This is a genomic window from Nitrospira sp. (genome assembly GCA_030653545.1).
Classification (GTDB): Bacteria; Nitrospirota; Nitrospiria; order Nitrospirales; family Nitrospiraceae; genus Nitrospira_D.
On record JAURZE010000024.1, the window covers coordinates 169,864 to 285,206 of the forward strand.

General features: G+C 58.2%; 110 protein-coding genes, 4 tRNA genes and 1 riboswitch (2 of these 115 only partly in view). Of the genes, 28 read left to right on the forward strand and 86 right to left on the reverse strand.

Going from position 1 to position 115,343, the window contains the following annotated elements; translation table 11 throughout:
- The 17 genes from Q7U39_10990 to rho form a co-directional block, all read right to left on the reverse strand.
- Positions 1–49, reverse strand: a tRNA-Ile gene (locus Q7U39_10990) (it extends 28 nt beyond the left edge of the window).
- Positions 50–155: 106 nt separating this feature from the next.
- Complete coding sequence (gene rpoD / locus Q7U39_10995; GenBank protein ID MDO9118477.1) at positions 156–1,985, reverse strand: RNA polymerase sigma factor RpoD; 1,830 nt, start codon at positions 1,983–1,985, stop codon at positions 156–158.
- 2 nt (positions 1,986–1,987) lie between these two features.
- Complete coding sequence (gene dnaG, locus Q7U39_11000) at positions 1,988–3,811, reverse strand: DNA primase (GenBank protein ID MDO9118478.1); 1,824 nt, start codon at positions 3,809–3,811, stop codon at positions 1,988–1,990.
- A 123-nt stretch (positions 3,812–3,934) separates the two neighbouring features.
- Entirely contained in the window at positions 3,935–4,279 is a 345-nt protein-coding gene (locus Q7U39_11005) for a histidine triad nucleotide-binding protein (GenBank protein ID MDO9118479.1), read from the reverse strand.
- Positions 4,280–4,293: 14 nt separating this feature from the next.
- A complete protein-coding gene (gene hisIE / locus Q7U39_11010; GenBank protein MDO9118480.1) occupies positions 4,294–4,995 on the reverse strand; it encodes a bifunctional phosphoribosyl-AMP cyclohydrolase/phosphoribosyl-ATP diphosphatase HisIE in 702 nt (233 codons plus the stop codon).
- Entirely contained in the window at positions 4,970–5,752 is a 783-nt protein-coding gene (hisF, locus tag Q7U39_11015) for an imidazole glycerol phosphate synthase subunit HisF (protein ID MDO9118481.1), read from the reverse strand. Before hisF ends, hisIE begins: the two co-directional genes overlap by 26 nt.
- The gene (gene hisA, locus Q7U39_11020) at positions 5,746–6,474 is read right to left on the reverse strand and encodes a 1-(5-phosphoribosyl)-5-[(5-phosphoribosylamino)methylideneamino]imidazole-4-carboxamide isomerase (GenBank protein ID MDO9118482.1); all 729 of its coding nucleotides are present in this window, start codon (positions 6,472–6,474) and stop codon (positions 5,746–5,748) included. Before hisA ends, hisF begins: the two co-directional genes overlap by 7 nt.
- 1 nt (position 6,475) lies before the next feature.
- Positions 6,476–7,186, reverse strand: coding sequence for a hypothetical protein (locus tag Q7U39_11025; GenBank protein MDO9118483.1), 711 nt, complete (start codon positions 7,184–7,186; stop codon positions 6,476–6,478).
- Between the two features lie 32 nt (positions 7,187–7,218).
- The gene (gene hisH / locus Q7U39_11030) at positions 7,219–7,827 is read right to left on the reverse strand and encodes an imidazole glycerol phosphate synthase subunit HisH (protein ID MDO9118484.1); all 609 of its coding nucleotides are present in this window, start codon (positions 7,825–7,827) and stop codon (positions 7,219–7,221) included.
- Between the two features lie 139 nt (positions 7,828–7,966).
- Positions 7,967–8,575 carry an imidazoleglycerol-phosphate dehydratase HisB gene (gene hisB / locus Q7U39_11035; protein MDO9118485.1) on the reverse strand — a complete coding sequence of 203 codons (609 nt, stop codon included), beginning with the start codon at positions 8,573–8,575 and terminating at the stop codon, positions 7,967–7,969.
- Positions 8,572–9,855: a histidinol dehydrogenase gene (hisD, locus tag Q7U39_11040; GenBank protein MDO9118486.1), complete on the reverse strand. Its 1,284-nt coding sequence runs from the start codon at positions 9,853–9,855 to the stop codon at positions 8,572–8,574. The genes hisB and hisD overlap by 4 nt, the downstream gene beginning before the upstream one ends.
- The gene (gene hisG, locus Q7U39_11045; protein ID MDO9118487.1) at positions 9,852–10,556 is read right to left on the reverse strand and encodes an ATP phosphoribosyltransferase; all 705 of its coding nucleotides are present in this window, start codon (positions 10,554–10,556) and stop codon (positions 9,852–9,854) included. The genes hisD and hisG overlap by 4 nt, the downstream gene beginning before the upstream one ends.
- A gap of 8 nt (positions 10,557–10,564) precedes the next feature.
- Positions 10,565–11,839 (reverse strand): UDP-N-acetylglucosamine 1-carboxyvinyltransferase, encoded by a 1,275-nt coding sequence (gene murA / locus Q7U39_11050; GenBank protein MDO9118488.1) that lies wholly within the window; start codon positions 11,837–11,839, stop codon positions 10,565–10,567.
- Between the two features lie 14 nt (positions 11,840–11,853).
- Positions 11,854–12,729, reverse strand: a complete 876-nt coding sequence (gene prmC, locus Q7U39_11055) for a peptide chain release factor N(5)-glutamine methyltransferase (protein MDO9118489.1) — start codon at positions 12,727–12,729, stop codon at positions 11,854–11,856.
- Between the two features lie 21 nt (positions 12,730–12,750).
- Positions 12,751–13,830, reverse strand: a complete 1,080-nt coding sequence (prfA, locus tag Q7U39_11060; protein MDO9118490.1) for a peptide chain release factor 1 — start codon at positions 13,828–13,830, stop codon at positions 12,751–12,753.
- 215 nt (positions 13,831–14,045) lie between these two features.
- Complete coding sequence (gene rpmE, locus Q7U39_11065) at positions 14,046–14,252, reverse strand: 50S ribosomal protein L31 (protein ID MDO9118491.1); 207 nt, start codon at positions 14,250–14,252, stop codon at positions 14,046–14,048.
- A 97-nt stretch (positions 14,253–14,349) separates the two neighbouring features.
- The gene (rho, locus tag Q7U39_11070) at positions 14,350–15,597 is read right to left on the reverse strand and encodes a transcription termination factor Rho (protein MDO9118492.1); all 1,248 of its coding nucleotides are present in this window, start codon (positions 15,595–15,597) and stop codon (positions 14,350–14,352) included.
- 502 nt (positions 15,598–16,099) lie between these two features.
- On the opposite strand from rho, the gene Q7U39_11075 reads away from it, so the two are divergent.
- The 10 genes from Q7U39_11075 to Q7U39_11120 all read left to right on the forward strand — a co-directional run bounded on the left by Q7U39_11075 (position 16,100) and on the right by Q7U39_11120 (position 22,911).
- Positions 16,100–16,513 carry a DUF2203 domain-containing protein gene (locus Q7U39_11075; GenBank protein ID MDO9118493.1) on the forward strand — a complete coding sequence of 138 codons (414 nt, stop codon included), beginning with the start codon at positions 16,100–16,102 and terminating at the stop codon, positions 16,511–16,513.
- Between the two features lie 55 nt (positions 16,514–16,568).
- A complete protein-coding gene (locus Q7U39_11080; protein ID MDO9118494.1) occupies positions 16,569–16,841 on the forward strand; it encodes a YciI family protein in 273 nt (90 codons plus the stop codon).
- Positions 16,842–16,962: 121 nt separating this feature from the next.
- The gene (locus tag Q7U39_11085; GenBank protein ID MDO9118495.1) at positions 16,963–18,237 is read left to right on the forward strand and encodes a hypothetical protein; all 1,275 of its coding nucleotides are present in this window, start codon (positions 16,963–16,965) and stop codon (positions 18,235–18,237) included.
- A gap of 312 nt (positions 18,238–18,549) precedes the next feature.
- On the forward strand, positions 18,550–19,185 hold the full coding sequence (locus Q7U39_11090) for a carbon monoxide dehydrogenase beta subunit family protein (GenBank protein MDO9118496.1): 636 nt from the start codon (positions 18,550–18,552) through the stop codon (positions 19,183–19,185).
- Positions 19,186–19,227: 42 nt separating this feature from the next.
- Positions 19,228–20,439, forward strand: coding sequence for a transketolase C-terminal domain-containing protein (locus Q7U39_11095; GenBank protein ID MDO9118497.1), 1,212 nt, complete (start codon positions 19,228–19,230; stop codon positions 20,437–20,439).
- 60 nt (positions 20,440–20,499) lie between these two features.
- Positions 20,500–21,402: a thiamine pyrophosphate-dependent enzyme gene (locus Q7U39_11100; protein MDO9118498.1), complete on the forward strand. Its 903-nt coding sequence runs from the start codon at positions 20,500–20,502 to the stop codon at positions 21,400–21,402.
- A gap of 18 nt (positions 21,403–21,420) precedes the next feature.
- Positions 21,421–22,128 (forward strand): 2-oxoacid:acceptor oxidoreductase family protein, encoded by a 708-nt coding sequence (locus Q7U39_11105; protein ID MDO9118499.1) that lies wholly within the window; start codon positions 21,421–21,423, stop codon positions 22,126–22,128.
- An 18-nt stretch (positions 22,129–22,146) separates the two neighbouring features.
- Complete coding sequence (locus tag Q7U39_11110) at positions 22,147–22,425, forward strand: pyruvate ferredoxin oxidoreductase (GenBank protein MDO9118500.1); 279 nt, start codon at positions 22,147–22,149, stop codon at positions 22,423–22,425.
- Between the two features lie 76 nt (positions 22,426–22,501).
- On the forward strand, positions 22,502–22,771 hold the full coding sequence (locus tag Q7U39_11115) for a hypothetical protein (protein ID MDO9118501.1): 270 nt from the start codon (positions 22,502–22,504) through the stop codon (positions 22,769–22,771).
- Positions 22,772–22,835: 64 nt separating this feature from the next.
- Positions 22,836–22,911, forward strand: a tRNA-Asn gene (locus Q7U39_11120).
- Positions 22,912–22,974: 63 nt separating this feature from the next.
- On the opposite strand, the gene Q7U39_11125 is transcribed toward Q7U39_11120, so the two are convergent.
- A complete protein-coding gene (locus Q7U39_11125) occupies positions 22,975–23,622 on the reverse strand; it encodes a class II aldolase/adducin family protein (protein MDO9118502.1) in 648 nt (215 codons plus the stop codon).
- 188 nt (positions 23,623–23,810) lie between these two features.
- Between Q7U39_11125 and Q7U39_11130 the strand changes: the two genes are divergently transcribed.
- Entirely contained in the window at positions 23,811–24,740 is a 930-nt protein-coding gene (locus Q7U39_11130; GenBank protein ID MDO9118503.1) for an alpha/beta fold hydrolase, read from the forward strand.
- Positions 24,741–24,786: 46 nt separating this feature from the next.
- Here Q7U39_11130 and Q7U39_11135 read toward each other — a convergent pair whose 3' ends face one another.
- From Q7U39_11135 to Q7U39_11180, 10 genes are all read right to left on the reverse strand, one after another.
- Positions 24,787–25,245: a hypothetical protein gene (locus tag Q7U39_11135; GenBank protein ID MDO9118504.1), complete on the reverse strand. Its 459-nt coding sequence runs from the start codon at positions 25,243–25,245 to the stop codon at positions 24,787–24,789.
- Positions 25,246–25,367: 122 nt separating this feature from the next.
- Positions 25,368–26,852: a proteasome accessory factor PafA2 family protein gene (locus Q7U39_11140; protein MDO9118505.1), complete on the reverse strand. Its 1,485-nt coding sequence runs from the start codon at positions 26,850–26,852 to the stop codon at positions 25,368–25,370.
- A gap of 138 nt (positions 26,853–26,990) precedes the next feature.
- Entirely contained in the window at positions 26,991–27,815 is an 825-nt protein-coding gene (locus Q7U39_11145; protein MDO9118506.1) for a hypothetical protein, read from the reverse strand.
- A gap of 89 nt (positions 27,816–27,904) precedes the next feature.
- Positions 27,905–28,678 (reverse strand): proteasome subunit alpha, encoded by a 774-nt coding sequence (locus Q7U39_11150; GenBank protein ID MDO9118507.1) that lies wholly within the window; start codon positions 28,676–28,678, stop codon positions 27,905–27,907.
- Between the two features lie 188 nt (positions 28,679–28,866).
- On the reverse strand, positions 28,867–29,061 hold the full coding sequence (locus Q7U39_11155; protein ID MDO9118508.1) for a ubiquitin-like protein UBact: 195 nt from the start codon (positions 29,059–29,061) through the stop codon (positions 28,867–28,869).
- Positions 29,058–30,587, reverse strand: coding sequence for a proteasome accessory factor PafA2 family protein (locus Q7U39_11160; GenBank protein MDO9118509.1), 1,530 nt, complete (start codon positions 30,585–30,587; stop codon positions 29,058–29,060). The genes Q7U39_11155 and Q7U39_11160 overlap by 4 nt, the downstream gene beginning before the upstream one ends.
- Entirely contained in the window at positions 30,587–32,329 is a 1,743-nt protein-coding gene (locus Q7U39_11165) for an AAA family ATPase (protein MDO9118510.1), read from the reverse strand. The genes Q7U39_11160 and Q7U39_11165 overlap by 1 nt, the downstream gene beginning before the upstream one ends.
- Positions 32,330–32,391: 62 nt before the next feature.
- Complete coding sequence (locus Q7U39_11170) at positions 32,392–33,471, reverse strand: trypsin-like peptidase domain-containing protein (protein MDO9118511.1); 1,080 nt, start codon at positions 33,469–33,471, stop codon at positions 32,392–32,394.
- 56 nt (positions 33,472–33,527) lie between these two features.
- The gene (locus Q7U39_11175; GenBank protein ID MDO9118512.1) at positions 33,528–33,950 is read right to left on the reverse strand and encodes a secondary thiamine-phosphate synthase enzyme YjbQ; all 423 of its coding nucleotides are present in this window, start codon (positions 33,948–33,950) and stop codon (positions 33,528–33,530) included.
- Position 33,951: 1 nt separating this feature from the next.
- Entirely contained in the window at positions 33,952–34,818 is an 867-nt protein-coding gene (locus tag Q7U39_11180; protein ID MDO9118513.1) for a hypothetical protein, read from the reverse strand.
- A gap of 177 nt (positions 34,819–34,995) precedes the next feature.
- Between Q7U39_11180 and Q7U39_11185 the strand changes: the two genes are divergently transcribed.
- From Q7U39_11185 to Q7U39_11210, 6 genes are all read left to right on the forward strand, one after another.
- Positions 34,996–35,640 (forward strand): hypothetical protein, encoded by a 645-nt coding sequence (locus tag Q7U39_11185; GenBank protein MDO9118514.1) that lies wholly within the window; start codon positions 34,996–34,998, stop codon positions 35,638–35,640.
- Complete coding sequence (locus Q7U39_11190) at positions 35,637–36,065, forward strand: HIT family protein (protein ID MDO9118515.1); 429 nt, start codon at positions 35,637–35,639, stop codon at positions 36,063–36,065. Before Q7U39_11185 ends, Q7U39_11190 begins: the two co-directional genes overlap by 4 nt.
- Positions 36,066–36,170: 105 nt before the next feature.
- Positions 36,171–37,421, forward strand: a complete 1,251-nt coding sequence (locus Q7U39_11195) for a tetratricopeptide repeat protein (GenBank protein ID MDO9118516.1) — start codon at positions 36,171–36,173, stop codon at positions 37,419–37,421.
- A 5-nt stretch (positions 37,422–37,426) separates the two neighbouring features.
- On the forward strand, positions 37,427–40,045 hold the full coding sequence (locus Q7U39_11200) for a sigma 54-interacting transcriptional regulator (GenBank protein ID MDO9118517.1): 2,619 nt from the start codon (positions 37,427–37,429) through the stop codon (positions 40,043–40,045).
- A 294-nt stretch (positions 40,046–40,339) separates the two neighbouring features.
- Complete coding sequence (locus Q7U39_11205; GenBank protein ID MDO9118518.1) at positions 40,340–44,047, forward strand: glycosyltransferase family 2 protein; 3,708 nt, start codon at positions 40,340–40,342, stop codon at positions 44,045–44,047.
- 61 nt (positions 44,048–44,108) lie between these two features.
- On the forward strand, positions 44,109–45,182 hold the full coding sequence (locus tag Q7U39_11210) for an acyltransferase family protein (protein MDO9118519.1): 1,074 nt from the start codon (positions 44,109–44,111) through the stop codon (positions 45,180–45,182).
- Between the two features lie 55 nt (positions 45,183–45,237).
- Here the strand turns inward: Q7U39_11210 and Q7U39_11215 are convergent, their stop codons facing one another.
- The 16 genes from Q7U39_11215 to Q7U39_11290 all read right to left on the reverse strand — a co-directional run bounded on the left by Q7U39_11215 (position 45,238) and on the right by Q7U39_11290 (position 55,756).
- Positions 45,238–45,744, reverse strand: a complete 507-nt coding sequence (locus Q7U39_11215; GenBank protein ID MDO9118520.1) for an NUDIX domain-containing protein — start codon at positions 45,742–45,744, stop codon at positions 45,238–45,240.
- A 113-nt stretch (positions 45,745–45,857) separates the two neighbouring features.
- The gene (locus tag Q7U39_11220; protein MDO9118521.1) at positions 45,858–46,340 is read right to left on the reverse strand and encodes a hypothetical protein; all 483 of its coding nucleotides are present in this window, start codon (positions 46,338–46,340) and stop codon (positions 45,858–45,860) included.
- Complete coding sequence (locus tag Q7U39_11225; GenBank protein ID MDO9118522.1) at positions 46,337–46,531, reverse strand: hypothetical protein; 195 nt, start codon at positions 46,529–46,531, stop codon at positions 46,337–46,339. The genes Q7U39_11220 and Q7U39_11225 overlap by 4 nt, the downstream gene beginning before the upstream one ends.
- Before the next feature lie 59 nt (positions 46,532–46,590).
- Positions 46,591–47,097: an NUDIX domain-containing protein gene (locus Q7U39_11230; GenBank protein ID MDO9118523.1), complete on the reverse strand. Its 507-nt coding sequence runs from the start codon at positions 47,095–47,097 to the stop codon at positions 46,591–46,593.
- Between the two features lie 8 nt (positions 47,098–47,105).
- A complete protein-coding gene (locus Q7U39_11235) occupies positions 47,106–47,786 on the reverse strand; it encodes a DUF2306 domain-containing protein (protein MDO9118524.1) in 681 nt (226 codons plus the stop codon).
- 155 nt (positions 47,787–47,941) lie between these two features.
- The gene (locus Q7U39_11240; GenBank protein ID MDO9118525.1) at positions 47,942–49,147 is read right to left on the reverse strand and encodes a cation:proton antiporter; all 1,206 of its coding nucleotides are present in this window, start codon (positions 49,145–49,147) and stop codon (positions 47,942–47,944) included.
- 77 nt (positions 49,148–49,224) lie between these two features.
- A riboswitch (Fluoride riboswitch) is annotated at positions 49,225–49,289 on the reverse strand.
- 44 nt (positions 49,290–49,333) lie between these two features.
- The gene (locus Q7U39_11245; GenBank protein ID MDO9118526.1) at positions 49,334–49,708 is read right to left on the reverse strand and encodes a DUF2784 domain-containing protein; all 375 of its coding nucleotides are present in this window, start codon (positions 49,706–49,708) and stop codon (positions 49,334–49,336) included.
- A gap of 89 nt (positions 49,709–49,797) precedes the next feature.
- Positions 49,798–50,142 (reverse strand): DUF5615 family PIN-like protein, encoded by a 345-nt coding sequence (locus Q7U39_11250; protein MDO9118527.1) that lies wholly within the window; start codon positions 50,140–50,142, stop codon positions 49,798–49,800.
- Positions 50,139–50,363, reverse strand: a complete 225-nt coding sequence (locus Q7U39_11255; GenBank protein ID MDO9118528.1) for a DUF433 domain-containing protein — start codon at positions 50,361–50,363, stop codon at positions 50,139–50,141. Before Q7U39_11255 ends, Q7U39_11250 begins: the two co-directional genes overlap by 4 nt.
- A 249-nt stretch (positions 50,364–50,612) precedes the next feature.
- On the reverse strand, positions 50,613–51,020 hold the full coding sequence (locus Q7U39_11260; GenBank protein ID MDO9118529.1) for a DUF1398 family protein: 408 nt from the start codon (positions 51,018–51,020) through the stop codon (positions 50,613–50,615).
- A gap of 126 nt (positions 51,021–51,146) precedes the next feature.
- Positions 51,147–51,710, reverse strand: a complete 564-nt coding sequence (locus tag Q7U39_11265) for a dihydrofolate reductase family protein (GenBank protein ID MDO9118530.1) — start codon at positions 51,708–51,710, stop codon at positions 51,147–51,149.
- Between the two features lie 257 nt (positions 51,711–51,967).
- A complete protein-coding gene (locus Q7U39_11270; GenBank protein MDO9118531.1) occupies positions 51,968–52,444 on the reverse strand; it encodes a hypothetical protein in 477 nt (158 codons plus the stop codon).
- A 118-nt stretch (positions 52,445–52,562) separates the two neighbouring features.
- On the reverse strand, positions 52,563–53,090 hold the full coding sequence (locus tag Q7U39_11275; protein ID MDO9118532.1) for a hypothetical protein: 528 nt from the start codon (positions 53,088–53,090) through the stop codon (positions 52,563–52,565).
- 132 nt (positions 53,091–53,222) lie between these two features.
- Entirely contained in the window at positions 53,223–54,398 is a 1,176-nt protein-coding gene (locus Q7U39_11280) for an AAA family ATPase (GenBank protein MDO9118533.1), read from the reverse strand.
- A gap of 5 nt (positions 54,399–54,403) precedes the next feature.
- Complete coding sequence (locus tag Q7U39_11285) at positions 54,404–54,835, reverse strand: ATP-binding cassette domain-containing protein (protein ID MDO9118534.1); 432 nt, start codon at positions 54,833–54,835, stop codon at positions 54,404–54,406.
- Positions 54,836–55,534: 699 nt separating this feature from the next.
- Complete coding sequence (locus Q7U39_11290) at positions 55,535–55,756, reverse strand: hypothetical protein (protein ID MDO9118535.1); 222 nt, start codon at positions 55,754–55,756, stop codon at positions 55,535–55,537.
- A gap of 595 nt (positions 55,757–56,351) precedes the next feature.
- On the opposite strand from Q7U39_11290, the gene Q7U39_11295 reads away from it, so the two are divergent.
- The 3 genes from Q7U39_11295 (at position 56,352) to Q7U39_11305 (ending at position 59,953) form a co-directional block, all read left to right on the forward strand.
- Positions 56,352–57,149: an OmpA family protein gene (locus tag Q7U39_11295; protein MDO9118536.1), complete on the forward strand. Its 798-nt coding sequence runs from the start codon at positions 56,352–56,354 to the stop codon at positions 57,147–57,149.
- Between the two features lie 90 nt (positions 57,150–57,239).
- Positions 57,240–59,351, forward strand: coding sequence for a marine proteobacterial sortase target protein (locus Q7U39_11300; GenBank protein MDO9118537.1), 2,112 nt, complete (start codon positions 57,240–57,242; stop codon positions 59,349–59,351).
- Positions 59,348–59,953, forward strand: a complete 606-nt coding sequence (locus Q7U39_11305) for a class GN sortase (GenBank protein MDO9118538.1) — start codon at positions 59,348–59,350, stop codon at positions 59,951–59,953. The genes Q7U39_11300 and Q7U39_11305 overlap by 4 nt, the downstream gene beginning before the upstream one ends.
- 222 nt (positions 59,954–60,175) lie before the next feature.
- Here the strand turns inward: Q7U39_11305 and Q7U39_11310 are convergent.
- Both Q7U39_11310 and Q7U39_11315 read right to left on the reverse strand, forming a co-directional pair.
- Positions 60,176–60,251, reverse strand: a tRNA-Thr gene (locus tag Q7U39_11310).
- A 114-nt stretch (positions 60,252–60,365) separates the two neighbouring features.
- Positions 60,366–62,417: a hypothetical protein gene (locus Q7U39_11315; protein MDO9118539.1), complete on the reverse strand. Its 2,052-nt coding sequence runs from the start codon at positions 62,415–62,417 to the stop codon at positions 60,366–60,368.
- Between the two features lie 97 nt (positions 62,418–62,514).
- On the opposite strand from Q7U39_11315, the gene ubiA reads away from it, so the two are divergent.
- Positions 62,515–63,408 carry a 4-hydroxybenzoate octaprenyltransferase gene (gene ubiA, locus Q7U39_11320; protein ID MDO9118540.1) on the forward strand — a complete coding sequence of 298 codons (894 nt, stop codon included), beginning with the start codon at positions 62,515–62,517 and terminating at the stop codon, positions 63,406–63,408.
- Between the two features lie 7 nt (positions 63,409–63,415).
- On the opposite strand, the gene Q7U39_11325 is transcribed toward ubiA, so the two are convergent.
- The 27 genes from Q7U39_11325 to ispH form a co-directional block, all read right to left on the reverse strand.
- Complete coding sequence (locus Q7U39_11325; protein ID MDO9118541.1) at positions 63,416–64,435, reverse strand: c-type cytochrome; 1,020 nt, start codon at positions 64,433–64,435, stop codon at positions 63,416–63,418.
- Positions 64,432–65,271, reverse strand: a complete 840-nt coding sequence (locus Q7U39_11330) for an ethylbenzene dehydrogenase-related protein (GenBank protein ID MDO9118542.1) — start codon at positions 65,269–65,271, stop codon at positions 64,432–64,434. Before Q7U39_11330 ends, Q7U39_11325 begins: the two co-directional genes overlap by 4 nt.
- Before the next feature lie 52 nt (positions 65,272–65,323).
- Positions 65,324–66,043 carry a cytochrome c gene (locus tag Q7U39_11335; protein MDO9118543.1) on the reverse strand — a complete coding sequence of 240 codons (720 nt, stop codon included), beginning with the start codon at positions 66,041–66,043 and terminating at the stop codon, positions 65,324–65,326.
- Positions 66,044–66,052: 9 nt separating this feature from the next.
- On the reverse strand, positions 66,053–66,676 hold the full coding sequence (locus Q7U39_11340; protein MDO9118544.1) for a cytochrome c: 624 nt from the start codon (positions 66,674–66,676) through the stop codon (positions 66,053–66,055).
- Positions 66,677–66,703: 27 nt separating this feature from the next.
- On the reverse strand, positions 66,704–68,560 hold the full coding sequence (locus Q7U39_11345; GenBank protein MDO9118545.1) for a cytochrome ubiquinol oxidase subunit I: 1,857 nt from the start codon (positions 68,558–68,560) through the stop codon (positions 66,704–66,706).
- A 26-nt stretch (positions 68,561–68,586) separates the two neighbouring features.
- A complete protein-coding gene (locus tag Q7U39_11350; GenBank protein ID MDO9118546.1) occupies positions 68,587–69,582 on the reverse strand; it encodes a hypothetical protein in 996 nt (331 codons plus the stop codon).
- A gap of 38 nt (positions 69,583–69,620) precedes the next feature.
- Positions 69,621–70,733: a cytochrome bc complex cytochrome b subunit gene (locus tag Q7U39_11355; protein MDO9118547.1), complete on the reverse strand. Its 1,113-nt coding sequence runs from the start codon at positions 70,731–70,733 to the stop codon at positions 69,621–69,623.
- A gap of 5 nt (positions 70,734–70,738) precedes the next feature.
- Positions 70,739–71,674, reverse strand: a complete 936-nt coding sequence (locus tag Q7U39_11360) for a ubiquinol-cytochrome c reductase iron-sulfur subunit (protein MDO9118548.1) — start codon at positions 71,672–71,674, stop codon at positions 70,739–70,741.
- Positions 71,674–72,480: a cytochrome c gene (locus Q7U39_11365; GenBank protein ID MDO9118549.1), complete on the reverse strand. Its 807-nt coding sequence runs from the start codon at positions 72,478–72,480 to the stop codon at positions 71,674–71,676. Before Q7U39_11365 ends, Q7U39_11360 begins: the two co-directional genes overlap by 1 nt.
- A 50-nt stretch (positions 72,481–72,530) precedes the next feature.
- Positions 72,531–74,234, reverse strand: coding sequence for a cytochrome ubiquinol oxidase subunit I (locus Q7U39_11370; protein MDO9118550.1), 1,704 nt, complete (start codon positions 74,232–74,234; stop codon positions 72,531–72,533).
- Between the two features lie 35 nt (positions 74,235–74,269).
- Positions 74,270–74,830 carry a c-type cytochrome gene (locus Q7U39_11375; protein MDO9118551.1) on the reverse strand — a complete coding sequence of 187 codons (561 nt, stop codon included), beginning with the start codon at positions 74,828–74,830 and terminating at the stop codon, positions 74,270–74,272.
- Positions 74,831–75,037: 207 nt separating this feature from the next.
- Positions 75,038–75,583: a hypothetical protein gene (locus Q7U39_11380; protein MDO9118552.1), complete on the reverse strand. Its 546-nt coding sequence runs from the start codon at positions 75,581–75,583 to the stop codon at positions 75,038–75,040.
- 259 nt (positions 75,584–75,842) lie between these two features.
- Positions 75,843–76,238, reverse strand: a complete 396-nt coding sequence (locus Q7U39_11385) for a hypothetical protein (GenBank protein ID MDO9118553.1) — start codon at positions 76,236–76,238, stop codon at positions 75,843–75,845.
- Positions 76,239–76,257: 19 nt separating this feature from the next.
- Positions 76,258–77,274: an adenosyl-hopene transferase HpnH gene (gene hpnH, locus Q7U39_11390; protein ID MDO9118554.1), complete on the reverse strand. Its 1,017-nt coding sequence runs from the start codon at positions 77,272–77,274 to the stop codon at positions 76,258–76,260.
- Between the two features lie 211 nt (positions 77,275–77,485).
- Positions 77,486–77,560: transfer RNA gene (locus tag Q7U39_11395), tRNA-Cys, on the reverse strand.
- A gap of 89 nt (positions 77,561–77,649) precedes the next feature.
- Positions 77,650–78,834: a flavodoxin-dependent (E)-4-hydroxy-3-methylbut-2-enyl-diphosphate synthase gene (ispG, locus tag Q7U39_11400; protein ID MDO9118555.1), complete on the reverse strand. Its 1,185-nt coding sequence runs from the start codon at positions 78,832–78,834 to the stop codon at positions 77,650–77,652.
- A 13-nt stretch (positions 78,835–78,847) separates the two neighbouring features.
- A complete protein-coding gene (gene dxs / locus Q7U39_11405) occupies positions 78,848–80,797 on the reverse strand; it encodes a 1-deoxy-D-xylulose-5-phosphate synthase (protein MDO9118556.1) in 1,950 nt (649 codons plus the stop codon).
- Between the two features lie 176 nt (positions 80,798–80,973).
- A complete protein-coding gene (locus Q7U39_11410; protein ID MDO9118557.1) occupies positions 80,974–81,987 on the reverse strand; it encodes a DUF3187 family protein in 1,014 nt (337 codons plus the stop codon).
- Positions 81,988–82,002: 15 nt separating this feature from the next.
- On the reverse strand, positions 82,003–83,205 hold the full coding sequence (locus tag Q7U39_11415) for a BamA/TamA family outer membrane protein (protein MDO9118558.1): 1,203 nt from the start codon (positions 83,203–83,205) through the stop codon (positions 82,003–82,005).
- Positions 83,206–83,226: 21 nt separating this feature from the next.
- Positions 83,227–83,883 carry an ABC transporter substrate-binding protein gene (locus Q7U39_11420; GenBank protein MDO9118559.1) on the reverse strand — a complete coding sequence of 219 codons (657 nt, stop codon included), beginning with the start codon at positions 83,881–83,883 and terminating at the stop codon, positions 83,227–83,229.
- Positions 83,884–83,939: 56 nt separating this feature from the next.
- Positions 83,940–84,383, reverse strand: a complete 444-nt coding sequence (gene mlaD, locus Q7U39_11425) for an outer membrane lipid asymmetry maintenance protein MlaD (protein ID MDO9118560.1) — start codon at positions 84,381–84,383, stop codon at positions 83,940–83,942.
- 13 nt (positions 84,384–84,396) lie between these two features.
- Entirely contained in the window at positions 84,397–85,191 is a 795-nt protein-coding gene (locus Q7U39_11430; GenBank protein MDO9118561.1) for an ATP-binding cassette domain-containing protein, read from the reverse strand.
- Positions 85,158–85,925, reverse strand: coding sequence for an MlaE family lipid ABC transporter permease subunit (locus tag Q7U39_11435; GenBank protein ID MDO9118562.1), 768 nt, complete (start codon positions 85,923–85,925; stop codon positions 85,158–85,160). The genes Q7U39_11430 and Q7U39_11435 overlap by 34 nt, the downstream gene beginning before the upstream one ends.
- Positions 85,922–86,767: a hypothetical protein gene (locus tag Q7U39_11440; GenBank protein MDO9118563.1), complete on the reverse strand. Its 846-nt coding sequence runs from the start codon at positions 86,765–86,767 to the stop codon at positions 85,922–85,924. The genes Q7U39_11435 and Q7U39_11440 overlap by 4 nt, the downstream gene beginning before the upstream one ends.
- Positions 86,764–88,938, reverse strand: a complete 2,175-nt coding sequence (shc, locus tag Q7U39_11445; protein MDO9118564.1) for a squalene--hopene cyclase — start codon at positions 88,936–88,938, stop codon at positions 86,764–86,766. Before shc ends, Q7U39_11440 begins: the two co-directional genes overlap by 4 nt.
- 183 nt (positions 88,939–89,121) lie before the next feature.
- Positions 89,122–92,826: a chromosome segregation protein SMC gene (gene smc / locus Q7U39_11450; protein MDO9118565.1), complete on the reverse strand. Its 3,705-nt coding sequence runs from the start codon at positions 92,824–92,826 to the stop codon at positions 89,122–89,124.
- A 154-nt stretch (positions 92,827–92,980) separates the two neighbouring features.
- A complete protein-coding gene (gene ispH, locus Q7U39_11455; GenBank protein ID MDO9118566.1) occupies positions 92,981–93,943 on the reverse strand; it encodes a 4-hydroxy-3-methylbut-2-enyl diphosphate reductase in 963 nt (320 codons plus the stop codon).
- A 182-nt stretch (positions 93,944–94,125) separates the two neighbouring features.
- Here ispH and Q7U39_11460 point away from each other — a divergent pair, with 182 nt between their 5' ends.
- Positions 94,126–94,836, forward strand: coding sequence for a response regulator transcription factor (locus Q7U39_11460; GenBank protein MDO9118567.1), 711 nt, complete (start codon positions 94,126–94,128; stop codon positions 94,834–94,836).
- Positions 94,833–96,668: an ATP-binding protein gene (locus Q7U39_11465; GenBank protein MDO9118568.1), complete on the forward strand. Its 1,836-nt coding sequence runs from the start codon at positions 94,833–94,835 to the stop codon at positions 96,666–96,668. Before Q7U39_11460 ends, Q7U39_11465 begins: the two co-directional genes overlap by 4 nt.
- Here Q7U39_11465 and Q7U39_11470 read toward each other — a convergent pair.
- From Q7U39_11470 to Q7U39_11480, 3 genes are all read right to left on the reverse strand, one after another.
- Complete coding sequence (locus tag Q7U39_11470) at positions 96,641–97,633, reverse strand: inorganic phosphate transporter (GenBank protein ID MDO9118569.1); 993 nt, start codon at positions 97,631–97,633, stop codon at positions 96,641–96,643. The two genes, Q7U39_11465 and Q7U39_11470, sit on opposite strands and share 28 nt — an antisense overlap.
- Positions 97,634–97,736: 103 nt before the next feature.
- Positions 97,737–98,354, reverse strand: coding sequence for a DUF47 family protein (locus tag Q7U39_11475; protein ID MDO9118570.1), 618 nt, complete (start codon positions 98,352–98,354; stop codon positions 97,737–97,739).
- 93 nt (positions 98,355–98,447) lie between these two features.
- Positions 98,448–99,440, reverse strand: coding sequence for a beta-ketoacyl-ACP synthase III (locus Q7U39_11480; protein MDO9118571.1), 993 nt, complete (start codon positions 99,438–99,440; stop codon positions 98,448–98,450).
- Between the two features lie 166 nt (positions 99,441–99,606).
- Between Q7U39_11480 and bamD the strand changes: the two genes are divergently transcribed.
- Positions 99,607–100,539, forward strand: a complete 933-nt coding sequence (gene bamD, locus Q7U39_11485) for an outer membrane protein assembly factor BamD (protein MDO9118572.1) — start codon at positions 99,607–99,609, stop codon at positions 100,537–100,539.
- A gap of 100 nt (positions 100,540–100,639) precedes the next feature.
- Here the strand turns inward: bamD and Q7U39_11490 are convergent, their stop codons facing one another.
- The 5 genes from Q7U39_11490 to Q7U39_11510 form a co-directional block, all read right to left on the reverse strand.
- On the reverse strand, positions 100,640–101,374 hold the full coding sequence (locus Q7U39_11490; protein MDO9118573.1) for a cytochrome c biogenesis protein CcdA: 735 nt from the start codon (positions 101,372–101,374) through the stop codon (positions 100,640–100,642).
- A 14-nt stretch (positions 101,375–101,388) separates the two neighbouring features.
- Complete coding sequence (locus Q7U39_11495) at positions 101,389–101,946, reverse strand: TlpA disulfide reductase family protein (GenBank protein MDO9118574.1); 558 nt, start codon at positions 101,944–101,946, stop codon at positions 101,389–101,391.
- Positions 101,943–102,587: a TlpA disulfide reductase family protein gene (locus tag Q7U39_11500; GenBank protein MDO9118575.1), complete on the reverse strand. Its 645-nt coding sequence runs from the start codon at positions 102,585–102,587 to the stop codon at positions 101,943–101,945. Before Q7U39_11500 ends, Q7U39_11495 begins: the two co-directional genes overlap by 4 nt.
- A 148-nt stretch (positions 102,588–102,735) precedes the next feature.
- Entirely contained in the window at positions 102,736–103,650 is a 915-nt protein-coding gene (gene ccsB, locus Q7U39_11505) for a c-type cytochrome biogenesis protein CcsB (protein MDO9118576.1), read from the reverse strand.
- 79 nt (positions 103,651–103,729) lie between these two features.
- Complete coding sequence (locus Q7U39_11510) at positions 103,730–105,163, reverse strand: cytochrome c biogenesis protein ResB (protein MDO9118577.1); 1,434 nt, start codon at positions 105,161–105,163, stop codon at positions 103,730–103,732.
- 371 nt (positions 105,164–105,534) lie between these two features.
- Between Q7U39_11510 and metK the strand changes: the two genes are divergently transcribed.
- The 4 genes from metK (at position 105,535) to Q7U39_11530 (ending at position 110,518) form a co-directional block, all read left to right on the forward strand.
- Positions 105,535–106,683 carry a methionine adenosyltransferase gene (metK, locus tag Q7U39_11515; protein ID MDO9118578.1) on the forward strand — a complete coding sequence of 383 codons (1,149 nt, stop codon included), beginning with the start codon at positions 105,535–105,537 and terminating at the stop codon, positions 106,681–106,683.
- 115 nt (positions 106,684–106,798) lie between these two features.
- Positions 106,799–108,055, forward strand: coding sequence for an adenosylhomocysteinase (gene ahcY, locus Q7U39_11520; protein MDO9118579.1), 1,257 nt, complete (start codon positions 106,799–106,801; stop codon positions 108,053–108,055).
- 243 nt (positions 108,056–108,298) lie between these two features.
- Entirely contained in the window at positions 108,299–109,501 is a 1,203-nt protein-coding gene (locus Q7U39_11525; protein MDO9118580.1) for a hypothetical protein, read from the forward strand.
- 54 nt (positions 109,502–109,555) lie between these two features.
- Positions 109,556–110,518 carry a VIT1/CCC1 transporter family protein gene (locus tag Q7U39_11530; GenBank protein ID MDO9118581.1) on the forward strand — a complete coding sequence of 321 codons (963 nt, stop codon included), beginning with the start codon at positions 109,556–109,558 and terminating at the stop codon, positions 110,516–110,518.
- Between the two features lie 3 nt (positions 110,519–110,521).
- On the opposite strand, the gene Q7U39_11535 is transcribed toward Q7U39_11530, so the two are convergent.
- From Q7U39_11535 to Q7U39_11555, 5 genes are all read right to left on the reverse strand, one after another.
- Positions 110,522–112,180, reverse strand: coding sequence for a radical SAM protein (locus Q7U39_11535; GenBank protein MDO9118582.1), 1,659 nt, complete (start codon positions 112,178–112,180; stop codon positions 110,522–110,524).
- A gap of 235 nt (positions 112,181–112,415) precedes the next feature.
- Entirely contained in the window at positions 112,416–113,288 is an 873-nt protein-coding gene (gene sucD, locus Q7U39_11540) for a succinate--CoA ligase subunit alpha (GenBank protein MDO9118583.1), read from the reverse strand.
- A 28-nt stretch (positions 113,289–113,316) separates the two neighbouring features.
- Positions 113,317–113,889 carry a hypothetical protein gene (locus Q7U39_11545; GenBank protein MDO9118584.1) on the reverse strand — a complete coding sequence of 191 codons (573 nt, stop codon included), beginning with the start codon at positions 113,887–113,889 and terminating at the stop codon, positions 113,317–113,319.
- Between the two features lie 76 nt (positions 113,890–113,965).
- The gene (gene sucC, locus Q7U39_11550) at positions 113,966–115,144 is read right to left on the reverse strand and encodes an ADP-forming succinate--CoA ligase subunit beta (protein ID MDO9118585.1); all 1,179 of its coding nucleotides are present in this window, start codon (positions 115,142–115,144) and stop codon (positions 113,966–113,968) included.
- 12 nt (positions 115,145–115,156) lie between these two features.
- Positions 115,157–115,343 carry the 3' portion of an FAD-binding protein gene (locus Q7U39_11555; GenBank protein ID MDO9118586.1) on the reverse strand. The gene runs 1,397 nt beyond the window's last position, so only the last 187 of its 1,584 coding nucleotides appear in the window; its start codon lies off the right edge, out of view; it ends in the stop codon at positions 115,157–115,159.

The following is a 115,343-nucleotide window of genomic DNA, read 5'->3' on the forward strand; positions in this document are numbered from 1 at the left end:
GACCAGCTGATTATGAGTCAGCCGCTCTAACCACCTGAGCTATGGGCCCGATCGGGTGAACCGGTGATTCACGCTCTCTCTGCTCACCCGACACAGGTCGGATGATTCTAGGCCGCGTCTCCCATGGAGTCAAATGGCCCACGGACGGCCTGGTGTTACACGCTTTCGACAAAGCTTCGCAGCTTTTTGCTCCGGCTTGGATGCCGCAACTTGCGCAGTGCCTTGGCCTCGATTTGCCGGATACGCTCACGAGTCACTTCAAAATCCTGCCCGACTTCTTCCAGCGTGTGGTCGGTGGCTTCGCCGATCCCAAACCGCTTGCGCAAGACTTTTTCTTCGCGCGGGGTCAATGTTTCCAGCGCACTGTTGATCTGGCGCTGCAAATCGTACCGGATCGCGGCTTCCAGCGGGGAGACCGCCTTCTTGTCCTCGATAAAGTCCCCCAGATGGCTGTCTTCTTCTTCCCCGATCGGCGTCTCCAGAGAAATCGGCTCGCGCGCGATCTTGAGAATCTTCCGGACCTTGTCGAGGGGCAAGTCCATCCGCTCGGCGATTTCCTCCGGCAACGGCTCACGGCCCAGCTTCTGGACGAGATGCCGGGAAGTCCGGATCAATTTATTGATCGTTTCGATCATGTGCACGGGAATGCGGATCGTACGGGCCTGATCCGCAATCGCCCTGGTAATCGCCTGCCGGATCCACCAGGTCGCATAGGTACTGAACTTGTAGCCACGCTGATACTCAAACTTATCCACCGCCTTCATTAACCCGATATTGCCTTCCTGGATGAGATCCAGAAACTGCAATCCTCGGTTCGTATACTTCTTGGCAATGCTCACCACAAGGCGCAGATTGGCCTCAACCAGCTCCGCCTTCCCGCGTTTGACCTTGTCCTCGGCGACATCCAGATGCTTCACCGCATCTTTGATTTCTTCTGCCGGAACCAAGGCCTCTTCCGTTTCCAGCTGCCTGATCCGTGCCTTCGCCGCCTGATAGATTTTCTTGATGTCCGAGAGGGTCTCCTCGGACACTCCGGCCTTTCGCCTGACGGCCAGAAAATCCGGCCTCGTCCGGCACATTTTCCTCAGCTGCTCGGCACCGGCCTCGCCGCCGATTCCAATGCGCCGCTGACAGCTCGCCACTTCCCGCTCGGCCATCCGGAACTGCACGGCCAGATCGCGCACACGCTGGACCATGCGATCCTTCAGGACGCCGTGCAAATTCACCGACTCGATCTTGTCGACGACCTGCTGCCGGGCCAGATCGAACTGCTTCTTGTATTGCTTTTGCTTCGCCGGATCACTCCCGAGAGACTTTTCTTTCTCGACGAGGGCCTTCAGCGACAATGAGACTTTCCGGACCGTGTTCAACGCCTCCAGCGTCTTCACGCGCAGCTCTTCATAGTCCCGCTCGATCGGCTGCTGCTCCTCTTCGAGCTCCTCCTCGGTTTCTTTTACCGGGACGATCTCGCGCACATCGATCTTTCCATCCTTGAGCTGATCGCGCAGGGCCAGCACAAACTCGATCGTCATGGGCAATCCGTAGATCACCGACGCCACTTCCTTCTTTCCTTCTTCGATCCGCTTGGCGATCTCGATTTCCCCTTCGCGGCTCAGCAAGGCGACGCTGCCCATTTCCTTCAAATACAGACGAACGGGATCGTCGGTGCGGCTCAAGGCTCCGGGCGTGAGATCGATCGGTTTTTCGTTTTCTTCCTCGGCTTCCGCCTCGGTCTCGGTCTCCGCTTCCTCCGTATCGTCGGCGGCCTCGCCCCGCTCCGTCCGCTTCTGTGTCCGCTCGCCATCCGGCGCATCCACAATCTCAATGTCCAATTCGCCGAACATCGTCATGATGCTGCCGAACTGGTCGGAGGACACCACCTCCGCCGGCAGGGTGTTATTCAACTCATCGTAGGTCAGGAATCCTTTTTCCTTCCCGATCGTAATGAGTTTCTTCACCTCGCCGAGCAACTCTTGCTTCGCCATAACTACTCCTTCACCAATGAGACTGTGCCGGCGACTGGCGTGCCGGCTTTCCGCATTTGCAATTCATTCACTTGCAGATTGATCGACTGCACGTCTTCCCAACGTCCTTCACGTTCAGCCCCTTTGAGGCGTGAGATGAGCTCGCGCATGGCCGCCTCGGAACGTTTCCGGTCCAGCTGATCCAAGCAGCCCTTGATATGCTCCGAGAGATCGTCGAAATGATCGTCCCGCAGCGAGAATTCGGTGGCCAACGTCCCACAATCTGGATCGTCCATCGCCGCATCAAGGAACGCTCGCACTTCAACGCGTCCATCCGCTCCCAAATGCTCCAACGCACAGGCCACGAGCTTCTGGCAGGCCGGGATTGAAAAGAGCTCGGGCTTCAACCGGCGAATATCCGCCGGAGACAATTTCCCCTGCAACAGCAAAAAGGCGAGATCCCGCTCCTCGGGAACGCCCTTGAAAGCCGGGACGGGTTTCGGTGACGGGGCCGGCACCCCGGCGGTCTTCCGCTGCTCAGCTATTAATGCCGGATACCGTTCAATCAAGCGCTGCTGATTGATCCCCAGACGCTCCGCAACCACTCGCAGCCGTTCTTCCCGTTCGATCGGATGTTCGCTCTTCTGAAGGATGCGTAAGATTTCATCCACACTGCGGATCCGGCCTTCGAGCGATCCGGACTCGGCCTCTTTCACGCTATGCTCCAACGCATAGTCTAACAGGCTCGGAGCCGCCGCCTCGAGTTGCGCAAACGCCTCTGCTCCGGCTTTCCGAACGTACGTGTCAGGGTCGTCTCCGTCCGGCAATGTCACGACCTTGACCCCGAGACCGCTGTTCACAAACAAATCCAATCCTCGCAGCGCCGCTCGCACACCGGCGGCATCCGGATCGAACAGCAATACGACATTCGTCGCAAACCGCCGGAGGGCTTGAATGTGCTCCGCCGTCAGCGCCGTGCCGAGCGTGGCTACGGTATGGGTGATCCCGGCCTGATGCAACGCAATCGCATCGAAATAGCCTTCCACCACGATCACGGTCTTCGTTCGAGCGATCGACTCGCGCGCCTGGTCGAAGGCAAACAGCGTCTGGCCCTTCTTGAATAACGGTGTATCAGGAGAATTCAAATACTTGGGCGTGCCGTCTCCGAGCGTCCTTCCGCCGAATCCCACCACACGCTTGCGCAAATCGACGATCGGGAACATGACGCGAGCCCGAAATCGATCATAGAAACCCGTGGCCCCTTTCCCCGCCTGCTCCCGCGCAATGGTCAACCCGGCCGCCGCCAAATCGCCGGACGTAAACCCTTGATGCGTCAACGCCTTGATCAACCCTTCCCATTCCCCCAATGCCACACCGATGGCAAATCGCGTAATCGTGGCCGGTTCGATGCCCCGCTCGGCGAGATAGGCTCGTGCGGGCTCCCCGGCTTTTGCATCCTGTAGATTCTTGTGAAACCACGAAGACGCGGCCTGGTTCACTTGCTCGATACGCCCGAACTGAGCAGCCTGCGGATTGACCTCGGCCGACTCCTGAACCTCAATCCCGACCTTTCGACCGAGATCACGCACGACTTCAGGGAAACTGGCTCCCGTAATTCGCGTCAAAAACGAAAATACATTGCCGCCGGCCCCACAGCCGAAACAATGAAAAATCTGCCGTGAGGGACTCACCGTAAACGACGGACTTTTTTCCTGATGGAACGGGCACAACCCCTTGAGATTCTGTCCTGCTCTAGTGAGCGAGACATGATGGCCGACGATATCCGCGATATCGATCCGGTCACGAATCTGATTGATGATGTCGTCAGAAATCAGGCCTCGGCCCACGAGAGTCCTGGCTCCTTTGCACCCGTCATGGTCGACCGACGAGCTAGCCTGTAAATGATCGGAAAATTTGACTGGTCAGGGTATCAGACCGCTTGAAACCCTGTCAATTATGAGGGAGACCGCCTAGCCTGGAGGCCAGCCGAGGTGACGACCGCCAAGTACATGAAAATGCAGGTGCAAAACGGTTTGCCCTCCGTCCCGCCCTGTATTGGCCACAATTCGATAACCCGGTTCGGCAAGGCCCTTGTCTGTGGCAACCTGTCGACAAGTCAAGAGCAAGCGGCCAAGCAACGCTTGATCTTCCTCGCCGAAATCCTGAACGGCTGCGACATGCCGCTTTGGAATGACCAAGGTGTGAACGGGTGCCTGAGGGCTGACATCATCGAACGCCAATGTATGCTCGTCCTGATACACCACTTTTGCGGGAATGCTGCCATCGACGATACGGCAAAAAATACAGGTACTCACCGTGCCCTCCCTGGCTATTGTTCCGTCCTGAGGCCGGACTTCCCAAACCGCTTCGCTAACTCTTGATAGATCACGGACAGAGGAATGTCATGGTAGCCTAAGACCATGAGCGTATGAAAAAACAGATCGGCGATCTCGTACACGATTTCCTCTTTCTTTCCGCCCTTCGACGCCAGCAGCACTTCGCCGGCTTCTTCTGCCACTTTCTTGAGGATCTTGTCGTGCCCCCCCTCAAATAACTTTGTCGTATACGACCCCGGCTGGGGATTGGCCCGCCGCGTCTCGATCGTCCGCAGCACCGCCTCAAGAATGCCGCCTGCAGCCTCATCGGTTTTACCGGGGCCCACCCCACCCGACTCATCCAGCGGCGTGAAAAAACAGGCCCGTTCTCCGGTGTGACAAGTCGGTCCAACCGGTTGCGCCTTCACGAGAATGGTATCGCGATCACAATCCACATAGAGGGTTTTCACATGGAGTTTGTGCCCCGATGTTTCCCCCTTCTCCCAGAGCTTCTGGCGCGACCGGCTCCAGAAGTGAACCGTCTTGGTGGCGACGGTTTGATTCAACGCGTCCTGGTTCATATACCCGACCATCAGGACCGTTCCGTCCAGCCAGTCCTGCACAACGGCTGGAATCAGCCCCTGCGCATCAAACTTGAAAGCCTGTGCCCCGTCGCCTTGTCCCATGATGTCACGCAACCGGTACGGCGTGATCAAGCCGCACCGGCACGCCTTTCTCACGTAAATATTCTTTGGCCTGCGGAATCGTATACGTCCGGAAATGAAAAATCGAGGCCGCCAGCACCGCATCGGCCTTCCCCTTCGTAAATCCGTCATAGAGATGCTCGAGCGTGCCGACTCCGCCTGACGCGATCACCGGAATCGAGGCGGCTTCTGACACCGCCGCCGTCAGCCCTAAATCATAGCCGCTTTGCTGGCCGTCTTGATCCATGCTCGTCAGCAAGATCTCTCCCGCCCCGTAGGTTTCCATCCACTTCGCCCACTCCACCGCATCGAGCCCGGTGGCTTTTCGCCCGCCATGCGTAAAGACTTCCCATCGACCGGGCGTGATACCGCGCTTCGCATCGATCGCGACGACGATACACTGAGTCCCGAATTTCTGCGCCGCCTCCCGCACAAATTCCGGCCGTTGAACCGCCGCCGTATTGATACTCACCTTATCGGCACCGGCATTGAGCAAGGCGCGGATGTCATCGAGCGTCCGAACCCCGCCGCCGACAGTCACGGGCATGAACACGCGCGCGGCGGTTTGTTCGACCACGTCGATAATCGTCTTTCGATTTTCATGCGACGCGGTGATATCGAGAAAACACAGCTCGTCCGCCCCTTCGCGATCATAGACCGCCGCCACTTCTACCGGATCGCCCGCATCGCGAAGATTGACGAAGCTGACGCCCTTCACCACCCGGCCATCTTTGACATCAAGGCAAGGAATGATACGTTTCGTCAGCATCGTGCGCTCAAAGCCGCAACCGCTGCGGCATAATCCAACTTCCCGTCATACAGCGCCTTCCCCACGATCGCGCCCTCGATGCGAGGGCCGAGCGCATGAACGGTTTGCAGATCCTCTACACGCGTGATGCCACCCGAGGCAATGACGGGGAAGGCTGAATGTCCGACCACCTCTTGCAACGCCGGTATATTGGGCCCGCTCAGCATGCCATCGCGGGAAATGTCGGTATAGATCACCGCGCTGATCGCGAGCCCGGCCAGGTCTTTAAGCAAATCGATGGCCTTTGTTTCCGATACGGCCGTCCACCCCTTCACCGCCACCTTGCCGTCACGCGCGTCGAGCCCGAGCAAAATGCGCTGAGGAAACTCTTTGCAGGCCTGTTCAAGAAACTTGCGATCGGTGAGGGCCGCGGTCCCGAGCACCACGCGCGAGACCCCGGCATTGAGATAACGCCGCACGGTCTCGATCGTGCGAATGCCGCCGCCGACCTGCACCTTCACACTCACTGTCTTCATCACCGCTTCGATCTGCGGAAGATTCCTGGGCTCCCCGTCGACCGCGCCGTTCAGATCGACGACATGAATGAGGCCTGCCCCGACTTGCTGCCACTTTCGAGCCACCGCCGGGACATCCTCCGAATACACCGTCTCTGCGGCCATATCGCCCTGGCGCAACCGCACACAACGCCCGTCTTTTAAATCGATGGCTGGAATCACAAGCACGTTACTTCTCTCCCCCTGCTCCGAATGGAAATTCTTTCAACACTTCATCCACACCGTACTCCGCCAGTTCGTCCGCTGTGACGAAGGCCCAGCGATGAATGAACCCCATGAAGTCTTCGGTCATCGGGCGCTGGCGCTCATAGTAGTTGCCGACCCACAACACCTGCCCATCCGCTGCCACCACTTTGACCTCAAACCCGACAGATGCTGGAGGGTTTGCCCCGATCCGACTGCCCACTCGCTCCTGATAGACCGACACCTGCCCGATCAGGGCGGCATCCTGCTTCAGCTTCTTGGCCACGGCCGCGGCGGTCATTTCTGGCGTAGTCTTCAGCGGATCTCCGCCAAGCGAGGCCGCGGCTTTCCCCGTATCACCGGGTGACGAGACGACGACACCGGTACGATGCCGAAGCCGGGACCAAAAGAGCTGCGTTACCTTCTCTGCCGCAGCAGCCGGGACGATGACCGTCTGCCGGGGAGGAGGTTCCACGTTTGACGGTACCCCGACCGAAATATCCGACCGGCGAACGCTTTGCGGCGCCGACATGAACGGATCCCCCTGATTACGGACCTGCGGCGTGGCGATCGCCGTGAACGGGACGAAGGCCATGGTCTTCACCTGATACCTCGGCAACTCATTCGACGCCTTCGTGGTGACCTTCGAACCGCTACACCCCGCCACTGCCAAGACACTGCCAACCAGGCACACCAAGCCTATCCTCCAAACATGTGACGTCACGGCGCTCACGTCCAGGCCCCGAAATTCTTGATCAGTTGCAGGCCAACCGTTTGACTCTTCTCAGGGTGAAATTGGCAGGCCACAACATTGTCCTTCCAAACGCTCGAGACAAAAGGAATCCCATAGGTCGTTGTCGTCGCCGCAATTTGTTTCTCGACCGGATCGACGAAATACGAATGAACAAAATACCAGTTCGCGCCGTTCGGGATCCCGGCAAAAACCGGGCAGGCACGCTGCATATTCACCTGGTTCCATCCCATATGAGGAACTTTCAACGCGGGATCAGCGGGAAACCTGCGCACCTTGCCTGGAATAATGTCCAGGCCCTTATGCATGCCGAACTCTTCACTTTCCGTGAACAGCAGTTGAAGCCCCAGACAAATGCCCAGAAACGGCTTACCCGACTGAATCGCCATGCGAACGGCATCAACCAGCCCATACTGTTCGAGGTTTGCCATGCAATCGCCGAACGCCCCGACTCCGGGTAACACGACATGACTGGCGCTCTTGATCACGCCCACATCGCGTGTCACGACCGCATGATGGCCGACGGCCTCAAACGCCTTGTGGACACTCCGCAAATTGCCCATGCCGTAGTCGATGATTGCGATCATGAATCTGTCCAATTCCAGGAAAGGCGTAACAATACCGCAACCGGCTGCAACCTGCCACTCTTGTCTCTGGAAATAAAAAAGGGGCAGGCTCTACACAGCCTGCCCCCTCACAACATTTCGCCTACCGTTCCGCGCGAACTTACAGCATCCCCTTGGTCGACAGGACTTTCCCCGCGAGACGTTCTTCCGGCATGGTCGCTTGATCAAGGGCTTTGGCCAGGCCTTTGAAAATAGCTTCCATGATGTGATGCGGATTGCGGCCATACATGAGGTTCACGTGCAGATTCAATCCGCCATGCGTCACGAAGGCCTGGAAAAAATCCTCGAATAAACCCAAGTCGAACGCCTTGATCTTCCGATCCGGCAAGGCCACGTTATAGACGAGATACGGCCGTCCGCTGAGATCCACGGTGATCTGGGCAAGCGTTTCATCCAGCGGCGCCGAGGCAAACCCGAATCGTTTGATCCCCGCCTTCTCGCCCAGCGCTTGATGCAACGCCTTCCCCATCACGATTCCGACGTCCTCAACCGTGTGGTGTTCATCGATATCGATGTCACCTTTGGCTTTGACCGTCAGGTCAAAGAAGCCGTGCTTAGCCAGCAGCTCCAGCATGTGATCGAAGAAGCGGATGCCGGTGTCGATCTTGCCTTGCCCGCGGCCGTCGATCGTCCACTCGACGGAAATATCGGTTTCTTTGGTGGCGCGATGAATCGAGGCCTGCCGCGATGCCGATCCGCGCTTCTTCATGAGAACCTGCTTTCAGCCGACTTGGCATGCGCATCGAATCCTTCGATATGCGCGAGACGCACCAGATGATCTTTCACCTTCCTCAACTCCTCTTTCGTGTAATGCACGATATTGCTGGTCTTCACATAATCATGGACGGACAAGGCGGAGAAAAACCGCGCGGACCCACCGGTCGGCAACACGTGATTCGGCCCGGCAATGTAATCCGCGACAGACGGCGGGGTATACCGGCCTAGAAACAAGGCCCCCGCGTGGCGGACTTTCTCCAGATAGTCGAAGGGATTGTCCACTGAGAGGGTCAGGTGCTCGGCGGCGATTTCGTTCGCCAGGTCGATGGCTTCATCCATTGTCGTCACGACAAAGGCCACCGCGTGCCGCGCGATCGACTTCGAAGCGATCTTTTCCCGCTGTAGCCCCTTCAACTGGCTGTCGATCAGTTTGGACACGTCTTTGGCCAGTCGCTCGGAATTCGTCACCAGAAAGACTTGCGCATCTTCATCATGCTCGGCTTCGCAGAGGAGATCTGCGGCGACATGAGCCGGCTCCGCATCGGCGTCGGCAACTACCAGCAACTCGCTGGGGCCGGCGATCATGTCGATACCGACCGTTCCGTAGAGCAAGCGCTTCGCCGTCGCCACATAAATATTTCCGGGACCGACAATTTTGTCGACCTTCGCGATCGTCTTGGTGCCGTAGGCAAGTGCGGCGACCGCCTGCACGCCGCCGACACGATAGATCTCCGTCACTCCGGCGATATCAGCGGCCACCAGCAAATAGGGATTGATGGGGCCCTTCTGCGGCGGCGTGACCATCACGATCCGCTCGACGCCGGCCACCTTGGCGGGAATGGCACACATCAGCACCGACGAGGGATACACCGCTTTGCCACCGGGCACATAGACTCCCACCGCATCCACCGGCGTCACGACTTGTCCTAATGTCGCGGTCTCATCCTGATACATCCAGGTCTTCGTGCGTTGGCGCTCGTGAAACGCGGTGACCCGCTGCGCGGCAAACCGGAGGGCATCGCCTTCGTCTTTACGGATATGGTGATAGGCTTCTTTGATTTCCTCAGGAGACACTCTCAGCGCCTCGGCCTTGAGCGCGACACGATCAAACTGCTTCGTGTAGCGCAAGACCGCACGATCGCCGCCGCGTTGGACTGCCTGGAGGATCGTCCGGACGGTCTTTTCGACCGCATTGCTCTGAACCGCCCCGCGCAAGGCGACCTTCTTCACCGTCGCGGCAAACGACCGATCAGCCTGCGTGAGAATTTTCATGCGCGATCCTTCGCTGATGTGGAAGCTCGTTTCAATCCTGTATTGCCCCGTGGCCTCGATGGTGGTTTCTGAGAATCCGCCACGGCCTTCCGCAACCGGCGAATCATATCCATCAGTGGTGCATGTTTGAGCTTGAGACTTGCCCGGTTCGCGATGAAGCGTGCGGTCGACTGGGCAATCAGGTCCACTTCGACTAGATCGTGCGCCTTGAGCGTACTGCCGGTCTCGACGAGGTCGACGATCCGATCCGCCAGTCCCACAACCGGCGCTAACTCAATTGAGCCGTACAGCTTGATGATCTCGACCGGGACCCCGCGCTGGTTGAAAAAGCGCTCGGTGATCCTGGGATATTTTGTCGCGACGCGCACCTTGGATGACAGCCGATCGCACGCAACCTCGGCCCGGAGCGCAGCGACCGAGATTCTACACGCTCCAAACAACAAATCCAATGGCTCATAGACGTCGCTGTCCTGCTCCATCAGCACGTCTTTCCCGACGATTCCGGCGTCGGCACCCCCGTATTCCACATAGGTGGGCACGTCGCTCGGCCGCACAATCAAGAAGGTGGTGTCGATCTCAGGACAAGGAAAGATCAACCGCCGGCTCTCCCCCACTAACCCGGCACTGTCATAGCCGGCCCGGCGGAACAGTTCCAGCGTCGGTTCGATTAACTTCCCCTTTGAGAGCGCAATCGTCAGCATAGATCCCTCTAACGGACTCCTGTGGCGGGGGTTTTCTTTCGGCGCTCAATGTTCGCCCCAACCGCCCGCAGTTTTTCTTCAATACGTTCATAGCCGCGATCGAGGTGATACACCCGCTGTACTTCCGTCGCACCCTCGGCGGCCAAGCCGGCCAGAATGAGCCCCGCGCTGGCACGAAGGTCCGAAGCCATGACCGGCGCTCCTGTCAGCGTGGGACGTCCCGTGACGATCAAGCGATTACCTTCGACCCGAATATCCGCTCCCATCCGTCGCAGCTCTTCCACATGCATGAAACGGCTTTCAAACACCGTCTCCGTCACCACGCTCGTGCCTTCCGTAATCGCCATCAGCGCGACCATCTGCGCCTGCATATCCGTCGGGAACCCGGGAAACGGTAAGGTCCGGACATCCGTCCCCTTGAGCCGTCCATTCCGCCTGATTCGCACCGTCTGGGCCTCGACCTGAATGTCCGCACCCGCTTCCCGCAACTTCATCAAGACCGCTTCAAGATGAACGGGACGACAATGGGTAATCGTGACATCTCCATCCGTGATCGCCCCGGCTACGAGGTGCGTGCCGGCCTCGATGCGATCCGGGATCACCTCATGATCCGCACCGTGCAATTCCCGCACACCTTCAATCGTGAGCATATCCGTGCCGGCCCCTGCGATACGGGCGCCGCGCTTGTTCAGAAACTCGGCAAGGTCGACGATTTCCGGCTCTTTCGCCGCGTTTTCGATGACGCTGGTCCCCTCGGCGAGGGAGGCGGCCATCATCAGGTTTTCCGTACCGGTCACCGTCGTGGTATCGCAATAGATCCGCGCACCCTTCAGCCGCTTCGCCCTCGCGGTGATATACCCATGCTCGATCGAAATGTCAGCTCCTAATTTTGCCAACCCGGCCAAATGGAGGTTCACCGGTCGGGAACCGATTGCACAGCCGCCCGGCAACGAAACCTTCGCTTCCCCCCAGCGAGCGAGCAAGGGTCCCAATACCAACACTGAGGCACGCATGGTTTTCACCAGGTCATACGGCGCCTCTGTAGAATGAATCACGTCAGCTTTAATGACGGCACGGTTGGCCTCATGGGAGACCTGAGCCCCCAGAATGCCGAGGAGTTTCCCCATCGTCAGCACATCGACCACCCGGGGGACATTCGTGATGACACATTCACCGCCACCTAAGATGGTCGAGGCCAGAATGGGAAGGGCCGAGTTCTTCGCCCCGCTGATCCGGACTTCTCCGCGCAACCGATTTCCACCCGTAATGACAATCTCATCCATCGACGTTGTGCTTCCTATTCCACCCGCTGAGTCATGACCACCCGTTCGATCCCTGCCGCATCTTCGATAATCCGAAGCCCCCCATACCCGCCGATCTCCGCTACTAACCGCCGAACCGTCGAGGCTTGCCCCGCCCCCATTTCCATGACGAGCCACCCGCCTGGAACGAGAAATTCCCGGGACTCGCGCAGCAACCGTTCGTGAAATTCCGTTCCCTGCACTCCCCCGACCAATGCCATGCGCGGCTCAAATACCCGGACTTCCGGCTCCAGGCCAGTCCAATCGGATTCGGAAATGTAGGGTGGGTTTGAGACAATGACGTCGATCGTGTCAGCCGCCTGCCGAGCGTGAAGTGACGACAGCAGATCCCCTTCGAGCCATTCAATCCGATCACGCACCCCATGTCTAATCGCGTTGGCCTGCGCCACCGCCAGCGCCTCCGGAGATCGGTCAATTGCAATGACGCGCTGCCCCTTCAGTCGAGCGGCCAATGTGATCGACAGGCAACCGGAACCCGTTCCCACATCAACAATGGTGGCATCGGGAAGAGATCGGACATGGTCCATAACGTGATAAATTAGCAATTCCGTCTCTGGACGGGGAATCAGCACGGCGGGGCTGACAGCGAATTCGAGTCCGCAAAACTCTTGCGTCCCAAGCAGATATTGGAGTGGTTCACGGGCCACACGCCGTGCGACCAGGGACTCAATACAGGCCCAGACATCGGGAGAGACCAACCGGTCCACCTGACTCACCAACTGGTGACTTCGTACCGCAAGCGCATGCTCCAAGAGCCACCTCGCCTCCTGCGCCCCGTTGCTCACCCCGGCCTGGACCAAGGACTGCCGAGCCCACGCAACGAGGGCACCTACCGTCTTCAGCTCTGGCATGACAAGGGCCGCCATAGTCCCCTACACGTTGGCTGTGTCGATCTGCTGCTGTTGCGCTTTCAACGCCTGGACAAATTCATCCAGATCGCCTTCCATCACCAATTCAAGCTTGTGCAACGTCATGCCAACCCGATGGTCGGTGACGCGATTCTGCGGGAAGTTGTAGGTGCGAATCTTCTCGCTCCGCTCGCCGGTCCCGACCTGGGATTTTCTGTTCTGGGCGATCTCTGCGTCGTGCTTTTCCCGCTCCGCCTCAACAATTCTCGCGCGCAAGGTCCGCATGGCTTTCGTGCGATTCTTCAGTTGCGACCGTTCGTCCTGACAACTGACCACCACCCCGGTGGGGATATGGGTAATGCGCACCGCGGACTTGGTCGTATTGACGCTCTGCCCGCCGGCGCCGGAGGAGCAGAAGGTATCGATTCGGAGATCTCCCGGATCGATCTTGACGTCGATTTCGTCGACTTCCGGCATGACCGCCACCGTCACGGTGGACGTATGGATCCGGCCGGCCGCTTCCGTCACCGGCACACGCTGCACGCGGTGCACGCCGGCTTCGTACTTAAAATGACTATAGGCCCCCTTGCCCTCGATCAATGCCGTGATGTTCTTATACCCGCCTATGCCGGTTTCGGTGGCCTCGACGGTATCAACCTTGAACCCTTTCTGCTCCGCATATTTGCTGTAGAGGCGAAAGAGCTCTCCGGCGAATAGCGCGGCTTCATCGCCGCCGGTCCCGGCCCGAATTTCCAACAACAGACTCTTCTCATCCCGCGGATCTTTGGGAATCAAGAACTCTTTAACCTGCTCTTCCATGGTCGCTTGCTGCCGCTGCAACTCCGCCGTTTCGTCAGCGGCCATCTCATGCATCTCACGACCGGCTGAGGGATCGGCGAGAATATGCGCCGCCTCTTCAAGCTGTCGGACGTTCCCGCGGTAGCTCTCAAACAACTGCGCCGCCGGCTCAAGATCTACCCGCTCCTTGCTCAGTTTGTGGAGTTGGCCCGGCTGACTGACGACCGAGGGGTCCATGAGCTGATCGGTCAACTCTTGGAATCGCGATGCCACGGATTCCCATTTTTTGAGTAGGGCGGCTTCCATCGTTCTCGTTCCTAGCAGGATACTGAAAAAGTCCGCCAGCGGCGTTCTCGCTTCGTTCAGACCCCTCAACGTACCCCAGAGGGTACGCCTCGGTACTTCACTCGCTGCGGCCTTGCCGGACGGCCTTTTGAGCATCCTAACGTTCGATCAGGCCAAAAAACAAAGAGACCCTGCTCCAAGGCGAAGCAGGGTCTCTTCTATGACACGTAGAGTGGCTACTTGTCCTTCTTCGCGTACTTCTTCTTAAACCGTTCGACCCGTCCTTCGGTATCGATAATTTTTTGCGTGCCGGTAAAAAACGGATGACAGGCACCGCAAATATCGACGCTAATTTCCCCGATGGTCGTGCGCGTCTTGAATGAGTTACCACAAGCGCAATGAACCGTGGCTTCCCGATACATTGGATGAATACCCTTTTGCATGACCTACGACTCCTTGCCAAACATTCGTTCAGGTTCCTGGCCCCACGCCAGGAGCGGTACACTCTATCCGAACCACAGGGGTAGAAACAAGCGTCTCCTACCGATTCATGGATTGCAGGAATTCCTGATTGGTTTTGGTCCCGCCTATTTTGTCCATCAGGAACTCCATCGCTTCCATCGTTCCCAACGGGCTCAGGACCTTCCGCAAGATCCACATCTTATTGAGCCGATCCTTATCCACCAACAACTCTTCTTTTCTGGTTCCGGACTTGCTGATATCGATCGCCGGGAAGAGACGCTTGTCGGCCAAGCGACGATCCAGATGGACTTCCATATTGCCGGTTCCTTTGAACTCTTCGAAGATCACGTCATCCATGCGGCTGCCGGTATCGACCAGCGCAGAGGCCATGATCGTCAAGCTCCCGCCGTGCTCGATGTTGCGGGCGGCACCGAAGAAGCGCTTGGGCCGCTGCAGCGCGTTGGAATCGAGACCGCCGGAGAGGACCTTGCCGCTGGGCGGAGCGATGGTATTATACGCACGTGCGAGACGCGTAATGCTATCCAACAGAATCACGACGTCCTTCTTGTGCTCGACCAATCGTTTAGCCTTCTCCAGCACCATTTCAGCGACTTGCGCATGGCGCTGTGCCGGCTCATCGAACGTCGAACTGATGACTTCGGCCTTGACCTGCCGCTGCCAGTCGGTGACTTCTTCCGGCCGCTCGTCGATCAACAACACGATCAGCGTCACTTCTTTGTGATTCTTCAGGATGGCCCGCGCAAGGGCTTGCAGCAACATCGTCTTACCGGTGCGGGGAGCGGCCACGATCAGTCCGCGCTGACCCTTCCCGATTGGCGTGGTTAAGTCCATCACGCGCGTGCAATATTCTTCGCGGTCAAATTCGAGATTGAGTCGTTCTTCGGGATAGAGGGGCGTCAGGTTGTCAAAGAGGATCTTATCCCGCGAGACTTCCGGGTCTTCGTAGTTGACCTTCTCGACTTTGAGCAGCGCAAAGTACCGCTCGCTCTCCTTGGGAGGCCTGATCTGCCCTGAGACGGTGTCACCGGTACGCAAATTAAACCGGCGAATTTGCGACGGCGAAATATAGATATCGTCGGGCCCTGGGAGATAGTTGGAGTCGGGAGCGCGCAAAAATCCAAATCCGTCCGGAAGGGTTTCCAGAACGCCTTCTCCATAGACGACGCCGTTCTTTTCGGTCTGGCCTTGAAGAATGGCGAAGATAAGCTCCTGTTTCCGCAGATTGGCCGATCCTTCGATCTTGAGGTCACGCGCCACCTCGTTCAGATCGGCGATGGATTTCTGCTTCAACTCCGCCAAATACATGACCTCTCCCTTAGCAGCTTGCATAGCGCTCCTATCGAGCCATCGGCTCTGTTGTCATGAACAAGAACTCACTAGATTGATTGACCATTCGTGGGAACAGATGTGTGTTTGTGTTTGAATCAGCGATATCGTAGTTTTGAGAGGACGATTCGTACGGTGCCTTGGCTACGCACGTTTCATGGTTATGAAGATGCTGCCCCGAGTCTCCGAAACATCTGAGAAATTGACCGTGATCAATGGATATTAGTGGCGTTCGCCTTCTACTTCAATGCTGACCAACTCAGTGTGGTTTCGATTCGAGAAAGATTCCGGAGGTTGAAATTACGTGGAGAGCGATTCGCATCAAATGTGAATGCTACAGCGGATGATACGCATGGCTCCATCCATTGTCAACAGAACAAAACATTTTTCTCCATTCTCCGGCCGTCTCTACGTAAAGCGCCCGCTCCCATTGAATCGGGAAAAGGGCTGTGATACACAGCCTCAAGGAGTACCGACGACTATGGCTGAAGATCGAGATGAAGACAGTCCGGGACGAGTCTTTACGCTATTTGAAGCGAATCAACTCATTCCGCAGCTCCAAACCCACCTGGAGACCGTCAAGCAATTCAAGTCTGTCCTCGTCCGAACGCGCGATGAGGTCCGTAAGGCCTCAGAACAAGCGCTCTATGGAGGCGGAACGTCTGTGGGAACCCAATACGTGATCAGCCTGCAAACGATTAGTTCCAATCTTCACGCCATCCATGAATTGGGTGTCCACGTGAAAGATATCGATCTAGGCCTGTGCGACTTTCCTCACGCCCGTGACGGACGAATCGTGTATCTCTGCTGGAAGCTTGGAGAAACCGAAGTCCGTTGGTGGCATGAAGTGACGCATGGATACAAAGACCGATGCCCCCTTGAAGGCCCTGCCTAAATCCCGTTCATAACGAAATTAGTGAGCCAGACCTGCTCGCGAGGAAAGATCTACAATGAAATTTGTAATTCTTGGTTACGACGGCCCTGAAGGAGAAGCGAAACGGAAAATCCATCGCCCAGCCCACCTCGCCAATCTTGAACCATTAGCGCAACAAGGCCGCGTCATTCTTGCCGGTCCCCTCACAGACAAAGCCGGCAGTTTGATGGTGCTGGAGTTCGAGTCGCAGGCTGAGGCCGAGCACTTCGCCAACCAGGATCCCTATATGGTGAACGGCGTCTTTGAGCGGGTTGAAGTTCACCCGTTCATGCAGGTATTACCCAAATAAGTTGAGCACTTCTGCACTTCACAATATTTCATCTCACCATTCCTTGGCCCAACTAAGATTCAAGCGCTAGCCCTACCTTGGGTGCATTGTCCGTCCAGACATCGCGCGGTATAGTTATACTATGAATCGCTCGATTTTGCTGCCGCTCACACGTCTCACCATGTCGCTATCCATACTCTTTCTCGTTGCTCCTGGCGCCACCGCAACCGAAACCACGGTCGTGGCCGAAGGGCAATATGTCATGGCCGACGGCGATACGTTGGCTATGGCGGAAGACAAAGTTCTGCAACGCGCCCAACGCAAAGCCGTTGAGGAGGCCGGAATTTATCTCGAATCAACTTTCCACGATTACGAATCGGTTCGGAACGGGAAACGCACGCAAATCAGCTCCCTTGAAATTCGAACGCTCGCTGCGGCCATTACCAAAACGGACGTGCTGGAATCCCGGCGCAGCTTTGAGCATGATCGACCGGTTTTCACCATTCGCATTCGAGCCGTTGTGAATTTAGACCAGCTCCAAGAGGCTGTTCGCCGATGGCGGTCCGAAGAGCAATTAGCCGCACATTTCCGACAATTACAAAAGGAAAATGCCGAGCTCAAAGCGCAACTCCGCGAGACACAGGCGCCGCCCTCAGGTGTGCGCACGCTCGTCATCGAGCCACCAGGACGCACAGGCCCGCAGGGACAGGCGCGCCACCTCCTAGAGACTGCCCTCCACTCACACAACCTTCGCCAGAAAATCGACCTGACATCACAAGCCACAACCCTGGATCCTCAGTTCGTAGATCCGTTGATTGTCAGGGGACAGACCTATCTAAAGATGGCTTCTCTGGCTTTTTCCAACAAATCTCGCCCGAGTGAATATTCGGAGTCTATCGACTGTGCTCGAATGGATTTTGACCGCGCCCTCATTTTGGACGCAAGAAATCCGTGGGCACTCCTCGGACAAGGAGATGTGAATACGTGGCTGAATCAGCCGGAAGAGGCCGAAAGGGCTTACTCGCAGGCCTTGGAAATCGATCCGTTTTTCGACATCGCCCGCCAGAGGCTCATTCGCGTTACCACCACTCAGGCCCGCAAACTGGTATCTGCCAAACAATGGGGGCCCGCGATGACGACCCTCAATCGGACCCTCAACTTATCGGTCTCTGAAAGCTGGATCCCTTCTCAAAAAGAGGCCTACCTCCTCCGAGGCGAACTCCATCAAAAGATGAATCAGCCTGCGCAAGCTATTGATGATTTGAGCGTCGTCATCGGCATAGACCCTACGCACCTCCAGGCGCTCTTCATGCGTGGCAAGCTCTACCAGGAACAACTCCAAGGCCGTCTTGCCAAAGAGGACTTTGAGCAAGCCTGCATTCTCGGCGCTTCAGCCGCCTGTGAGCAGCTCCCCTGACCCGTCAATCCAATACAGTTTGACGAGGTGCAGTCCAGGTCAGAATCGGCCGTATCGTGTTTGACAAGGAAAAAGTCTGCCCCCTATAATGTCGGCCAAATTGCAGTCAGAATCACACGCTCTGAGCACACAGTTGGTAGTCCCTAAAGGCCTAATCTAACTCTGCCTTTATAGCCCAAAAGCTCCGGGAGGTGGGCCTTCTGTGAGGTTGCAGAAGGTGTAGAGAAAAGCTTAGAGTGTTGACAGGATTCAAGAGTCAGAACTGAGTCGTTGCTGAGGCCCTTCACCCTTTTGCCCGGAGAGTAAGGCGTAATGAGTCAATACCGCGTGCTTCCAGGACCAGAACACTTTCTGCCCCCCGCTGCCGCCAGTATGGGCATTCGGTTACCGAACCCGGGCGAAGCCCACATCAACGGCGTCATTGTCTCCGAAGAAAAAGCCTATGAAGAGGCTGCCAAGCAATTCTTGATGGCCAAAGTGCCGACCCTCTTCCCTGGGCCCTTGGTGCTCTGGGCTTGGAATGAAAAGGCCGCCAAAAAGGCCACGGCAATCCGCCATCTGTACAACACGCTGAAGGAATGTGTGCAGCCAGGCCAAAAGCCCATGCTGATTCCCATGCCGGACTATCGCCCCAAGTACCCCAAGATCAATCCCGAAGTTGAAATCAACCCCAACCATCCGAATCTGACCATCTGGCACAACAAAATTGACTGCTGCATGTTCATCGGTGTGCATTGCCACCAGGCGAACCTGTCGCTCAAGATTATTCGGGGCGGGACCTCATGCTACACAATTGCAATGTGCGCGCAGGCCGGCCATGAAGACGCGATGCTCTCATTCCGCGATGCATCGGTCGAAAAAATCATGACCCTGGCAGACTGGGTGAGAAAGTTGAAAGGGACAGTCCAACCACGGCTGACGTCAGCCAAGAGCGGGGCGTCAAACTAAATCGTTTGAAACTCCCCGTGCAGTGAAAAGGAGGCTAGGTCCATGGCAGAGAATAAATCCCTCATCGGGACAAAGAATAAAAAAGGACAGACCTTTACCGATACCTGGACGATGATGAACGACGCCCCGCGTACCCCGTCGTTCTATACAGGTAGCGAAGTCATTAAAGAAGCGTTGCGACGCGCCAGTTGCGACGTGATGATTGCCTATCCGATCACCCCGCAGAGTGAAGCAGCGGCGTTGATCGGCGAATTGTTCGCCGAAGGCTACATCGGTGACTACTTCCGCGGTGAGAGCGAATTTGCCGTCATGTCCCAGTGCGCCGGCGCCGCATTCGGTGGCGCTCGCGTCTTTACGACGACCGCAGGCCCCGGCACAATGCGCGCCATGGAAAACTTCCCCATGTGGTCCGGTGCGCGGCTGCCGATTCAAATGATCGTCACATGCCGCGGCATCAACTCGCCGCTCTCTATCCAACCGGACACACTCGAAATCGCGTACTTGTTGAATACCGGAATGCTGGTCTGGCATGCGGAAACCGCACAAGACTTCTTCGACTGGATCCTCAAAGGCTACATGGTATCGGAAGAGCCGGACGTGCACTTGCCCCTCGCGCTCTGCTGCGACGGATTCTTTGTGACACACACGAAGGACGTCGTAAATTTGACTCCGGCCGACATGTGTTTGCCGCCCTACGACCCCTACCGTTCACCAGTCCCCTGCATGGACATGGAATGTCCGCCGGTCCGGATGATGCGCGACCCCTTCGTCATGAAGAGTAACTACATCAGCTACGCCACCCATGCCAGCTGGCAGCAGGAAATCTGGGCTGCGATTGAACGCTCAAGAAAACATACCATCAAGTGGATCAACGGATTAGTCGATACTGAGAATACCGATGCCGAGATCATGATCGTGGCCTCTGGCACAGCCGTCTCACAGGGACGCGAAGCCATCCGCCTCTTAGAGGACGAAGGCATCCGCTGCGGACTGGTGAAAGTAAAGTCCCTGCGCCCCTGGCCGGAAGAGGAAATCCGGGAAGCCACGAAAAACGCGAAGCACATTTTCGTGCCGGAGTTTAACGTCACCGGGTGGCTGGCGAAAGAAATCAAGGCGACGATTCCCAATCACCATCGAGTCCATGCCGGTCCGCGCGTGTGCGGAGGCATGACGATGCCGCCGGAAATCATCGTTCAGGAAATCAAAACAGTCCTCGGGATGAAGACCGTCTCCCTGGCTGGTCGTGGGAGCTGAACAACTTAACGAACGGGCAAGCTACCTAATATTGAACGAGACCCCTTTGAGGAGGCATATATGAGTAAAGAACGTATTCAGATTTCAGAAGCCCTCTACGACATCATGCCGTCTGATTATCAGGACCTGGTCAAGAGCGCGACCTACGGCAAGGAAGATCGTGGCTGGAAAGATATCGGTAACAGCAAGGAACTCATCGAGCAGCACTCACTCTGCGCGGGCTGCCCGGAGTCTATGGCGTTCCGTTATATCCTGGCCTCACTCCCCAATCCAGAAGACACCGTGATGGTTGGTTCAACCGGTTGCACCAGCTTGGTGTTCCCGATGGTGGCTGTCCACAACATTCACTCTCTCTTCGGCAACCAGAACGCCATCGCATCCGGACTGAAGCGCGCCCTGAGCGTCCGCTTTCCAGGCCGGACGAAAGACGTCGTGGTCCTCGCCGGTGACGGCGCCACCGTTGACATCGGCCTCGACATGACCCTTCAAGCCTGGTTCCGCCAGGAAAAGTTCACCACCATCTGCTTCGATAACGAACTCTACGCCAACACTGGCGGCCAGGAGAGCGGACTGATGCAGAAGGGCTTCGTCGCCAAGATGGCTCCGGTCGGCAAGCTGTTTGACAAGGTGCGTTTGCCGGAAATCGCCCGCGAGTCCGGCTGTCACTATGTGGTGAATTGCACTGTCAGCAAGCCATCCCTGGTCGAAAAAGTCATCCGTAACGCCGTGCATATTGCGCGCGAGATCGGCCCGACCTATCTTCAGCTCTATACGCCCTGCATTCTGGAAATCGGGAAGAACAGCATGGAGGGCCTTCAGGAGATGCGTGACTCCGAAAAGCCGACCGAGCGGTTCGCGTACAAGGAATACGTCAGCGAGCCGGCCAAACAATTGCTGGCTGAACTGGCAGCGAAAGATAAAGAACGGAAAGCGGCCGCCAAGCAATTGGCCGGGCAAGCCTAACGAAACCGGAGGTTGTCCATGATTAAGAAGAGACTCAATATCCGGATGTCGGGTTTAGGCGGACAGGGCGCGGTCACTGCAGCCCATGTCTTGGCCATGGCCGCAAACCGGGACGGAAAGTTTTCGATCTCCAACCCGTTCTTTGGAGCGGAGAAGCGGATGGCTCCGGCGGAGAGCTATTGCCGTATCGGTATCGAGCGGATCTACGACCGCGGCGAGTTGGTATTCCCGGATGTGATCCAGGTATTTCACCCTCAGGTCATCACGATGGGCAAGAGCTATACGATGCCATTCTATTCCGGCGTGAAAGAAGGCGGCGTCGTGGTTATCAACTCCGCGCAGCCCCTTCTGTCAGAAGAAGACATTCAGCGGCTCAAAGATTTGAACGTCGCTCTGTTTTATATCGCCGGGACTGAGCTCGCCATCGAAGTCGCTGGCACCGAGCTGTCCACGAACATGGCCATGATCGGATCTGTGGCAGGCATTACCAAATGCGTCTCGATGGAAGCCTTGGATGGCGCGCTTCAAGAGCGCTTCGGAAAGAAGTTCGTCGCGTCAGGCGGTACGGCTTCACTGGACGAAGCGATCAAGAAGAAGTTCGCCAAGAAGGAAATGTTGCTCGCCAAGAATCTGGCCACCGTGAAGGCGGCCTATGAAATCGCCAGCGAATGGGCGGATAAGAACAAAATCGAGTTACGAGTCGGCAATCCTGCCGTAGCCGCGTAAGAGAAGGAACTACGTCGCATGTATAACGTAGCGCAAGTCATCGATGAGAAATGCACTGCCAAGAAGGGCTGCCGCCTCTGCATCATGTATTGCCCGGAAGCCAACTGCCTGGACCTGAACTCCAGCAAGATGGTCGCCGAGGTCAATATTGATCGCTGCAAGGGGTGCGAACTGTGCGTAGTCGTTTGCGACGCCGCAAAGCACAATGCGATTGAGATGCAGGCCGTGAGCGCCACCGGTCAGCTGATGGCGAAAAAAGGCGAGTCAGCAGCTCTAGGACAAGCCTACCAAGGCTAATCCATTACGATGTGAATAACGGGAAGCCCCATAGCGTCCGCGCTATGGGGCTTTTTGTTGAGAGAAGAGGAACCCCATGGACACTGAAGACAACGTCATCAATGAGCTCCTCGCAGAGATCTCCGGTCTGATCACACAATACCCCAAGGCGATTGAGCGGCGCGCGGCGCAAATCCAAGCCTCTGGGAAAGATCCTGAACTCGTCGATAAACTCGTCAAAGCGGCCGATACGATGCGGGATAGCGGGAATCTTTACCTGACCTGGGCGAAGCACTATGCCGCGTTAGCCGACGGCAATACGGATGCTTCTTCAGACGAAGATGAAACTGATGACTTTGACGTCTAAAAAAGACTCCCCCTCTGCAAGAAGTTTTGCTAGAATGGATCCCGCTTCCATGTGAACTCTCCGTTCCCCGGTAGCTCAGTTGGTAGAGCAGCCGGCTGTTAACCGGCTGGTCGCAGGTTCGAGTCCTGCCCGGGGAGCCAAAATATAAAGAGGGCTGACGGCACAATGTCGTCAGCCCTCTTTTCATTTCACCTATCGTTCGTTTAAGCCGCCAGGCTCGCCGACCGTTGATTGAACGCGCGAGCGGCAACCCCGCTTTTCAGAACGATCTCGCAAATATGATCCAGCCGCTCGATATGTTCATAGGCCGACCATGGATCAGCGGCCACGGCGCAGACTCCGTGATTTGCCTGCCCAACGATGTCGAATTCGAGCGCCCCATCTTTCTTCAGTCCAAAACATTCCGCCGTGGCATCTGCCAGATCGCGAGAAAGCGCCGGGAGGGCTGGAACGGTCCGACCGACTCGGGTATAGCGCGAGATCTCGGGAAACTCAGCGCTCATGGCCTGTAAGTCCACTCCCGCATAAATCGCCGCGACAATGTGAGTCGCATGCACGTGGACCACCGTCCGCGTCTTCTTGGAGTCCCGTTGCAGGTTCCAATGCATCCAGAGTTCACCGGACGGTTGCTGTCCATCCCGAACTTTGGGACTCAGTTGATTCGTCACCGGATCGCTCACAATCTCTAATCGAACCACATGCTCCGGATGAACGATCGTTTTCCGCCATCCGGAAGGCGTGATGTAGAGATACTTGCCCTCGCGTTTCCGCATACTGATATTGCCGTCTCTGGTCGTAATCCACCCTCGCTCGTACACCCGCCGCATGACGTCGCCGATTGCTGTTAACATGCCTGCCTCCTTATACGAACTCCCAGGTCCCGTTATCGGTCGCTGGGCGTCCCCGCTTGAGGGGCGATCGTGAGTCGCATCTGTGGAACTTTCAGTCTACGCTCCAGAGCAAATATTGTTTATGATATGGCGAGATGAACCACACAGACCACTTTGCGCCGCCAGCCATACTCCGGAATGCGCATCTCATGACCCTGGCGCCACGGTACTGGCCACGAGATCTCTCACTGAGACAGACCCCTCAGCACAAACGTCTTTTTACCACTGAACCGAAAACGCAGCTCCTCGGATTCTGCCACTGGCAGCCACGTTCCTTGGAATCACCCACACTCATTCTTGTTCATGGACTGGAGGGCTGCGCAGACTCCCACTACATGCGTGGGATAGCCGCAAAAGCCTACCGACGGGGATTCAATGTCGTGCGGCTGAACCAACGCACCTGCGGCGGCACCGAGCACCTTACGCCAACCCTCTATAACAGCGGACTGAGTAGCGATTATCGCGAGATCGTCAAAGAACTGGCGATGGTGGACGGCCTGACGCGCATCTGGCTGGTGGGCTATTCGATGGGTGGCAATCTGGTGCTGAAGGCGGCCGGTGAAATGGGAGGGGCCATCCCAGCCCTTGCAGGAGTGGTGGCCATATGCCCGAACATTGATCCCACCCAGTGCGTAGCGGCCCTGGAGCAACCACGCAACTGGATCTACCACCAGCACTTCCTGTCACGGCTCAAAGCGCGCATGAAACGGAAGGCCGGGCTCTTTCCGGGGAAGTGGGATCTGCGTCCGATGGGCTCGATGCAAACCATCAGCCAATTCGACGACTACTACACGGCCCGCGACGGAGGCTATCGAAACGGAGCCGATTACTATGATCGCGCAGGAGCCCGGCATGTGCTGCATCAAATCGCGGTCCCGACCTTGATCATCACTGCCCAGGACGACCCATTCATTCCCTATTCACTATTTGCTCAACCCGAGCTCATCGGGAATCATTCCATCTCGCTTCTGGCTCCCCGCCATGGCGGACATTGCGGATTCTTCAGCCTGAGCCAAAACGGTGAAGACTCCTACTGGGCGGAGAACAGAATTGTCGAGTTTGTGACTCGCGCGCGGTAACTGACGTGGCGGCCCCAACCAAGAAGCCGCCACCGGGAACGATCAGCTAGGCGGCTCTCTTCAATCGGCGGGGAGCAGTCGCAGCGACAAGCGGGGCACAGGTTCTGACCCAGGTCAGAATGAGCCAGGCAATGGCAGACACAATTCCCACGATAAACATCCAGTTATAGATTCCCTTGGCGAACTTATTCAGAAACGGGCTACCCACCAGCAACAGGACCCCGTAGGCCAAAATCACCGTGACCAGCGTCGTGACCGGAAGAATCAACGCCCGATAGGGCGAGAGCCATTTCCACTCCTCGGGAGGATCGGCCGCCAACTGGCGCGCACCAAGCCAGCCGAGGGCAATAGTGCAACCGTACCCGAGGAACTGGACCAGATCGGAAGCAGCTAACTTTCCCACGGCCGTTTCACGAAACAGCGGAACTTGCCCGAGAATCAGGGCGAACGCACACGAAAGCATCATCGCCACACCATATTGCATCATCCACGTCCGTGCTTTCATCGTAGACCTCCTGCTGGTCGCGGGAAGAATCACCCGTGCCGTAACAAGCATATCATTCCACCGGCGATTTCATAGAATCAACGTGTTATGCGCGCACGCGGTGAGCCTGAGTCACGGTCCGGTCAGATGGATTGGAGATAGGTGCGAACGTCCTGGACATAGGTTTTGAAGGGATCGGGCATTGGGAACGGGGTACGCCCGTTGACCTGGAAAATCGACCAATTGATGACATAGGCCGGGAAGAATCCCTGGTCCTGAGTCTGATCCTCAAAGGCCTCAGGTGAACCCGCCGCTAGGATATGGCGAACCAGCTCTCCCCGGCCGAAGGCGCGCGTGTTGCGTGGAGGATGTTCCATCGCCAGCGCAATCGCCTTGTCCGTCGTCATGCGAGGCACCCGCCCCTCTTCGAGCAGCCCGAAATAGAGACCACGGTCCGCATGCAGATTATGATATTCGAGATCGAGACTCTTGAGCGCCGGATCCTGCCAATCCAGCTGTTCGGCCTCGCGAAAGGATTCGAGTAGCCACAATTTTGAGGCCCAGTCGACCCGGCCGACCAGCTTGGCATAGTCGCCGCGCAAATCCGTCAGAACCGATTCCCACTGGTCGAGCACCCAGTCCGTTTCCTCATCCTGCCCGGCGTAGGCCTCTCGTGCTGCCGCGAGAAATTGCTCTTGAATATCGATCGCCGAGATTGTCTTGCCCGACTGCAACCGCACAATCCACTGGCGCTCTTGATCCTGCGAGATTTCTTGCAGCGTTTCGACCGGCTCGTCGAGCTCCACGCCGGCCGGCGCCTTTCCCTCTTCGATCAGCTGCAACACCAGGCCCGTCGTGCCCATTTTGAGCGCCGTGGCCACTTCGGCCATATTGGAATCGCCGAGAAGCAGGTGAATGCGCCGGTATTGATTGGGATCCGCCAACGGCTCGTCCCGCGTGTTCACGATCGCGCGGTTCTGCTGCACCCACTCGAAGAAATCGTTCACGATATGATCGGCCCGCTGCGAAATCTGGAACGGCATCAAGGTCTGGGAGGACCGTTGCCGAAGCGCCCCACGCGGCACAATCAGGCGATCCACCTGAATCCAGGCATCCTGCGGATTCGCCGCGCCGATACGGCCGGATCCGGTGAAAATCTGTCTGGTAACCAGAAAGGTCACGAGAGGACTCAACCCCCTCCGGCTGAAGGGAAACCGGCGGGTGACCAGATAGTTCTCGTGCGATCCAAAGGTTGCGTCCGTTTCATGATCGATATTGTTCTTGATGAGCGAAATGGTCTCGCCGAACCCCAAGGCCTCGATCGCTTCCTGTAGTAATTGATCCCCGGCCCGATCGACCGCGACGAGATCAACGAGCGACTGACATTCGGGCGAGGCATATTCGAGGTGCCCCATGTCGAGATACATCCGCCCGGCATTCGTGAGGAAGCCCCCGTTCCCGGGAGGCTCATCATGCCCGCGATGGTGCAGGTCGAGCACCCCTCGGTGCTGAACCTGGAACAGATAATCCCGGATCTGGTTGGCAAACCATGTCGGGGAGTGATCGGGCCGATCCTGATTGACGAGAAGTCCGTACTCCGTTTCAAGCCCGAATATCCGGTTCAGCATGTTGGCGCGCCCCTATCGTACGCGCGAACTCGATGATCATACATCTGGCTGGCACCCCACGCCGGCGAGTGCTCGGGGCCTTCCCGATACACCAATAGTCCGTACTCCGTTTCAAGCCAGCACATACGGTTCAGCATATTAGCGATTCACGCCGGTCTGAAAGTCACCGGGAAGCAAGCGCGCGAGTTCGGCCGGCTTCAGCGCACGATACTTTGAGGAACCGACCTGCTGCCGGTCCAAGACCGCGCATTCCAGCGTCTTATCGGCCAGCACCTCACGCAGATGCGCGAGCAACGCGGCCTGATCAGGAATCGATGCAACCGCTTCTCGACGAGTCTCCTGCCCTCCATCAGCCGGCACCTCTGCCGAATCCTGTTGATGCGCGAGCGACCCGATTGCCCAGGTACGCAACGCCAGCACTAAACCCTGCTCAAGCGTGCAGGGAGACGGCTTCTGCGCCTTCAGATACTCTTGCATCCGCGCTTGTGCCTGCTTCGTCGCGGCCAGCACGGCATACTCCTTGAGCTCTTCAAACGTTCCGTCATAGTTGATCGTGAGCAGCGTATCCTTCTCCGGTTTCTGGCTCAACTCGGCCAGCAGAATCCTGACGATGAACGGCGCCTTATAGACTTCTTCGAAGGCCTGCTTGATGACCGGAGCAATTCCGTATTTCACCAGGCGCGAACCGGTCACGTCGGACGGCGATCGATTAAACCCCTCGGTGTGCGCCATCTCCAATAGACTGAACCGGAGTTTTTCCAGATCTGCCGGATGCCCCATGCCTCCCAGAGCGATGCGGTCATAAATCTCGTACAACTTCGACGTTCCCTTGCTGACCGTCGTCAGGAGCAGGCCCCCGTCGTAGCCCAGCGCCACCACAGGACTCCCCTGCCTGAACTGCTCATCGAGATAGGTCCGACGATTGCCGACCGCTTCGACCCACCGGTACGGTTCTTCATACATGGCGCACCACCTTAGATTCGCAAGATAGATTCAATCGACTCTTACCCGTCCGGCAACTGCCGACTGATCCAAGCCATCGACAGCGTGCTTCATGCATGGCGCACCACCTTGGACTCAAAGAGGGGTTTCAACCGGTCGTCAGGAACTATCCGCACTCCGTCTTGCGTAATTAATTTGATAATCGGATAGAGGCTGGACTCGCGATTGACGCCGCCCGTGGCCGAATCAAACTCGGCGGCACTGGTTAAGAGACGCAACGCCTGCACGGTCGCCTCTTCCTCCGTCATCGTAGCCAGGGAGCGCTCGCCCCAGGTGTTCACATAGTGCAGAATGCCGCGGATCGTCGGCGATCCGGATCCCGACACCGCATAATCAACCCCTTCGAACTCAGCGCCGAGAATGTCGTAGAAAAATATCTTGGCCGCGCCCTGTTCGAAATCGTACCCGGCAAACACCGGCACCACGGCGCCGGTTCCCGCCAAGGCCGCCGGCACATTCTCCTTCAAGAGCTTCGATACCGCACGCAGCTTCCCCTCAAAGCTCAACTCCTGAAGCTGAGTCCGCCGGTAGTATTTGAACGAGTGCTCCAATATCCGCACCATCTCATAGGCCGTAGCAGGAACCCCCGCGATGGCCATGACACTATGACGGTCGATTTCGAGGACCTTGTCCGTCCGATCGTACATCACCATGTTGCCGGCCGTCGCTCGGCGATCCCCAGCGACGAGGACGCCATCGCGATACTTGAACGCGAGAATCGTCGTCGCGCTCGGCAGATCGACTCCCGCTCCGGCAACCGTCGGCTGGCCGAATTGATAGCCCTGCTCCTTCAACAGCTGAAACAAATCTCCCTGCATCCCCATGTCACCACCACGCCTTCCTGGTTTACTCTCCCTTTTCCTTCAAGACGGGACGCCGGGGTTAGGGCTCACTGCGCGCGTCCACCGAGGGCCTACGCCTATTTCACCCACCCGCCCTCGCGGCGCCAAGACGCCGCGTTTTCCCAACGGGCCGCGCGTTGCGCGAGCACAAGCCCTGATTCGGTGCCCCGTCACTCCCCCGTCCGCTGTCGGTACCGCTCAGCCTGCTTCGGATCGACCTTCTTCATCCGCTTCATCAAACTGTCCTTGTCTGGCGACCCGGTATCGGGACGCCGCGGCCCGCCGCCCTCTTCCGACGGGCTCGGCGCCTTCGGCATCGGATCAACCGGTCCCTCCCGTCGCTCAGGCATCATCTGGTAGATCATGACTGTGATTCCTTTCTTATCCTCCAGGCAGCCACGGCCTCGGCCGGAGAGGCCGCCTGTTCAAAAATCTCGGCACAGACCCGCACCTCGATCGGATCGAACAGGTCGCCCATCTCCAGCGTCTTGCCCCTTAACCCGCCTGAGAACTGAATACGCTCCCACTGCATCGACTTGATCTGATCGGGAAACCGCCGCACACACAGGCCCCGCAACCCACCGCGGGTATCGTGAGGACCGGCGGACAGGGCCTGCTCAATGTCGGCCTCCGTGGTCATACGCCAGGCCTTCCCCTCGGCTTCCAGCCCGAGGTACAGTCCGCGGTCGGCGTTCAGATTGTGGTACTCGAGATCCAGACTCGCCAGCCAGGGATCATCCCAGCCGATCCGCTCTTCCCGTACAAAGGTCTCCAGCAACCACAACTTCGTCACCCAATCGAGCTTACCGACCAATTGACTGCGATCCTGCTTGAGCAGCCCCAGGGTCTCACCCCATTCGCGCAGCACCCAGTCCGTCTCGGCATCCGCGCCGGCCAGCATGCGCCTGGCTGCCGTATAGTACTGTTCCTGAATGTCCAGACCGGAAAGAGCCGGCCCCTGCTTCTGGCGCACGGTCGCCTTGAGGTCGGGATCCCGCGAAATCTGCTTCACCGCCGAAACCGGATCGGCCAGTTCAATCGCAGGTGCAGCCCCCCGATCGATCAACTCCAGTACCAATTGCGTTGTGCCGACCTTCAACGCCGTCGCATACTCGCACATATTCGCATCGCCGATGATCAGATGCAGCCGTCGATACTTCTCCCGAACGGCGTGCGGCTCATCCCTGGTATTGAGAATGGGCCGGTTATGCATCGTATCGACGCTCAGATCCGTCTCCATGAAATCGGCCCGCTGTGAGAGCTGATACTGCCCGGGAACGAAACCGCTCTCCTGCGCCTCGATACCGACTTTACCGGCACCAGCAATCACCTGACGACTGACTAAGAACGGCAGGAGACCTGCGACCAGTTGCTGAAACGGGATTGAGCGCGAGACGAGATAGTTGTCATGGCAGCCATAACTATGGCCATGGAGATCGGTATTGTTCTTATAGAGCTGCACATGCGGACCACCAAGGGTTCGATTCCTCCGCTCGGCCGCGCGTTGCACCACCCGCTCTCCCGCTCGATCGTGCGCGAGCAAATCGCGCAAGGTCCGACATTCGGGGCTGGAATACTCCGGGTGCGTATGGTCGTTGTAGAAGCGGGCGCCGTTCGGCAGCACCAGGTCGCTTTTCATCTCATGAAATGAAAAGGGCCGGTGCGCATCGATCTTGGCGAAGTCGTCTTCTTCTTTATCCTGTTGGAGCCCGGACACCCGAAACCCCCGGGCATCATCGTGCGGATCTTCTCCGCCATAATCCCAGCGCCGTTCGAACGACGCCGTCAGATGCGCGCGCACCAGCTCCATGGACTCGACGACCGGATCTACCTCATCGAGATCCTCGCGCGTAATCCCGTACTCTGTTTCTATGCCGAAGAGACGCAACATTAGATAATCTGATTGATCAAGCGCTCTTCCGTCTGCCGACCGCGCCGGAAGGACGACACGCCGACGACCTGCTCCGGATGATGGTCGAGCAGCTTCAACCATTCTTCCGCGGCATCATCGGGCGGCAGCATCTCCCCTTCTCGGAACTCCTCCAACACGGACTCGGAGAGATCTTTCGCGAGAAGCCCTGCCGACTGGCCGGATTGGATCATGCGATCGATCGCCTTTTCCTTCGCGCGCTGGACAATGGAGGAAAGAATCGCCCCGCTTACGAGATCGCCCCGATAGAGTACCTTGTTCTGGCCGCTCCGGAGGCGGATGGAGAGCAACCGGTTCTCATCCGTCCGTTTGTAAATCTGGTCGATCACCTCATCGGCCAGCGAGACAAAGGCCTTCGCCTTGTCCCCGCCTCGTTCGGCCACCAGCGCCTGATCCAGCGGTAACTCGTTGGTCAGATAGACTTTCAAAATCTCGGCGGCCGATTCCCGATTCGGGCGGCTGACCTTGATCTTGCGATCGATGCGTCCCGGACGCAGTACGGCGGGATCGATCAGATCCGGCCGATTCGACGCGAGAATGATCACGACATCCCGCAACGATTCGATCCCGTCCATCTCTGAGCAAAACATCGGAACCAGCGTGCTCGAAATATTGAACGAACGCGACGCCCGTCTCGTCCCTAGAATCGACTCGGCTTCGTCGATGAAAATAAACGGGAGCGCTCCCTCACGGCGGCGGGCTCTGGCCTTGGCGAAAAGGTCGCGCACCATCCGCTCCGACTCGCCGAGCCACATATTCAGAATCTCGGGCCCTTTGATATGGAGGAATGCGCCGCCGGTGATCGCAGGCAACGTCTCTGTTTTCCCGCCGGCAGCCATCGACTCGCTCACGAGCTTCGAGAGACTGGCTGCGGCAGCCTGGCCGATCAGTGTTTTCCCGCAGCCCGGCGGGCCATAGAGCAGGAACCCCTTGGGTTGCGTGAACTTGAACTGCTGGAACGTCTCCGCATGCAGCAAGGGGTATTCGATCGCCTTGCGAATCGCGCTGATCGCCTCCTGCTGGCCGCCGATCTGCTCCCACGTGACCGTCGGCACTTCGTCGAGGACATGGGTCTTGGCTTTCCGGTCCTCCAGCTTCTCGATTGCAATCCGGTGGCCCGGGTCGATCCGCAATTCATCGCCGGCCTTCAGCTCCACCCCCACAAGGTCGCTCGACCGCTGGAGGATCATGGATTGGCGGCCCATCTCCTGCTCGAAACGCAACCGCCCGTCCGGCAATGCTTCCGTCAACTTGAGCACCGGCCCGTTCAGGTCGTAGCCCAGCGTCTTGATGACCGCATAGGCTTCGTTCACGAGAATTTGCGCACCGATCTTTAAGTCCGCATTCGCCACACGGGGATCCACATTCGCATAATACTCGGCCCCGCCGACGATGATCCTCGCCAGGCCTTCGCCCGGCAGATCGAGCAACGTGCCGATCCGGTTGGCCGGCGCCGTCAGCTTCGCCACGACCTCGCTGATTTTTTTGAATTCGGCCTCCCGTTGCTGCTGACTGGCGGCCGCCAGCATGACGGAGTGGCGGAGCTTGTAGAGGATCTGTTGGCGCGGATCGTTCTCAGGAAAAGAGGCGAGGCATTGTTCGATCAACTCAAGCGGGTCGGGAGTGGTTGAGCCCGTCCGCTTTCCTGCTCCCGCGCCGGATGTGCCGGTCTGCCCTATATCGTCTGGTCGGTGGTCGCTCATAGCAATCTCCAGGTTGGTCAGGCGTCATCATAACAACATGTCGAAGCCGGACGCTACCAGCGTTAATTGACCGCCTGGAGGGTAAGAGGCAACTGTTGCCGTTTATTGGCGCGGATAATGTCGAGCGTCACCTGATCGCCGACCTTATGCGCTTCCATGATATCCATCATGTCGTCGATCGTCTCGACCGGCTTCCCGTCGATCGCCACGACAATGTCGCCGAGCTCGATGCGCCCGGCTTGCGTCTCGCGCGCCCCCCGCAGCCCGGCGCGATCGGCGCTCCCGCCCCGTGACACTTTTCCAATCACCAACCCTTTGATCCCCCATCGTTTGACGATGGAATCGGGCACCAGCGACACACCCAATCCCGGCCTGATGAGCTTCCCGTGCTTGATCAACTCCGGCACGATGCGATTGACGGTATCCACCGGTACCGCGAAGCCGATGCCGGCATAGGCGCCGCTGGGGCTGACGATTTGCGTGTTCACGCCGATCAACCGCCCGCTGCTGTCGAGCAACGGCCCCCCGGAGTTGCCGGGGTTGATGGCCGCATCGGTTTGGATCACGCCCTCGATCGTCCGGTTCGACATCGACTTGATCGTGCGTCCTAGAGCGCTGACCACTCCTGTGGTCAAGGTATGGTCCAGCCCGAACGGATTGCCGATCGCCAGGACTTTCTGCCCGACCCGCAAGTCGTGCGACGCCCCGATCGCCAACGGCTCCAGGAGATTCTCAGAAACCTTGATCTGCAACACTGCGAGATCATGGTCCGGATCGGCCCCGACAATCTTGGCTTGATGTTCGCTCCGGTCGGCCAGCGTGACCTTGATGGTATCGGCCCCGTAGATGACGTGGAAATTCGTCACAAGATAGCCCTGCTTACTCCAGACAAATCCGGAGCCGGACCCCTGCGGGACTTCCATCGTATCGAAGGACCAGACATCTCGTTGGATAGCGGTGTTCGCGATGAAGACCACCGACTTGGTGGCCCGCTCGAACACCGCCATGGTCGCGCGTTCGTCGGGACTCAATTCAGCCGGTGCAGGAGCGACCGGTCGAGGCTTGCCCTCAACTCCGTCGTAGGTCCCGCCCAGCGGTTTGCCCCAGTCGGCCGCAGTGACGGCCGTGCTTAACGCAAGCACACTGGCTCCCGCTATCGCACGAGCAAGCCCTCGCATCCAGCGCCGCAGGTTCATCGTCACTCACCGATGATTTGGTAGATCAGTTCGCGCGTGCGGGAGCGCGTGTCAAAATCGACCACGACCACTTGCTGCCAGGTGCCCAGCAGAAGCGCCCCGTCGGAAAATGGAATCGTGATAGACGGCCCTTGCAGCTGCCCGCGGAGATGGCTGTGCCCGTTATCTTCACCGGCATTTCTCGTATTGTGCTGCCAGGCGGGATCGGCCGGCACGGTGCGATCCCAAAAGGCCTTCGTATCGGCACGGATACCCGGCTCGTCCTCGATGATCATGATCGACGCAGTCGTGTGCTTCACAAACACCGTGGCGATACCGGCGCTCAGACCGGACTCAGCGACGGCGGCCTGCACCGATTTCGTCAGATTCTCGATATGCGTATCGCCCTGCATATTCACGCGAGAGGTCACGGTTTTCACAGACATATCACCACTCCATCTGCCGGAGAAATCGCCGGTCGCCAGGCGAGAGCCGGCAACCCCGCGCTTCTTCCAACACCCGGTCGAACTCGCCGCCAGCGGCCAACCCGCGAAGCGCAGACATGACCGCCCGACTCAAGAGGCCTTCCTGCTGCAGCTTTTCCAGATAGGCAAACGCATCGGCGAGCGTTTCCCTCTTCCGTCTGTAGTAATCGCGCCCGCGCTGCTGATTGCTGTAGGCTTCAAACTGTTCGCAGGCGACCAGAATCTCCGCTAACTGCTTCACCCAAGCCGGGGCGGCCGCCAGCTTCTCGGGATAGTAGTAGTACAACATCACCCGCTGCATCCAGGGCTCCCACCGCACGCCCATCTGCTTGATCTCGCCGCGCACCGTTCGCAGCCGGCGGGAAAGGCGCCGGGAATACCCGAGGCGCATCTCGACCTGCTCCTTGGCCCACGCCGTCATCGGAATGCCGGCCGCATCGAGCTCGACTCCGTATTGACGCAGGAAGGCTTCGGTCTCCCGTCCATACGCCGTCTCCGGATGTAGGGCTCGCCATTCACGCGGCCTGGTCGGAATGCCATGCGCTTTGGCCCAGGACCAGATTTTCCCGAACAGCACACGATCGAGCCCCGCCCGGCCCAAATCATGCAAAACACAAGCAATCTGATACTGGCGCACTCGCGCAGCGTCATGCCCCAAGGCAGCGGCCACTGCCGCGCACATGCGCGCCGTGCGAACGGCATGCGGCCGGTCGTACCCGCGGATGATGCGGCGAGGAATCGTCGGATGCGGATAGTCGTAGAGGCGCAGCAGCTGAGCCGCGAGAGCTTTGGGAATCAACAACGGGGCGCGAGAAGCTGTAGAAGTCATGCGTAAAAAGATCGGAAGGAGACGGCTATCGACTGCGCCGAGAATAGCGTTCGGCGAAACGAGGTGTCAAGGCAACGCACGGAGTAACCGGTGTACCCGGGGGCTCGATCAATCCAACGGTTTTTGTTATGCTCCGCGGCGTCCTTCCGTAGTCAATTCCCCTGAATCCTGAGGCGCATGATGCAATGCAGAGAATCGCTGTTCACATGGCTGGTTGGCGCGGCGCTGAGCGTCGGGGCAATCGGTTTCAGTACGGACTCGACGGCGTCCCCTGTCGACCAGCTCACCGATCTGACCGGAAAGGTCACGGTCATTGTCACGCTCACCGGGCGCGACAATTTTACGAGCGAATATCGCTATGACGTCAGTGTCCGCAATATGACCGCCGATCCGCTGATCGCCGACTCCCTGATCATCACCCTCGACAAGATTACGAACCTGGCTGGCGAAGACCATGAAGCGCTGAAAAATGAAACGTTTCTCAGCCGGTTTGATATCCTCGGGCAGGATGGAGAAACCGAGGAGGGCAAACCCTTCTTCCGTATTCCACCAGGCAGTACCGCGGACTTAGGCCCGCAAACCAATAGCCGCGCCGCCGCCGTCCGGATCCGCAACCGAGATTATGTCTCGGTCTTCACGCCGGCCTTCAAGGTCTATGGCAACAAACGGCCACCGCCCGAACCGAAACAGCCGATCGCCCAGGCACAGCCCGCTCCCCCTCAACAACGTCAGACGGACAAGCAGACCGAGAGACTGCTTCAGTTACTGCTCAAGAAGGGCGTCATTACGGAAGAAGAATGGCGCAAGGCCAACCAACCATGACTGATCCGACATGCAAAGCCTGTCAGGGAACCTGGCCGCGCGCCGACCACTTCATCGCCGACCTGGGACTGTCTCAGGCCTACTTGCACGACGACCAATTCTTTAAGGGCTGGACCGTCGTCGTCTTCCGGCGCCATGCGACCGAACTCTTCCAGTTGGCCCCCACGGAGCGGATGCAGTTGATGGAGGAAGTCACCCTGGTGGCCAAGACGCTGGCGCAGGTTTTCGATGCCAGGAAAATCAACTACGAGCTGCTGGGCAACCAACTCCCCCATATCCACTGGCATCTCATCCCCCGCCTGGCGACCGACCCGGCCCCCTTGGAACCGGTCTGGCGGGTGCAACATGAACCGATCCGTCCGACCGCCCAAGAACTCCAGGGCAGCATTGAACACATCAAAGGGGCGATGGCTAAGCTGCGCTAGGTCATGCACACGCCGCATTTTGCCATTCCTAAACAGCCTGCCTTGCCCGACCGGATGCTATAATACCTCCCATCCATACCCAGTTCAGGAGGGGCACAGATTTCGATGCGTCGCCGTGCAGGGCTCGTGACTATCCTTATTGTTCCGCTCCTCTTCGAACTTCACGGCGCGTCGTTCGCCCAAACGCCTGACGAACAGACCGCGGATCCACCCGTTCTCGAATCTCCAGCGCCACCGCCCCAGCCCCCGCAACAAGACGAGCATCGCCTCTCCGAATGGACAGAACAAGAGCGCAACAATGCCGTCTTCATGCTGAGCGAGTTGCGTGGACGAGTCAGAACGTTTCCCGCCAGCGCCGAAGACCGCCTCAAGTTGGCGCAAGAACTCTATCGCGTCGGCGACCTCGACGCCGCACTCGACGAATGCCGCATCGCGCTCAAACTGCAACCGAGCCATGCCGAAGCGTTGCTGCAACTCGGCATCATACTCATGGCGAAACAGGATGGACGCGCCGCCGCCACGGCCTTCATGGAAGCCATTCTCCTCAACCCCGAATTGACTCATGCGCACTACAGTCTCGGCAGCGTCCAGTACTCGCTCGGCAATATCAAAGCCGCGATTCACTCCTATCGACGGGCTATTGAACTGCAACCGCACTTCCCCGACGCCCGTTATCGGCTTGCACTATTGCTGAAACTGACGAATCGCGATCAGGAAGCGGCACAGTTCATGGAAGAAGCGGCCCTCGGCGGGGTCCCGCAGGCGCAGTTTTTTTCAGGCAATGCCTACAAGAGCGGGCAGGGCGTTGCCAAAGATCTGGCCCGGGCCATCTTCTGGTGGACCAAAGCGGTTGAACTCGGCCACCAGCCGGCCGGCGACGCCCTCGCCAAACTCCGGCGGCAAGCCCTCTCGACCGACCAGGCAGATCGACGGCGCACCGACGCACTCGAAGGGTTTCATGCCTACCGCGCCCGGCTCTGGGAGGAGTTTCCTGATTACAGCCGGTCTGGCGACCAAGACACATTGGGAGTGACGTTACTCAAGAGCCATCGCCCAGACGAAGCAATTACCATGCTCCTTCAAGAGAGCTATGCGTTGAGCGACGTGGCGTTGAACGAGCTGGCCGCGCTCTATGAAGCCGGGCTCGACCAGCACCTCGCCCCCTTCGACAAAAAGCTGCTCCTCTGCATGGAGACCATGGCCGGCGAGGGATTTGCGCCGGCGAAGAAAGCGCTCGCGCGCATCTACGGCCGCGGCCTCGGCGTGGTGCCGGACCGAGCCAAGGCGAAAGCCTCGCTCAAAGGCCTGCCAAAGCAAGACGCCAAAGCCCTGATGGATGAACTGAACCTCCAGTAATTCATATGCTCGACTGGCACAAACTCTGGCGGCACTTCATCACCTCGCTGCCCCTTCAGGCGCTCACGATCGGCGTGCTGGCAACCCTTCTGGCCCGGCTGCTCTGGCTCATTGCGCCCGCGACTGTCAGCGCCCTCGATTGGACGGTCTACGATACGTGGCTCCGCCACCGCGCACCGGTCGCCGTCAGCCCCGCGCTGACGATCGTCGCGCGCGATCCCGTGAGCGAAGCACAGTTCGGGCCCGGACCATGGGACCGGGCCGTCCTGGCTCAGCTGATCACCACGGCCCATGAAACCGGCGCAGCCGCCATCGGGATCGACCATCGCCTCAACCACGCCAGTCCCGCCCACCTGGGCGGGGCCGCCAGTGACGCGCTGCTCCTGGAAGCGACCACATCTGCCGGCCACGTCGTCACCGTCTTCGATGACGAGGCCCCGCCGACCTCGGATGCCATCATTCAAGGGCATCTGACCCTGTCCCCCCATAGCGATCACGTGGCTCGCGCACTGCCCCTCTTCATAGAACACGGCTCTCCGCCTCTCCCCTCATTCGGACTGGCGCTGTTCTCCCTCGCGAAACGCCAGCCGCTTCCTCACGAAACCGCAGAAACCCGCCTCGTGAACGTGGTCGGCAATGGAACCCTGGCGGATTTGCCGACCATTCCGCTCTCCACCGTATGGGAAGCGATCCATCATCACGACAGTACCGCGCTCGACGGATGGTTGAAGGGCAAGGTGGTCGTCATTCTGTCTCAGGTCCCCTCACAGAACCTCTGGCTGCTACCGACGGGACAATCCGTCGACGGCATGACCGCGCATCTCCAGTTCCTCAACAGTCTGCTCACTGAAACCCGCCTCTGCCAGCTCGGGCCGCTCGGACGCGCCGGCGTCACCATGATGTTCGCCTCGCTCATCGCCTGGTGTCTCCTGCGATTTCACGGTTCCATCAGTCTGGTGTTCGCCGCCGGAGCCATCGCCCTCTATGCCGCCGTGACCGCCGTCGTACTTGGCGGACTGCATCTCGTGTTGCCGGCAGCCCTCCCGCTCACTGCCGCGCTCATGGTCCTGCTCGGCACCACCGCCTGGACACACCTCACGGCAGGCCAACGTCTGGTTCTGTTGGAGCGAGACATGCTCCGCATCCAACAGGATGCCGCCGCCGTGCGGGAAGCCCTCGTGCTGCGGGAGAATCGCGCCGAAGCCTTGCAGGAAGACTTGGACGCAGCCAAAGCAGCCGCCGCGCAATCGGCCGGTCAGCGGCAGGATCTCGCCCACGCCACCGAGTCCCTGCGAGCCGAACTGGCCGACGTCCAGATGCAGGAACAGACCGCCCGCGAACAACTCGAACGATTGGAGCGGCAACTCCACGATCTGCGCGCCGCCGGTTCAGAATCCGGTACGGTCGGCGACGCGGCGCTTAACCAGTTGTCCATTGAATGCCGCCAACTCGGGATCGTTACCAGAGACGCATCGCTTCTGCGCCTGTTCAGAGACGTAAAGAAGGGGGCCGGATCGCCGCTCACCGTTCTACTGCTCGGAGAACCTGGCACCGGCAAAGAACTCTTCGCCCGCGCAGTCCATCGGCTCAGCCCAAGATCGAGCCGGACCTTCATCGCCGTGAATATGGCGGCCATCTCGCCCGAACTATTTGAAAGCGAACTCTTCGGCCACACCAAGGGCAGCTTCACCGGCGCCGCCGCGGACCGGCGCGGCTACTTCGAGTTGGCCCACCATGGCACGATCTTTCTTGATGAAATCGGCGATCTGCGACTGGATCACCAGAGCAAGCTGCTCCGGGTATTACAGGAGAAGTCCTTCTACCGTGTGGGAGCGACCACCCCGACCACCGTGGATGTGCGCATTGTCGCCGCGACCAATCGCGATCTGCAGCGCGGAGTCTCGGAAGGCTGGTTCAGAGAAGACCTGTACTTCAGATTGAAGGGATTGGTATTCAGGCTGCCACCGCTCCGCGAACGGGCCGCCGATATTCCGCTTCTCGCCGACGTCTGCCTCGCCGAGATCGCCACGCAGATGAGCCGACCGGTCCCCAAACTCTCCAACGACGCCCTACGCCTGCTGACCGAGCATGACTGGCCGGGCAATGTCCGGGAATTCCGTCATGCCCTCGAACGAGCCATCGCCTTAAGTGATGAACCGGTACTGACGAGGGCAGCCTTCTCCCTGGAAGGGTCCGTCGAGACTCAGGCTCCCAAGGGATCGAGCGGGGCGACCGTGCTTCCTGAACCAGCCGGGGATGCCGCCGTGCTGAGCTGCCTCCGGCAGCACGGATTCGACATGCAGGGCACGGCGAAGGCCCTCGGCTGGGACCGCAGCACCGTGACGCAGCGATTGAAAGGCCTCTGCTTCCAGGCGCTCGTCGACTCCCGCGGCGACCAGGCGAAAGCCGCCCTGTCCATCGCCGGCGATCCAAGCCACCTGAGAACCGTTGAACTGAAGCTTCTGGACTACCATAGCCACCTCCTGTCGGTGATCGCCCCCTTCAAGACCGCCGAGGAAGCCCTGGCCGACTGCAGACGCCGCTTCAAGAACCTGCCAGACCGGCACTTTGCCTCGGTCGAAACCCTCGTACGAGATCACTTTTCCAAGATTCCACGCCCCTAACTCCCGCATCGAGCCGCACCGCACCCCTTCCTGAGACCTGCCAAGCGCACCGCCCCGCCCCAGGGGAAGAATCCGCGTAGTCAGAATCAGATTCCCTCTCAACATAATCGCCACAGGTCATGAGGCAGTGTAGCGGCCCGCCCCTACACTTATACAGAATCGGCGGTTCAAGGATCCTACAATCCACCGATTATCAAGCTTTTTCCACATACCGACAGCAGACGTACCACGGCACCCGGATTGCACATGACCACGCGCCCACTTAGGACCATTTTTTATTTCTTGGACGTATCCATGACACCCTCTTCCTTCATTCATGAACTCCGCTTCACCCAGGTATCTCTCGCGATCACCACAACCGCCGCTGCGATACTGATCTGGTCGACCGGGACGATCGCAAAGACCGCCCTGGCTCAAGGTCACGTCGAGGATCTGCTGGAAGCCCTGCTCTTTGGGTCGCTCGCCGGATTCTTAGTCTACGGCAACCTCTGCTACCAGTTGGCGCGGCTTGGACAGCTGAAGCGGGATGCCGCGTTCCGCCTGGCAGCCTTACAGCCAACCAAACCCTTCGATCCCCTGTCAGCCCCGGCCCTTACTGTGCTGGTGCCTTCATACAAAGAAGAACTCCCCGTCATCCGGCAAACACTGTTGTCCGCCGCACTCCAGAACTACCCGAACAAGCGAGTCGTGCTGCTCCTCGATGACCCGCCTGCCCCCAAAACCCACTCCGATCGAGCTGGCTTATGGGCAGCGCGCAATCTTCCCTTTGAATTGCAGGCCTTGCTCGACGAACCAGCCTCCCACATCACCCAGGCTCGGGCGGCATTCCTGGCTAGACGGGCACATCACACCGTCACCGTCAGCGACGAATGCGTCCGGCTCTCAGATTGTCTCAGGCTGGCCACGCAGTGGTTTGAAACCCAGGCCAAACACTCCTCGACCGAGACCCACACCGATATCTGGTTCGTAGAACATGTGCTCACCCAATCCGCCGAGTCCTACCGGGAACAGAGCGCGCAGTGGTTCGCCCGACGCAGGGAGCCGGGCCTGGTCTCCGACGAGCAAGTCCTCGGCGAAATCGAGGATGCCTATACGGAACTGGCGGCCCGTTTTCAGGTTGAGTTTGATGTCTTCGAGCGGAAGCAATACTGCAACCTATCCCACGAGCCCAACAAGGCGATGAATTTGAACAGCTACCTGGGCCTCATGGGCCGCCGCGTCCGCCCGGTGGTCCGCCAGACCGGGCTTGCCCTGGAGGAAACCGCCTCACGAGCCGGCAGCCGCCTGATCCCCAATACGCCCTACGTCATCACACTCGATGCCGACAGCCTCTTGAAATCCCACTATGCCAGCACGCTGGTCCGACTCATGGAACAGCCGGACTATGCGCGGGTAGCGGTCGCCCAAACGCCCTACAGCGCCTTCCCCAACGCACCGGGCGTGCTGGAGCGGACCGCCGGAGCCACGACCGACATTCAGTATCTCGTCCATCAGGGCTTCACCTACTTCGGCGCCACCTTTTGGGTCGGCGCCAATGCCTTGCTGAGAAAGTCGGCGCTCGAAGAAATCTGCGTCGAATCGAACGAAGACGGGCACACCGTTCACCGCTATATCCAGGACCGGACGGTCATTGAAGACACCGAATCGACCGTCGATCTCCTCGCCAAAGGATGGTCGCTGCACAATCACCCCGAGCGGCTGGCCTACAGCGCCACCCCGCCGGATTTCGGATCGCTGGTCATCCAGCGGGCGCGGTGGGCCAACGGGGGATTGATCATTCTGCCAAAATTGTTATCCTTCCTGCGCCACACACCGAAGCAGGCGAGAACGGTTCCGCAAGCCCTGCTGCAAATTCATTATTTGACCTCGCTGGCGTTCGCCCCCTTGAGCGTCTTGCTGCTGCTGGCCATCCCGTTTTCTTCCGAGTTAATGACGCCCTGGATGCTCATCGCCGCGCTTCCCTACTTCGCCCTCTATACCAGGGACCTGGCGAATATGGGCTATCGGCCGTTCCGGGATCTCTTTCGCGTCTACGCACTCAATCTGCTCTTAATTCCCATTCATCTCACCGGCGCCGTCACCTCCATGCAACAGGCCATCGCCGGGACCAAGATCCCGTTCCGTCGGACGCCAAAAATCTCCGGACGAACCAGAACGGCGGGACTGGATCTGGCCCTGCAGTTGGGCATGGCACTCTCCAGCCTGGCCTTGGGGCTCTACTACGTCTCGCAGTTCCGATGGATGGCAGGCGCCTTTCCCCTCGCCAATGCCGGCCTGTTGATCTACGGCATCCGCCAATTCATCGGCTTCGCCGAAATGCAGCAAGATCTTCGCCTCAGCCTCACGGAAACCTTCACCAGCATGGCAAGTCGCACACAGCGTGCCGGCGCGCGGTTCATGACGAATATGCTCGCTCCGCTGACCCCGGTGATCGAGTGGAGCAAAGAATTCGTCCTTCCGATACGTGCGCGGGTCGCCTCCCGTCAGATCCTCTGGAGCCTCTTGGTTGCGCTCGAAGCCATCTCTCCCGCGCTCGCCACCGGACATTCCACGGCCCCGCTCAATCCCGTTCAAATCGAGAATCTCAAGCCTGGCACCAGCGACTGGATCCTGGCCAAGCCGGCCAGGAATCATGAGATCGAAGGCTATGCCTCCGCAACCAGCGTCAACCAGGGCGAGACGATTCGTCTCTATGTTCATTCGCTCGCCCCCACGTACCGCCTCACGATCTACCGCATGGGATGGTACGGAGGGCTCGGCGCCCGGCAGATGTCCGGACCGATAGAGTTGCCGGGGCACCGACAGCCAGCCCCTGTCGTAGACAGTGAAACCGGCTTGATCGAGTGCCAGTGGGAATACCCGGTCGCGCAAACCATCCCGGCCGGCTCCCAAGGCGAGAGCACCTGGCCGTCAGGGTATTACCTGGCGAAGCTGACAGCGGAACCCACGGGAGAAGAGAGCTACATTCTGTTTATCGTCCGGGACGATCAGCGCCCCTCGACCTATCTCGTCCAAGCCAGCATCACAACCTATCAGGCCTACAACAATTGGGGCGGACGCTCGCTGTATTCGTTCAATAGTCCCGGCGGGCAGGCCGCGAAAGTGTCCTTCAACCGGCCCTATGCCGGCAGCGCGATTCCCGCCGCAGCCTCCGGAATCGGCGCAGGCGATTTTCTGATTTCCAACTCAATCCCACCCGGCTACCCGGCGTCCCCCGCTGGCTGGGAGTACAATATGGTCCGCTGGTTGGAACGAGAAGGCTACGACGTCACCTATGCCACCAACCTCGATGTGCATGCGAACCCTGCGCTGCTCGTCTCGCACCAAGCCTTCCTCTCGATCGGGCACGATGAATATTGGACCTGGGAGATGCGGCGCCATATCGAACAGGCGCGCGACCGGGGCGTTCATCTCGGCATTTTTTCGTCGAATACCTGTTATTGGCAGATCCGCATGGAGCCCGGCCATATCACTGGGGAGCCGCTCCGGACCATGGTGGCCTACAAAGAGAATACGCCGCGTCGCGACCCCTTCATGACCGACCAGAGTCCGGAGAACGATCACCTCGCCACCACGCGCTGGCGCAACGCACCCGTGAGCCGCCCCGAGGCAGGCTTGCTCGGCACCATGTATCTGGAAGTAGAAAATCCCGTCGATAGCTCGTACGTAATCGAGGAGGCCGACGCCTGGATGCTCGCAAAAACCGGCCTCGCCAAAGGCTCGTCGCTGCCGGGCGTCGCCGGGTATGAAGTCGATGGACTGAGCGCCGCCAGCCCGACCGGCACGCACATCGTCGCACGTATGCCGGCAGGCCAACTCGCCGGCGCCGTGACCCTCTATCGCGCCGCCAGCAACGCGCTGGTCTTCTCTAGCGGATCGATGCAATGGAGCTGGGGGCTTGATGATTTCCAAGCTCCGCACCTGCGCAAATCCGTGTTGAATCCGGCCGTCCAGCAGATCACTCGAAACGTCCTGGCTCGATTCACGCGCGCAGAAGACTAAGCCCGTCTCTGAATTCGACACCCCCTTCACCCCTCGACCTTTCCCGAACAGGACCGCACCGATGCAACAGACATCAGCGACACCACGCTCATCGGGAGAAGCCTCCACCAGAAGCACTCAGCCTGATCGACGCTCGGCCCGGTACGATGTCCTGCGAGTCGGCGCCTGTCTCGCGGTCATCCTGTTGCATCTGGCCGCCACCATCGTGATGGAACGCGAGCTCTTCGGCACGCTGCAGTGGCACCTTTCCAATGCCCTCGACGCCGCCACCCGCTGGTGCGTCCCGGTCTTCGTCATGCTGAGCGGTGCACTGTTGCTCGACCCGCAAAAATGTACGGGCCCTGGCGCCTTCTGGGCCAAACGCATGAGCCGGTTATTGCCGGCCCTCATCGCCTGGCCGACGATCTATTTCGCCTGGCGCGCCTTCTACTGGCATGAGCCGCTCTCGATCGAGATCATCGGCCGTGATATGGTCCTCGGCAGGCCCTATATCCATTTATACTTTCTGTTTCTCATCGCCGGACTGTATCTCGTCACACCCTTTCTGGCCAAAGCGCTCGCCGCCTTCAGCCTCTCGCAGTTGCGCGACCTGATTCTGATCATGGCCGGGCTGGCGATGGGGGCTAATCTATTTGATTTTCTCGCCTCCAGCGCCTTCACCATATTCGTCCCCTATCTGACCTATTACCTGGCGGGCTGGTATTGCGCGCGGCTCCGGATCGAGCGGCCGTCGCGCCTCGCATTCGCGATCATGATCGCCGCTGCGACCACCACGCTCCTGACAGCTATTCTCGTCTCGACGCGCGGATACGACGACCGCTGGGCCTTCTATTTCTACGAGGATTTCAGCCCCACCGACATGGTGATGGCCGTCGGCCTCTTCCTGCTGATCCTGCAGGGGACGATTTCTCCAAAAGTAGAATCCATTGCGCAGACGCTCGCACCGCTCACGCTCGGCGTCTACGTGGCCCATCCCATCGTGGTGGAATTGCTGCGCTATGGGTACTTCCTCACTGTTCCAATCCTGCTTCGTCCCCCCTACTACGTACCGATCACCTTCCTCGCGACCTGCGTCCTCACATTCGGCCTCGTCACCCTCATGCAGCGAGTGCCTGGCCTGCGGCGAATTGTGTAGCGGGTGTATAGAGAAACGATCCGTCAGGGACAGAGGACAATATTTTTGTAATCTGCTAGAGGCCGCCGGGCTGCCAGGTGGCGGGTTTGAAGTAGGCCTGAGGTTGGTTCTGATTGACGGCCTTGCGGATGACGAGAAAATGCGTGGAGCAGGACAGAGCATCGATCTCACTCGGCGAGAAGAATCGCGCATCGGATGTCTCTTCATGATCCGGACGAGGCGTCCCGCGAATGACACGCGCGGCGAACACCGTCGTGACGGCGGCAAGCTGATCGCCGTTGTCGTAGGTCTTAGAGAAGTGCTCACCCGCAAAGACGCCCAGGATGTGGGTCAGCTCCACAAACACTCCGGCTTCCTCCCACGCCTCCCGCACCGCCGCATCGGACGGCAACTCATGCGGGTCGATAATTCCGCTCGGCGCGCTCCAGCGGCCGGAGTCCTTGTCCTGAATCAGCAAGAGTCGCCCGCGGTCGTCGTACGCAAAGACCATCGCGGTCGGAACTTGCAGCAGCTCAGTGCCGATCTTGGAGCGGAGGGATTTGATGAACTCTGGAATCGGCATTATGTGCACCCCGTACAATATTTATACGTCCCTAGCTTGACCTAGCTCGCTGACACATTTCAAAAAGTCGACCGGAATGTCCCTGTAAATTTCGTTCTGCCCCCGTCACTGAGCTAGGCCGCTCTCCCTGGCGTCCTCCTCCCTCGCACCAAGAGCTCGACATCGCAATCCAGCACATGCAGTAACGACAGAAGTTGGTCCACCGACTTGCTGTAGTTGGTTTGATCGAGCAACCGATAGAATTGCGTGGCCGAGGTTCCCAGACGCCGGATGATCTCGCGCTTCGACAAAGCACTGGCCTCAACCCGCTTCTGCGCTTCAACCGTCAGCTTATACAGCAAGGCATCCCTCAGGTAACGAGGATCCTGGTTGTAGGCCAGCACCTGCTCACTATGAACCGTGCCTTCCTTGCCGGACTTCAGGACATAGGTAAATCCCTCGTTCCCCAGATCTTTGTCGACAAAAATCCGAATGATCGGATCAGCTGCACTTGGTTTCAGATCCACCGTTGAGTAAGGAAGCTGGAATGTCTGCTTCGACGTCTTGACCTGGAATGCCTTTTTGCGATTATTCAGGCTCACGGCTTGGATCTTCATAGAACCCCCTCACGTTCCAATTCCTCAATCAGCGTACACACTCGCCTTGCACTCTTGCCGATCATCGGTTGTCCACGTTCCAGATCCCATTTCACAATGAGGACACCGTCCCGATACACATGGACATGCCGGGGAGGGTGATCGCTCTTCCAGGTGACGAACACATACCCTCCTCGACGAACTTTACCCATGTGCAAGTGTTACCTCCACAGGTATCACCTGTCAAGACAGAAGGTCGGCGGGCGAATAGTTACAGGCCTGGCAGCTGCCAGGTGGCCGGCTTGAAGTAGGCTTGGGATCGGTCGTGGCTCAGGGCCTGACGAATCACGTGGAAATGCGGCTGACAGGGCAGCGCCGCGATCTCGTCGGGAAGAAAGAACCGCGCATCGGCCGTCTCAGCATGATCCGGGCGAGGCGTGCCGCTGATCGGACGCGCGGCAAAGACGGTCGACACACAGGCTATCTGGTCGCCGTTGTCGTAGGTGCCGGAAAAGTGTTCTCCGGCAAAGACGCCGAGGACGCGGGTCAACTCGACAAACACTCCGGCTTCCTCCCAGGTCTCCCGCACCGCCGCATCGGCGAGCAACTCAAGGGGCTCGACGATGCCCCCCGGCGCACCCCACAAACCTGAGGACTTTTCCTGAATCAACAAGAGACGCCCGCTGTCGTCATAAGCAAACACGGCGACGGTGGAAACCTGCAACAATTCCGTGCCGACCTTGGAGCGGAGAGATTGAATGAAACCGGGAATGGGCATGGGTCTGGCTAACCTTTGCTGTGAGCGGCCGACGAGGGCCTGAACCCCGCATTGGGCCGCTCGATAAGAGGGTGCGTGGCACGGTTGACGAGACACTCGGCGGCGACAAGATTCGGCAGCCAGCAAAGCCACGCGATGATCGGATAGACGATTTCAAACGCCGCCCCAAGAGCCACGGAGGCAGGCAAGTACAAGCGCAGCGTGACGGCGGCGAAGGTGAGCGCGAAGTTTCGAACCATCCAGCAGCGATGAGCCGTGAAGTCGCAGGCCCGAACGGCGAAATAGGCACGGGAGCCGCTGTACAGCCAAGCAACAGCGAGACAGGCGAAGCCTAACCGGGACGGAAGGCCGCCGAACGCATGAAACGCCATGAACAGGCCCGAGAGCCCTCCGATCAGCACACCAATCGCAAGGTAGAGCCGGCCGAGCCGGCGGTGCAGAGCAGGCCGCCGGTCGCGCAACGTCGATGAAAACTGAAACGGCCCCAGGGCCAGCGCGACGGCCGCGCCGAACACATGTGCATAAATGCCGACGGGATGGGCTTCGAAGGTGGCGCGCATGTCAGGATGAACCAGCGCCCCGACAGGCAGGAAGCCATAGACGGCGAGAGCGTAGCCCGCAACCGCGAGCGACAATACGACCAGTGCAATAAAGCCAGCGAGACGCATAACACCATGGTCCAGGCTCATAGGTATCCGTGACAGCCCAACGTCGCCGGGCCAGCTGACCGGACTATCCCCGTTTTTTGCATTCTACGTTTGACGAGTTTCTATGATCAACCGGGAAGCCGATGGCTTCTGCCAAGGGCTCCTACCGCAAGAACTGTTTACACTCCTCACTCGATCTAGCCCTCGTCGCTCAGGCCATTGCTATGCCGCGTGGTTTTCCCTGGATGCTCGATCGGGGGCAGCAAATGCGTTGGCACAAAAAACCAACCCGCGATGAGCGTGGGGACCACCGCGCTCGCTATCACGGCAGCCACGAGAAAGGAATATTGCTCCTGGGTCACCAAGCCATGCGCTAATCCATAGAGAGACGAGATGGTCCCGAATGTCAGGCCGGTCGACATCAGCAGCGTGTAATACCAGCGTTCGTTGCGATCCTGCCGGAAGGCACTGATAATCGGATAGAGGCCGAAAATCTTGGACGCCACTTTGCCCAGGAGCAACGCAATGAACACCAGCGGCGCCGCAAGCAGCGCCGGCAGCGACACCAGCGTCCCGGCGCGCAGGAAATAGAAGGGTGTGAGAAACCCCACCGTCAGCGTTCGCAACCGGCGGATCCAATGCGTATCTCTCGCAGCGCTTCCCGCCAACACCATGCCGACAAGGTACGCCGGCAGCACAGCTTCGCTCCCAGACCACAAAGCCAGCGCGCCCAATCCAAAGAGAATCAGCATGATCCATTTCGTCCGGATTGCAGCGGTGCGATGGGCATAATGCCTGGTCAGCCACGCCGTCGTGAACGGCAACGACGCGAGCACCGCCACGCTCCCCGCGATGAACACCACTGTCTTATACGTGAAGGGCGCGAAGAGCAGGCCGAGGGCGATCACGGTTCCGAGGTCATTGATGAAACAGGAGCCGAGAATCCCCTTCCCGAAATCCGTCTTATTGAAGCCTGTTTCCAACATGACGGCATAGACCACCGCCATGGAGGTCGTCGAGAGAGCAATACCGCAGAGCCAACTGGCATTCGCATCCCATCCCAACAAATAGTAAGCGACTGCGGCGCAACCGAAAAATGGCGCCAGGAACCCCGCCAAGCCGACGACGCTCACCTCCGTCAACTTCGTTTTGATCACGTCAGGGTCCAATTCCGCACCAGCCAGGAACGTCAGCACAACTGCGCCGGCGGCCGCGAGGAATCGCACCCACTCGGAATTGGCGGCAAGCACATCGCCCAGGCCGAACCAGCCGGTGGCGGCGGCGGCACCGACACCCACACAAATTTCAACGAGCGCGATCGAAAGACCCAGGGAAGAAGCAATGAGGGCGGACACAACTGCGAGGGCGAGCCACAAGGATGCAGTGATGAAGATGGGTTCCATTCGGGAGTCCTCCGTTTCGGCCTGGCTGTACAAACCGGGCGCCGCCACGCTGGCGGCAATCCTACGGCTACGGCAGTAGTAGCGTAGGAGTCATCAGCCTGGCCGAGGCGGTTATACGGGGGACTCCATCCCCTGGGGAAGAAGAGTATACGCGAAATAACGAGCTACGGCATCACTGCGTTTCTATCAATTGAATGCCCGACGCCAGCCCCACGCAAAAATGATTGCGTATACCAGCGCATTGCCCGCCACAATGAACACACCTGCCACGAGTTCCAATTGTCGCGGCATGCCCCGCGGGTAAACAATGGGTCCGATGTAGTGTTGTACAAAGCCACCTGAATAGCCGAGCTGACCGGCGCGAGTGCGGAGGGCATTCTCAATCGGAGTCAATGGGCAGGTCCAGCTCATGAGATTCACCACCGAAGACCAGAGCACCACGGGAATATGCACCCAGGCCCAGGCTTGATCGAAAAACGCCAACGGTCCGCCGAAGACTGCAAATGCAGCAAAGAGAAAGTGCGCGAACAAGACCAGATCCGCACTGAGGCGATACAGCATATCGATCAGCTACCTGCCGTCCAATAGGCGATATTCACTCGTCTGAAGGAACAAAGGTGTCTGACATCTCTGTTTCTCATGTCGCGCCATCAGATCGTTATGTCGCTGATTTCGATGATAGCCTCACCTCGCTCAATGAGGGTTCGCGCTGATGGCCACGCCTGCGTGAGGATCGCTTTCAGCTTTGCGTTTGAGGTGTTCCCGCAAGTGACCCAGACAATTTGCGGTGGCTGACCAAGCTGGGTCACGAGATCGACCAAGTCACGGTCCTTCGTCAGCACAACCACCTTGGCCCTGCGTGCGGCAAGAAAGATGGTCCGATCCGTCGCATCGCGCAAGCCTATATCCTTGAGTGCGATCGCCTCAATGTTGAAGGTCGAACTCAGCCATGGCGCAATGAAAGGAGAAATCTGGGCGTCGAGCCAGATCTTCACGCAGCGAGGATCGGGTGATTGAGTCGGCTACTGGCAAAGCGAAGGCAGGCAGAGATATCTTCCGCGACGAGATCCGGCAGCTCTTCAAGCACCTGTTGCTGCGTCAGCCCAGCGGCCAGGAGATCGAGTACATCGATCACTCGAATCCGCATCCCCCGAATGCAGGGCCGACCTCCGCACTGCTCAGGATTCACGGTGATACGATCAACAAGTTCAGCCATGATAGACGCCTCCCGACCAGATCTCTCGCCAGCACATCGTCATGAACGAAGACCAACCCTTCGCTACGGGCAAGTCTACTGAAGAATTGGCTGTTTTTCTACTACCCAGAGGGAGAAAACTCTCCCCTGTGGGATTCTATACGCAAGGATCCAAGCCCCACCTACCGTTTGGTGAAGATAAAGGTGCTTGAAACCTTTATCTCCTCCCAGCGGCAGGCTGCATAGCGAACCGTCCGCTGCAACCGGATCTTAGGCATCATGTGGCCTTGCGCCAGGAAACCACTCGGTATGTTGATCCCCTTGACGACCAAAGTATGTGACTCGCTTGCCTCGAAGATACGCAATGTATCCCTGCACCCCAGCCTGTATGGCACGCTCGCAAAATGCCCGAAACTTTTGCCCGTGCTGTTGGCTGTCTAGAATGGCCGCCTTGAGTGCGCCCACATCGAAGTCCCCCGATATCGAGGGCAGTTTCTCGAACGCGAGAGGCGCTACTACCGCTGCCCCTGATGCGCTGTAGAAGGTGAATGAACCAGTAGCATAGTCCACATGGTAATACTCGACCCCGTTGGCAATGAGCTTGCCCACAATTTCAGGAAACGGGATCGAGCCATCCAGCGCGGCCTTTGCCAGTACGGCAATCTCGTTCGCATTCATGTCCGACCTCTCACGTGAAGTGATAACTTTGATATGCCGCCTGACAATGTTCGGGCCAATCCGCATAAAAACTGGGCCTGCCATTTCCTTCCGCGTAACTATCCCCTCCCCCGCCTAACGCGGGAATCAAGCTGCGCCGCCTTTATGTACTTCATAGCGCAACTCAGCCATACCAGCACCGATCTGCCGAACCGATACTAAGCGCAGATGTGGGCTGAACACCCTGCGAGGGAAGAGCGGCTTCCCCTTGCCGAGCGTGACTGAGCCAATCTGGATGATCAACTCGTCCAACAGGCCGGCATCGTAGAATTGACCGACGAGATCGCCGCCTCCGACGATCCAAATATTTTTGCCGCCAGCGGCAGCTCGCATGTCAGCATGGATTGGGCGCACATCGCCACTGACGAAGCGGATATCTTTGCCGCCAACTAGTGGAAGCGTGCGGCGGGAGAATATCCAGACCGGCTGTGTATAGGGCCACGGCGAACCAGTCTCAGCCGCAACCTTTTCTGTGTTGCGCAGCATCCAGTCGTAGGTCGCCGACCCCATAGCCAACGCACCAACTTCCGATATGAATGCCGGATAGCTGGAATCATTCAGATCACCGAGAGGGAACAGCCACTCCAGCGAGTCGTCTTCGGTGGCGATGAATCCGTCAAGACTAGTGGCGGTGTAGTACTGAGTTTTCATGATGTGAGTTTCGGCACGTCATGAGATCTGATCACCGTGATTCCCTCAACCAAGAAGGTGATGGCTCCTGCCCCTCGCTCGCCAACGCCAGAAATGTAGAATGTCCCCGTTTTTTCCGCCAGTGTGCGGAGGCCAACACTGCCACCCGAAGGAGAAATGAATAGTTCCTGGAACCTTTTTCTTGCCGTTAATTTCTCCCACCGGCAGAAATGAAGAATCTCGTGGTTGGTTTCCCCTTGATGGAGACGGTAGGCAACTCAGTTACCCAGTAAACCATGAAGCGCAGTATCGATTGCCAACAGGAGTTGGTAGGCATTGCGAGCCTCATCTTGTGCTGTTTGCGTTTCTCCAGTATCAAAGTGAGCTTTCTCATGGACAAGCTCTTTGCGAGCTATTCTGAATCGTGCAGCGGCTTCAAGAATGGAGTTGTCATCAATTCCAATAAGCCGGAGTTTCTCTTCGTAGGGCTTGAAGTCGACCTCTCTGAATTTCTCTTCGCCGTGATTACGAACAATCAGCAAATGCAGCAAGGCCTCTAGCCACATCCCGGTAAAGACAATGGCGACCATTGCCTGTTTGAAGCTCTTCTGGTTTGGATCGAATTGCAGGATCCAGCCTGGAGACCCATCTTCCTTTGGCCGGCGCCCAGACTCGACGAGCTCTTGCATCGCTTCAAAAGCTTCAATCGCTATCGCCCTATAGGTCGAGACGTTCGTGAAAATGAGTTCTGCCATAGAGTTGCTGTAATGTACTGCCGGTCAGCGGCGAGCGGTATTCATGATCACTTCAGGCCGAGCACACTTTTTGCCGCCGCTCGTCGGCCGCAGCAGCCTGTTAGGCGGCAGTATTCGGCTATCGCTGTATCGCCTGCCAGTAGCTCGTTGCGCGCCGGACATTATGGCCGCGCTGGTCGAGGACGCGAAACAACTCCAAAACGATGTCCTTGGCCTGTTGCCGAAGCCTTTGCGCTTCTGCCAGCGAACGACCGCTTCGATTGATAACACCGTGTGAAATGTCGTTGCGGAAGCGATGTAGTGGCGCGAATCCTGGAAAGCGCCGTCGCACCTTGCGATCTACTTCCTGCTTCCGGGCGGCACCCAGATCATCCGCCCGGACAGGTGAGATGAAGTCGTTGTAGAACCACGCCAATTTGTCTCCGAGTCCTGGATGCTTCCGGTGACCCATGAACTGCCTCACGCGCCGCTTCAACTTCAGCACCCGTACGATGTGATTGAGGTTGGCCTCGACGTAGAAGCCCGCGAACAACACCACAATTGTGCAGTTGCAGACCTGGGTGTCGGGCCCCTCGTTGAGAGCCCGGCCAAGAGCCTGCCAACTGGTGGCAATTAGAATCGGAGCATGTCCGCCAGCTTCTGGCAATCCTCAACTCCCAATTAAGCACTGATGCCTAACGCCGTAGCAGAGATAACGGTGTCTGCCACCTTTGTTTTCTTTGTCGAATCGGTTCCTGCCGGAAATTCGTCTACCCCCTTTTCTTGCCCACCACGACAGCTATGCGATCAGATCGGCGGGGAAAGACCCGAGCAAGGTTCGGACACGCTTTACCGCTTCCGAATCGTGCACCAGGAGGTTACGAACAGCCGCTTCATACTGAGCACGATTCGCGAAATTAAGCGCCTTAGCAATGGCATCGAGCGCGGGTGATTCTCGAATTGGATACCTCTGCAAAACACCGACGAAGTCGGATGCGTTGACCAATGCCTCGATACGCGCTGCCTCATCTTTCGCATACTTCGCAAAATCGATTTCAGCGGTACGTTTGCCGCCCGCTGCCACCTCACCCTTTTTAGGTAGCAGCGAGAAGACCTGAGCCCGCGCCGATTTCTCAGCAATCCGTACACTGAGATGCTTGGCATTTTCACGGATCGCTTTGATGGCATCGTTATTTGCCTTCTCCAGTTTTTCCGTCAGATCGCCGCCTACTACCCCTGCCAGTTTCTCGCCTGCCAGCTTCTGCACTTCGGGGTGGTAGTAGATAGATTCAACCGAATATACGTTCAGTGGAATCACACCCTTGGCTTGCAAGTCCGCGATCCGCTCTGGTTCTGAAGTATCGTTGTCCACCAGCCCGAACGGTTTCACCCAGTGAAGCTCAGCCGTGCCTTTGATACCAACGACCGCATTCTCGACCTCACGACAGTTGGCCTTGGCCACGATTGACGCATTCGGAAACAGGAGACTGTACAGCGGCTTGTCAAGGCTGTGCTCGACGCCCTCAACAAACACGATCTTCCGACGCTCGCCCAAGATGGTTCTTTTCAGATCGTCATCAATCCCAGTGATGCTCTCCAGCAAATCGATATCGTAAGACGCGACCCCGTCGCCCTCGTAGACACAGGCACGCGTCAGCAGGACTTTCGATCCCGGATTGTCCACTGGAAGCAATGGCTCATGCGTAGACACGATGAAAGCACAATCTGGTCTTTCCTTGAGCAGAAGCGACAGAAGCGGGGATACGATCGAACGATGCAGGTGCCGCTCTGGCTCATCGATGAGGAGAAGCGTTCCTGCTGGCACGGTCAGTACGTTGGCGGCAATAAGAATCGCGTTGCGCTCTCCGTCGGAAAGCTTTGAGATGCTGTAGGACTTGCTGCCATTCCGAGTCGCCACGATCTCGTCGTTTGCCTCAACGGACACGACGACGTCGAGATTGGCCAGCCGTAGCAAGCGGTTCAGGGTCGCAAATACACCGTCTTTGGCAGACAGTATATTGACTTCGGCTGTTTTTTTGCGTCGACAGCCCGCGTAATCTCGCGGGCACGCACGTTCTCGTAGTTAACTAAGTCGTAGATCGCCATCTGAGCGCGCTGCTGCGAGTAGTCGTCCATCCAACGCGCGTTCGCCTGTCGATCAGAATGGAACATATTCTGTTCATAGTCTGCACGCTGTTTGCTGGTGAACTCGGGCGCTCCAGATCGAAACCAAGTTTGGCGGTGGGCCGTGATTCGCCGGGTCTTCCCGGTGCTAGCCGATGCGAAAGCCTGCATAAGGCTCGATTTGCCGGTGCCGTTTGCACCAAGGATGAAGAGCATCTGCCCAGCGTTTACCGTCAGTGCTAGAGCGCCTGTCGCCTTGCCGGTAGGGATTGATAACGAGAATGGCATGTTAGATATCCACGACCATATGGGTGTGCCCCTCGATGAAGCTTTCCTCGCCTAACAATGTTTAGGCCGATCCGCATAAGAGCCGAATCTGCCATTTTCTGTCCCTATAGCACTTCACTATTGACCTTGAACAATACGCCACGACCGCTCCCTTTTCAATGAAGTGCGAGTGTGCGCCCAGTTACTACGAAGTCCTATGCAGATCGACATAACCCTCTTTTTACATAGGCTCACAACCCATCGAGCGGATAACAAACGTTCGCTTGCTCACTTCATCGCGGGACTGCCTGGCTGACCCTCAATTGCGCGCGTCGAACATCCCCTTATTCCTCTTCTCCATCCCACCCCTTCTTTCTCTAGGGGCTGCCGGACTGTCCTTCCCTGCGCACATTGAGCGACCACCGTTTCACCGTGAGGGATCAGCGAGCAAGAAGGATGGTCTGGCGGCTCGCCCATCCCTCCAAACTCGCTCTTCACCTCTCCAGGGATGGGGGATGATTGATCTTCCACTGCGCGCGTCCAACGAGGGGAGTCCTCGACCGCGCGTTGCGCGAGCACAGAAGATCATCAGCCCCTATCCCCTCTCCTCCTCTGCTCCGGAAGCAAAGGATCAGCAGGGGTGTTATTCATACCATTGTTATCGTGGAGGTTCTGCGAACAAGAAGAATAGTCTGATGGGGAGAGTGAATCAGGTTCACCCTATTGATGCTGATCGACCCACTTCTTGGCTTTTCCAAGCGCGATCACATTCGCCTTACTTTCCGTATTGCTGACCTCATGCGACTCACCCTGGAGGGTCTTCATTGGCGCTCGGCCTCCCATTGAAAGCCAGGCGAGCGCCTTAGGCATCCATCGGTCATCTCCGAGATGTTGGGAGCAGGCCTTAATCTGATGATTTTTATACGTCACCCACTCAGCCACTTCCGCCCTCCTGTTCATCTTTTCCTATGGTGACGTTGAGGATAGCAGATACACACCAGGTATATCCTGCGCCTCAAACGTCCACTACCGCCTAGCGACTCCCCTTTGCCCTCCTGAGCCCACGCGTTGCGTGAGCACTACCCATGATCGTCCATCCAAGCTTGCTTGTTCCCTTACTCTTAGGGGTGGCCTGGATTGGTCCTCTATTGCGCACGTGGAAGGAGCACCGCCCGCAATCTGACAATACGATAAACTCTGGCGTGCGCCTTCCGTGAGCACGGAGGACTAACCGGGCTACCCCTCTTCCCATGCGGGGCTATCCCCGCATCCCTTGATGGAATGAATCTCCCCGCATCGCGTTCGCTACTCCCTCATTCTCTGAACCCCTGAATTTTACTCACGTCTTTCCCAATTCCTTCGCACGTTCCCACCGGCACTCCGGTTGCTCAAGCATAGGACCGTCGGTGCGCGGCGCAAACGGCCGGAAAGGGGGTGACGCAGGAACGAGGCCGGCGAAAAAGCCAGATCGCCGCCGGATCAGCCGACGAGTGAGATCACAACTTTCAACAATTGAACGTACGAGGAGGAAGCCATCATGCAGAAAGGTCCATCCCAGGTTTCGTCAGGCAACATCAGCCCCGCCGTTATGGGGCCGCAGAAAGACACCAAGGACATCGTCATCCTCTCCAGCCTCGTCCTGCTCCTGGCAGGCCTCTCGGCCGTGGCCTGGATCTATACCGAAACCAACAATCCGAAAGCCCTCACCTCCCCAACAGACAAGGTTGAGTCGGCCAAGGTGTCGGAGATCCTCAAAAAGGCCAGCGGGCTCTCTCAAGCCGAAGCCTCCATCTCCCCCTCCACCCCGGTGACCGCCCCGGTTTCGTCGGTGGCCGACATCATTCATAGCGACGTCTACTTCGAAACGGGCCGCAAGGGTTTGACGGATGAAGCCAAGGCACAGTTGGCCGCCCAGGCCGATCTGCTCAAGCTGAACCAGGACTATGCCGTCTTGATCCAGGGCTATACCGACCAACAGGGGTCGGCCACCTACAACAAGAAGCTGGGGATGAAGCGGGCCGAAACCGTGAAGCAGGAACTGCTGAACGGCGGGGTGGCCGAGCACCAGATGAAAGTCGTCAGCCTCGGTGAGGACGGCGTGCTCTGCGTGGACAACAGCGACGTCTGCCGGCACCTCAATCGCCGGGTGCACCTGGACATCCGCAAGATCGGCCAGGAGCACCTGGTGATCCCGACGGTCGCCAACACCACCGCCATCGACCCGGCTGATTCGAGCATTGAGCAACAGACCTCAGGCCAGGCCGACGGCTCGACCGGCAATGTCCCTCCCGCTTCGCCAGGCGTCACCACGTTTGACCCGGCATCGGGCAGCTAACGTATCGCCTTGGTTAGGTTCTGCGCGAGGTGCATACCTCGCGCAGACTAGCCTTCATCCACCATCCTGACTCACGCAGACGAGGACTCTATGACCAGACATCTCTTCCTTCGCGCCACGCTCGCCCTCTTCCTCTCGCTGGGTGCCGGCAGCCTGTCGCTGGCACCGGCCTGCGGGAACGAACTGGAACAACCGGACCAGACGATCTCCCTGAATGACGTGAAAGGCGGCAGACTGCTCTTCAAAACGAATCAGCCAGGCCGCTTTCTCCCAGCCCCCACCCTCAAGACCGACGTCCGCATTTCGGTCACCGGACTCATCGCCCGCGCCACCGTGTCACAAGAATTCCTGAATCCGAGTCTGGAGGAAAACGCCTGGGCAGAAGGGGTCTATGTCTTCCCGCTGCCAGACCGCGCCGCGGTCGATCATCTCCGCATGAAGATCGGCGAGCGGATCATCGAAGGCCAGATCAAGGAAAAGGCGGAAGCGAAGAAGGTCTACGAACAGGCGAAGCAGGAAGGGAAGCGCGCCAGTCTCGTCGAACAGGAACGGCCGAACATCTTTACCACCTCTGTGGCCAACATCGGCCCCGGCGAGCGCGTCACGGTCGAGATCGAGTATCAGGAAACCATCCGCTACGACCAGGGCGCGTTCTCGCTGCGATTCCCCATGGTCGTCGGCCCGCGCTATATCCCCGGCACGCCGGTCGTGATGGAAGATCAGCAACCCGGCAACGGCTGGTCGCTGGATACAGATCGCGTGCCGGATGCATCACGAATTACACCGCCGGTGCAGCATCCGGACTACAATCCAATCAACCCGATCAATCCGGTCAGTCCGATCAATCCACTCAGCTTGAACATCGATCTCGTTCCTGGATTTTCCCTCGGCAAGCTGGAGTCACCCTATCACCAGATTCTCGCCATCGCCGAACCGGATGGCCGGCAGCACATCACGCTGCGTGAAGACACCGTCCCGGCTGATCGTGATTTCGTCCTGACGTGGAACCCAGCCACGGGTCAGGCGCCCACCCTCTCGGTCTTTCGGGAACAGCGCGGCGATGACCAGTATGCGTTCCTGATGGCGATGCCCCCGATTGGGTCAGATCGTTCGCCGACAGCCGTGGCCCGCGAAACGATCTTCGTCATCGACACCTCCGGATCCATGTCCGGCACCTCGATTGAGCAGGCCAAGGCCGCGCTGCTGCTCGCCTTGAATCGCCTGACTACGCAGGATCGCTTCAACGTGATCCAATTCAACAGCGTCACGCATGTGCTGTTTTCCCAGGCCCAGCCGGTGAAGCCCGAGACCCTGCGCAAAGCCGTACACTATGTCGACAATCTGAAAGCCAACGGCGGAACGGAAATTCTCCCGGCACTGAAGATGGCCTTGAAAGGCAGCGCCCCGGCCACCCACTTGCGCCAGGTGATCTTTCTGACGGACGGCCAGGTCGGCAATGAAGATGAGCTATTCGAGACTATCCGCACACAACTCGGCACGAGCCGCCTCTTCACCATCGGGATCGGCTCGGGGCCGAACAGCCACTTCATGCGGAAGGCGGCAGAGTTCGGACGCGGGACCTTTACCCACATCGGCAGCACCAGTGAAGTGAAAGCCCAGATGGATGCAATCTTCCGCAAGCTGGAACGGCCTGCGCTAACGGATCTCCACATCGAGGGACTGGACGGACAGATCGAGATGTTTCCCGCGCGTATTCCGGATCTCTACGAGGGCGAGCCGGTGGTCGTTGTCCTCAAAGGCGCTGCGCTTCCGGAATCCGTCACGATCCAGGGCATGATCGGGTCCGCTCCATGGACGACGTCGATCAGGCTGAAACATCGGGACAGTCGTGAAGGCTTGTCCGTCTACTGGGCGAGGCAGAAGATCGCCGCCCTCATGGATCAGCAGCGCTACGGCCAGGACGAGGCTGCGACGAAACAGGCGGTGCTCGATGTGGCTCTGCTCCATCATCTCGTCAGCAAGTACACGAGCCTGGTCGCCGTGGATGTCACGCCGGTGCGCCCGGCCGACAAGCTGCTCCAGACCCATGCGATGAAAACGAATCTGCCGGACGGGCAGGACTCTCAGGCGATCTTTGGATTGCCTCAGACGGCCACAAGCGGACAGCTGCAGATTCTGCTGGGCCTCGCCGGGCTATTGGCGGCAGGGTTGATGTGGAGCTCGCGGGGTCGAGTCGCATGAATCCGATCCGTCCTACTCCCCGGATGCTGACAACGCTGATGGTGTGCCTCCTCGCTCTCGGAGGTTGGCAGCTCGGGGAAGGATCGTGGATTTATGCGAAGGCCGGGCTCGCGCAGCATTTGCTGCAGCGGGCCTGGTCCCGCACGCTCGCCGGGGAAACGAATAGCAAACCCTGGCCCTGGGCCGACACCTGGCCGGTAGCGCGGCTGCTCGTCCCCTCGCAGCAGATTGATCAAATTGTCCTGGAAGGGGCCTATGGGAGAACGCTGGCCTTCGGCCCGGGCCATGTCGAGTCGACACAACCCATCGGCTCAGCAGACAACATCATCCTGACCGGCCATCGCGATACCCATTTCAGATTTTTGAAGCAGCTACAACTGAACGATGTGATTGAACTGGACACGACGACCGGCGTCCGCCGGCGCTATCGGGTGAAGACTCTTCGTATCGCAGACTCACGCAACGACTCGATCGGCATCGAGCAAGATCAGTCCCAACTTGTGCTGGTGACCTGCTATCCCTTTGAGGCGATTCAAACCGGTGGACCGCTTCGCTATGTGGTCACGGCAACGATGGAAGACCTGCACCAGACGGGCTTGTAGCGGACGCGAGACGAGAACAGAAACGAAGAGAGTAGAAAGAGAAGGAAAGATGGAGCCGACGACCCGGATTGAACGGAGCAACCTGTCATCGGTTCGGCCCTGAAACCTGCCTCACCGATTCCTACAAAGGGGGTCAACCACCTTGTACGATCCCCACGAAGGGGGCGCACCCCCTTCGAATCCTCCGCAGTTCGCCCGTTCAATGATTTGGAGAGGAAAAGATGGAGCCGACGACCCGGATTGAACGGGCGACCTGCTGTTTACGAAACAGCTGCTCTACCAACTGAGCTACGTCGGCGATCCTGACCTGCGGCGATAGGCTCGGGCATCCTGTACGCTATCCCGCGAGCCCGACGCAATGATAGCGGCGCAACCTGCGGCCTGTCAACGAAGGAGCGCAGGTCTGTTGTATTTACTGCCCTGGCCCGACCCCCGCCGGCAACGAGGCGGGACTCTCTCCCGGTCCGGGAACTTCTTTCTTGACCGGCGCCACCGGCTTCGGATTGTTCCCTTTCGCCATGGGCTGGATCCGAACCAATGCCCCTTGGCCGGGAGCCGGCAAACAGACCGGCTGTTGACTACTCCCGATCTGCTCACTCGTCATGCGGGCGACTTCGCCGCGGGCGAACGCACAGAGTTCACCCGCCGCCACCGTCCCGTCGCGATCGAGATCGGCCGGTCCCTGCAGGCCCCGGAGCAGCTGATAGGTAAACAGTCCGTGCCGGCCTGGTTCAAAGGCCTGGGATTCTTGAAGTCCATTATTTCCGATCATCCACATCATTTTGGCGCTCGCGTCCGTCGCACCAACATCCCACACCGGAGCCGCGCCGGTGGCCGGATCGGCTCCGGCCGCATGTTCCAAAGAGACATCGAACATGAGGATGGCCCGCTGGATCGGCAGGCGCCCCAGCGCTTCTTGCAAGCGGCGGATGGAATACAGGCGGCCCGTCGACGCGGTCGTGCCGTCGTACGGCACCAGCGACACCGCGCCGGTGACCCCGTCGACCAGTGCCCGTCCGGCGACATAGACATACACCACCGTACTGGGATCGACACGCTTCGGCAGCCATTCATCGAACGTCTCGGCCAGATCCTGTTTGAGCCCGTGCCCGTCGGTCAACACCCGCACGCGGTCGGCCGGCAGCCCTGCGATGGATTGCAGGTAGGCGGCCATGACCTCGGCATCCCGGGCCGCAAATTTCACGGACGGCACCTGGGCCTCGCGGAAGCGGCCCACGCCGACTGCCACGACGACCGCTTTCTGCTGCTTGAGCGACGCCGTTCCCTTCGGCGGCTGATCGACGTCCATCGCCGCCTGAGTTCCGTCTGCCGGACTCGGCTTGATCAGGATGGTGAATTTCTTGACCGGCGGGATCTGGGCCAGGGGCGAGACGGATCGAAGTCCGAACAGCAATTCCCCACGCAGTGGTTCTTTCGCGCTGGTCATCGGTTTCGTCACGGTCACACGCTTGATTTCTCCCGGCAGGACATCGCCGACGGCCATGGTCGACGGAAGCTGGGCGGTCAGGACTCCGGTCCCTTCCACCAGGACCTCGACACCTTGGGCCTCGGTACGCCCTTCATTCTTCACTTCCACATCAACGGTCAGCGGCTCATCCGGCTGAAGAATGTGATCCCGGTTGTCATCCCGCAGGATGACCCGGAACGTGAGCATCGCCGAGGCCTCCCCCGCTTGATTCGACGGGATTGCGGCAGCGCTCTGGACAACCGGCAGCCTCTCACGGGATGCCTGCGCCGACGGCTCCACCGGCCGGGCAGACACAGCCGCGACATCGGATACGGTAGCGAGCGGCGTGGCGGAAACCGATGCGAGGGCCGGCCCGCGGCTCGGTTTGGCTCCGGCATATTCACGAATCTTGATCGAGTCGCTGATCTGTTTCGCTGCACCTTCGGCCACCAGATCGATCGCTTCTTTCACGACGGATTCCAGCCCGGTCACGTCGCACGACGTTTCCTGCACCTCGACCTCGCCGAGACCGGAACTTTGGAGCTTCTTCGTCCACAACGTCGAGCCATCGCCGGCCAGATACGCGACGTCGAGGCCGACGGTGACGGTGACCGGATAGGATTTCTTGATACGCCGGGGAATCGCCAGATCGATCTGCTTCAAGCCGACGGCCGCCTCAATGACGCCGTCTGACGATACGGCTTGATCCGTCACCACATGCTGAAATACCCGGCCCATCTTTTGTTGGAGCGCAGCCACTAAGGGACTGCCGATAGGCACTGTGGCTGCCGCTCCGCAGGCGTTTTGGTAGGTAATGGTCGACGTGGCCATCGAAGGGGGCACCCGCAAAACCGGCGAGAGCGCGATGGGGGCGATCCCCGCCAAGCCGTCGGCTCGTTTGAACCAGGAGCAGGCCGTCCCCGTGGTCAGCGCAATCCCCATGAGCAGGAGCCCGATGGAAGCACGGAACCAACCCGTCTGATGTCGTCGTAGCATCACTCGTTGCACCACTGTTTTATACAGAAATCGCAGGACCGTTCACAACTCAGATCACAAATTGACAGCTATTCCGTCCTCGGCTAAGGTCCCGCCCATGCCTGATCAACCGCAAGAGGTCCCCGCGATCCAAGCATCGGCCCCCTGGGAATCCGGGCTGCGCTTGATTCGATTCTACAATCAAACCGGCACCGCCCTCTTATTGCTGCCGACCTGTTGGGCGCTGGCCCTGGCAGAGCGTGGATTTCCATCGCCCAGGCTGCTCGCGATTTTTGTCGCCGGATCGTTTCTGATGCGCAGCGCCGGTGTCGTGCTGAACGATGTTGCCGATCAATCGTTCGATCGCCGAGTCGCGAGAACGAAAACCCGCCCGCTGGCCTCAGGAGAATTGACGAGACGGCAGGCCTTCGTCGTCCTCGCGATGCTCCTCTTCCCCGCGGCCGGTCTCTTGTGGCTGCTCAATCCGCTCACCCTGTGGCTCTCACCGACGGCCCTGCTCTTGGCCGCGCTGTACCCGTTTTCAAAGCGCGTCCTGCATATTCCTCAGGCGATGCTCGGCCTGGCGTTCGGCTGGGGCACGATCATGGCCTGGGCAGCCGCCAGAGGAACGCTTGAACCGACTGCGTGGACTGTCTTTGCCGCCACCATCGTCTGGGCGATCGCCTACGACACTATTTATGCCATTCAAGATCTGGAGGATGACCGGCGCATCGGCGTGAAATCGTCCGCGCTCTTCTTTGGCTCATCTCTCTGGCTCGCGGTCGGTCTGATGCTGGGCGTGATGCTGGTGCTCTTAATCGCAGCAGGCCTGCAGACCGGAATCGGCTGGCCCTACTTTCTGATGCTGGGCGCTGTGAGTGTATTTTTTGCGATGCAGACCAGAATCCTGCGCGGGGCGGTAACCCCGTCGCAGGCATTCCGAATGTTTCAGGCTCACGTGTGGGTCGGACTGGCGATCTTCGCCGGGCTGATCGCCGGATTCATCTGGTAAGCGCGGCTCAGCTCGCTGGCTTCTCTGCGACCAGTTCTTCTGCTTTGGGCGCGCGCATCGTGTTCAAGTACATGCTCACCGCTTTGGCATCTGCGTCGCTGAGGCCCAGAGCCGGCATCCTGGTTTCGGCCTTCATGGCCTGCGGGTTCTTCAACCAGCGATACACCCAGGTCGAATTGAGCCGGAAGCCCGCGCGGTCCAGAGCCGGACCCACTTTGCCGCCTTCGCCCGCCAAGCTGTGGCAACCGTTGCACCCGTACTTATTCTGATAGAGGCGCTTGCCCAGTTCGGCCTGCTGCGCTGCTTGCTCAGGGGTCATCGTCATGTCCGGGCGCGTGATATTCAGGCCTTTGCCTGGGCGAGTCCCGAAATTATTGAGCATAGCCTGCGCAGTATCGAGCGCCTTCTTGGCGACAACCATCGCGGTCTGCTCTTTCGCATAGGACGCTTCATCCACTTCCACGTCCTTCTTTGTAGCTTCGCTCTTTTTCTCGGCTTCCTCGCTGGCCTTCTTTTCAGCCGCTTCATAGGCCTGCTTGGACTGATCGAAACTGTCCTGGGCCGTCTTCAGCACATCGGTCAATTCTTTCTTGCGCTCTTCAACCTTGAACTCCAGCTTCATCCCGTGCAGCGTCCGCACATACCCGACGATCGCCCATATTTCATCCTCGGACAATGTGTACTTGAAGGTGGGCATCGTCGGCACGGCGAAGTCGTCGTCGCCGATCTTATCTCCACCCGGGCTGGTGTCCTTCATGTCGCGGGAGATCGTATTGAAAATATCCTCGTCTTTGAAGGTGCTCATTTCTGATTTATTCGAAAGATCTTTCGGCTTGGGATCCGGCATAGATGACCAGTTGAAGCCTTCGTTCTGCCGCCCGCTCTCGCCGTGACAATGCATGCAGTAGTGGGTATAGAGTTCATGCCCCTTCTTCTGCTGCTCACTGGCACATCCGCCTGCGGTCATGGCCCAGATTCCAATCAGGCCGGCGACCGCGCCTATGACTTGTAGCCTTGCCGCCTTCATGCTGCCTGTCCTTTCTTCAATTTTCTGATCAGGACAAACTGGAACCCCAGCGCCAGGGCCGCCGCGAAGGCCGCATAGTAGTAGCCGGAGTAATCCGGCGGCGCTTCTGCACGGAAATACCACCAGGAAGACACGGCCTTCTGAGAGCCCTTTTCGACCAGGTCGCCTGATCCGTCTTTCCGTCCATCCCAGACCGCGAATGCGATATTGATAAATCCGCCTAGAGCAAGCTGGGTATCTTCGGCCGAATGCTCGGTGGCCAACGGCCTCGTGAAGACCACTTTCCAGGTCCCGTTCGAGAACGCTCCGGTGGCTTTCACGTCTTGATGTGTTTGGACCTTCAGCGTCCCAAATCCCTGGGCGTTCATATCCACGCCCTTCTTGTCCTTGTTCTTCCAATACCAAATGTTGACCGGGCCGCCTTCGACTTGCGCCATCGGCTGACCATGGGCGAAGTGGGCCTTTTTGTCGCCGACCATAAATTCGATCGCGGCGGCATCATCAGGGTCCTCCGTCGGATCGGCATATTCCAACAAGATCGCCACTTGCGTGCCGTCATGCAGCGCCCGCACGGAGAGATCCTTGACGGTGGTTTCCAGGATACGGTTTGGCCAGTGCACTTGCGGGGACATCGGGAATTTCGCCGGTTTGGCCGTACTCCAGATAGCCGCATTGGGATCGTCAACGGGAAGGGTGCCCTTGACCATCGGAGCGCTCACGGACACGCTCTCGCTTTCCTGCGCCAAGCTTGGAGCCGCTCCGGACAGAATAAGAGCCGTCGCTGCGACCGCTCCAACTCCGCTCACCCATTGTCTGATCTGATTCGCCGGTTTCATACGGGCCTCGTATTCGATTCACAGAAGGACAACGACCGATCGTCGCCTCGCATTATTCCCACGTTCTCGGTGATTGATGGGCGCCATCGTACTCACCCATGATGATCTTCCAGATCCACTCATCCGGCAACTCCACTTCCCAGCGTGGCATCGCCGACTTCCAGGGCATGCCCTCGATCGGGAGGCCGACGCCCCCCTTCTTGATCCGCCAGAACAGATAGCTTTCCTGCAACATGGCGATCGTTGTGGGATCGGAGAAATTGGCGGGGGGGGGATTGAAGCCTCGGGCTGCGGGCCCTTTGCCGTCAAACTTGCCGCCGTGGCAGGGAGAACAGAACGCGGCGTAGAAACCTTTTCCCTGCATAATATTTTCCGGCGATTTCGCAACCGGATTCGACAGACCCGTATATTCTCCTGGAGGAGCGGGATGGATCGTCCGGTTTTCAGCGGGCGGGGCGTCGCTCGTGGCCGTACTGCCGTAGGTCTGCCAACCGACCAGCAACGGGAAGAGAATCAAGAATCCGTAACGGGCCGCGCTCATCGCGCCGATGTTCTCGCCTGTCAAAAAGTTCAGAATCGGAGCGAAGAAGGCATCCTTCGACTCACGGCTCAATGTCTTAAATACGACGATCCCGGTCGTCGTGAGCATCAGATACAGAAAAATCAGGCTGGACGGCAAGGGTGCGGATCCTGGAAGATTCGGGACCACAAACTTTAAAAACGCATACATCGCGAGAATCAGAAGCACTGGCTTTGCGAGGGAGCCGCCCATATCCCCTCCTTACTTCGCTTGCGCGATCGTCACGGTTTCAGCTTGAGCCGCCTTCACGGGAGCCGCCGGGGCCGCCCCGGGCATTTCCAGTTCCGACGGATTCACCGAGATCGGTTCCCCGCTCATCTGCTGCAGGAACGCGATCACGGAGAGAATTTCGTTCTTCGACAGTCCGATGGGATTCTTATTGATATAGGGCATCCTGGCCGGATATTCCTTCGGCAGTCCCTCGTGGCGATAATCGAGATAGACGTAGGCCTGGGGCTGAGTCAAACTTTCGAAGATGAATTCCCGGCTCAGTTTCGCCCCGATGCCTTTGAGGTCGGGACAGCGGGCAGACTCGCTCGGGCCGATGGTATGGCAGAGCGCGCACTGGCCCTTACTGAAGAAAATCTTCTGGCCAATCGATGCCATATCGGCCGGCGTCTTGATACTGGCGATGTCGATGCTTTCTTCAGCCGGCGGCAATGAGGCCATCTGCGGGACGGCCAAGGCGACCAACGAGAAGAGGCCGAGGACGATGGCCACAAATCCCATGACCCGCAGAAATTGCGAGCGGATAAAGAGCAGAATAAGGACGCCGCTTCCGATGACGGAAAGGCCGATCAGCTGCAATTTGACGACTTCACTCATAGGACTCCTCTGAGCAAGACGATCCGGTTAGATCTGCTTGTCCAATGTTTGAGAGCCACCTGCCATAGCCGGCAATGCCCCGTGGCTGTCGCCACTCTTTTCTGTGCCGCCATGTGTATTCTTCGCTTTATCCCCCATGGTCGCCACCCAGAAAATGAACGCCACGATCAGGCAGAACATGAATGTATTCGCCGCCATCAGAGCCGCCGCGTAACCCAGCGCAGGAGAGAACGCGTATTGCGAAGAGTCTCTCATGACGCCATACACGTGCCAATGCACGCGGGACGATGACCGGGCGTAACCCATCAAGGTCATCAAGAGAATAACCATGATGGCGTTCAGCACCAATGCATAACCGGCGCGCGGGGGCATCCGACCCCACACCATTTCCGTCGTGGTTTTCGCACTTTTCAGCAGGAGCGCCGTCAACGGGGTGATGGTGACCATGACAAAGATGACGAGCAACACCTGCGAGGTCGAGAAGTAGTTAATGCGGACGATGGCCGGGACGAAGTAACCCCAGACGCCCAGCACCACGACGACGATACCGGCAATGATGAGGACCGCACCCATTACGGCATTTGCCAGTTTCGCCCAGGTGGCGGTGTCTTCCTTGCCGGCTCTCCAGTACATGATGAAGCTCATGAAGGTGACAAGAATCATGAGATTCGACACCGTCATCTTGGCCGACATGACACCGAAAACCCCGAGCAGGGGATGATGCGTGCCTCCCATCTTTCGAGCCTCTTCCAGACTCGCCACGAGGGAGTGCGGCGTCATCCAGACACCGAGACACAGGAGCAGAATGACGAGCATGGCCAGAATCGGCCTGCGGTACCGCAGTTCCGATCCCGGAATACGATGCGTGATCCCCATCCAGAAATAGTAGTTCGATCCGATGAACAGCACGCCGATCAACATTGCCTGCAGAATGAACAGCCAGGATAGGAATCCACCCATGAGGGTGATGCCCATCTGCTGGTTGTACTGATAGATTTCGCGCATCAGCCAATAGCCGGCGAAAGGCAACGGGAGAAGACCGAACACGCCGATGAAATTACCGACGTAGCCCATCCAATCGTAATGCTCGCGTTCTTCCGGGGTCCGCGCAGAGAGATACCGGATGCCGGCATAGGCACCGCAGATATAGCCTCCGAGCACGACGTTGGCGATCAGCCGGTGAATATTGACCGGCCACCATGTGGGATTCCACGTCGCGGCCCAGGCCCGTGCCATATCCGAACCTTCAGCAATGACGACAGGACTCGCCTGGAACGTCGCCCAGGAGTTCGGGATAATCATGATGAAGAACGCAAAGACGTTCAGCAGGAAACCCAGCACCAAGTGAAAGACCTTGCTGCGGCCTTCCGACATGGCATCCCACCCGTACCAGTACATATAGAGCGTCGCGGTCTCGAGCAGGAACAGTGCGCAATAGACCATGAACGAGGGAAAGAAGATGTCGCTGAGATAGGCCATCAGCTTGGGATAGGCGCCGATGAGGATGAACAACAGAATGCCGCCGAACAGGGCGGTGGTCGAATAGGCGGAACTCAGAAGCTTGGTAAATTCTTTGGCCAGCTTGTCGTAGCGCTTTTCGCCGCTCTTCCAGCCCACCACTTCGCACAACCACGCAAAAATCGGGACGCCGAGCACGAAGCCCGCGAGCAGGAGATGCAGCTGCGCGACGATCCACACCAGGTTCCGGCTGCCGATACCGGGCACGTCACGATAGGCCACGGCCGATGCACCGCCAGAATCCGCCGCCAACCCGACCACCGGAGCGGCAAGCACTCCCAGGGTCGCCACGAAGGCAGCCACTGCAGCAGGCGATTCGGTGAAGAACCGAATAAGCCGTTCAATCATTCCAGGCCGTTGCATCATGGATATCACCTCTCCGTCGCCCAGTCTTAGGGTGTTGCTGGAGCCTTCACCGGTGCCTTAGCATCAGCGGGCTTGGCCTTGCCGGCCTTCCCCTTGTCTTTTTCTTTCGCTGCCTCTTCTTCGGCTTTCTGTTTTTCGATCGCCTCAACCTGCGCTGCGAGCTGAGCCACATGCTTCTCGGCCTTGTTGAGGGTATCAACGGGCTTGTAGAGCGGCGCGGCTTTGACTTCCGGCTTTTTGCAGCATTCATGCGGATGGGGCGTACTGACCGGCAGTCCGGACCAAAACAGCATCGAGAGCACGAGGCCCACCAGCGTGGTGGCCGTCAGCATCAGCCCTTGATCGGCCGGCACACGCATCAAATCCCACCGCGTGACCAATGCTTGATAATCTCCCGATGCGGGTCCAGCACTCTGCGCCGCGCTCCGGATCACACGACCGACGAGAGACACGCCCAGCAGCATCATGACGATCAGAACGGTGATAGAGACGCCGCCCCAGAGGGTGAGTTCGATCCCGATCTTTTCGGCGACGGGAACCGCTTTCAGCATCTCGGTTTCAAAGAGACCATGGGACAATTCAATGGACGTCTGGGTGGCGAAGCTCACCACGATCCACAAGATCGGCATGAAGAACGCGCCCACGAAGGCGGTCTTGAGCCACAGGGATAAGCCGAGTCCATCCGGCGGTTCTTTGCGGAGCTTCTCAAGGAATAACGTTCTGGCTACGACGCCGGTCGCCCAAATATCGATGGGGATGCAAATCAGGAAGAGCAACGCAATCCCCGCGCCTTCCCCGAGATGCGGCTCAGCCACCATCGCGAGAATCGGCATGGCAAAGACGGTCACGGGGCTGGCGAGATACATCAGACACGCCAGGCCGATGCGGGCCTCAAAATGAATCAGGCCCAACGCCATAAACAGAAGACAAATGCCAATCTTGATTGGGAACCCGGTCCAACAGGTGGACCAGAGGACGTTCAATCCAAGCTTCACAGGGGACGGTAATTCTCGCTCGGTCATAGTTTCATCTGGGGCGCGGTTCACGTCGCCCCGCTCAACTAGTCCAAAAATTCCCGGTTGATAATGGCGGCCACGGTAAAGAGAAGAATCATCGCCATCACGACAATCCAGCCGATCAGCGCGATGGGGCGCTTGAAAATATTCCGCTCCGGATCTTTGTCGATGAAGGGCAGCGCGGCCAGCAAGGCCATAAACGCGCCAGGCAGAGCCATGGCGCCCACGAACTGCCCGAACTCGCCACCAAACATTTTAAGCCGCAGCAATTGGAACAGGAACAGGAAGTACCACTCCGGCTCAGGATGATAGTCGCCAGGATCCGGCGTCGCTTCCTCAAGGAGCACCACCGGCTCCCAGAACGCCAACGCGCAGATAGTGAAGAACACCGTGATCATCCCGACGATATCTTTCCAGATTTGGCGCGGGAAGAAATAGTCGGTCTTCGCCTTGATCTCTTCCGGAGTGCCACGGAACGGTCCGGCTGGACCTGCGGCCCTAAACAAGAAAATATGCAACCCGGCAAGACCCATCAAGGCCGCCGGCAGAATCATCACGTGGATGACAAAAAAGCGACTGAGCGTCATCTGTCCGGGAATCGCCCCGCCCTTGAGGAAGCGGGCCATGAAATCTCCGATGACCGGAGTCTTATCCATGATCTCGACGCCGACCGTCGTCGCCCAATAGGCGCGCTGGTCCCATGGAAGCAAATAACCGGTAAACCCGAAGCCCATGACGATTCCAAAAAGGGCCAGACCGACCAGCCAGATCAATTCGCGAGGACTCTTGTAGGCGCCCCAGAGAAAGACCTGCGACATATGCGCAAACACACAGACCACCATCGCGGTCGAACCCCAGAAATGGTAGCTAAGGAGGAACCACCCGTAATCGACTTCGTGAATGATGTATTGCGTGCTGGCAAACGCGTGGTCGGCGGTGGGCACATAGTAGAACATCAGCAGAATGCCGGTGACGGCCTGCATGATGAAAATGAACAACAGGATGGAGCCGAAGACGTAGGCCCAACGGGAGCCGCCGGGTACCGGCTCGTTGAGCATCTTCGCTTGAATCGTCTTAAGGCCGACCCGCTCGTCGACAAAGGCAATGACCTTTTCGAGTGCGGTGAGCTCAGTTGAAGAGGACGGTGTCTGTTGCATAGTGATCAGATGATCCGGATTTGAGTTTTAGTACCGGCCTTGAATTCCATATCGATGATTTCGACTTCGCCCGTGGCGGACACCTTAATGGGAAGGGCGTCAAGGGCACGCGGCGCCGGTCCGTCGAGCACCTTGCCGGACGCGTCATAGATGCTCAAATGGCAGGGACATAGGAAGACCTGCCCCAATACTTTGTGCTGCCGCCATTTATACCCGCACCCGAGGTGCGGACATTTCCCGGAAAACGCGACGAAGGGGAAATCTTTCTTATTTGTCCAGACCGTCTTCCCGAAGGCATCCTTAAATTCCATGTCCTTGCCCTGATAGACCTTCTCCAGGACGGCAGGTGTCACCTTCAACACCCAGACGTTTTTCTCGATCTCGGACTCGGGCATGTAGGCTTCTTTGACTTTGCGCTTATACTTGAACTGGACGCCGATATCGTCTTGCTTGATCTTGCTGACATTGCCGATCTTGAGCCATCCGTTGTCGAACGGTGAATACATCGGCTTCATGAGATAGCGCAGAACCGGAAAGGCAATCGGCAACCCGATCAGAAAGCCGATGACGTGGGTAAAGTTCATGAAGAACGTGCGGCGCTTGACGCTCTTCTCCAACTCGGGGAACGGAACCAGCACCTCACCCGGCATGACATGCACACGCTCTTCAAGATGCGCGATCTCGACCTCATGGGTCGTCACGTAGTCGTCACGCTTGAACGGCGGCAGTTCGAGGATATCGCCGGCAGCCGCGCGCAGCTCAACAAGACTGTCGGTCACCGACTGCACGAACGTCATGGCGATCTGCCGCTCCCCGCTGCCATTCATCGAGACGACGATATGGCTGATCTCATGGGAAAGCGGATCGACGATGACTTTCGAGATTTCCCCGATTTCACGGTCCGTCGCGCGGACTTTTGTTTTAAGTTTCGGCTGCATCATTACTTCATCTTGATGGGTTTCGGTGTATTGACTGACGTGTTCTTGAACGTCGCGAGCCAGGCCGCCAAGGCCTGCACATCTTTGAGCTCCATCAGATCCTTGTACTTATCCGGCATCTTGCCCTTGTCATACTCCGCATCGAATCCTTCGGCCTTGTAAGACTTGGGATCAAGAATCTTCTTGGTGATTTCTTCCTGCGGCAAGAGCGTCCCGATGTTATCGAGTTCCGGTCCGCGCTTCTTTCCACCCTCACCCTTCAGCTTGTGGCAGTTGTAGCATTCCTGGAGCTGCCATTGCTCTTCGCCGATCTTCAGAACATCGCCCCCTGACGCTCCGGCAGAAGCAGGAGCCGCCGCAGCCGCCCCGGCCTCTTGACCGGCGGCACCCTGCACGGTTCCCAACGCCTTAATCCGTTCCGTCAATTCCTTGGCCTTGAGATCCAGCTCCTTGGTGCGGGCAATGACTTCATCGGCCTTCCAGGGATCGAGAATGTTAGGCTTCCCCTTCAGGATCTTGACGATCTTCCCTTTTTCGTCTTCCGGATCGTATTGCGGCCAGAGTGACGCGCCGGCAATGAATACCGTGCAGAGGATGGCATAAAACACTAAGAGAGAAACCAGTGCCTTGCCGCCGCTCATCACCTTCATGGTCGGTGCATCGAGAATCAAGAACACAACGGTGCCGAGCACCGCATAGCCAAAGAACAGCCATCGGAAGACGGGAGGAAATTCTAATGTCATCGTGGCCACCCACAGTCCGGCCCCGATCACTAATCCGACGATGATCTTAATGATTGCCTTGCCCATAGTGCTCCTCGTACTAAGTCGCTATGAATGCACCAGGATAAATCTGAACCCTACTTCGCTCCAGCCGGAACCGGACTGCCCTCAGGCGCATGCTCCTTCGGATGCGACGCACGCAACGTCACCAGAATCGCAAAACTTACCACGGCGTAGAACACCACGGTAATCCCCGTGATGTACCAAGCTGAATAGGCCAGCGTCGGCGTAAAGGACTCCGCCGTAAAGTCCGGCAGCAAGTTATATGTGTGGAAGTATTTTCGCAGGAGCGAACGAACCGCCCCCATCAGCCCCATCGTCCAGATTGCGCTGAACGCGAGGAAAATCAGAACGAATTGCGAGGCATAATCGATCTTGCCCCAGACGATGGTCCCTTGCGTCACGGCTCGATTGTAGATGATGTAATTGACCACCGTGACGAAGACGAGCGTGAAGGCCGCTGAATTCTTCGCCGGCATCAAGGCCAGAAAATTCCAATCGGACGGCAATTCCAATTCTGCAACCAGCTTGGCGCCGGTCGGGGCAAACCCGTGCGGCGTGAGCCAGATCGCGTTGCCCACCACCACCATCAGGAAACCGATCTTGATGACCGTCCGCGAGGAGACCGTGATCGGGATAAAGCGACCGAGAATGGCCGGCGCCAACAACATCGGCAAGAGGAACATCAGCGACTTGGGATCGGGCGCCGGATAATCCGTCAACACCTTGGTCATGACCAAGGGAAGCGCGATCATCACGATCGGGGCTATAATGGTCATACGAACCTTCTCGACGCCCTCGATGCGCTTCATACTGAGCCAGATGTAATAGTTACTGGCCAGGAAGATGAGCCCGATCATCGCCCCCTGCATCTCAAAGAACATCGACAACTGGTCCGCCATCATGTACGGACAGATGGACGCATCGTAGTCGCACAGCTCATAGGCTAACAGATAGCCCATGAACGGGAGGAACAAGAGCGCACCCACACCGATCATATTGCCGACGAAGCCCATCCAATCGTAATAGGCCCGCTCTTCATCCTTCGTCGCCCCCATGTACATGTACGCGGCGATCAGGCCGGCCACAAAGCCGCCGAAGGTCACATTCCCAACCAGCCGGTGCATATTGAGCGGCATCCAACTGTAGTTGAACATTTTGTCCCAGATGCTGGCAGTCGCCAGGAATTCAACGGGAGAGACACCCTCGGCTTTCACCGGCGTGTTCATGAAGGAGGTAGGGCCATCGATTACAAAGAGCGTAATGGATCCGATCAGGTTCAACAGAACTCCGAGCGCGATATGCCGGGCCTTCTTATTCCCCTTCCACGAATCCCACGTATAGAAATACATATAGAGAACAAACGTCTCGCCGATGAACAACAGTGGATAGATGACGGCGAAGACGATAAAGAAGTGATTGATCAGCCACGTCGTGAATTGCGGATAGGTCGCCAGCAACACGAAAATGAACAGACCACCGGTCAACGCGGTCATACTGTACAGAATAACCGTGACCTTCGTGACCTCTTTTGCCAATCGATCATAACGGGGATCCTGTTTCCGGTATCCCAGCCACTCCGAGATGACCACGAAAATGGGCGCCCCGAGAATGAATCCTGCGAACAGGATGTGGAGCTGAGCGACGATCCAGACAGCTGTCCGATTCCCGGTATAAGGGAATTCAACCGGCGGCGTACCAGGTGCCTGTGCATAGGCCGTCCCGCCAAACAGCGCTAGAAGCGCAATGAGAGCCATGAGACTGCGCTGCCATGTTTTCATGATGCCTCGCCGCTCCTCCTCACAAGAGTGAAATCTTACTTGCCTGCCGGAGCCGGGGCAGCCGGCGCTGCCTCAGGTGCCGCCGCTGGCGCTGCCGCCGCAGGAGCCGTCGACACGGCCGCCGCATCGACCCACGCCTTCTTACCTTCATCCCAACCCTTGCCGGCCAATCCGAAGTTGCGCTCATACAATACGAGCTTCCAACGGTCTTCGTCCGACAATTTGCTCTTCCAGGCCTTCATCTTGGTGTTCGGCACGCCTTCCGAAATGCGCCAGAACCACACGGCATCCGAGTACAGCTTCATCCGGTCGCCGACGCGGAAATCGCGGGCGCCCGCCTTGACCGGCTTGCCGTCCTTGCCATGACAGCTGGCGCAATTCACGTCAGGATTCGTCTCGCCGATGAAAAGCTTCCGGCCCTCTTCCATCTTTGCCGCATCCGCCCACCAGCCGGCAGGCATGTGCTTATCGGCATACTCAGCAGGGGCAGGAGGAGGAGGAACGACCGGGCCTTCACCACCACCCTCGCCTCCGCCGCAAGCAGCCACCGTCATACCCAAACCCAACACCATCATCAGATGCCACGACATTTTCATATGCTTTCCTCCACTCCTTTTCTACGCCCGACAATGCATTTCAAGACCGACACATTCATCTTCAAGGCAGAAAAAAACGCCTCCGCAAGGGGCCGACCCTTACAAAAGCGCTACTCTGCGTTCACCAAAAAACCACAGCTATTCATGCCCCAACATCTCTGGCCTTCTACCCCGGCGAGCGCCCCACTCCGCTCCCGGACCGGCCGATTACTTTTTCCGCTTACCCTGCCCCTTCTCTCGCCTTCCGTCTTGCTTGCGCTGAGACCGAACGACTTTCACGCCAACCAAGAGAGCCACCAACCCGCCGACCACCCCAAGCACCACCCACAACCATGTTGGAGGCGCCGAACGATCACGAACACAACCGGATCCGAAATTGACCTGGATCCTTCGCTCACTCTCAAGATCCTTCGGATCGAACTGAATCTTATGGTGCTGCTGCTCGCCCTTTACCTCAACCAGAAGCGGATCACCCAGGTTGTCATTATGCAGGTGAAACGCTGCCTTATAGTACCCTCCGTCATCCGTTGTGACGGTCTGCCCATAAGAAATTCTCGTATCCTTGACTAAGACTTCCGTATTGGCGCTCGGCGTCCCATCGGCCTTACACACGAACCCTTCAACCGTATACCGATGGTCGGCTTCATGGGTAGCGTACAGAATGGTTGGATGTGTAACGAAGACCCAGATGCCGGCCGTGGCGACAACGATGATCCACCGAAAGCCAGACTTCCTTCTTGGTTTCCACTCCACTCGTCCGTGCCAATCCCCTTATTCCGGTTCATCCCATGACACGCGACGACTTGTAGAATATCGTCGAATGCGCCAGCCAGTTTTAAGGCCGATTCTTGTAACATAGCCCCTATTCTTTGTCAATTGCGATGGAAGGAAGAAAGGCCCTGAACAAGAGGGAAACGCGTGTTTTGGCACACTCAAACGAAGACGATATTTTCAGAGGAGGCGCGGGGGGAAATATCCGCGCTGGAAGGGATGAAAACACAACGGCGAGAGCCTAGAGATGCCCGCGGGCGCGGGCATCCTGTGCGATCCGGTCAGCCTCGGCTTTCCGCTCCGACTCTTTTTTCGCAACCCAGCTCTCCCAGGAGTTGCCTGACGCCGTGTCTTCTCCGGAAAAGGCCACCGATACGACATCTGCATACCGAATCACCTGCACTCCAGAATCACCCTCGGGAAACACTTCAAACGTCGAGTCCTGCCCCTTTACCGTCCGATTGAAAAGATAACCGGTCACGTGCTGGCCCGATCGAAGCGTCACCGTCACATCTCCGCGATAGTCGAACGCCAACTCAATCGCCTCTGCAAGCTCTGCAAACGAGTGCGGAGCAAACTGTCGCCCCTGCAAGGAGCTGGCGGATCCCGGCGCACTGTGGTTCTTCGTATCAGTCATGCGACTCGCGCTCCCCTGTTCAGCGGCTGGTAGGCAAGAGGGTCAATTTCACGGTTCGACCGAACCCGGACACCGTCCCGAAGGTATCTTCGACCGCCGAGGCTTCGTATCCGCAATGCACCATGCAGTCCGCGCACTTTTCATTCCGACCGGTTCCGTACTGATCCCATGCCGTGTCCGCCATCAACTCGCGGAAGGTCTTTGTGTAGCCTTCTTGCAGCAAGTAACAGGGCTTCTGCCACCCGAACACGTTATACGTTGGATTGCCCCACGGAGTGCATTGGTACTCCCGCTTCCCCATCAGAAAGTCCAGGAACAGCGGCGATTGATTGAACTGCCAGCCCCGCTTGGGGCTGCCGAGAATACGAGAAAAGAGCTCTCGCGTACGTTCACGCTTGAGGAAGTGCTGCTGATCAGGCGCTTTTTGATAGCTGTAGCCCGGGGAAATCATCATCCCTTCGACCCCCAGCGCCATCATTTCATCGAAAAACTTCCGGACACGCTCGGGATTGGCATCATCGAATAATGTCGTATTGGTCGTGACGCGATGGCCGCGCTTCAACGCTTCCTTGATGGCCCGCACAGCAACGTCATAGACCCCGTCGCGACACACCGCCAAATCGTGTTCATCCTTCAATCCATCCATGTGCACACTGAAGGTCAGAAACTTCGATGGTTTGTATTCATCCAGCTTCCGTTCCATCAAAATGGCGTTCGTGCAGAGATACACATACCGCTCCTGCGCCACCAGGCCCTCGACAATCTTGGCCATCTTGGGATGGATGAGCGGCTCCCCGCCTGGGATACTGACGATCGGCGCCCCGCATTCCTCGGCCGCCGCCCAGCATTGCTCGGGGGTCAAATGCTTATCGAGCACATGATCGGGATATTGGATTTTCCCGCACCCGGCACAGGCCAAGTTGCAGCGAAACAACGGCTCCAGCATGAGGACGAGCGGATAGCGCTTCACGCGCTTCACCTTCTGCGTGAGCACATACTTCGTGACTGTATACATCTGGGACAGCGGTACGGCCATTCCCTGCTCCTTCCGATGAAGTTATATAGTGGACGGCTGGTGATCGCAGCCGGACATGGAAGCATCCAAAAATTCAGCGAATTCTAACACCTGCAAAAAACTCAGTCAATTTCGGCCCAGCCAGAGCGCCATGCGGGCCCTCACTCGACTGACAGACGCTGTAACACCGTACCGGGTACACGCGACAAAACTGAATGGACAGGTGTGAAATTGGAGGCGCCGAGCGGGTTCGAACCGCTGCATCGCAGTTTTGCAGACTGCTCCCTTACCACTTGGGTACGGCGCCTCACGAAGGTGCGCATTATAGCGGCCCTTCATCCGGTATCTCAACAACCGTTTTAGAAGGAGATCGTTGCCGGGGCGTGCAAAATCGCCCTAGCGATTAGGCAGGACGGGAATCTCTTTACCCAGCGTCGTCGATTGCGAGGGATCCGGCCCCAACGACTCCCATCCCTCATTAGAAGGGGAAGCGACAACCTCCCCGCTCGCCTCAGCCTCTTTTTCTTTTGCGAGAAGCTCCACTTCTTCGATCAGCGTATCCATCAGCTCTTCGATAGGAACCTTGCGAACGAGCTTGCCCTTCTTAAACAGAATTCCTTTGCCTTCGCCGCCGGCCACCCCGATATCCGCTTCCTTGCCTTCGCCGATTCCATTCACGACGCACCCGAGTACCGACACATTGAGTGGTGTCTTGATATGGCCAAGTTTCTTTTCGAGTTCATTGGCCATCTTCACCACATCGATCTCGACGCGGCCACAGGTCGGACAGGCGATCACATTAATTCCGCGATGACGCAGCTCCAGCGATTTCAAAATCTCAAAACCGACCTTGACTTCCTCGACAGGATCCGCCGCGAGGGACACCCGCAACGTATCGCCGATGCCTTGCGAGAGCAGATAACCAAGCCCCATGGCCGACTTGACGGCACCGGTCATCGCCGTCCCGGCTTCAGTGATGCCGATATGGAGCGGGTAATTGGATTGATGGGCAAACAGCCAGTAGGCATCAATGGCGTGATGCACATCGGAGGCCTTCAGCGACACTTTCATGTTGGTGAAGCCAACGTCCTCCAACGCATGGACCGCATTCAGTGCAGATTCAGCGAGAGCTTCCGGCGAAGGCCACCCATACTTGTCGAGCAGGTGACGCTCCAACGAGCCGCCGTTGACCCCGACACGCAACGGAATGCCTCGCTCATTCACGGCCTTGATGACTTCTTCGACTTTCCACCATGCCCCGATGTTACCCGGATTGATGCGCACGCAATCCACGACTTCTGCGGCCTTGAGTGCCAGCCGGTGATCGAAGTGAATGTCGGCGATCAACGGGACGGTCATCGCCGCCTTGATTTTCGGGAGAGCCGCAGCCGCCTCATCATCCGGCACCGCGACACGAATCACTTCACAGCCGGCCGTTTCAAGCTGACGAATTTGCTCAACCGTCGCAGCGACATCGCGGGTATCGGTCGAGCACATCGACTGAACAGATATCGGGGCGTCTCCCCCGATCTTGAGCGAGCCAACCTTGATCTGCCGAGTTTTTCGTCTGGCTATATGCATGGTGTGAGGTCGCTCAGCTCCCCTGCTCGTCCCCGTGCGGGAGATGATCGATCGACGCGCCGACCGCGAACCGATCTTGTTTCGTGACCGGAGCCTTCCCGACGAGTTCCTTCACGCTTTGATAAATGCCTTCCGCCGTGAGCCCATACCGCTCCCGCAAGAAATCCTGGGGCCCTTGCTCAATATACCAATCCGGAAGCCCGAGCACCTTAGTCGTCACGTCGGTGATGCGGGCATCGGACAACGCTTCGAGCACTGCGGAGCCGAAGCCGCCCATCTTGCAGCCCTCTTCTACCGTCACCACATATCGCACCTGTTTGGCCACATCGACGATCAGCTCCTGATCGAGCGGTTTCACGAATCGGGCGTTCACCACGGCGGTTGAAATACCCTCCCTGGTGAGCCGTTCGGCCGCTTGCATTGCCTGCCAGACCGAGACTCCGATGGCCATGATTGCGACATCGGATCCGTCCTTCATCAACTCGCCCTTCCCGATCGGGAGTGCGGCAGGAGCGGCGTCCATCGGAACCCCGAGGCTGACCCCGCGCGGATAACGGAGCGAGACCGGCCCGTCATGCTGGATGCAGGTCTTCATCATGTGCTGCAGCTCGTTCTCATCCTTCGGCGCCATCACCACCATATTCGGGGCGTGCCGCAGATAGGCGTAGTCGAACGCCCCATGGTGCGTGGTGCCGTCTTCCGCAACGAGACCACCGCGATCGATACAGAAAACGACGGGGAGATTCTGCGTGGCCACATCGTGCACTACCTGATCGTAGGCGCGCTGCAAGAAGGTCGAGTACATGGCCACCACAGGTTTCAGACCCTGCGTCGCCAGTCCGGCCGCGAATGTCACGGCATGCTGTTCGGCGATTCCCACATCGTACAACCGATCGGGGAATTCTTTTTCAAACCCTGTGAGACCGGTTCCTTCGCACATCGCCGCCGTAATAGCGACGATCCGCTTGTCCTCGCGAGCCAGCTTGACCAGCGAGTCCATGGCAATTTGGGTATATGAGGGGCGCGCGGCCTTTTTCGCCGGCACACCGGTCTCGCGCACGAAGGGCGGACAGGCATGGAACCAGACCGGGTTATTGATGGCCGGGTCATACCCGAGACCCTTCTTCGTAATCACGTGCAGTAAGACCGGCCCCTTCATCTTCAGCACATTCTCCAAGGTCGGGAGCAAATGCTCAAAGTTGTGGCCATCGATCGGCCCGCAATACTGGAAACCCAGTTCTTCGAACAGCAATCCAGGAAGAATCGCTCCCTTCGCCAGCTCTTCGGCCCGGCGAGCCAGCTTCTGCATGTCCTCCCCGATGTGAGGAATCTTTCGCAGGAGTTGGCCGGTTTCCTCACGCATCTTCCCGTAAAATTCACCGGTAATAGTTCGGCTCAGGTAGGCGGAAATCGCGCCGACGTTCTTCGAAATCGACATTTGATTGTCGTTCAAGATCACCAGGAAATCTTTGCCCATCCCGCCGGCATGATGCAGACCCTCCAGAGTCATCCCGGCGGTCATCGCGCCGTCCCCGACGACACAGACGACTTTATTTTTCTGTCTCAATTGCTCGCGCGCTTCAACGAGTCCGAATGCCGCCGACACGCCCGTACCGGCATGCCCGGCATTGAAGGAATCGTATTCGCTTTCTTCTCTTTTACAAAATCCGCTGAGCCCGCCGTACTGACGTAGCGTATGGAACTGCTCACGACGGCCCGTCAGCAACTTGTGCGTATAAGCCTGATTGCTGGTATCCCAGACGATCTTGTCGGTCGGTGTTTTCAACAGGTAGTGCAACGCCACCGTGAGTTCCACCACGCCGAGATTCGACGCCAAGTGTCCGCCAACGCTGGATACGGTACCAATGATCTGCTCACGGATTTCTTCGCACAGCGCGGGCAATTGGCTCGGCGATACCCGCTTGAGATCTGCTGGACTTTGAATGGTCTTGAGGATCGACATAGGATGATCTCCCTTGAATCGTATCTCAGCTATTCTGCTTGGTTTTTATGCACGAGGAGGCAGAAAAACGGATGCAACCGCATCCCCGTCAATTAAGATGGAATTGCTCGTCAGTTTCACACAAAGATCCTTTGCTGTCAAGCAGTTAGAGACGCCGCCTATCGAGCCATCCCTCTTCATGACCCAAATTGAAATGTCACCACTGTGGAGAGGGTAAAATCGGCGGCACTCCCGACAATGAAATCGAGATTTTCCACCGCGTACACCTGCCAGAGCAGCTGCGGGCGCAAGCGATAGCTAAAACCGAGCACGCCTTCCGTGACTCCCTTGTCGAACACATGCGTGCCGGTTCCGTACAGCGGCGACGAGAAATAGTCGAAATGTCCCACGATGGAGAAATTCTCCGACCAGAGATACTCCACTGCCACCAGGGCAGAGACGACCGGCTGCAACCCGAATCCTGCAATGTGGCCAGTCGGAATCACCCCGTTGATGTTCGCATACACCATCCAGTCCTTGGCCACATGTTTCTCCAGGGCCAAGCCAAACCCGTAATCCGGACTGCCGCTTCCCAAGAGGTGCGATTCGTCTCCCGTTGGAAGTTTCAGTGCAGCGCGAAGCGACAAGGCCGGCAATGAACTCGTCTCCGTCAGCACCTGATACTTGCCCATCACCGAGGCATCGCCCAATCCAACGACACCCTCCCGCGCATTAATCACGGTGCGTCCGCCCGATGTCACCTGGTAGGCATACCCTGTTCCCTTGAGCGCCCTTCGATCAGGCGCCAGGCCGGTCGTCGCCCGCTCAACCGCCGTGATCATGCCTTCCATGATACCCCGATAGCGGTTCACTATCGGTACTTCCACGGCCATCTCCAGCCGCTCGGTCACTCCATAGCGGAGAAACAATCCTGACCGGATACTCTCAAACTTCATCGTGACTGACGTCTGCGGGGTAGCATCGGAAAAGATGTTGGCGGTATTGGCGAGTTCGATACGGAGATCGAGGGATCCGGGCTTCAAGACCGTCGCGCGATCGCCGGGCATTCCAAGCACTAATTGGTGCACCGGCTGAAAATTTCTCACGGGGAACGGTCCAAACCCTTCAGCCCATAGGAGCGGAGGGATCGCCCCACCCGTCAACACGATACTCACGAACAGGATGGCGAATAGAATCTGACCCCACGACATCCTACAACTCGCTTCCTAGTAGGGGAAATCAAGACCGGCGAAAATCGCACCGCCTTCACGACTGAATCCATAATCGAGGCGACCCACGACATTCGGCCGTACAATACCGCGGATGCCGAGCCCCGGAGTCATCCGGTAATCTTTGACACTGACATCTTTGAAATTCCCGAAGACCTGACCTGTATCAAGGAACGGGGCCAATTCAAAATCCGCCATGACACCCGCCAGTCTGGTGCGGGCGATATGAATCCGCTCTTCGATGCTCACGGAGATCAGATGCTTGTCGATGTAACGGTCGACGCCGAAGCCGCGGAGATTGTTCTGCCCGCCCAGCGAGCTTTGTTCGAAGAATGGAACCTGCGTGCCGATCGTAGCCTGCAAATTTGCCCGCACGACAAGAATGGCCCGCTTCGATTCACTGGGAAACAGCTTCTTGATGTCGAGTTCATACCGCGAATACACCGGATGCTCACCGTTCCTCACATTCTGATTCAACTCCGCATACGCGGTTACGGCCATCCCATCCGTCGGTGTCACCAGATTGTTGCGCGTGTCATAGTGAAAACTAACACGGTGCCCGACGATCGTCGATTGCCCCTTGACACCATCCACATCCCCGAACCGCTCGCCGGTAAACGGAAGATTGGTGGCCCCGCGCTGAAGCTGCACATCACGAACACGCTGAGCCAGCGCAATCTGCGTCACCTCGTTCATATAGACGCCGAACCGCCAGTTTGCCCGTATTTCCCGGGCCGTGTAATTGGTCTCATTGCCTTCGATGGAATCCTGCCCGGGGCCGAAAAACCGGGACGTGGCGTTCTTGAAAAACGACCCGCCGAACTGCAGAAAGTACCGCCCGTTGCTGAAGGCGGGATCCAGATAGTTAAACACGAGCTTGCGCTCGATCTTCTCCGTGAACGAGCCGATAAACTGAATTTGCCGCCCGCCCGGCTCGTACTGAAAGAAATTGAATGCCCCTCTGGTTCCAACAATCGAATTCCGAATCACCATGGGGGCCATCAAATACTTCAGTTCCCCGTCAGGGTCGGTGATCAAAATCGGCATGATCAGCCCGAGATCGTTGCCGTCGTTGCGCGTCGTAGAGACCGACGGAACGGGGATGACTTGCGTGTCGGCCCAGGCGGACACGAGACACACCGCGGCCGTCCCTGCCCACAGGCAGACGATCAAACTAACAAGTCGACGCAGGGAGGACATGAACAGGCTGCCTGACTGGTCTTACGGAGATTTGAGCTTATCGGATTTTTTCCGGAGCTGATCGACAAGATCGGGGTAGGACGACGCACGAAGGATCTTGGTAAATTGCCCGCGATAGTTGTTCACCAAACTCACACCATCGACCACGACATCGTACACCCGCCAGTCCGTGCCCCGGTTGATGAGACGATAGTCAAGCGGGATTTCCGTTTTCCCCGAGAGGATCTTGGTCCGCACTTCGGCATAGTCTTTTTCGGTTCGTTCATTCAGATACTGCACGCCTTCACCGGAATAGGACTCCACTTTTTCTGCGTACGAACTGGTCAGGAGCGTCTGAAACAGGGACACGAATTCCTGCTTGTCTTGATCTGAAAGCTGGTTCCAGGGGGCTCCGAGCGCCCGGCGCGACATTTCCTGATAATCAAACCGCTCGGCCACCACTTTCTCCAGCAACGATCGCCGCTCTTCAGCCTTGGCCGTCTGCTTCAAATCCTTATCGCGAATGATGCGAAGCACCTCGTCGATCGTGCCCTTCATCGAATCCGTCGGAGGCCCGGCAAGGGCCTGCGATAATTCACCCCCGAGAGAAAGGCAGATCCCCACCAGACCGACCGCGACCAACCGGCCGACCTGTCGCATTACCGACCCCGCTCGCCCCACTGCATTGTGCGTCACCATACGACACTCCTGTATATACATCAGGCCACGAAATTCCCTAGGGGAAATCGAAGCAATCAGTTCACCTTACCATGGACATATTGACTCACCAACTCTTCAAGGTCCAAGCCGGACTCAGTATCTCGAATGGTGTCGCCTGGTTTCAAGGGATCGCCGCCACCGCCCGGCGACAACGCCAAAAACTTCTCCCCGATAATTCCTCTCGTCTTGATCGACGCAATGGTATCCGTATAGAGCTTCACCCCGTTGCCGACGGCGAGCGTGACGATCGCGCGATCCTCTTTGAGCGCAATGCCCCTGACACGCCCCACCTCCACGCCGGCAATTTCAATGGTCGCGCCAGACTTCAAGCCGGTCGCGGTATTGAACAGCGCGGTCACTTCATATAGGTCGCCGCCGATCACCTCCAGCTTGCCCAGCTTGATGGAGAGATAGCCCAGACACAGAATCCCGACCAGGACAAACGCGCCGACCACCAGTTCGAGCTTGGTATTTTCCATCGCCATACTCCCGTTACGAGCTTGCAGCGGCGCCGGACAGCACGACCGGCCCCCCGACTGAAATAAATTCATGGATCTCCGGATCTGTCGTTCGAATGAATTCGGCAGGCGGGGCCATCACCGCAATCCGTCCCTGTTTCAAGATGGCGACGTAATCGGACAGGAAGAAAATCTCCGGGATCTCATGACTGACCATGACCGCCGTAAATCCGAAGGTCCGCTGCGTCGTCGTAATCAACTCATGAATGGCCTTCGCCATCAACGGATCCAGTCCCGTGGTCGGCTCATCGAACAAGACAATCTCAGGCCGCATCACTAAAGCGCGGGCCAAGCCGGCGCGCTTCCGCATTCCTCCGCTGAGCTCTGCCGGAAATTTGTGCCCCATGCCGGCCAATCCGACCTGTTCGAGCATCTCGTTCACCCGCGCCGCCACTTCCGGCCCCTTCATGCGCAACTTCTCTTTCAATGGAAAGGCCACGTTCTCAAAAACGGACATCGAATCGAACAGTGCCGCCCCTTGAAACAACATCGAAAACCGCTTCCGCACTTCATTCAACGGCTGGCCGCGCAGGCGGGAAATGTCGACATCGCCGACCCAGACCTGTCCCTCGTCCGGTTGCAGCAGCCCGATCATGTGCTTCAGCAGCACACTCTTCCCCTCACCGCTGCGTCCGATAATGGTCGTCAACTTCCCGGCCGGAATCGTCAGGTCAACTCCCCGCAACACGGGCTGGGTTCCCAACGTTTTTTTCACACCGACAAGCTTGAGCATACTTACAACAAGATCGACGTCAGAAAATAATCCCACACCAGGATCACCACAGAAGACAACACCACAGCCTCCGTCGTCGCCGAACCCAATCCCTCGGCACTCATACGGGTATAGAAGCCCTTGTAGCAACAGACCCAGCTGATGATCAGTCCGAAGCTGATCGATTTGAGAATTCCGCCGTAGACATCTTTCCATTCGACGGCAGACTCGATCGACGTCCAGTAGGATCCGGCATTCACGCCGAGGAGATCCACGCCGACCAGATACCCACCGTAGATTCCGACGACGTCGAAGAGGGCCACCAGCAACGGGACTCCGATCAACCCCCCGACCACCTTCGGCGCAATGAGGTACTGGAGCGGATTGATGGCCATGGTGTCGAGGGCATCGATCTGTTCCGTGATGCGCATGATGCCGATTTCAGCGGTCATGGCCGAACCGGCCCGAGCCGTCACCATCAACGCCGCCAACACCGGTCCGAGCTCTCGAATCATGCTCAACGCAACGGCCGACCCGAGCAATCCCTCGGAGCCGAACTTCCGCAAGGTGTAATAACCTTGAAGGGCGAGTACCATGCCGGTGAATCCGGCCGTCAACACGACAACAAAGGTGGATTTATATCCGATGAAGTGCAGCTGTTTGACGAACTGGATGAACCGGAATGGCGGTCGCACCAGCCACCCGAACGATGACACGAGAAAAATGAGCATGCGGCCCATTTCCCGGACATACTTCAAGACCAGCCGCCCTATCGCTTCGAGCATCGTCATGGCGTCATCGTCATGTGTGAATCCGGCCTGGCTCCGAAACGAGCATGGACTACGATCCGCAGACTATTCGTGAGCGCCGCCGCCGCGATGGCACTCTGTTTCCGCAACCGGTTGAGCCCCAGCAGACTCGACGGATGCGCAAGCAAAGCCCCTACGCCTTTTACCCATCCAGTGGGCCTGAGAAAGAGATTGAAGTCAAGAGGCAGTTCTTCCATCAACAAATCCGACACCGACCGCACGATGAGAAATGGCACCTGAGCCGCCTTCGCCTCACTCGCTATCGCCGCGCTCTCCATATCCAGCCCCGTCGCGCGCGTTTGTTCTGCCAAGGCCACTTTCTCCGCGGCACGGTGGACGATGCGATCCGCAGAAATGAAACAGCCGAAGGTGGCACGACGCGCAAGCGCCTCGCTCCCGCTCAACATGGCGCACCACCGTTGCCGTTCGTCCCCCGCCACCTCAAGATAGTCGAGCGCCTCTCCGTCACGAATCGTCGCCGCGCGAGTGCCAATCAGGATATCGCCGATGGCGGCCTGCGTCAGCGCGCAGGCAAATCCGCTCGAGAGGGCCAAGGCGAATGTCTGTTGTGACAGGACATCCCGCGCGGCGGCATGCGCCTTCTGCGGACCCACCCCGGTCTGAATCACCCAGCACTCCCCCCCGCCCGCCGACGCGCAATACCGCGATCGCCCCTGCACCCTGTCCATACGACCGCCGGGAACGGCGGCCCGCACTGCGGCAAACTCCCAGACCGTGGCGACGAATATCACAATGCGGATGGGGACCGGAGGAGCGACAAGAGAAGAAACCGGCACCGTCGTGAGAACGTGCGCGTCCGTCAATGATCAAACCGATAGCATCCGGAAGACTCCACGTGCTCCCGAAGCTCTTCGGCTCGCATGCGGCCCCGTGACCGGAGATTGCGATACATCGCGAGCGCCCACAGAGGGAAATACTGGCAGTACCAGTGGTAGCGAAGATAGAACACGCGCGGGAATCCCGTGCCGGTATGCATGACTTCTTCCCAGGAGCCGTCCTTGAGCTGATGCCTCAGGAGATACTGCACGCCACGGGCGATGCTCAACGATTCCGTCACCCCGGCGGACATCAACGCCATCAAGGCCCAGGCTGTTTGCGAAGGGGTGCTCTGGCCTTTGCCGCTATGCGCGTCTTCCGCATAGGAGAGACAGGCCTCACCCCATCCGCCATCGGGATTCTGCTTGGACTCAAGCCAGGACACGGCCCGGCGAATGTAGGGAGACGAGACGTCTTCTCCGATCGCGCGAAGGCCCGCCAGCACCGACCACGTGCCGTAAATGTAATTCACGCCCCAGCGGCCATACCAACTCCCGTCCGCCTCCTGTTGCTTCTTGAGAAACGCCAGCGCCGGCTGCACCGCCGGATGGGACCGGTCGTAACCTAAGGCGCCCAGCATTTCTAGACAGCGCCCGGCGAGATCCGCCGTGCTCGGATCGAGTAACGCCTTATGGTCCGCAAACGGGATGTAGTTAAAGACAACCCGATTATTATCCTTGTCGTACGCGCCCCACCCGCCGTCGGAACTCTGCATGGCCAGCACCCATTGCATCCCACGGCGAATGGATTCCCGCAGGTCGGCCGGCTCCGGCATCTTGAGCTTCGCGAGCGCCATCAACACGACGGCCGAGTCGTCCACATCGGGATATAGCTCGTTTTCAAATTGGAAATACCACCCGCCCGGCTCGGCTTGCGGTGAAGAAATCGTCCAATCACCGACCGTTTTCGTCTGCCGGGACATAAGATAGCCACCCGCCTTCACCAGCGCCGGATGGTCTTGCGGCATGCCCGCTTCGATCAGCGCATTCATGAGCAAGGCCGTATCCCAAATCGGAGAATGGCAGGGCTGCAGATGTAAGGTCGGGACACGCTGGCCATCCACCGTCGCGGTTTCGTGCACTTCCAGATCTTCAATCTCACGAAGGGCTTTCTGCACCAGCGGGTCATCCATCTCATAGCCTAAGCACCGGAGCGCCAGCACGGAATTCGCCATCGCCGGATAAATCGCGCCCAGCCCGCCCTTCCCTTTGAGGTGATCCAACATCCACGTGGCAGCCTTGTGCATCGCCTTCTCGCGCAACCACAGGAGGGGCATCCGGTCATAGAGCTTGAGCACCGCATCGAGCATGACGAAGAAATTATGCGGCGTGAACCAGGCTTGATCTTTGTTGAAGGGCGGATACTTCCAGTACGGCACCTGCCCGCGTGGAACGAGATACAGCTCCTCGATACCCTGCTCTCGCGGAATCCGGCACACCGGTTGATGCGCAAACACGATCAGCAACGGAATGAGCACGGCGCGGGACCAATAGGAAATTGCGTAGATGCTGAAATAAAACCGCTTCGGCAGCAGCATGATCTCGACCGGCATGTGGGGCACGCCTTCCCAGTCATACTGATCGAACAACGCCAAGGCAATTTTCGTGAAGACGTTCGCCTGCACGACTCCGCCCATGGTCATGATGCACTCACGCGCACGCAGCAAGCAGGGATCGGACGCAGGGATTCCGCTGAGCTTCAGCGCAAAGTAGGCCTTCACGGAGGCGCTGATTTCCGCGGGCCCACCGTAATAGATCGGCCAGCCGCCGTCGGGCAACTGCATGGACTTTAAATACCGGACAGCGCGTTCTTCCTTGACGGGATCGACGCAATCGAGAAACCTCCGCAACATCAGGTATTCCGACGTCAGCGTGGTATCGGCCTCGAGTTCCGCCACCCAAAATCCTTCAGCGGGATCCTGTTTGGATAAAAACCAGCTTTGACTCCGACGGATCGCGTCGTCGATCGCGTCCGGTTGACTCACGGTGTGAGCCGATGGGCGGCGCGATGAATCGGTGGCCGCCGACGGAGCCACTTTATCTGAGACCAGCCTGAGCGGAGGTGTTTGCGCATATTCGACCGCCGGATTGTATTTCCCGGGAATCGTCGCGAGCCAACTACTGGAGATCCGGTCAAACAGTGTGCGAAAGAGCTTCATGGAATCCTAGTGAACGCATCGAGATGGGGGGATAGACGTGACGGCGTGCCACATGGCCCTGGAGACGCCGACCCACCAGCGAGCGAGAGCCGCCCATCGGTGGGGGATATAACAGACACCCCTACGTGAGTCAAGCAACGAGAACGGAAAGTTCTCTGCGATATCCAAGCCTTGCGGCTTGCCTCAGGCCGGCTGGAGATCGCCCAACCGCACCGACACCAGCTTGGACACGCCCGGCTGTTCCATCGTCACGCCGAACAACGAATCGGCAATCGCCATGGTGCGCTTATTATGGGTAATGACGAGGAACTGCGCGTTCTTCGACATCTCCCGAAGCACGCTGGTGAAACGCCCGATATTTTCCTCATCGAGTGGAGCGTCGATTTCGTCGAGCAGACAAAACGGCGTCGGCCGGATCAAGAAACTGGCGAAGAGGAGCGCCATCGCGGTCAAGGTCTTCTCTCCTCCGGACAGCATCGTGATGCTCTTTAAACGCTTCCCCGGAGGCTGCGCCACGATATCCACACCCGGCTCTTGATTCCCTGCGCCTTCTCCGTTTTCGCCGACCGGCTCATCGACCAACAGCAGCTCCGCACGTCCTCCGGGGAAAAACTGGCCGAAGACTTCAGTGAACTTCTGCTGAAGCTCGGCGAAGGTGGTCACGAACATGTCCTTCGTCGTTTTGTTGATCCGCTGAATAATTTCCTTGAGGGAGTTAATCGACGTGGCAAGATCCTGCTCTTGAGTGGTGAGAAAGGTATAGCGCTGGTCGAGTTCCTGATGCTCGCTGATCGCAGCAAGATTGATCGGCCCCATGCGGTCGAGCCGTTCGCGCAGCTTTTGCAATTGTTCCTTCAGTTCAGCGTGTGGCGCCTGAGCCAATGGATTCGGAACCGCCTCAGCAGCGGCCTCGCTCCCGGCATCCGCGACAGCCTCGGGACCGGGTACCGCACCGCCGCTGGCGAGCGCAACCGGATCCAGCTGATACGTTCCCGACAAGGTGCTTTCGACCGCGCTCAACTGCGTGCGTAGTTCAGCCCGCCGGACCTCCACCGCCATACGCGCATCCCGCACCGCCGACATGTCGCGACGCACCACGTCCAGACTGGCCTCTAACGACTGTCCGACAGCCATCTCTTGAGCCTGCTGTTCTTGCGTGGCAATCAACTGAGCCTTAATCTTTGCCGCGGCCTCGCCGAATTCCTGGCACAACAGTTCCTGGCGGCTGCGTTCTTCCTGGCTGTGTTGAATGTCACGGTCCAATCCCTCAAGGTGACTCTGCAGGGCCTGCCGACGTTGTTCGCTTTCGACTTGCTGCTGCCTGATTCGCAAACGATTCGCCTGCTCATGCCCTTGTTTGGCACGCAGACTTTCGGACAGCAGTCGGGCTTCCGTCACCCGTTCTTGAAACACCCGGCCTTCTTGATCGATGGCCGTCAGCCGCTCCCGCACACGCCCTAAACTGGCCTCTTGCCCGGCCTTTTCGCTGAGCCACTGCCCTAGCTGAGCCTGCGCCGAACGCGCCTCCTGTTCGAACCGCTGCCGGTCGACGATCCCTTTTTGTATCTCGGCGGCAATCCCGGCCAGACGCACGTCGAGATCCGCCATAAATTGCCGGAGGTTTTCTTCATCCTTCCGCAAGGACAAATCCTGCATTTCCGTATCCCTTAGGGATTCGGCCAACTGCCGAATCTGCAGAGTCAAACTCTGCCCGAGCCCCTGCAATTCAAGACGCCGCTGTTTGTCGGACTCGACCGCTGCGGTGAGCTCGCTCCGCTTGGCCTCCAGGCTGACGACCTCGCGCCGACGCTCCAACAACCCTTGCCCCGCATGGGCATGGCCGCCGCTGATGACGCCGGAGGCATCCATTACTTCGCCCCCCAAGGTGACCAAGATCGGTCCCTCAGCCCCGGCCCAGAGCTGTCGTTCCCACAATCGCACCGCATGGTCCAACGACTCCACAATCACCACCCGATCGAACAGACAGTCTTTCGCCGCTGTGCGAGCCTCGTCCGCTTGAATCAGGTCGACCGCTCTGCCCACCACACCGGCCTGATCGGCGAGCGCCTGCCACCAGGCCTGAGACCCTGATCCGGCGCGTTCCCAACGCGGCTGTTGCGGGATAAACGTCCCGCGCCCCAGTTCCTTCTCCCGAAGAAAACTAATCGCGCGCTGCGCCACCGACGGTTCATCGACAAACCACCCGTGCACACGCTCTCCTAAGACCGCTTCGACCGCCCGGTCCATGCCGGGAGGGATCACGAGCCATTCGGCGATCGCATCGCGAACTCCCTCGCAGGATTTGAGCGCCGTGCCTTCATCCTGGCCTTCCCGCCCGTACCCCATTTCTTCCCGCACGACGCCTTGCAGCGCCTGCAACCGTGAATCGACGGCCGCCAACTCTTCCGACCGCTGAAGGATGACACGATCGAGCTCCTGCTGCTCAGCCGCCACGTTGGACGCCTCAGTTTGGACGCTCTCTTGCTGCGCGCGAATCGTGGCGACCATGCGCCCGGCCTCGCCATACTCCTGTCTCAAGGCTTCATGGCGCGTCAACGCCGTCGATCGATGACCTTCCAGCTCTTCTTGCTCCGCGGCCAGCTTGGTCCCCCGATCGGAGACTTCGCCCATTCTGGCAATCAACTGCGCCACCGTCTGCTCGGTATTCGCCACCAGAACCGCCAGCTGCATAATGTCGAGACGCCCGCGTTCTTCCTCCGCCACGGCAGAAGCTCGCTGATGGAGGAGGCGCTCCATATCTTGATCCAGCGCGGCGAAGGCCTGTTCGCGCGACAGCAACTCCTCTTCAAGCGAGACCAGCGACGCTTCGATGGTTTCCAGCGAGTGCGCCAACTCCTCCTGGGCGTTCGCCAGACTTTCCAACTCACGGGACTCTTGCTGTTGCTGCTGTTCGAATAATTGGCTCCGGTTCCGCTCGACTTCGGCCGCCGTCAGCGCCTGCGCCTGCTGATGCTCGATCCGGCCCAGCTCTTCGCGAATCTTACCGGTCGACTCGCCGATTTCAATTGCCCGCAACCGGGATTGCTCCAAATCCGTCGCGAACCGCGCCTGCCCGGCGGCTTTTTCGGACTCTTGTTGATCGAGACTCAGCACCTCGGCTTCGACGTCCTTCAAGCCCGCCCGTAACGCGACAAACTCCCTGGTCAGCAGTTCGATCTCGACCGAACGCGCTTCCTGTTGCAACGTCTGGTAGGTGCGCGCCTGCCGCGCCTGCCGCTCCAGGGAATTCAGCTGTTTCTTCACTTCCGCGATGATGTCACGGACACGCAACATGTTTTGCTGGGTCGCATCGAGCTTGCGAAGGGCTTCGGCCTTCTGCTTTTTGTACCGGACGATCCCGGCCGTCTCTTCAATCAATTCGCGCCGGTCTTGAGGGGACGCGTTCAGGATCTGATCGATCTGGCCCTGGGCAATGACCGTATGTCCCTTGCTGCCGGCACGCGTATCCATGAGCAGCGTCCGGATATCTTTGAGCCGGCAGGCCGTCTTGTTGATGAGGTATTCGCTGTCCCCGTTCCGGTAGAGCCGCCGCGTGATCATGAGCTCTTGGAACTCGGTCAACTCGCTCGGCAATCCCGACCCACCTTCCTGCGGCAAGGCCGTGTGATCGAGTCCGCCGATGATGAGCGAGACCTCCGCCATCCCGAGGGGCTTGCGCAATTCGGTGCCGTTAAAAATCACATCTTCCATTTTCTCGCTTCGCAACGTCTTGGTGCTCTGCTCGCCCAACACCCAGAGAATGGCGTCTACCACGTTGCTCTTGCCGCTGCCGTTGGGGCCGACGATAGCCGTCACCCCTTGCGGGAACTCGATCCTCGATTCGGCAAATGACTTGAACCCCAGCATATCGAGCGATTTCAAATACATCGATTCACCCTTGGTTGAGCAGCCGGATTGGCGAGCGGAAAAATAGCTCGGCCCTTGTAACATAGGGCCAAAAGGAAATCAAAATAAAATACCGCAGGTAGTAGGGGGCCGTTCAGCCCCCTACTAGATATATGAATTCCTCAGAGTGAGACGATTATCTGGCGGCGCCCGCAGCGGGCTTACTGGCCGATTCGATCTGAACGAGTTCTTTGGGCAGGAGAAATTCGACGTCTTCTTCAATCACGGTCAGCTCTTCCACCTCTGATGGGCCAGAGCTCTTGAGGAACGCCACGACTTCCGTCACCAGGACTTCCGGAGCTGATGCGCCGGCAGCGATCCCGACCGCCTTGGCCGCCTTCAACCAATCCGGGTGAATATCACTGGCGGAATCGATCAGATAGGACGGGATCCCGCACTGCTCCCCTAACTCGCGCAGGCGGTTGGAGTTCGAACTATTCGGCGATCCAATGACCAGGATGACATCCACCAAGCGGGATAATTCTTTCACCGCATTTTGCCGGTTTTGCGTCGCGTAGCAAATGTCTTCCTGGTGCGGTCCCTTGATGTTCGGAAACCGCTTATTGAGCGCGCCGACGATGTCCCGGCACTCATCCACGCTGAGCGTCGTCTGCGTCACATAGGAAAGATTCAGCGTGTTATCCACATGGAGCTTCTCCACGTCTTGGACCGAGGAGACCAGGTGGAACTTATCGGGAATCTGCCCCAGCGTCCCAATCACCTCGGGGTGCCCGGCATGGCCGATGAGAATCAACTCATAGCCCTGCGTGTATTCCCGATTCACTTCATTGTGAACCTTGATGACCAGCGGACAAGTGGCATCGATGACGTGTAGCCGGCGCTGATTCGCCTCCGCCCATACCGACTTCGCGACGCCATGCGCGCTGAAAATCACCACCGATCCTTCAGGCACTTCACTGAGCTCCTCCACGAACACGGCGCCCTTTTGGCGAAGCGAATTCACCACATGGCGGCTGTGGACGATTTCATGGCGAACAAAAATGGGGGCACCGTACTTCTTGAGCGACAGATCGACGATATCGATCGCTCGATCGACCCCGGCGCAAAATCCCCGCGGATTGGCAAGGTATATCTTCATAACGCTTCAGGCTCCTTCAATGGTTGACGAGACCAGACCGACCCCGGTCGGCTCACCGCACGCGTTTCACCTTACGTCAGATCGTCCAATGTCGTCAACAGATTCACTCCGTCGACCGGCCCCTTCCGTGCCCCGGCCGCTTGACAGGACCTCCCCTCCCCCGTAGGCTGAGACCCGCTATTATGAGTACCGCGTCCATCAAAAAAGTCCTCATCGTCGAAGACGAGAAAGACATCCTTCAACTCGTTAAACTCTACCTGGAGAAGGAGGGCTACCGGACCGTCACGGCCTCGACCGGTTCGGAAGGGCTGGCCCAGGTTCGCACGGAAAAACCCGACCTCGTCGTCCTCGACTTGATGCTCCCCGAAATCGACGGGCTCGAAATCTGTAAGCGCCTTCGCTCAGCCCCCGATACCGCGATGCTGCCGATCATCATGCTCACGGCCAAGGCCGAGGAATCGGATACGATCATCGGCCTCGAGTTAGGCGCCGACGACTATGTGACCAAGCCGTTCAGCCCCAAAACGCTGGTCGCGCGGGTGAAAGCGCTGTTCCGCCGACTCGAACGGAAACCGGAGGACGGCCCGACCCGTTTCACCTACGGCCCGCTGATCCTGGATCTCACTCGCCATGAAGTCACGGTAAAAGGGAAAGAAGTCCCGCTCACGGCGAAAGAATTTGGGCTGCTCGAACATCTGCTCCGCCATCCCGGACGAGTACTGACGCGCGATGTCCTGCTCAACGCCGTCTGGGGCTATGAGTACTACGGAACCACCCGAACCGTCGATGTGCATATCCGTCGGCTCAAACAAAAGCTCCCGTTGCTGGATGACGCCATTCTCTCCGTGAAATCGCTCGGCTATAAACTCAAAGAAGCGGACGGGTCCGGATGAGATTGTCCATCCGCTGGAAGGTGACCCTCGGCAGCCTCCTCGCCGTCACCTGCGGGCTTGCAGTCGCCGGCCTGCTGGCCATGCAATCGCTCGAACAACAAGAGATCACACAACTCAACGACGTACTGGACGCCAGAACCAACCTGGTGGAATACAGCCTCAGGTCGGCGTTCCCCGCGCCGCTATCCCTGGAACAACAGACGCACCTGAGAGACGTCGTCCGTCAGCTGGGAGCGAGAGCGCTGGCTCGGGTGACGCTGGTCACTGCAGACGGCGCCGTCATCGCCGATAGCGCCGTGGACGACGCGGGACTCTCGGCAGTCGAAAATCACCTCTCGCGGCCGGAAGTTCAACAAGCGCTCGCGACCGGCCAGGGGCGAGATATACGCGCCAGCCGCACGACCGGCGCTCGCACCATGTATCGCGCGCTCCGAACGGAGTTGCGCCATGAAGGCAAGTCGGTTGTCCTGCGCGTCGGCCTGCCGATGACGATGCTGGAGCGGGAGACGGCCACACTCCAACGCAATCTGGCCATCGCGCTCGGGGTCGCCTTTCTGATGGCCCTCCTGCTCAGCCTCTGGATGGCCCGCAATATTACGAAGCCGCTCTCGGACATAGCCAGCGTGGCTCGCCGGCTTTCGGCGGGCGATGCGACGATTCGCATCCAGATTCACTCCCAAGATGAGGTCGGCCTGCTGGGCGAAACCCTCAATCAGATGACCGACCAGCTCCGCACGAAGATCGACGAACTCTCGGAAGACCGCGCCCAACTCCTCGCCATGTTGACCTCGATGGTCGAGGGCGTCATGGTCTTGGACTGCCGAGGGCGCATTCTCCAGATCAATCCGGCTCTCGAGCGCATGTTCGATATCCGCCGCACTGAAATTCGCGGGCAGATCAGCACGGAGGTGTTGGCCCATCCGGAACTCAACAGCCTGATCACGACCATCCTCGCGAATCGGGCCGGCCAGGAAGCGGAGATCACCCTCACGCCAGGGGGGCGCTGTCTCCATATCGAAACCTCGGTGGCGGGATGCGAACGCGAAAACGAAGCTTGCGCCGTGCTGGTCTTTCACGACATCACCGAACTGCGCCGCCTGGAAAAAATTCGCAAAGACTTCGTGGCCAATGTGTCGCATGAATTGCGCACGCCTCTGACGTCCATTAAAGGCTATGTGGAGGCGCTATTGGATGGGGGGAAAGACGATCCGGACACCGCCGTCAGCTTTCTCACGATCATCCTGAAACAGAGCGACCGGCTCAACCTGATCTTGGAAGACCTGCTGGAGTTGTCCAAAATCGAGTCGGGAAGAGTGTCATTTAAAGAAGATCCTCTCGATCTTCGTAGTTTGATCGAACGGACCCTCTCGATGATCAAACCCCTGGCCGACAAAAAAGGACACCAGCTCGTCTCCCGCATCGACGACCGGATTCCGCCCATCGCCGGGGACGAAGGTCGCCTCGCGCAAGTCCTTACCAACCTCCTCGACAACGCCGTGAAATACACGCCCGAGCGGGGGACGATTACCGTGACAGCCAGCCGTGTGCCCGACCAGGCAGTAGAACTTACCGTGAGCGATACGGGCCTCGGGATACCGGAGCAGGATCGCCCGCGCGTCTTCGAGCGCTTCTACCGGGTCGACAAAGCCCGCTCACGCGAAATGGGAGGAACCGGACTCGGCCTCGCCATCGTGAAGCATATTGTGGAAGGACATGGGGGACAGGTGTGGGTAGAGGCTCACGCCCCGCAGGGAAGCCGCTTCGTGGTCCGTCTGCCGATCACTCGCCAGACGAGAGGGCCTCTTCACGCAAAAGAGGACAAAATCATATAGACGAGGGCGCCCAGGGCTCCCGCCCCCGGCATGGTAAAAATCCAGGCGGAGAGAATCTTCGTCGTCACCCCCCACCGCACCGCGGAGAGACGTTTGGTCGCCCCGACCCCGAGAATCGACGAGGTAATCGTGTGCGTCGTACTCACGGGCAGACCAAAGTGCGCCGTGAACAAGAGAACACTGGCCGCGCCGGTCTCGGCGGCAAATCCATGCACCGGATCCAGCTTGACGATCCGCATACCGAGCGTGCGCATGATCCGCCGACCCCCGACCATCGTGCCCGCACCCATCGCCAGCGCACAGGACACCACGACCCATGTCGGCACCTCCGACGAGGTCAGCTGGCCGGATGACACCAGCGCCAGCGTGATAATCCCCATCGCCTTTTGCGCGTCATTGGACCCATGGCTGAAGGCCATAAAACTCGCCGACAGCAACTGCAACCGGCTGAAGACTTTCTGCGCCACGCCCCGCGGCACCTTGAAAAATGACCAGCTGACCGCCACCATAATCAGCAATCCCATCAAGAACCCAAACAGCGGAGAGAAAATCATCGCCTCAAGAATCGCCCGCAGCCCTTTGAACTGCACCACCGACCAGCCCCCGTGCGCCACGGCCGACCCGACTAAAGCGCCGATCAAGGCATGCGATGAACTCGTCGGCAAGCCCAGAATCAGCGTGACGAGATTCCACAGAATCGCGCCGGCCAGCGCGGCCCCCACCACCACACTGGTGATGGCCTCGGGGAAAACGATTCCGCCGCCGATCATCTTCGCCACGGCGGTGGAGAAAAACGCGCCGGCCACGTTCAGCACCCCGGCCCACATGACGGCCGCCAAGGGGCTCATCACCCTGGTCGAGACCACCGTCGCTACCGCGTTCGCGCAATCGTGCCAGCCGTTCGAAAAATCGAACAGCAGCGCCAGCACGACCGTCAACAATAAAAACCCCGTCAAATCAGGCATTCAACACCGTGATGAGTTATGGGTGACAGGTGAGGGGTAAGCCATGGCAGGTATCGGAGCGCGATTCGCCCCGTTACTCATCACCGATCACGCGTCACATCCTTTAGTTATGCTTCAAGACGATCCGCTCGAGAATGTTGGCGACGTCTTCACATCGATCGGTTCCCGCCTCGAACGTCTCGTAAATCTCTTTCCACTTAATGACGGAAATCGGATCGGTCTCTTTCTCAAACAGACCGGAGATGGCATCGCGCGACACACGGTCGGCTTCATTCTCCAGGCTGTTCACTTTCACACTGCATTCGTTGATTTGCGCATGCGACATCCCTACGCGATCGACCGCTTGGCCGACCGCGACCGAGGCTTGATAGAGAATATCGGCCAGCCGAATCGCCGACTCGGTCGGCTTGGTAATTTTATAGATGACAAACCGGTCGGCCACGGCTTCCACGGCATCGAGAATATCGTCCAGCGCGCTGGCCAGGTCGTGAATATCTTCGCGATCGATGGGCGTAATGAAGGTCTGATTGAGCTTGGTCGCGATGTCGTGCGTGATGCCGTCGCCGATATGCTCGACATCTTTAATGTGCTTCGCCTGCGCCGCAGGATCGCCAAACTGGTCCATCATGTTTTTCAGCAGGCGGCTCCCCTCGATCATATTGTGGGCGGCCTTCTTAAACATGTCGAAAAAGGCGTCTTCTTTGGGTATGAGACTAAACATCGCAGTCCGCGCTCCTGAATGGTGAATTGCTGCCCGTGATCGTGTCCGCGAGCAATGTGACGCACGCCTTCCCTGCCGGCACGGTTTCCCCGGCTACCACCGCAGTAAGCCTGTCGCCCAGGTCAGGCCGCCCCCGAAGCTTCCTAACAGCACCACATCGTCCGTTCGAATCTTTCCCGCCCGGACTGCCGCATCGAGCGCAATGGGGACGGACGCCGAGGAGGTATTCCCGTACCGGTCGATCACAGACATCAGCCGATCAGCCGGAATGCCCAGCCGGTCCGCCACATTCGAGAGAATCCGGCCGTTGGCCTGATGGAGTACGACCTGACTGAGTTCATCGATCCGGACACCAAATTCTTTGAGAAGGTCCTGCACCGCCTGCTCGACTCGCCTGACGGCGATGCGAAATAACGAGGCACCTTGCATCCGCAACACATGATCATGATGTGCTACGGTCTCCGCCGACGCCGGCACCCGTGATCCGCCGGCGGGCACGCGGATCAGATCATGTTTCGACCCATCCGAATGGAGCCGAATCCCGAGTACTCCGCGGCCCTTCGATCCCTGATTGTCCTCACCCCGCACCACGACGGCCCCGGCGCCATCACCGAATAAAACCGCGGTCGCCGCATCGGTCGGATCCAAAAATCTCGACTTCACTTCAGCCGCCACGACCAGGCAGGTGTTCGCCTGCCCGCTCAGAATCATGGCATTGGCCATCGATAACCCATAGAGGAATCCCGAGCAGGACGCGGACACATCGAATGCGGCCACTCCGCGACAGCCTAACCCTCGCTGAACAAAGCAGGCGGTCGAGGGGAACGCCATATCCGGCGAGGTGGTCGACAGGATAATCGCATCCACCTCCCCTGCTGAACATCCGGCTGCCTGGAGGGCGTGACGGCTCGCCTCCATCGCCAGATCCGAAGAAGCCTGGCCATCAGCCGCCCACCGCCGCTCGCGGATGCCCGTCAGCCGCTCGATCCTGGCCGGTGACAGTCCCAGAGAGCCCGCGATCTCGCTATTGGCGACGATCCGCTCAGGGAGATAACTGCCGGTTCCTATGACACGCATTCGTTTCATGGCAATTGACCACTCTCGGCGCGGCGAGGCTATACATATTGGTTTTATTTCATGCGCGGCGGAATTATAGGGGGCAGCGGGGAGCCGGTCAACCAATCAGGCGTGCCATTGCTTTTAGGCCCGGTTCTTGTTATCAATTTAGCGGTCCAGGAAAGGAATCGACCAGTTGCCACGCATCCAGAAGAACCACCATCGTCAGTCCCGCATTCTGACCAGCGGCCTTCTGCTCGTTTCATTGCTGGCCGTCGGATGTTCGAGTACGCCCAAAGAGCCGGCCGTTGCAGCAGGGGCCAAGGCTGTCGGGGGTACAGACGAGCAGATCTTCCTCGGCGACACGATCGAAAAGAACTACGACCCGAACGTCATCATGAAGCGCGGCGAGGCCTTTTTCGACAAGGAAGAATACGCCGAAGCGCTCGTCGAATATAACCACTTCCTCGACCTGCATAAGAGTCATGTACTCGCCCCCTACGCCGCTTTTAAGATAGGCGAGTCCCATTTCAAAATGGCAAAGTCCATCGATCGGGACCCTGAACCGCTGACCAAAGCCATCACGGCACTCGAGCGCATGCGCAAGGACTTTCCCGGCAGTCGGTACGATGCCCAGGCGCAACAAAAGATCCAGGAATGCCACGAGTGGCTCGCCCAGATGCACCTCTTCGTCGGGCAGTTCTACTACCGCCGCGAGTCGTATTTAGCCGCCGCCCATCGATTCGAACAGATCATGAAGATCTATCCGGATAAACCGGTGGCCCCCGATGCCCTCTACTTCCTGGCGATGAGTTACCATGAACTGGGCGCGGACGATTGGGCGGCCGATAACCTAACCTTATTGGCTGAGAAATATCCCAACAGCAAAGTGGCGGCCGACGGCCGGTCATTGATGGCCAAACTCGGCGGCAAGAAGTCAGACACAATGATCGCGAAAGATTCGTCGGCCACACCGTTCTCGGATGCTCGGCCGTACGCCTCACCGAACAACAGCCCCGATCTTCCCAACATCCCCAGTGCGGCCTCTGCATTCGGCGCTCTCAAGCTACCCTCCGCCAATGCCCTGGGCCAATCCTTCACCGCCTGCCGTCTCGGCGCCTGGTGCTAACCGTCAGCAGGTAGCCGTCGGCTCTTAGCAAAAGGACGTCTGAAAGACCTAGCGCGCGGTGAGTTAACTGAAAGCTGAGAGCTGTTTGCTGATGGCGAGGCTACTGGCTGAGGTACCAGCCGATGCCATACCGTTCAAGGAAGCTGGTGATCATCGTGAGGGAATTGGCGTAGATCATGACGCCCACCACAATGAGCAGCACGCCGCTCACCGTTGACACGCCCCAGAGATAGGCGCGCACCTCTTTAAAATAGGCCAGGAAGCGGTCGACTCCCAGCGCCGTGAGAAACAGCGGCAAGCCCAACCCCAAGGAGTAGCACGCCAACAAGACCACCCCGCTCCAGAGCGAATCGGTCGTGCTGGCGTAAAGCAGAATCGTACCCAACACCGGGCCGACGCAGGGCGTCCATCCGGCAGCAAACGCCACTCCGATGAAGAACGACCCCAAATAGCCGGCCGGACGATTGCGGAACTGATACCGGTGCTCCACCTTCAAGAAGTTGAGATTCAGAATACCCAGCAGATAGAGACCGAACACAATGATCATCACGCCGCCGATGCGGCGAATGTGATCCTGATAGGTGATCAGGATTTGCCCGAGAAAGCTGGCAGAGGCGCCGAACGCGATGAATACCGTCGAAAACCCGCCGATGAACAGGAGCGCATTGAGAATGATGGCGGATTTGAACTTGTTCCGTTCGCTCGCATCCGTCAGTTGTTCGACCGAAAGCCCGGTGATGTAGGAAATGTACGATGGCACGAGCGGCAGCACACAGGGCGATACAAACGACAGCAGACCGGCTGAGAACGCGGCGAGCAGAGAAATCTGTGGCATGGATTGCATCATCGTCAGGATTTCATGAGGGCCTGAATCAGTGCGCGCGCATCAGGGCCGCCCCAATCACGGGCGCCCGGCACCTTCTGTCTGACAATGCCGTTACGATCGACCATGAACGTCATAGGCAAACTCCGCGCGCCGTACATCAACCCGACGCGATACTCGGCATCGTGCAGGATCGGGAAGGTGAATCCCATTTCCTGTTGAAAGGGCCGAGTCACCGCCGCGCCCTGTGGGTCGGTAGAGACGGCGAGAATCTCGAAGTCTTTGCGCGAGTAGCTCCGATACAACTGCTCCATCGCCGGCATTTCGATCCGACAGGGCCCGCACCAGGTCGCCCAGAAATTCACGAGCACCACTTTCCCGCGCAACTGGGCAAGCGACACGACGTTCCCATCCAGATCACGCAGCTGAAAATTGGGGGCTTCGTCGCCCACCTTGACGACCCCGCGATCGGCAACCGGCAGGGAAAGAGAGGCGGCCTCGCCACGAGTCCAGGCCGATACTCCGGTAGAAGTATCCAGCAGACCGAGACCGCTCAGCAGCAACGCGACCAACAACCGCTTCATAATGCCCCTTCAAAACTTCCAGGCTTCATCGTACCACGGTCTTGAGGGAATGCGGGTTGGGGGGTCACATTCAGCAAGGTCGCGAGCGTCTTGAGATTGTCGATCCTCGTCCAGTCCTTCGGACCGATGATGATCTCTCGCACAATGCCCTGCTGATCGATGATGAAGGTCTCAGGTACTCCCAACCGCTTATAGGGTTTGTCCGTGATGCCCCACGAATCGATGAGGACCGGGAAGGTCAGATTCAGGCTTTTGACGAACGGAGGAATATCTTTCGTGGTCGTCACCCGATCGATACTCACGGCGAGCACGACCAACCCGTCTTTCTCAAAGCTCTTATTGAGGACTTCCATCGAGGGCATTTCCTCACGGCAGGGAGCGCACCACGTGGCCCAGAAATTCAAAAAGACCACTTTCCCGCGAAAGTCGGAGAGCCGATGGGGCTTGTCGTTTAGATCGGTCAGAGTGAAATCCGGCGCCGCCTTCCCAACCACCAGCGGCTCATACTTCGAACTCTGCAGCCAGACAATGGCAAACGTCACGACGAGCACCACTGCTCCGGCGGCCAGGATAAACAACCGCGAACCGCCCTTCGGCCGTTCCTGATTGGTGGGTTGAGAAGAAGGTGTCTGATCAGCCAAACCTAATCCCCCGTAAAATGTTGCAGGATGCTCAAAATGGCCTGTCAACGAGGCCGCAGGGAGTACGGGCCCCGAGGCGTACTGAGAAGTACGTCGAGGGGAACGGACGACCGAGAACGAAGTTGGCAGCCATTTTCAGCATCCTGCTCTAGGCGTAGGCGTGCAAGCCGGACAACAAGAAATTCACGCCCCAGAAACAGAAAATGACCATCAAGAATCCAAACACCGCGTAGATCGCCGCCTTATGGCCTTCCCAGCCTCGGGTCATCCGGGCATGGATGTAGGCGCCGTATATCAGCCAGACGATCAGCGACCAGGTTTCTTTAGGATCCCAGCTCCAATAGCCGCCCCACGCATAATTCGCCCACATGGCGCCAAGAATAATCCCGAAGGCCAGCATCGGAAACCCGACGGTAATGGCTTTATACCCTAACTCATCAATCGTTTCGAGATCAGGAAATGCGGCATAGAAGCCGGTTGTTTTCCCGAGACGCTCCGCCCGCTCCTTGAACAGATACATCACGCCAAGCCCACCCGCTGTCGCAAATGCGGCGTAGCTCGTCAACGTCACGGACACATGGATGTAAATCCAATAGCTGTTGAGCGCTGGCACCAACGGTTCCGCCGTCTGGTAGCGGTAGGGCAGGAGCGATGCGGCCCCCATAGCAATGAATCCGATGCCAACGACGAAAGCCCCGATCGCCTTAATCTTGTACCGCATCTCCAGGAGCACATAGCCGAGAATAATCGCCCAGGAAACATAGGCCATTGCTTCGAATTGATTCGACCAGGGCGCGAAGGTGCCGGAGTGTTCCATCCGCTCGAATGCCCGGGTCAAGAGCGCGCCAGTGTTCAACATCCACCCGAAGATGGTCACAAGCGTCGCGACTTGGCCCAACTGCGTCGCCCACACGCCGTCACGTTCATCGAAATTGTCTGGGACATGCCCCGCCGGGGCAAGCGTCATCGACGGCCGCCGTGCGAACAAATACCCGATGTACAACACCAACGCGGCCAAATACAGCCAGAAGGTCATATCGAACAGGAACAATGACTTCATCATCACATATCCTCCGTCTATCGACTGCGCAGCGTCCTACGCCCCGGCATCATACCCAAGGACAAGGCCGGTCGCTACCGGCTCACGCCTTGAACGTCTGGATCTTTTCCGTCAGCTTCCGGAATTCCTTTTGAAAATCGATCTGGCTTTTATGAGTCGTCCCGCCGAGATGGACCGTCACCCCCGTCTGACCCGGCACAATCTTGGCCCAGAGACGGCGATGGAAGATGAACGACGAAAGCGTAATGCCCACGACGATCATGGTACACCCCGTCCACACAATATTGATCCCGGGATTCTTCGCGATCTGGAGGCCGGTGAACTTCCTCGGCTTGTACCCGACCAGTTCGAATTGGTACTTGGAGTCTTTGATATTGAAGAGGTCGGGAAATTGTTGAAAGAGCCACGGCGTGGCCTGCACGGAATCCCGTTCATTGATCACCAGCTTCACCGCAGGATTCGCATGCTCGATGGTCTTGGAATAGACCTTCTTTTCCGTGGAGTTAAAGGCGAAATCCGCGACAAAGTCCGTGATCGACAGTTTCACATTGAGATCGGGCAGCGCCTGTACCTTCTGCCATTCGAGATCGACCGTCTTCAACACCTTGTCCGTCTCTTTATCCTTAATGTTGATCCGCGCGACTTCGACCTGGTCCCACGCGTCGCCATAGCTGGATTGATAAAACCAGATCCCCTTGTAGACCAGCGGATCATTCACCGAAATCGTCTTCGTCACCACCGACTGCCCGCCGTCCACCACGGTTAAGGTGCTGTTGTACGATTTGACCGACCCGTTCTCGTGATAGTCGATCCAGAATTTATCGACCTTCAAATCGAAGTTGCCCCGGGGAATATGATAGGTCTGCCCTTCCAGGCACACGCCGAACTCCTGGAACCCATAATAGGTCCCAAGCAACCCGCCGAAGATAATGACCGTCGCGCTCAAATGGGCCATATGAGCTCCGACCCGCCCCATCACTCCTTTTGTGGCGTAGACCGTCACTTCTCCCGGCTCATTTTTCGCGAGAACCCGGTACCCCTTCGTCACAAAATGATGCACCATCTGCTGGGCCACCGCTTCTTTGGTGTTGTCGAGGGGAATTTCCGCCTGCTGTTTCATGTTCTTGATGAACGCCATCGTGACGCCCACCTTGTCCTGCTTCATGGAGCGCCAGACGGAAGGAAACCGCTTATAAAAACAGGTCAGCGAATTGACGCAGAGCAGGCCGAGCAGACTCGTGAACCACCAGGTGTGATAGACATCTGTAAACCCCAGGCGAAGAAACCACCGGTAGGCGTTCTCCCCGTACTCCTGAACATAGACCTCTGCCCGTTCACCTTGCTGGATCACCGTCCCGATCGTCGCGGTGATCGCAATAAACAGAAACAGGAAGATCGCGAGCTTGACGGAAGCAAAGAATTCAACGAGTTCACGCGAGAACTCCTCCCAGCCTAAACCGGGAGTCGACGGACGGATTGAGGGCTCTTTGGGGAGGGCATCAGGTTGGCTATTCATGCAGCTCTATGTTCGTCTTCGGCCCGGGCAATACTCACTCGTACGGAGAATTTTGGATAATCCCCAAAACAATCTGTTGCCGATTCTCTCGGCATCTCCGCTGAGTCTACGTCCCGGCCGAAGCTTTGGATTGCCAAAAGCGATTCTAAGTGCGCGAAAATTTTGTCATCTTACAAGTGGATTTTGCCGAGTGTCAAGCAACGCCAGCCCGCCCAAGAAAGGATGCCCCTACCATCGAATAAATAGACAAAAGAGCCCTAGTCCGTTAAGATTCAGCCAATTCTACAGAAACGAACCCGTCGCGGGCACAGTGCTCACCTGGCCAGACACCACACAGACGGTTTTCGACAACCAGAAACTAGAGGGGGTTCATGAGAAACAACTATCTATTTACTTCTGAATCAGTCACCGAAGGGCATCCCGATAAGATTGCCGATCAGATTTCCGACGGAATCCTTGATGCAATCCTTGCCCAGGACAAATACTCGCGCGTCGCCTGCGAGACGATTCTCACGACCGGCATCGCCTTTGTCGCCGGTGAAATCTCGACCAAGGCCTATGTGGAAATTCCCGATATCATCCGCGAGGTGATTAGGGATGTCGGCTATAACGATGCCTCCTGGGGCTTCGACTCCCACACCTGTTCGGTCCTGACAGCCATCCACCAGCAATCCGGCGATATCGCCATGGGTGTGGACTCCGGTGGCGCGGGAGACCAGGGTTTGATGTTCGGCTACGCCACCAACGAAACCACCGAGTTGATGCCGATGCCGATCGTCCTGGCTCATCGCCTCACCAAGCGCCTCGCCGAAGTGCGCAAGAAGAAAATTCTCAACTGGGTGCGCCCGGACGGCAAGTCCCAGGTGACCGTCGAATACAAGAACGGGAAACCCGTGCGCATCGATACGATCGTCGTATCCACGCAGCATAGCCCCGACGTCACCAATAAGCAGATCGAACGGGACATCATGGAGAAGGTCATCAAGCCCGTCATGCCGAAGGGGCTCTATAACCCGACCAGCGTGAAGCACCACATTAACCCGACCGGCCGCTTCGTGGTCGGTGGTCCGATGGGTGATACAGGTCTTACCGGTCGCAAGATCATCGTCGATACCTACGGTGGCCACGGCAGCCACGGAGGCGGCGCCTTCTCCGGCAAGGATCCGACAAAGGTGGACCGCTCAGCCTCGTACATGGCCCGCTACATCGCCAAGAACATCGTCGCCGCCGGGCTCGCCGACAAGTGCGAAGTCCAGCTCGCCTATGCGATCGGCGTAGCCGATCCGGTTTCAGTGCTGGTCGATACCAAAGGCACTGAGAAGATGGCCGTCGAGAGTCTCGATAAGCTCGTGCGGAAGCATTTCCCATTGACCCCGCGCGGCATCATCGATCACCTCAAGCTCCGCCGGCCGATCTTCCGCAAGACCGCGGCCTACGGGCACTTCGGCCGCAATGAACCGGAGTTCACCTGGGAAAAGACCGACAAAGCCAAGGCCTTGCGCCGGGATTCAGGTCTTTAGTTGAGATAGTCTCTGACCGATACGACAAGAGGGGGCAGGCACCGAACACCTGCCCCCTCTTTTTCTGGCGCGACATTACCAATCACGCATTTCACTCATCACTCAGGAGGGTTCTGTGGATTACGATGTGAAAGACATTAAGCTGGCGGACGCAGGCAAGTTAAAGATCGAATGGGCCGAAGCCACCATGCCGGTGCTGCGACTCATCCGGAAGCGGTTCAAGCGGCAACAGCCGCTCAAGGGCGTACGGGTCACCGCCTGTCTCCACGTCACCACAGAAACGGCCAACCTGGCGATCACGCTGAAAGCCGGCGGAGCCGATGTGCGCCTCTGCGCCTCGAACCCCCTCAGCACGCAGGACGAAATCGCTGCCGCCCTTGTCCAGCACGAAGGAATTCCGACCTTCGCCATCAAGGGTGAAGACAACGCCACGTACTATCGCCACATCGAATCAGCCATTGCCCATCGTCCCCATCTCTCAATGGACGACGGAGCCGACGTGGTGTCGCATCTGCACTCCAAACGGAAAGATCTCCTGCGCAACGTGATCGGGGGGACGGAAGAAACCACGACAGGCGTCATTCGCCTGCGCAGCATGGCCGAGAAGAAAGTCCTCAAGTTCCCGGTCATCTCCGTCAACGATGCCGATACCAAGCATATGTTCGACAATCGGTACGGCACCGGTCAGTCCACCATGGACGGCATTATTCGCGCGACCAACCGGCTGGTCTGCGGGTCCGTCTTCGTCGTAGCCGGGTATGGCTGGTGCGGACGCGGCATTGCCATGCGCGCCAAGGGTATGGGCGCAGATGTCGTCGTCACCGAGATCGATCCATTGAAAGCCTTGGAAGCCGTCATGGATGGCTATCGTGTCATGCCGATGGAGGAAGCCGCCCCGATCGGCGATTTCTTCGTCACCGTAACCGGCAACTTGAAAGTTATTCGCGGCGAGCATTTCGCGAAGATGAAGGATGGCGCCATCGTCTGCAACAGCGGCCACTTCAACGTGGAGTTGGATATTCCGGCCTTGGAGAAACTGGCCAAAAAGCGGAAGATCGTCCGCGACGGCGTCGAGCAATTCACCTACAAGAACGGCAACCGCGTGAGTCTCCTCGGCGAAGGCCGCCTGGTCAATCTCGCGACCGCCGAAGGCCATCCTTCCAGCGTCATGGACATGAGCTTCGCCAACCAGGCGCTCGCTGCCGAATACATCGTGAAGAACTACAAGATGCTCGAGAAGAAGGTGTACCCCGTCCCTGCCGTCATCGACAAAGAAATCTCGCGGCTCAAACTCGCCGGCATGGGTGTGGACATCGACAAGTTGACGAAAGAACAAGAGAAGTATCTGGCATCGTGGGAGATGGGAACATAAGACCGTCTCAGACACGCGCGAGTAAATGAAAAGGCCGCCTCATTTGAGGCGGCCTTTCTATTTTTCAGACCACACGGACAAGCCTTTTGATCAACTCGCGCTGACTGAAAATCAGCGGAGCGCCGTAGGCTCATGACCCTACGCGCTGACATTGGGATTCTCACAACCTCGGACTAAATCATATTCAAACCCAGTATGATAAAGTGTCAGCAGACGCTGAGGTCCTACCGATCGGAGGCTCCTATGAGACCGACGAACGTCACTCCTCTCGACCTCTCCAACTACAGCATTTCTCCTGACCAAGGGTTTCTGCCGTCAGATCCGCTTGAACAGCTGCCGGACTCGCCGGCACTGAACCAACTTGGGCACAAGCTTCCGAAATTACTCAGTACGCGTATGGTCCGGCAATTCATCGACGGGCAGCGACAGCTACTCCCCACTATTCCTGCAACATGGCGAGATCAGGACTATCGCGCTGCAATGCGGATACTTTCGTTCGCTGGTCATGCCTATGTGTGGGAAACACCAGATCAGCCAGCTGTAACTATACCTCCACTACTCGCTCAACCCTGGTTCGACGTGGCGCTGAAGCTGGGCCGGCCCCCGGTGCTCTCCTATGCGTCCTATGCGCTCGATAACTGGCGCAGGCTCGATTCCGCCAAGCCTATTCAGCTCGACAATATTGTGCTCCTCCAGAACTTCCTCGGCGGCCTGGATGAAGAGTGGTTCGTGGTCATCCACATTCAAATCGAGCGGCAGGCAGGACCAGGGTTGGCCGGGCTTATTCAGGCCATGAACGGAGCCGCCGGCGATAAGCCAGACGAGGTGCTCGCCGGACTTCGATCACTCGCAGCCGCCCAAACCGCGATGAGAGACACGCTGCTGCGTATGAAAGAACGGTGCGATCCCTACATGTATTACAACCGCGTGCGTCCCTACATCCATGCCTGGAAGAACAGCCCTACGCTCCCCCATGGTCTCGTCTATGAAGGCGTGGCCGCCTATGCTGGACAGCCGCAACAGTTCCGCGGAGAAACCGGCGCGCAGAGCTCCATCGTGCCCTGCCTCGATGCCGGGTTGGGTATTTCCCATGCGCCCGATCCTCTTACGGTATATCTGCAAGAAATGCGGGAGTACATGCCTCCACGACACCAGGCGTTTCTCCGCGCGATCGAGCAGACGACTGATGAGAAAGGCAGACCGCTGCTCTCTGGTTATATCCGCGACCGCAAATCACGTATTCCAGAGCTTTGGAATGCCTACTACACATGCGTCGATCTGCTGGCGCAGTTTCGCGACATCCATGTCGGATACGCTGATAGCTACATCCATCGCCAACACCAAACCCATGCCAGCAACCCCAGCGCAGTCGGAACGGGCGGCACGCCCTTTATGGCCTATCTCCAGAAGCACTTGGACGAGACGAGGAGCGCGATCGTTGACTAGACCCGTCACCCGGCGTATCGTTTCACACACTCAACTTACCTCTGAGGTCTCACCATGCAGGCTGCTTCAGCCTATGACCCTCGCCTCGCACGGGATCTGATCCTCGACGAGCTATTCGATCTTTCCCTCTACAAAGCCCTTCGGGGTGTGACTCAACCGGATGTCCATGACACGTTGGATGAATTGATCAAGGTTGAAACCGCCCATCTCGCCTTCTGGCAGCGATTCTTCAATCTCAAACTGGAGCAGCTCGACCTCGGACGGCGTATCAAACTATCCATCATGATGCTGGTCTGCCGGCTCTTCGGCTCGACGGCCGTCCACCTGGTCCTCGAAGCGATCGAAGTGCACGGGGTGCGGAAGTACCTGGCCGTCTGGCGGGCCTACCAGGGCAAACCGCTGGCCGAGGCCTTGCGCGGGATTCTCATGGATGAATTCAAGCATGAAGACGTGCTCGTCACGGCACTCACGCAGCGAAAGATCAACCCGGAAAAAATCCGCAATATTTTCCTTGGACTGAATGACGGCCTGGTGGAGATTCTTGGCGCGGTGAGCGGATTCTTCGGAGCCTTCGGCAGCACGACGATGGTGCTGATCGCCGCTTCGACCACGGCCGTCGCGGGAGCCCTGTCGATGGCCGCCGGTGCATTCCTAGCGCTTAATTCTGAGAAAGAAGTAAAATCGACCGAGGTGGCAAAGAAAATCTTCTTGGGCGAGGAATCGGAATTCACTCCGATGGAAGAGCAACCGTTGTCATCGGCGCTGGTGGTCGGCTCAGCCTACCTGCTGGGCGCCATCGTCCCGGTCTTCCCCGTGCTGATCGGCGCCACCGATGCGCTGTTTTCTATCCTGACGGCCGGCCTTATGGTGGTGCTCGTGTCGACGGTCCTGTCGTTCTTGTCCGGCATGGACATCAAACGACGGATCGTGCTCAACCTGGTGATCATCACCGTGGCGGTCAGCATCAGCTATGGCATCGGAATCGTGGCGAAGAACTACTGGGGGATTGCGCTGTAGGCGCTATCGTGCGGAAAACATGGGAAGTTCGCGTGACCCTTCGGCCTCTCGTTGAATACGCTCCCGTTCAGCACGGGAGGCTTCCAAGACATCGTGCAGCATTTCGTCCGTCATTTGCGTCATCTGCGCCGCCGCATCTTTCATGTCGGCGTGCTCGACCGCGCGCGAGAGCACTTCGGATTTTGTCGCGCCTTTTTTCTGCCCCATAAATGGCTTGGTAATCAGGAATACCACGTCACGCACCGGCATGAACCGCAAGAATCGGCGGAGCAGACGAATCGTCTGGATCGGATAACAGAAGAGCTTGTACATGAACAGCTTCTGCAACCCCTTCTGCCGCACACGATTGATGGTTTCTCCCGGCAGACAGGTTGGATCGATTTCAGAGCACTTGAAGTATTTGTACCAATCAGTGGATTCCTGCACCAGCCCGCGTTTCACATACTCCTGCCACAGCGGGGTCCCCCGGTAGACACAGAGCCGGTTGAAACCGAACGTATCCAGCGGCAGCTTGGCGGCGAAGTCAAACGTAGCCTTCATATCTTCGACCGTCTCGTCAGGATTGCCGACGGTGAAGAATCCGTGCACGATCTCGATGCCGGCCTTCTTGGCATTCTTGACCGCCGTCGTCACCTCGGCCAGCGTCTGTTCTTTCTTCAGGCGATCCAGAATCTTCTGACTGCCGCTCTCGATGCCGAACATGATGGTGCGGCAATGGGCCTTGGCCATCGCGGGAAAAAGATGTTGTGCAACGGAATCGACACGACCTTCGATGCCCCACTGAATCGTGAGCTTTTCATCCATCACACCGTTGCAAATAGCCTCGATCCGCTTCGGCTGAAGCAGAAAATGGTCGTCTACGAAATAGACCGACCCGTAACCATGCTCTTCGAGATACTTGAGCTCGGCGACCACGTGCGCAGGCGTTCGCGCCCGCCACTTGCCCTCGTTGAAAATCGGAATGTCGCAAAATACGCAAGGCCAGGGGCAGCCGCGCGAGGTCTGCATCGTGGTAAATCGTTCCATCGACAGGACTGCCGGCACATCCAACGGCATCGACTCGATGAAGTCGAGCTTCAGACTCTCTCGATCAGGGAAGGGCCATTGATCTAAATGGCGTTCCATCGGACGGTTTGGATTGTGAACGACTTTCCCGTCCTTCATCCACGTCAAGCTGGCAACGGCTTCCGGGCGGTCAAAATTCGCGAGCAGATCAAGCAACAGCTGCTCACCATCACCACGGCAAACATAATCGATTTCGGGGCACTGCAATTTGACCAGCGGGGCATTAAGACTGGCAAAGACGCCGCCGAAAGCCAGTTTTACTTTTGGATTGGTTGCGCGAATCTGGCGCGCAAGAATTTTGGCGTAGGGATAACTGGTCGTACTCAGGAAGCTCAGACCGACGAGATCCGGCTGCTCGCGATTGATCTGATCAATGATGACGTCGTTCGGCGTGTCGGGATTCGCCTGATCGAACATCACGCACTCGTGCCCGGCCTGCTTCACAACGGACGAGAGCGACATGATGCCGATGGGCGGGAAACCCATGACACGGATATTGCCGTTTTTCGCGCGGGTTTTCGCCGGAAGCGCGTAGAACTGGGGATCGCGGACGTGGATGAGAAAAACTCGCAGACAGACTCCTTGGTTCGACTTCAACTACCACTGTGTGCGCGGACACCGGAAGGATGCGGCGGAAAGAGCAGGGGTTACAATCAACAAGTGCAATCCCTGGCGTGAGACTAACACGATATCAGGTTGGGGGAAAGCGGATATTTCTCTTAGAGACTCCGCTGGAGCGAAGCCCAGTCAATGCGGAAGATAGGGGCTGAAACAGATCGGGGGTGCTGAGCGTCGCTCGGCCCCCCCGATCACCACACACCGATAGAAATGACTAGCGGCCTAACGCGAGCTTGATGGCGTTGCCGATCTCTGCCGGATTCTTCACAACCTTCACACCGGCTGATTCGAGGGTCTTCATCTTTTCAGCTGCCGTGCCCTTCCCGCCGGAGACGATGGCACCGGCGTGGCCCATGCGGCGGCCTGGAGGTGCCGTGATGCCGGCGATAAAACTCACGACCGGCTTCTTCACATTCTTCTTGATGAACTCAGCGGCTTTCTCTTCGGCATCGCCACCGATTTCACCGATCATCACGATCCCCTGGGTCTCGGGATCTTTCTCGAACAACGCTAACACATCGACGAAGCCGGTTCCATTGACCGGATCGCCCCCGATCCCGACGCAGGTAGTTTCGCCAAGACCTAAGGTCGACAGCTGGTGCACCGCTTCATAGGTCAGGGTCCCGCTGCGCGAGACGACACCGACGATGCCCTTCTTATGGATAAATCCTGGCATGATCCCGATCTTCGCTTCATCGACCGTAATCACGCCCGGGCAGTTCGGCCCGATCAATCGCACATCGCGGCCATGTAAGGCTCGCTTCACCTTCACCATATCGTTCACCGGAATACCTTCGGTGATACAGATGATCAGCTTCACCCCGGCATCGGCGGCTTCCAGAATCGCATCGGCGCAGAAAGGCGGCGGCACGAAAATCAGCGATGTGTCACAGCCCTCTTTCTTGACCGCATCCCGTACTGTATTGAACACGGGAATGCCTTCAACTTCCTGTCCGGCCTTCCCGGGAGTGACACCGGCAACGACCTTCGTGCCATACGCCTTGCACTGCGTCGCATGGAACGAGCCTTCCTTGCCCGTTATCCCCTGCACTACCACTCGCGTGTTTTTATTCACCAAAATTGACATAGTCTCGTCCCTTCACAGACTCCCGTTTCTAAAAAAGGCCCTTCTGGTGCGCATCCTCAATGGTGGCTCGGTGCATGTCATACTGCGCAGCACTCAGCTTTGCCGCAGGACTGTCAGCAAACGGCATAGCAAACAGCAAGAAGAACTGAATCCAAAACCCCATCCCTTGGCGCTTCTCGATCGTCCCGACCTCTTTCGACTGGCGATCTCTATAACTCGTTCGCGTCGCGAGATCTTGAGCAACATACCCGGGTATCATAGTAAACGTAATCGCGGATAGGGCCGCGGACCAGGAAAGACCCTCGTCTCCCGCCTCGATCACTGCAATGTCTGCATGCAAATCCGCGGGCGCACCGTTCATGATAACGGAAGAAAACACACCGGAATCAAGATAGGCCTTGACCGCCTGCTCACGGGAATCGCCGAGCCCTTCCTTCCCCTGAGGACCGATTCCAGCGACATGGAGCGCAATAGACTTTTTCGCCGGCTGAACCGACTGCGGTGCGTGCTGCCCCGACACCGATGACGCCCCATCCCGGACCATGAGGCATCCGGAAGTGCTCAACGACAGGAGGACAAATGTGATGATGACCCAGGGCATTTTCTACACACAACCTTCCACGCACGCGCCGGCCCATGAACCGAAACTTTCTCACAGAAACAAATGCAGGCCCCGCCTACGCCGCTTTTCCGGTCAGCTTCACAATCTTCTGCGCCGCTTCCCACAAGTCGTTGGCCACTTCGAGTTTCAAGCCGGACTCTGCCAATAGCTTGCGACCTTCTTCCGCATTCGTTCCCTGCAAGCGAACCACCAGCGGCACCGTGATCTTCACTTCCTTGGCCGCTTCGATCACGCCGTTGGCAATGCGCTCGCAGCGCACGATGCCGCCGAAAATGTTGATGAAGATGCCCTTGACGTTCGGATCCTTGAGGAGAATCCGGAATCCGGCTGCCACGGTTTCTTTGGTCGCGCCGCCGCCGACATCCAGGAAGTTCGCCGGCTCGCTACCCGCCAGCTTGATCACATCCATCGTCGCCATGGCCAGACCCGCGCCGTTGACCATGCAACCGATGTTGCCGTCCAGCTTGACGTAATTCAGATTGCTCGCACCGGCTTCGATTTCCAGCGGCTCTTCTTCGTTGAGATCGCGCATCTGCTGAACATCGGCATGCTTGAACAGCGCGTTGTCGTCGAAGGACACTTTGCCGTCGAGGGCGACGATCGTCTTTTCCTTGGTGATGATGAGCGGGTTGATCTCGACCATCGCCGCGTGCTTTTCCATAAACATGCGATAGAGATTCCCCATCATCTGAATGAAGGGGTTCATCACGGCCGGTTCGATCGTATTGAGACCGAGGGCAAACGCCACATTGCGCCCGTTGTAGCCCTGGAATCCCACGGCGGGATCGATCAATTCCTTGATGATCTTTTCGGGTGTCTTTTCCGCGACCTCTTCGATTTCCATCCCGCCTTCGGTGCTGGCGATGAAGACGGGCCAACCGGAATCGCGATCCACCAGGATGCTCAGATACAATTCCTTGCTGATGTTCGCGCCTTCTTCGAGCAGGAGCCGATGGACCTGGCGGCCTTTGGGACCGGTCTGGTGCGTCACCAGCGTCTTGCCGATCAATTCCTTGGCCAGACCTGCCACCGCCGCCTTATCCTTGGTGATCTTGACGCCGCCCGCCTTGCCTCGGCCGCCCGCATGGATCTGCGCCTTCACGACAAACACGGGCGTGTTCAGCTCGTTGGCCCAGGCCGTCGCCGCTTCCGGAGATGTCACTTCTTTTCCGCGTGGGACCGGCACCCCGAACTGCGCAAACAACTGCTTCGCCTGAAACTCATGCACATTCATGCTGTACCCCTCTTAGCTCTCTTTTCTGGTGTAGGCTGGGAGGACCATGGGCGAGATCACATTGCTCAGATTGCCGTGTTTTTTCGCATCGGCCCGGAACCGCTGCAGATGCTGCACGGTGAGCTTCCCCTGCTTCATCGAGCCGGCACGCCCGGCGGCCGTCAATCCCGAGCGCTTGCCGAAGACCATCAGGTCGAGC

Excerpts from the sequence above, each read along its gene's own strand:
- Q7U39_11165 (MDO9118510.1), bottom strand. The coding sequence starts at position 32,329 with ATGAGCGACCACCGACCAGACGATATAGGGCAGACCGGCACATCCGGC.
- Q7U39_11375 (MDO9118551.1), bottom strand. The coding sequence starts at position 74,830 with ATGAAAATGTCGTGGCATCTGATGATGGTGTTGGGTTTGGGTATGACG.
- Q7U39_11125 (MDO9118502.1), bottom strand. The coding sequence starts at position 23,622 with ATGTTAACAGCAATCGGCGACGTCATGCGGCGGGTGTACGAGCGAGGG.
- shc (MDO9118564.1), bottom strand. The coding sequence starts at position 88,938 with ATGAAGCTCTTTCGCACACTGTTTGACCGGATCTCCAGTAGTTGGCTC.
- Q7U39_11305 (MDO9118538.1), top strand. The coding sequence starts at position 59,348 with ATGAATCCGATCCGTCCTACTCCCCGGATGCTGACAACGCTGATGGTG.
- ccsB (MDO9118576.1), bottom strand. The coding sequence starts at position 103,650 with ATGATGAAGTCATTGTTCCTGTTCGATATGACCTTCTGGCTGTATTTG.
- Q7U39_11270 (MDO9118531.1), bottom strand. The coding sequence starts at position 52,444 with ATGGCAGAACTCATTTTCACGAACGTCTCGACCTATAGGGCGATAGCG.
- hisF (MDO9118481.1), bottom strand. The coding sequence starts at position 5,752 with ATGCTGACGAAACGTATCATTCCTTGCCTTGATGTCAAAGATGGCCGG.
- hisB (MDO9118485.1), bottom strand. The coding sequence starts at position 8,575 with ATGAAGAAGCGCGGATCGGCATCGCGGCAGGCCTCGATTCATCGCGCC.
- Q7U39_11135 (MDO9118504.1), bottom strand. The coding sequence starts at position 25,245 with ATGAAAGCACGGACGTGGATGATGCAATATGGTGTGGCGATGATGCTT.
- Q7U39_11300 (MDO9118537.1), top strand. The coding sequence starts at position 57,240 with ATGACCAGACATCTCTTCCTTCGCGCCACGCTCGCCCTCTTCCTCTCG.
- Q7U39_11470 (MDO9118569.1), bottom strand. The coding sequence starts at position 97,633 with ATGCCTGATTTGACGGGGTTTTTATTGTTGACGGTCGTGCTGGCGCTG.
- Q7U39_11080 (MDO9118494.1), top strand. The coding sequence starts at position 16,569 with ATGAAATTTGTAATTCTTGGTTACGACGGCCCTGAAGGAGAAGCGAAA.
- Q7U39_11175 (MDO9118512.1), bottom strand. The coding sequence starts at position 33,950 with ATGTCTGTGAAAACCGTGACCTCTCGCGTGAATATGCAGGGCGATACG.
- Q7U39_11435 (MDO9118562.1), bottom strand. The coding sequence starts at position 85,925 with ATGACGATGCTCGAAGCGATAGGGCGGCTGGTCTTGAAGTATGTCCGG.
- Q7U39_11480 (MDO9118571.1), bottom strand. The coding sequence starts at position 99,440 with ATGAAACGAATGCGTGTCATAGGAACCGGCAGTTATCTCCCTGAGCGG.
- Q7U39_11345 (MDO9118545.1), bottom strand. The coding sequence starts at position 68,560 with ATGATGCAACGGCCTGGAATGATTGAACGGCTTATTCGGTTCTTCACC.
- Q7U39_11185 (MDO9118514.1), top strand. The coding sequence starts at position 34,996 with ATGATGCAATGCAGAGAATCGCTGTTCACATGGCTGGTTGGCGCGGCG.
- Q7U39_11180 (MDO9118513.1), bottom strand. The coding sequence starts at position 34,818 with ATGACTTCTACAGCTTCTCGCGCCCCGTTGTTGATTCCCAAAGCTCTC.
- sucD (MDO9118583.1), bottom strand. The coding sequence starts at position 113,288 with ATGTCAATTTTGGTGAATAAAAACACGCGAGTGGTAGTGCAGGGGATA.
- Q7U39_11360 (MDO9118548.1), bottom strand. The coding sequence starts at position 71,674 with ATGATGCAGCCGAAACTTAAAACAAAAGTCCGCGCGACGGACCGTGAA.
- Q7U39_11200 (MDO9118517.1), top strand. The coding sequence starts at position 37,427 with ATGCTCGACTGGCACAAACTCTGGCGGCACTTCATCACCTCGCTGCCC.
- Q7U39_11225 (MDO9118522.1), bottom strand. The coding sequence starts at position 46,531 with ATGGGTAAAGTTCGTCGAGGAGGGTATGTGTTCGTCACCTGGAAGAGC.
- Q7U39_11420 (MDO9118559.1), bottom strand. The coding sequence starts at position 83,883 with ATGGTGACGCACAATGCAGTGGGGCGAGCGGGGTCGGTAATGCGACAG.
- rho (MDO9118492.1), bottom strand. The coding sequence starts at position 15,597 with ATGTATTTGGCGGAGTTGAAGCAGAAATCCATCGCCGATCTGAACGAG.
- Q7U39_11105 (MDO9118499.1), top strand. The coding sequence starts at position 21,421 with ATGATTAAGAAGAGACTCAATATCCGGATGTCGGGTTTAGGCGGACAG.
- hpnH (MDO9118554.1), bottom strand. The coding sequence starts at position 77,274 with ATGGCCGTACCGCTGTCCCAGATGTATACAGTCACGAAGTATGTGCTC.
- Q7U39_11140 (MDO9118505.1), bottom strand. The coding sequence starts at position 26,852 with ATGCTGAACCGGATATTCGGGCTTGAAACGGAGTACGGACTTCTCGTC.
- Q7U39_11465 (MDO9118568.1), top strand. The coding sequence starts at position 94,833 with ATGAGATTGTCCATCCGCTGGAAGGTGACCCTCGGCAGCCTCCTCGCC.
- Q7U39_11100 (MDO9118498.1), top strand. The coding sequence starts at position 20,500 with ATGAGTAAAGAACGTATTCAGATTTCAGAAGCCCTCTACGACATCATG.
- rpmE (MDO9118491.1), bottom strand. The coding sequence starts at position 14,252 with ATGCAAAAGGGTATTCATCCAATGTATCGGGAAGCCACGGTTCATTGC.
- Q7U39_11385 (MDO9118553.1), bottom strand. The coding sequence starts at position 76,238 with ATGACTGATACGAAGAACCACAGTGCGCCGGGATCCGCCAGCTCCTTG.
- Q7U39_11490 (MDO9118573.1), bottom strand. The coding sequence starts at position 101,374 with ATGCCACAGATTTCTCTGCTCGCCGCGTTCTCAGCCGGTCTGCTGTCG.
- Q7U39_11090 (MDO9118496.1), top strand. The coding sequence starts at position 18,550 with ATGAGTCAATACCGCGTGCTTCCAGGACCAGAACACTTTCTGCCCCCC.
- Q7U39_11325 (MDO9118541.1), bottom strand. The coding sequence starts at position 64,435 with ATGAAGGCGGCAAGGCTACAAGTCATAGGCGCGGTCGCCGGCCTGATT.
- Q7U39_11340 (MDO9118544.1), bottom strand. The coding sequence starts at position 66,676 with ATGAGTGAAGTCGTCAAATTGCAGCTGATCGGCCTTTCCGTCATCGGA.
- murA (MDO9118488.1), bottom strand. The coding sequence starts at position 11,839 with ATGGATGAGATTGTCATTACGGGTGGAAATCGGTTGCGCGGAGAAGTC.
- Q7U39_11085 (MDO9118495.1), top strand. The coding sequence starts at position 16,963 with ATGAATCGCTCGATTTTGCTGCCGCTCACACGTCTCACCATGTCGCTA.
- Q7U39_11195 (MDO9118516.1), top strand. The coding sequence starts at position 36,171 with ATGCGTCGCCGTGCAGGGCTCGTGACTATCCTTATTGTTCCGCTCCTC.
- Q7U39_11285 (MDO9118534.1), bottom strand. The coding sequence starts at position 54,835 with ATGCCATTCTCGTTATCAATCCCTACCGGCAAGGCGACAGGCGCTCTA.
- mlaD (MDO9118560.1), bottom strand. The coding sequence starts at position 84,383 with ATGGAAAATACCAAGCTCGAACTGGTGGTCGGCGCGTTTGTCCTGGTC.
- Q7U39_11110 (MDO9118500.1), top strand. The coding sequence starts at position 22,147 with ATGTATAACGTAGCGCAAGTCATCGATGAGAAATGCACTGCCAAGAAG.
- Q7U39_11245 (MDO9118526.1), bottom strand. The coding sequence starts at position 49,708 with ATGCTGTATCGCCTCAGTGCGGATCTGGTCTTGTTCGCGCACTTTCTC.
- Q7U39_11525 (MDO9118580.1), top strand. The coding sequence starts at position 108,299 with ATGAGACCGACGAACGTCACTCCTCTCGACCTCTCCAACTACAGCATT.
- Q7U39_11150 (MDO9118507.1), bottom strand. The coding sequence starts at position 28,678 with ATGGGGATGCAGGGAGATTTGTTTCAGCTGTTGAAGGAGCAGGGCTAT.
- prfA (MDO9118490.1), bottom strand. The coding sequence starts at position 13,830 with ATGGAAGCCGCCCTACTCAAAAAATGGGAATCCGTGGCATCGCGATTC.
- Q7U39_11355 (MDO9118547.1), bottom strand. The coding sequence starts at position 70,733 with ATGCAACAGACACCGTCCTCTTCAACTGAGCTCACCGCACTCGAAAAG.
- Q7U39_11145 (MDO9118506.1), bottom strand. The coding sequence starts at position 27,815 with ATGTATGAAGAACCGTACCGGTGGGTCGAAGCGGTCGGCAATCGTCGG.
- Q7U39_11155 (MDO9118508.1), bottom strand. The coding sequence starts at position 29,061 with ATGATCTACCAGATGATGCCTGAGCGACGGGAGGGACCGGTTGATCCG.
- metK (MDO9118578.1), top strand. The coding sequence starts at position 105,535 with ATGAGAAACAACTATCTATTTACTTCTGAATCAGTCACCGAAGGGCAT.
- Q7U39_11190 (MDO9118515.1), top strand. The coding sequence starts at position 35,637 with ATGACTGATCCGACATGCAAAGCCTGTCAGGGAACCTGGCCGCGCGCC.
- Q7U39_11255 (MDO9118528.1), bottom strand. The coding sequence starts at position 50,363 with ATGGCTGAACTTGTTGATCGTATCACCGTGAATCCTGAGCAGTGCGGA.
- sucC (MDO9118585.1), bottom strand. The coding sequence starts at position 115,144 with ATGAATGTGCATGAGTTTCAGGCGAAGCAGTTGTTTGCGCAGTTCGGG.
- Q7U39_11205 (MDO9118518.1), top strand. The coding sequence starts at position 40,340 with ATGACACCCTCTTCCTTCATTCATGAACTCCGCTTCACCCAGGTATCT.
- Q7U39_11410 (MDO9118557.1), bottom strand. The coding sequence starts at position 81,987 with ATGTCGTGGGGTCAGATTCTATTCGCCATCCTGTTCGTGAGTATCGTG.
- hisG (MDO9118487.1), bottom strand. The coding sequence starts at position 10,556 with ATGCTGACGATTGCGCTCTCAAAGGGGAAGTTAATCGAACCGACGCTG.
- prmC (MDO9118489.1), bottom strand. The coding sequence starts at position 12,729 with ATGCCAGAGCTGAAGACGGTAGGTGCCCTCGTTGCGTGGGCTCGGCAG.
- Q7U39_11460 (MDO9118567.1), top strand. The coding sequence starts at position 94,126 with ATGAGTACCGCGTCCATCAAAAAAGTCCTCATCGTCGAAGACGAGAAA.
- hisD (MDO9118486.1), bottom strand. The coding sequence starts at position 9,855 with ATGAAAATTCTCACGCAGGCTGATCGGTCGTTTGCCGCGACGGTGAAG.
- Q7U39_11260 (MDO9118529.1), bottom strand. The coding sequence starts at position 51,020 with ATGAATGCGAACGAGATTGCCGTACTGGCAAAGGCCGCGCTGGATGGC.
- Q7U39_11510 (MDO9118577.1), bottom strand. The coding sequence starts at position 105,163 with ATGAATAGCCAACCTGATGCCCTCCCCAAAGAGCCCTCAATCCGTCCG.
- ispH (MDO9118566.1), bottom strand. The coding sequence starts at position 93,943 with ATGAAGATATACCTTGCCAATCCGCGGGGATTTTGCGCCGGGGTCGAT.
- Q7U39_11330 (MDO9118542.1), bottom strand. The coding sequence starts at position 65,271 with ATGAAACCGGCGAATCAGATCAGACAATGGGTGAGCGGAGTTGGAGCG.
- Q7U39_11545 (MDO9118584.1), bottom strand. The coding sequence starts at position 113,889 with ATGCCCTGGGTCATCATCACATTTGTCCTCCTGTCGTTGAGCACTTCC.
- Q7U39_11370 (MDO9118550.1), bottom strand. The coding sequence starts at position 74,234 with ATGAAAACATGGCAGCGCAGTCTCATGGCTCTCATTGCGCTTCTAGCG.
- ispG (MDO9118555.1), bottom strand. The coding sequence starts at position 78,834 with ATGCATATAGCCAGACGAAAAACTCGGCAGATCAAGGTTGGCTCGCTC.
- Q7U39_11475 (MDO9118570.1), bottom strand. The coding sequence starts at position 98,354 with ATGTTTAGTCTCATACCCAAAGAAGACGCCTTTTTCGACATGTTTAAG.
- hisH (MDO9118484.1), bottom strand. The coding sequence starts at position 7,827 with ATGATCGCAATCATCGACTACGGCATGGGCAATTTGCGGAGTGTCCAC.
- Q7U39_11365 (MDO9118549.1), bottom strand. The coding sequence starts at position 72,480 with ATGGGCAAGGCAATCATTAAGATCATCGTCGGATTAGTGATCGGGGCC.
- Q7U39_11095 (MDO9118497.1), top strand. The coding sequence starts at position 19,228 with ATGGCAGAGAATAAATCCCTCATCGGGACAAAGAATAAAAAAGGACAG.
- Q7U39_11530 (MDO9118581.1), top strand. The coding sequence starts at position 109,556 with ATGCAGGCTGCTTCAGCCTATGACCCTCGCCTCGCACGGGATCTGATC.
- Q7U39_11160 (MDO9118509.1), bottom strand. The coding sequence starts at position 30,587 with ATGTTGCGTCTCTTCGGCATAGAAACAGAGTACGGGATTACGCGCGAG.
- Q7U39_11315 (MDO9118539.1), bottom strand. The coding sequence starts at position 62,417 with ATGCTACGACGACATCAGACGGGTTGGTTCCGTGCTTCCATCGGGCTC.
- Q7U39_11075 (MDO9118493.1), top strand. The coding sequence starts at position 16,100 with ATGGCTGAAGATCGAGATGAAGACAGTCCGGGACGAGTCTTTACGCTA.
- ubiA (MDO9118540.1), top strand. The coding sequence starts at position 62,515 with ATGCCTGATCAACCGCAAGAGGTCCCCGCGATCCAAGCATCGGCCCCC.
- rpoD (MDO9118477.1), bottom strand. The coding sequence starts at position 1,985 with ATGGCGAAGCAAGAGTTGCTCGGCGAGGTGAAGAAACTCATTACGATC.
- Q7U39_11240 (MDO9118525.1), bottom strand. The coding sequence starts at position 49,147 with ATGGAACCCATCTTCATCACTGCATCCTTGTGGCTCGCCCTCGCAGTT.
- Q7U39_11215 (MDO9118520.1), bottom strand. The coding sequence starts at position 45,744 with ATGCCGATTCCAGAGTTCATCAAATCCCTCCGCTCCAAGATCGGCACT.
- Q7U39_11335 (MDO9118543.1), bottom strand. The coding sequence starts at position 66,043 with ATGGGCGGCTCCCTCGCAAAGCCAGTGCTTCTGATTCTCGCGATGTAT.
- Q7U39_11230 (MDO9118523.1), bottom strand. The coding sequence starts at position 47,097 with ATGCCCATTCCCGGTTTCATTCAATCTCTCCGCTCCAAGGTCGGCACG.
- smc (MDO9118565.1), bottom strand. The coding sequence starts at position 92,826 with ATGTATTTGAAATCGCTCGATATGCTGGGGTTCAAGTCATTTGCCGAA.
- Q7U39_11115 (MDO9118501.1), top strand. The coding sequence starts at position 22,502 with ATGGACACTGAAGACAACGTCATCAATGAGCTCCTCGCAGAGATCTCC.
- Q7U39_11210 (MDO9118519.1), top strand. The coding sequence starts at position 44,109 with ATGCAACAGACATCAGCGACACCACGCTCATCGGGAGAAGCCTCCACC.
- Q7U39_11415 (MDO9118558.1), bottom strand. The coding sequence starts at position 83,205 with ATGTCCTCCCTGCGTCGACTTGTTAGTTTGATCGTCTGCCTGTGGGCA.
- Q7U39_11350 (MDO9118546.1), bottom strand. The coding sequence starts at position 69,582 with ATGACCGAGCGAGAATTACCGTCCCCTGTGAAGCTTGGATTGAACGTC.
- Q7U39_11295 (MDO9118536.1), top strand. The coding sequence starts at position 56,352 with ATGCAGAAAGGTCCATCCCAGGTTTCGTCAGGCAACATCAGCCCCGCC.
- dxs (MDO9118556.1), bottom strand. The coding sequence starts at position 80,797 with ATGTCGATCCTCAAGACCATTCAAAGTCCAGCAGATCTCAAGCGGGTA.
- Q7U39_11235 (MDO9118524.1), bottom strand. The coding sequence starts at position 47,786 with ATGAGCCTGGACCATGGTGTTATGCGTCTCGCTGGCTTTATTGCACTG.
- Q7U39_11220 (MDO9118521.1), bottom strand. The coding sequence starts at position 46,340 with ATGAAGATCCAAGCCGTGAGCCTGAATAATCGCAAAAAGGCATTCCAG.
- Q7U39_11265 (MDO9118530.1), bottom strand. The coding sequence starts at position 51,710 with ATGAAAACTCAGTACTACACCGCCACTAGTCTTGACGGATTCATCGCC.
- Q7U39_11495 (MDO9118574.1), bottom strand. The coding sequence starts at position 101,946 with ATGAAGCGGTTGTTGGTCGCGTTGCTGCTGAGCGGTCTCGGTCTGCTG.
- Q7U39_11130 (MDO9118503.1), top strand. The coding sequence starts at position 23,811 with ATGACCCTGGCGCCACGGTACTGGCCACGAGATCTCTCACTGAGACAG.